The organism is Thalassoglobus neptunius (genome assembly GCF_007859735.1).
GTDB lineage: Bacteria > Planctomycetota > Planctomycetia > Planctomycetales > Planctomycetaceae > Thalassoglobus > Thalassoglobus neptunius.
On the sequence record NZ_SIHI01000001.1, the window covers coordinates 1,601,950 to 1,690,240 of the forward strand.

At 52.6% G+C, this 88,291-nt stretch carries 64 protein-coding genes, 1 tRNA gene, 1 other RNA gene and 2 pseudogenes (1 of these 68 cut by a window edge); 31 read left to right on the top strand and 37 right to left on the bottom strand.

From position 1 onward, the window contains the following. From KOR42_RS06455 to KOR42_RS06480, 6 genes are all read right to left on the bottom strand, one after another. Positions 1–392 carry the start of a hemolysin family protein gene (locus KOR42_RS06455; RefSeq protein WP_146508086.1) on the bottom strand. The gene continues 976 nt to the left of window position 1, outside the view, so 392 of the gene's 1,368 nt are visible here — the first part of the coding sequence; the start codon lies at positions 390–392; the stop codon falls past the left edge of the window. Between the two features lie 184 nt (positions 393–576). After that, the gene (gene ybeY, locus KOR42_RS06460; RefSeq protein WP_197440914.1) at positions 577–1,044 is read right to left on the bottom strand and encodes an rRNA maturation RNase YbeY; all 468 of its coding nucleotides are present in this window, start codon (positions 1,042–1,044) and stop codon (positions 577–579) included. Then, positions 1,001–3,301: an HD family phosphohydrolase gene (locus tag KOR42_RS06465; protein WP_197440915.1), complete on the bottom strand. Its 2,301-nt coding sequence runs from the start codon at positions 3,299–3,301 to the stop codon at positions 1,001–1,003. The genes ybeY and KOR42_RS06465 overlap by 44 nt, the downstream gene beginning before the upstream one ends. Positions 3,302–3,411: 110 nt before the next feature. After that, complete coding sequence (locus KOR42_RS06470; protein WP_146508092.1) at positions 3,412–4,413, bottom strand: PhoH family protein; 1,002 nt, start codon at positions 4,411–4,413, stop codon at positions 3,412–3,414. 740 nt (positions 4,414–5,153) lie between these two features. Continuing rightward, the gene (locus KOR42_RS06475; protein WP_146508094.1) at positions 5,154–6,911 is read right to left on the bottom strand and encodes a glutamate mutase L; all 1,758 of its coding nucleotides are present in this window, start codon (positions 6,909–6,911) and stop codon (positions 5,154–5,156) included. 229 nt (positions 6,912–7,140) lie between these two features. Continuing rightward, the gene (locus KOR42_RS06480) at positions 7,141–8,214 is read right to left on the bottom strand and encodes a peptidylprolyl isomerase (protein ID WP_146508096.1); all 1,074 of its coding nucleotides are present in this window, start codon (positions 8,212–8,214) and stop codon (positions 7,141–7,143) included. A gap of 380 nt (positions 8,215–8,594) precedes the next feature. Between KOR42_RS06480 and pyrE the strand changes: the two genes are divergently transcribed. The 3 genes from pyrE to mutS all read left to right on the top strand — a co-directional run bounded on the left by pyrE (position 8,595) and on the right by mutS (position 13,716). Then, complete coding sequence (pyrE, locus tag KOR42_RS06485; RefSeq protein ID WP_146508098.1) at positions 8,595–9,149, top strand: orotate phosphoribosyltransferase; 555 nt, start codon at positions 8,595–8,597, stop codon at positions 9,147–9,149. Between the two features lie 346 nt (positions 9,150–9,495). Beyond that, entirely contained in the window at positions 9,496–10,893 is a 1,398-nt protein-coding gene (locus KOR42_RS06490) for a glucose-6-phosphate isomerase (RefSeq protein WP_146508099.1), read from the top strand. A 117-nt stretch (positions 10,894–11,010) separates the two neighbouring features. After that, on the top strand, positions 11,011–13,716 hold the full coding sequence (gene mutS / locus KOR42_RS06495; protein ID WP_146508102.1) for a DNA mismatch repair protein MutS: 2,706 nt from the start codon (positions 11,011–11,013) through the stop codon (positions 13,714–13,716). Positions 13,717–13,884: 168 nt separating this feature from the next. Here the strand turns inward: mutS and KOR42_RS06500 are convergent, their stop codons facing one another. From KOR42_RS06500 to ispG, 3 genes are all read right to left on the bottom strand, one after another. After that, complete coding sequence (locus KOR42_RS06500) at positions 13,885–14,370, bottom strand: hypothetical protein (protein WP_146508104.1); 486 nt, start codon at positions 14,368–14,370, stop codon at positions 13,885–13,887. 217 nt (positions 14,371–14,587) lie between these two features. Next, positions 14,588–15,901 carry a dihydroorotase gene (locus KOR42_RS06505; protein ID WP_146508106.1) on the bottom strand — a complete coding sequence of 438 codons (1,314 nt, stop codon included), beginning with the start codon at positions 15,899–15,901 and terminating at the stop codon, positions 14,588–14,590. Positions 15,902–16,043: 142 nt separating this feature from the next. Next, positions 16,044–17,204, bottom strand: a complete 1,161-nt coding sequence (ispG, locus tag KOR42_RS06510) for a (E)-4-hydroxy-3-methylbut-2-enyl-diphosphate synthase (protein ID WP_146508108.1) — start codon at positions 17,202–17,204, stop codon at positions 16,044–16,046. Between the two features lie 118 nt (positions 17,205–17,322). Here ispG and KOR42_RS26470 point away from each other — a divergent pair, with 118 nt between their 5' ends. Next, positions 17,323–17,496 carry a hypothetical protein gene (locus KOR42_RS26470; RefSeq protein WP_197440916.1) on the top strand — a complete coding sequence of 58 codons (174 nt, stop codon included), beginning with the start codon at positions 17,323–17,325 and terminating at the stop codon, positions 17,494–17,496. A 39-nt stretch (positions 17,497–17,535) separates the two neighbouring features. On the opposite strand, the gene ssrS is transcribed toward KOR42_RS26470, so the two are convergent. The 3 genes from ssrS to KOR42_RS06525 form a co-directional block, all read right to left on the bottom strand. Further along, positions 17,536–17,732, bottom strand: a non-coding RNA gene (gene ssrS / locus KOR42_RS06515) — 6S RNA. 286 nt (positions 17,733–18,018) lie between these two features. Further along, positions 18,019–18,957 carry a universal stress protein gene (locus tag KOR42_RS06520; protein ID WP_197440917.1) on the bottom strand — a complete coding sequence of 313 codons (939 nt, stop codon included), beginning with the start codon at positions 18,955–18,957 and terminating at the stop codon, positions 18,019–18,021. A 160-nt stretch (positions 18,958–19,117) separates the two neighbouring features. After that, on the bottom strand, positions 19,118–19,948 hold the full coding sequence (locus tag KOR42_RS06525; protein WP_146508112.1) for a sugar phosphate isomerase/epimerase family protein: 831 nt from the start codon (positions 19,946–19,948) through the stop codon (positions 19,118–19,120). 293 nt (positions 19,949–20,241) lie between these two features. Between KOR42_RS06525 and fbaA the strand changes: the two genes are divergently transcribed. From fbaA to KOR42_RS06550, 5 genes are all read left to right on the top strand, one after another. Beyond that, positions 20,242–21,282, top strand: a complete 1,041-nt coding sequence (fbaA, locus tag KOR42_RS06530; RefSeq protein ID WP_146508114.1) for a class II fructose-bisphosphate aldolase — start codon at positions 20,242–20,244, stop codon at positions 21,280–21,282. Between the two features lie 352 nt (positions 21,283–21,634). After that, complete coding sequence (locus tag KOR42_RS06535; RefSeq protein ID WP_146508115.1) at positions 21,635–22,639, top strand: substrate-binding domain-containing protein; 1,005 nt, start codon at positions 21,635–21,637, stop codon at positions 22,637–22,639. Between the two features lie 132 nt (positions 22,640–22,771). Continuing rightward, positions 22,772–24,301 carry a sugar ABC transporter ATP-binding protein gene (locus KOR42_RS06540; protein ID WP_197440918.1) on the top strand — a complete coding sequence of 510 codons (1,530 nt, stop codon included), beginning with the start codon at positions 22,772–22,774 and terminating at the stop codon, positions 24,299–24,301. A gap of 126 nt (positions 24,302–24,427) precedes the next feature. Next, positions 24,428–25,825 (top strand): ABC transporter permease, encoded by a 1,398-nt coding sequence (locus KOR42_RS06545; protein ID WP_197440919.1) that lies wholly within the window; start codon positions 24,428–24,430, stop codon positions 25,823–25,825. 447 nt (positions 25,826–26,272) lie between these two features. Next, a complete protein-coding gene (locus tag KOR42_RS06550) occupies positions 26,273–27,580 on the top strand; it encodes a diphosphate--fructose-6-phosphate 1-phosphotransferase (RefSeq protein WP_146508117.1) in 1,308 nt (435 codons plus the stop codon). A gap of 113 nt (positions 27,581–27,693) precedes the next feature. Here KOR42_RS06550 and KOR42_RS06555 read toward each other — a convergent pair whose 3' ends face one another. After that, positions 27,694–29,469, bottom strand: coding sequence for an ArnT family glycosyltransferase (locus KOR42_RS06555; RefSeq protein ID WP_197440920.1), 1,776 nt, complete (start codon positions 29,467–29,469; stop codon positions 27,694–27,696). A gap of 120 nt (positions 29,470–29,589) precedes the next feature. Beyond that, positions 29,590–30,036: a DMT family transporter gene (locus KOR42_RS06560; protein ID WP_146508121.1), complete on the bottom strand. Its 447-nt coding sequence runs from the start codon at positions 30,034–30,036 to the stop codon at positions 29,590–29,592. Between the two features lie 283 nt (positions 30,037–30,319). Between KOR42_RS06560 and KOR42_RS06565 the strand changes: the two genes are divergently transcribed. After that, positions 30,320–30,655, top strand: a complete 336-nt coding sequence (locus KOR42_RS06565; protein WP_146508123.1) for a hypothetical protein — start codon at positions 30,320–30,322, stop codon at positions 30,653–30,655. A 16-nt stretch (positions 30,656–30,671) separates the two neighbouring features. Here the strand turns inward: KOR42_RS06565 and KOR42_RS06570 are convergent, their stop codons facing one another. Continuing rightward, a complete protein-coding gene (locus KOR42_RS06570) occupies positions 30,672–31,976 on the bottom strand; it encodes an outer membrane protein assembly factor BamB family protein (RefSeq protein ID WP_231740711.1) in 1,305 nt (434 codons plus the stop codon). 211 nt (positions 31,977–32,187) lie between these two features. Here KOR42_RS06570 and hslV point away from each other — a divergent pair, with 211 nt between their 5' ends. From hslV to KOR42_RS06590, 4 genes are all read left to right on the top strand, one after another. Beyond that, entirely contained in the window at positions 32,188–32,742 is a 555-nt protein-coding gene (gene hslV / locus KOR42_RS06575) for an ATP-dependent protease subunit HslV (protein WP_197440922.1), read from the top strand. After that, the gene (gene hslU, locus KOR42_RS06580) at positions 32,730–34,100 is read left to right on the top strand and encodes an ATP-dependent protease ATPase subunit HslU (protein WP_231740712.1); all 1,371 of its coding nucleotides are present in this window, start codon (positions 32,730–32,732) and stop codon (positions 34,098–34,100) included. The genes hslV and hslU overlap by 13 nt, the downstream gene beginning before the upstream one ends. 383 nt (positions 34,101–34,483) lie before the next feature. After that, complete coding sequence (locus KOR42_RS06585) at positions 34,484–34,798, top strand: twin-arginine translocation signal domain-containing protein (protein WP_231740714.1); 315 nt, start codon at positions 34,484–34,486, stop codon at positions 34,796–34,798. Positions 34,799–34,991: 193 nt separating this feature from the next. Next, entirely contained in the window at positions 34,992–36,794 is a 1,803-nt protein-coding gene (locus KOR42_RS06590; protein ID WP_146508129.1) for a sulfotransferase, read from the top strand. A 189-nt stretch (positions 36,795–36,983) separates the two neighbouring features. On the opposite strand, the gene KOR42_RS27800 is transcribed toward KOR42_RS06590, so the two are convergent. Then, positions 36,984–37,229, bottom strand: coding sequence for a BON domain-containing protein (locus KOR42_RS27800; protein ID WP_146508131.1), 246 nt, complete (start codon positions 37,227–37,229; stop codon positions 36,984–36,986). Between the two features lie 520 nt (positions 37,230–37,749). Then, positions 37,750–40,353 carry a protein kinase domain-containing protein gene (locus KOR42_RS06600; RefSeq protein ID WP_146508133.1) on the bottom strand — a complete coding sequence of 868 codons (2,604 nt, stop codon included), beginning with the start codon at positions 40,351–40,353 and terminating at the stop codon, positions 37,750–37,752. Between the two features lie 606 nt (positions 40,354–40,959). On the opposite strand from KOR42_RS06600, the gene ilvB reads away from it, so the two are divergent. The 5 genes from ilvB to KOR42_RS06625 all read left to right on the top strand — a co-directional run bounded on the left by ilvB (position 40,960) and on the right by KOR42_RS06625 (position 47,868). Continuing rightward, positions 40,960–42,777, top strand: a complete 1,818-nt coding sequence (gene ilvB / locus KOR42_RS06605) for a biosynthetic-type acetolactate synthase large subunit (protein WP_390620866.1) — start codon at positions 40,960–40,962, stop codon at positions 42,775–42,777. Positions 42,778–43,359: 582 nt separating this feature from the next. Continuing rightward, entirely contained in the window at positions 43,360–44,376 is a 1,017-nt protein-coding gene (aroF, locus tag KOR42_RS06610; RefSeq protein WP_146508137.1) for a 3-deoxy-7-phosphoheptulonate synthase, read from the top strand. Positions 44,377–44,385: 9 nt separating this feature from the next. After that, positions 44,386–44,913 carry a hypoxanthine phosphoribosyltransferase gene (gene hpt, locus KOR42_RS06615; RefSeq protein WP_231740718.1) on the top strand — a complete coding sequence of 176 codons (528 nt, stop codon included), beginning with the start codon at positions 44,386–44,388 and terminating at the stop codon, positions 44,911–44,913. 678 nt (positions 44,914–45,591) lie between these two features. Beyond that, entirely contained in the window at positions 45,592–46,485 is an 894-nt protein-coding gene (locus tag KOR42_RS06620) for a UDP-2,3-diacylglucosamine diphosphatase (protein ID WP_146508139.1), read from the top strand. A 267-nt stretch (positions 46,486–46,752) separates the two neighbouring features. Continuing rightward, positions 46,753–47,868, top strand: coding sequence for a glycosyltransferase family protein (locus tag KOR42_RS06625; protein WP_197440923.1), 1,116 nt, complete (start codon positions 46,753–46,755; stop codon positions 47,866–47,868). 359 nt (positions 47,869–48,227) lie between these two features. On the opposite strand, the gene KOR42_RS06630 is transcribed toward KOR42_RS06625, so the two are convergent. Next, a complete protein-coding gene (locus tag KOR42_RS06630) occupies positions 48,228–49,217 on the bottom strand; it encodes an acyl-CoA desaturase (protein ID WP_146508142.1) in 990 nt (329 codons plus the stop codon). A 262-nt stretch (positions 49,218–49,479) separates the two neighbouring features. On the opposite strand from KOR42_RS06630, the gene KOR42_RS06635 reads away from it, so the two are divergent. The 3 genes from KOR42_RS06635 to metH all read left to right on the top strand — a co-directional run bounded on the left by KOR42_RS06635 (position 49,480) and on the right by metH (position 55,514). After that, positions 49,480–49,890: a Dabb family protein gene (locus KOR42_RS06635; RefSeq protein ID WP_146508144.1), complete on the top strand. Its 411-nt coding sequence runs from the start codon at positions 49,480–49,482 to the stop codon at positions 49,888–49,890. A gap of 287 nt (positions 49,891–50,177) precedes the next feature. Beyond that, positions 50,178–51,455: an adenylosuccinate synthase gene (locus KOR42_RS06640; protein ID WP_146508146.1), complete on the top strand. Its 1,278-nt coding sequence runs from the start codon at positions 50,178–50,180 to the stop codon at positions 51,453–51,455. A 369-nt stretch (positions 51,456–51,824) separates the two neighbouring features. Beyond that, complete coding sequence (gene metH / locus KOR42_RS06645) at positions 51,825–55,514, top strand: methionine synthase (protein WP_146508148.1); 3,690 nt, start codon at positions 51,825–51,827, stop codon at positions 55,512–55,514. A gap of 55 nt (positions 55,515–55,569) precedes the next feature. Here the strand turns inward: metH and KOR42_RS06650 are convergent, their stop codons facing one another. Further along, complete coding sequence (locus tag KOR42_RS06650) at positions 55,570–57,291, bottom strand: acyltransferase family protein (RefSeq protein ID WP_197440924.1); 1,722 nt, start codon at positions 57,289–57,291, stop codon at positions 55,570–55,572. 308 nt (positions 57,292–57,599) lie between these two features. Between KOR42_RS06650 and KOR42_RS06655 the strand changes: the two genes are divergently transcribed. Then, complete coding sequence (locus tag KOR42_RS06655; protein WP_146508152.1) at positions 57,600–58,607, top strand: N(4)-(beta-N-acetylglucosaminyl)-L-asparaginase; 1,008 nt, start codon at positions 57,600–57,602, stop codon at positions 58,605–58,607. A 24-nt stretch (positions 58,608–58,631) separates the two neighbouring features. Here KOR42_RS06655 and dxs read toward each other — a convergent pair whose 3' ends face one another. The 9 genes from dxs to KOR42_RS06700 all read right to left on the bottom strand — a co-directional run bounded on the left by dxs (position 58,632) and on the right by KOR42_RS06700 (position 68,456). After that, positions 58,632–60,545, bottom strand: coding sequence for a 1-deoxy-D-xylulose-5-phosphate synthase (dxs, locus tag KOR42_RS06660; RefSeq protein ID WP_146508153.1), 1,914 nt, complete (start codon positions 60,543–60,545; stop codon positions 58,632–58,634). Continuing rightward, the gene (locus tag KOR42_RS06665; protein WP_146508155.1) at positions 60,545–61,438 is read right to left on the bottom strand and encodes a polyprenyl synthetase family protein; all 894 of its coding nucleotides are present in this window, start codon (positions 61,436–61,438) and stop codon (positions 60,545–60,547) included. Before KOR42_RS06665 ends, dxs begins: the two co-directional genes overlap by 1 nt. Before the next feature lie 141 nt (positions 61,439–61,579). After that, positions 61,580–62,176 carry a class I SAM-dependent methyltransferase gene (locus KOR42_RS06670; protein WP_146508157.1) on the bottom strand — a complete coding sequence of 199 codons (597 nt, stop codon included), beginning with the start codon at positions 62,174–62,176 and terminating at the stop codon, positions 61,580–61,582. Between the two features lie 184 nt (positions 62,177–62,360). Further along, complete coding sequence (locus KOR42_RS06675; protein ID WP_146508159.1) at positions 62,361–63,755, bottom strand: DUF1501 domain-containing protein; 1,395 nt, start codon at positions 63,753–63,755, stop codon at positions 62,361–62,363. 190 nt (positions 63,756–63,945) lie between these two features. Next, a complete protein-coding gene (locus KOR42_RS06680) occupies positions 63,946–64,560 on the bottom strand; it encodes a DNA-3-methyladenine glycosylase family protein (RefSeq protein ID WP_146508161.1) in 615 nt (204 codons plus the stop codon). A 30-nt stretch (positions 64,561–64,590) separates the two neighbouring features. Then, a complete protein-coding gene (locus KOR42_RS06685; RefSeq protein ID WP_146508163.1) occupies positions 64,591–65,484 on the bottom strand; it encodes an alpha/beta hydrolase in 894 nt (297 codons plus the stop codon). A 16-nt stretch (positions 65,485–65,500) separates the two neighbouring features. Then, entirely contained in the window at positions 65,501–66,157 is a 657-nt protein-coding gene (locus KOR42_RS06690) for an HAD family hydrolase (RefSeq protein ID WP_231740720.1), read from the bottom strand. Between the two features lie 74 nt (positions 66,158–66,231). Then, the gene (locus KOR42_RS06695) at positions 66,232–66,888 is read right to left on the bottom strand and encodes a 3-keto-disaccharide hydrolase (protein ID WP_197440925.1); all 657 of its coding nucleotides are present in this window, start codon (positions 66,886–66,888) and stop codon (positions 66,232–66,234) included. A gap of 224 nt (positions 66,889–67,112) precedes the next feature. After that, positions 67,113–68,456: a Trx7/PDZ domain-containing (seleno)protein gene (locus KOR42_RS06700; RefSeq protein ID WP_231740721.1), complete on the bottom strand. Its 1,344-nt coding sequence runs from the start codon at positions 68,454–68,456 to the stop codon at positions 67,113–67,115. 238 nt (positions 68,457–68,694) lie between these two features. Between KOR42_RS06700 and KOR42_RS06705 the strand changes: the two genes are divergently transcribed. After that, the gene (locus KOR42_RS06705; protein WP_197440926.1) at positions 68,695–70,428 is read left to right on the top strand and encodes a glycosyltransferase family 39 protein; all 1,734 of its coding nucleotides are present in this window, start codon (positions 68,695–68,697) and stop codon (positions 70,426–70,428) included. 238 nt (positions 70,429–70,666) lie between these two features. Beyond that, positions 70,667–71,614 carry a ParB/RepB/Spo0J family partition protein gene (locus tag KOR42_RS06710; protein ID WP_146508171.1) on the top strand — a complete coding sequence of 316 codons (948 nt, stop codon included), beginning with the start codon at positions 70,667–70,669 and terminating at the stop codon, positions 71,612–71,614. Between the two features lie 94 nt (positions 71,615–71,708). Here KOR42_RS06710 and uvrA read toward each other — a convergent pair. Then, a pseudogene (gene uvrA / locus KOR42_RS06715) lies at positions 71,709–75,404 on the bottom strand (excinuclease ABC subunit UvrA); the annotation flags it as partial. Positions 75,405–75,611: 207 nt separating this feature from the next. Next, positions 75,612–76,550, bottom strand: coding sequence for a 4-hydroxy-3-methylbut-2-enyl diphosphate reductase (gene ispH / locus KOR42_RS06720; RefSeq protein ID WP_146508175.1), 939 nt, complete (start codon positions 76,548–76,550; stop codon positions 75,612–75,614). Between the two features lie 254 nt (positions 76,551–76,804). Here ispH and KOR42_RS06725 point away from each other — a divergent pair, with 254 nt between their 5' ends. Then, complete coding sequence (locus KOR42_RS06725; protein ID WP_146508177.1) at positions 76,805–77,515, top strand: 3-keto-disaccharide hydrolase; 711 nt, start codon at positions 76,805–76,807, stop codon at positions 77,513–77,515. Between the two features lie 18 nt (positions 77,516–77,533). Here KOR42_RS06725 and KOR42_RS06730 read toward each other — a convergent pair whose 3' ends face one another. After that, complete coding sequence (locus tag KOR42_RS06730) at positions 77,534–78,871, bottom strand: flagellar hook basal-body protein (RefSeq protein WP_146508179.1); 1,338 nt, start codon at positions 78,869–78,871, stop codon at positions 77,534–77,536. A 320-nt stretch (positions 78,872–79,191) separates the two neighbouring features. Between KOR42_RS06730 and purB the strand changes: the two genes are divergently transcribed. The 5 genes from purB to KOR42_RS06755 all read left to right on the top strand — a co-directional run bounded on the left by purB (position 79,192) and on the right by KOR42_RS06755 (position 83,941). Next, the gene (purB, locus tag KOR42_RS06735; protein WP_146508181.1) at positions 79,192–80,625 is read left to right on the top strand and encodes an adenylosuccinate lyase; all 1,434 of its coding nucleotides are present in this window, start codon (positions 79,192–79,194) and stop codon (positions 80,623–80,625) included. 122 nt (positions 80,626–80,747) lie between these two features. After that, the gene (locus tag KOR42_RS06740; RefSeq protein WP_146508183.1) at positions 80,748–82,226 is read left to right on the top strand and encodes a DUF1570 domain-containing protein; all 1,479 of its coding nucleotides are present in this window, start codon (positions 80,748–80,750) and stop codon (positions 82,224–82,226) included. A 115-nt stretch (positions 82,227–82,341) separates the two neighbouring features. Beyond that, positions 82,342–82,415 (top strand) — tRNA-Met (locus KOR42_RS06745). Positions 82,416–82,771: 356 nt separating this feature from the next. Beyond that, on the top strand, positions 82,772–83,206 hold the full coding sequence (locus tag KOR42_RS06750; protein ID WP_146508185.1) for a hypothetical protein: 435 nt from the start codon (positions 82,772–82,774) through the stop codon (positions 83,204–83,206). A gap of 540 nt (positions 83,207–83,746) precedes the next feature. Then, entirely contained in the window at positions 83,747–83,941 is a 195-nt protein-coding gene (locus KOR42_RS06755; RefSeq protein ID WP_146508187.1) for a hypothetical protein, read from the top strand. A 75-nt stretch (positions 83,942–84,016) separates the two neighbouring features. Here the strand turns inward: KOR42_RS06755 and KOR42_RS27805 are convergent, their stop codons facing one another. From KOR42_RS27805 to KOR42_RS06790, 6 genes and pseudogenes are all read right to left on the bottom strand, one after another. Continuing rightward, the gene (locus tag KOR42_RS27805) at positions 84,017–84,352 is read right to left on the bottom strand and encodes an IS30 family transposase (RefSeq protein WP_146508189.1); all 336 of its coding nucleotides are present in this window, start codon (positions 84,350–84,352) and stop codon (positions 84,017–84,019) included. Next, on the bottom strand, positions 84,304–84,645 hold the full coding sequence (locus KOR42_RS06765) for a hypothetical protein (protein WP_146508190.1): 342 nt from the start codon (positions 84,643–84,645) through the stop codon (positions 84,304–84,306). The genes KOR42_RS27805 and KOR42_RS06765 overlap by 49 nt, the downstream gene beginning before the upstream one ends. Before the next feature lie 92 nt (positions 84,646–84,737). After that, positions 84,738–84,956 (bottom strand): annotated as a pseudogene (locus KOR42_RS27810) (helix-turn-helix domain-containing protein); the annotation flags it as partial. A gap of 328 nt (positions 84,957–85,284) precedes the next feature. Beyond that, entirely contained in the window at positions 85,285–85,587 is a 303-nt protein-coding gene (locus tag KOR42_RS06780; RefSeq protein WP_146508196.1) for a peptidyl-tRNA hydrolase, read from the bottom strand. Positions 85,588–86,000: 413 nt separating this feature from the next. Then, the gene (locus tag KOR42_RS06785; RefSeq protein WP_197440929.1) at positions 86,001–86,423 is read right to left on the bottom strand and encodes an NADAR family protein; all 423 of its coding nucleotides are present in this window, start codon (positions 86,421–86,423) and stop codon (positions 86,001–86,003) included. Positions 86,424–86,949: 526 nt separating this feature from the next. Further along, positions 86,950–88,058 (bottom strand): IS3 family transposase gene (locus tag KOR42_RS06790; RefSeq protein ID WP_146508198.1). Its coding sequence is split into 2 segments (ribosomal slippage): positions 86,950–87,806 and positions 87,806–88,058, totalling 1,110 coding nucleotides; the frame shifts between segments, so codons are not numbered across the junction. Positions 88,059–88,291: the final 233 nt, after the last annotated feature.

The window sequence follows — 88,291 nt, forward strand, 5'->3', positions numbered from 1 at the left end:
GTGAGATCGATGGCTGGCCACGTGTAAAACAGTAACTGTTCCGCGAGCACATGCGACAACGTCCACGGAATCAGCCCGATAAAGATCCAGCAAAGGACCGTCGCAATCAGCAGGTCTCCAACCAGTTCGAAAGCGCTCAATGCTTCGATGGGCGAGTGTCTTCCGTAGCCTGCTAACACGATGGCGAGGGTGAGCGTTGTCGTCCGAACGAAATCGGAAGCCTGGAGCGCCTGCTCATCGTCTTTGAGAATAATTCCAAACCGTGGCTCGTTGTTCTTCTGTCTGCAGACGAATGCCAATCGGCTTCGAAAGAAGTTTCGCAAGCTGTCGCTGACAGTCGCATAAAAAGCGCTCATCAGAAAACAACAAACGGCAAGAGTGAAAATGTTCACGACGGGTATTCTGGTAAAAGGGCTGAATCGGTCCGGAAGAGGCTCGTTGAAGTGCCCTCAAAACCAGCGAACGAATTGTGCATGAAACGATTCATTTTCTCACTGAGTTTTGAAGGTCCATCCTCAAAGTCATCTGCTCTTCCGTTTTCACTCGGTTGGACTGTTTAAATGCTCTTACATCGCCTTAAGTTGAATAGTTCGGGATCAGATTCCAATTTTTGAGGACCACTCTTTCCCGGTCCCGCATCTGCTGTTTTTCTTCGTCGGTGCTGTCTTCGTATCCGCACAGATGGAGTGTTCCATGGATGAGATACAATCTGAGTTCATGTTTCGAGTCCCATCCGAACTCGGCAGCTTCACGACATGCTGTGTCGGTACTCACGACCAACTCTCCATCGAGTGGACCTGACTGCCCGCCTGCTTCTTCAACTTCTGATTCGTCATATCGAAAACTGATCACATCGGTCGGGTAATCGTGCTGCAGATGATCGCGGTTGACTTGATGAATCGTTGGATCATCCACCAGCGCAACGACAATCTCTGCCTGAGGAATTTGCTCTGCATCCAGGACAGCCTCGATAGTCTCTCGAACGAAGGCGTCATCAACATCAATTTGCCGCTGGTTGTTTGACAGATGAATCTTGTACTTCACTCTTTTTTTTTCCGTCAGGCGCATCGGGATAACGTATCCGACCGTGATAAATTCCAATCAAAGACTTGGTCACAGAATCTTGAATTGTGCGAATGTCTGACATTTTCAGATCGCATTCGTCGAACTGCCCATCGAGAAGTCGCCGCATCACGATATCGTTCACAAGCGTTTCGATTCGCTTCGGCGTCGGTTCTGTGAGAGACCGACAGGCACTCTCACAAGCATCGGCGATCATCATAACGCCGGTTTCCCGAGTCTGTGGCTTGGGACCAGGATATCGAAACGAAGACTCTTCCGCGTCTGTTTTGTGATCCGGTTTGCATTCCGCGAGTTTGGCGGCCTCGCGATAAAAATACTCGACAAGAGTCGTTCCGTGATGCTGTTCGATGAAGTCGATAATGGGCTGCGGAAGGCCATATTGTTCAGCCAGTTCCACACCATCTTTCACGTGCCCGATAATAATAAGCGTGCTCATGGCAGGATTCAGTTGCTGGTGCCGACTGCTCGAAGCATCCTGAAGATTCTCAATGAAATACTGCGGTTTGAGCATCTTTCCGATGTCGTGGAAATAGGCTCCAACACGCGCCAGAAGGCCGTTCCCTCCGATCCGTTCCGCAGCTGTTTCTGCGATGCTGGAGACTGCGATCGAGTGGTTATAAGTCCCCGGAGCAAGTCGCACGAGATCTTGAAGCAGCGGGTGCGACGGATCACTCAACTCCAGAAGCGTCATGTCCGTGACAACGCCGAAGGCGCTCTCGATAAACGGAAGACTGCCCGCGACCAAGAAGCCAGCGACAAGGCAAAGAGCCGCCCCTTTCGCATTCATCACGAGCAACTGCGTGTCCTGCATCACCTCTGTGACGGACTGCGTTTCGATAATGGCAATTCCGCAGCCGACTGTGAAAAACGTGATTGCGGAAATGAAACTCGTTTTGATCAACGTCGCCCGAGTTGAGACTCGCTTCAACGGAATAATTGCCGAAGTGGCTGTCGCCATCAGAACGAGAAAGTGATTGAACTGGCCTGTCGTCGCCATTGTCAGCAGCAACGACAGCGAGAAGGCGGTCATCGTCGCCAACACTTGATTAAATGCTACAGACAGCAACAAAACCGTTGTAAGAAGTGGCACGATCTCTGCGCGGAGCGGATCGAGTGAAACGATCCGGCCGATGAACGCCGTTGCGATAATCGCAACCCAGAACGTAATCAGATAGTTGAGGTTGTTCGCAATCCGGGGTTCGTTCTTGGCGATGTAAAAGCCATTCAAGATCGTCAGCACAGCCACCATGACGAAGGCGACCAGCATCCGACTGAAACGAGCTCCTTCGTGAATCTTGGACTCTGCCGCGTTGTATTCATCGAGAAGCAAACTGAGGTGAGACTGGTCGAGAAACTGTTGCGGTTCAACCAGCAAGTCCCCTTTTAAATAGCGTTCCATCCGGGGATCGACTTGTTCTCGAGCTGCTGCGATTTCCGCAGCTGTCGCAGATTGATCAAAGATCAAAGTCGGCGTCGCACGTTCGATTAACCAGTGGATCATCGGACGACGAATTTCTGGAGAGAGTGCTTCGAAGGTATCCCAGGAATATCCAAGTTGACCCGCTTCGTTCAGCTGATCCTGAAGACGAACACGCGGCAGAAGAACAATTCGGCCGGTTTCGAGTCCGTCTCCGTTGTTGACAATCAGCAGCCTGCGATCCGGCGTCAGGTTTCGATTTTGACGTTGTGCAAAATCACTCCCGATCAGTCCCGTTTCGAGGATCGGTTGAATGAACTCGCGAAACTCTTCGACCATTGCTTCGATTCGCTGTTCCGCGCGAGTCATGTCCGGGCCGACAATCGCTGATCGGAGAATTGCAAATCGCTCGGCAGGCGAACCAGCATGAAACCAGTCTCCGACGATCTTCCCTCCCAGATCGCTCGACGACTGCTGAGTCAGACCGAAGTTTTGACGAGTGGTGAGCGGAACAAGTTCGAGAGTTTGGGCGGCGGCGATTTCGCCGAGTGCTGCCCGCAACTCTTCCGGCAATGACATCAGCGGAGCCGAGTTCAGTCGAAAGATCCACGGAACCGATTCGGCAGCACGTTCTCTCGCAATTTGAGTCTGTTCGACATCAACGCGTTCGAATTCAATTTTCGCAGCGACGCCATGCTCGATGTAATCCCCGCGACGATATTGAAACGGGGACTTCCAGCTTTGCAGCGCAATGACAAGCAGCACAATCGCAACAAACGAGACACCAATGCGGATTTGCAAGCGGCGATCGCGCAACGATTTCACAAACCGTTTTAAGGCCGTGTCTGGACGGCGGATTCCCGCTGATTTCGAAACCCGGCTCCGTTTGTGTCCGAATCTAAACATAGTTGTCAGGACTTCTCCATCGACGCAGTTGCAACTTCTGTCGTTGCATAGCGATTTCGCGTGGGACGTGTTTCCTGATCGTCATACGCCTTGACGATCTCACGTACCAAACGATGGCGAACGATATCCTCTCCTGTCAGTTCAACGACCTGGACTCCCTGAATTCTTCCGAGGCGCCGAATCGCATCGTTAAATCCAGATGTGACGTTGTCTGGCAAGTCTGTTTGTGTTGCATCCCCTGTCACGACAATGGTCGAGCCCTCGCCCATACGCGTCAGGAACATCTTCATCTGAGTGATTGTTGTGTTCTGTGCTTCATCGAGAATGATAAATGTATCATTGAGAGTTCGCCCGCGCATGAAAGCCAGCGGGACGATTTCGACCACGTCGTTCTCGATGTATAACCGAACCTGCTCGAAATTGAGCATATCGTTCATCGAGTCAAGCAGCGGTCGGAGGAACGGATTGACCTTGGCGAGCATATCGCCTGGCAGAAAGCCAAGCTTCTCTCCGGCTTCGACAGCTGGGCGAACGAGGACGATTCGGCGGACTTTCTCTGACCGAAGCGCGTTCACTGCCATCGCCACGGCAAGATACGTCTTTCCGCAACCTGCCGGGCCTTTGCAGAACACCAGATCATGATTCCGGATGGCTTCAACGTACTTCGCCTGACCGGGTGTCCGAGGCTGAATTCGCTTGGCCTTCTCGAAGAGGTCGATCACCTGCTCCGATGACGGACGCTCTTCTGTTTGATTTGAAAGCAACCGGTCCACAACCGCATCGTGGGCGATTCCATCGCGCTTGATGATCTCTCGCAGTTGCTCGAACGCGTTGACGGTCGAGTCAACAGCGTCGCTTTCCCCTTCGATGACGATCGAATCGCCACGCAACACGATCGCTGTTCCATAGGCATCGCGCAGCCGACGAACATGGCTGTCACTCGGTCCGAAGAGCAAGCGAGCTTCATCTGGATAAAGCAGAGGAATTGTGGAAGATGTTGTGGTCATTCACTAAGCCAACAGAGTTGTTTCTGAACTGAAGATGCGTGCCCGGGGTCGTCAGAATCACCGGTTCGTTGTGAAAGAAACGGCTCGTGTCAATACTTTTGAACACGTGGATAGCAGCAGGATAAGCGTCTGCGTGGATCGATTTTGGGTTAAGAAAATCGCCGCAACGCGATCTGTGGAGACGAAAAGACCTCTAACAGAGCGATCGGCGGGCTCATGCTTCAATTTTGACCTCGGACTTCTCCGCCGATCGGATCCAGGCCAACGAGGCGATCGAATTGACGTGATCTTGCTCCACTGATGAATCAATGAGCTGGCTCATTCCGAAGAGCCTGCCCATCAGGATTTGAATGGCAGAATCGGCTCTCAGCGAATTGACGCTGAAGGTGCTTGAGGAGAGTTCCCCTCACGATTCACCTTGCCATCGATTCATAGATTTTATCCCGTAGATTTGTCATTGGAAAGCACTTCAGCCACCTTTTTCCGAATTCGATAAGTCACTACAAGAACAGGGGGTTTGTCGTTGACAGACTGACAAAATACGATCTTCCCGTAATGAGACGTTCCTGTTTTGAGCAGTTCCACCGAACGAAGGTTCGCGCCAACCGCTCGAAATTGATTCAATGTGAGGGGTGTTCGATCCGAAAACTCCTCAGAGGAAACCGGTCCGCGAACGAATTCCGACGGAAGAAAAATCGCTCTCATCGAATGCTGATCGATTCACAGACCGTGCGAGATCGTTACTCGTCTGACCAGAGTGGACGCCCGCGACCATCGAGAATCAGCCCGACTGTTCCACCCTTCACTGTCCGCGAGACACTCTTCCCCTTCCCGGCTCCGACATCGAGTCCTCGTCCCGGAGTGATTGTGACCTCCGCCGTCTCTCCGCCTTTCAACGGAAAAATGACCTGTTCACCGAATCGGATCTCCCCCTGCTCGGAAAGAGTCGAACCGGAAACGTGATAGCTCATCGCGATTCGCCCCAGCTTCGTTGCGCCCGCCGGAGCGATAACCGTTCCGAGAGAAATCAGGCAATCTTTCTCAAAGACTTCCAAAGCTGCATCAGGATGCACAGCTGCGAGAACGCCCAGGTGCGGCATCATGAAGATGCTGTCCTTGGCCAATTCCGTGAATCCTTCCGGCTCGAACGCATCGATCATCATCTGAGCTGTCTGCAACATTTCTGGAGCATGAGAGAGAACACCACCCGATGCGACCAGCAGATCGAGCTTCATGTTGTTGACAATCGAACGCCCTCCCCCTTCCTGCACAAAAGTATCACCGACAGTCCGCTGCTGCTGGACTCCTTTTAGAGTAGTGGCAAACTCTTTGTGTTGCTGATACGCCAATCGAAGCGCTTCACGAGCGACAGCTTGCTCGAACACAAGTGCTTCTGCCGTCTGCGGAATTGTTGTCGGCCGGATCATTTTGTTCTTCACGCGATTTCGAAGCTCGCGTTCATCCATCGCCTGATCAGCCCACCTCAAGACATTCGGCATCCCTGCTTCAGAACAGACATTGGAGATGGAATAACTCATCCCCAGGTTGGCACTCACAGTCCGATTGAATGTCGGAGAACCATCCGCACCTTCGAAGACGCTAAAGACATCCGTCGTCGCTCCGCCAATATCCACACCCACACAGTTGATCTGCCGCGCCCGCGCGATCTGTTGCAGAATGTCTCCCACAGCACCGGGAGTTGGCATGATAGGCGTATCGGTAAGCTTCATGAGCCGATCGTAACCGGGCGCATGGGCCATCACGTGTTCAAGAAACAGATCGTGAATGCAGTCTCTGGCAGGGGCAAGATTCTCGAATTCCATTTCCGGACGGACATTGTCGACGACCGACAACGTCACCGATTCGTCGAACGTTTCTGAAACTTCGGAAGCAGCTTCCTTGTTGCCTGCGAAGATGACTGGCATCCGGTAGTTGCTTCCGAATCGCGGCTTCGGCTTGGCGGGTGCAATCAGTTCGGCAATCTGCACGACGTGCTTCTTCGTTCCTCCGTCAGTCCCTCCAGCCATCACGACCATGTCGGGTCGCAAATCTCGGATTCGTTTGATCTGATCATGTGGTCGTCGCCGATCATTGGAAGCGATCAAGTCCAGCACGATCGCCCCGGCGCCCAAAGCGGCTCGCTCTGCACTCGCTGCGGACATCTCGCGCACGACCCCGGTCACAAGGACCTGGAGCCCTCCGCCCGCGCTCGATGTCGAAATATAGATGTCGCAGCCTTCGTTTCCCTGAGCAGGACGAATCAGATTCCCGTCATCATCGAGCAGTCGCCGCCCCGAAAGTTCCGCCACTTCGGCAGCTGCGTTTCGAACCCCAACGGTGACATCCGCGACCGGTTCTTCGACTGTGGTCGGCGCCTCTCCGCGATATGTCTGCCGATAATGCCCATCGACCTTCTCAATCAAAATTGCTTTCGTCGTCGTGCTTCCACAATCCGTGGCAAGAATGACATTGATTTTCGAAGGGTCGAGATCAGGCATAACAACTCGTCAATCGCAGGCACTGAAGGAATTCTAATATCCGGATCGTAACTCGAAGTCGTCCCGATAGGAAATGCAGCGTGTTGAACGTCGCTGACTTCACTTGAGATTCGCCGCTTCCGCGAGCAGGAACGGAAAGGCATCGCTCTTGAAATGTGTCCACCGCGCATGAAACAACCCGCCCTGAGCCAACTCAGAACGGGTTGTGAACGTTTCAGCAACCGAAAGCTTATCTTCCGGCGCCAGCTGGGGCACTTCCGGAGACCTGGCGAATTGGTTGAGTTGGCCGAGGACCAGTTGTTGTTCGCGTCAGGAAGTTGTCAACGCGTGCATCCTTCTTGATCTTTTCGAACACCTTCGCGACTGCGATCTGAGTTTTCTCTTCCTTGAGCTGCTTGAAGAGATCATTCCAGACTTCACGAATGTCAGTGACGACGGGTTCCGTGTGACCTTCGCACTTCAGGATGACATAGCGACTTTGAGCGACCTGAATCACACCGGAGATTTCTCCAGGTTGCAGTTTGAAGGCAGCTTCTTCGACCACTTTTTCGACTCCATGCTTACGAATTGGGGGAATCGATCCACCGAGGGGGCGGCTGTTGGGGTCTGATGAATACTCCATTGCCAGACGATCAAAGTCGTCGGGGGTCGCTTTACACTTCTCCCAGATCTGGTTCGCCTGACGAATACTTCCGTCGACAACAATCATCCGAGCTTTGACGCGAGGGCCATAATCGCGTTCGAATCCGTCCTGCATATCCTGCTCGGTCACATCCACATCCTGACCGGCAAGTTTCTTGAGTGCGATCATCGGCCAGATCACATCATCGTGATACTGCTCCTTCGTGAGACCACGCTCTGCCTGCAGCATCTGATACCAGGTATCGAGCGGAAGATTGAACTTCTTGGCGTTCGCAGCGACCTCTTCCTGCACTTCTGCGGCAGTCACAGTCACACCAGCAGCCTGACAGGCTTGTTGAATCACAAGACGGTTGATCAGGGTATCGAGCACATCTTCGCCATGGCGAGACACACACTCCTGAGCCACGACGTCGTAAGAAATTGCCTGGTTATTCACTTTCGCAAGAACTCGCGTCGAATTCTGCTGCAATTGCACCTGTCCCGAAGCATCATTCGTCGTCTGTGAGGCAGCCGGGCTTGGCAGAATAAACTGAAAACCGACCGCAGCGACCGCGACCAGAACGACCGTTCCAATGACATACGTCAGCCAATGCTGCTTTTTCGTCCGACTCGACTGCGCTGGCAGCGCCGAATTTTCTGGGGAGTGATTCCGTTCACTCATTGCAAATACTCCGTCAGTGAAAGTGTTTCGATAGGGAGTTGCGATAACATCACAAGTTTTCAGGTACTGACTTTGACGATTTACCGAAATTTTCGATTTTGGGTCAAGATGATTCTCACAAATGCCGACACCGATTTCCCTCGCCTGTAAGATTTACAATCTGCGCAAACTTTCTCGTTTGAGCATGGGGACCGGTCTGGATTTCAACATTCACTTCGCTGGTGAGTTTTCGCACAGCAACCAATCAGTGAAACTCCGTCGAATGAAACTTGAAGCATCGGAACCACTTTTAATTCCGGCCATTCCCGATAGCATGAGAAACCTGTGATGGTTCTCCGAGAAAACGCCCTCAACACGAAACAGTTCCGGGACATTTGACGATGTACAACAAACAAGAATTGATGGATTTGTTCCGAGAGCGAGCTCTGAAGTTCGGTGATTTCACGCTGGCTTCCGGGAAAAAAGCGTCCTACTACCTCGACGGAAAACAGGTGACCCTGCACGCACGGGGCCTCAGCCTCGTCAGCCACGGTTTTCTCGATCATCTCGACCCGAACATTGATGCCGTCGGAGGCATGTCCATCGGGGCTGATCCGATTGTCGCGGGAATCCTCTCAGCAGCTGCGGACAAACAATCCGACCTGCTCGGATTTCTCGTTCGGAAAGAATCAAAAGGTCACGGAACCAACAAATTTGTCGAAGGTCCCGTTCAGCCCGGAATGAAGGTCGCCATCGTTGAAGATGTCGTCACAACCGGCGGAAGCTCACTTCTGGCCATCGAACGTGTTCAGGAATTCGGCTGCGAAGTCAAACAGGTCCTGTCGATCATCGATCGCATGGAAGGCGGAGCCAACCGGTTTCGCGAACTCGGCTTCGACTTTCAGTCGCTGCTGACGATCGAAGACTTTGGAATCACGCCGCCGGAGGCATCGTAGGATGCTTCTCGATTCACAATCTCGATCGGTCCGCAGCACGCCCTGGAATCGAACAATTCCGCTGCAACGTTCGTACGATTGATCATTCGCTGAATTGACGAGTGTTCGGCAGCACGCGGAGACAACATCTCCCCGCTCGCAAGAACAGAACGCAACGCAGCTTTAAGACATCACTCAGGTCACAACGTTGACCTTTCCCGTGCACTCTCGGAAGAGTCCGTCTCAGCTTTTCGCTGTGCTCACTTGTGCGAGTGCAAGTGTTTTCATTCCAATCAATGCTCACATCCTTTTTGAGTCTGCATTGACAGCGCTTCGCATCTCCATCTGCACTAACAAGGACATCGGAATGTCAAACTCCATTTCCTTTTCCCCTCAGGCTGCCGGATTTCTCATCGAAAAACAGTATTCGATGCTCACCGAACATCTTCACGCAGCACGAGACGAAGCCTTCGCCGACGTCCAATTGAGAACGTCAGGAGAGGAAATCCCCGAGGCGAAACAACCACTCGATAGCGGATTCATCGACCTTCCGGAACGTCTGCTCAACGGAGAAGACGACCTCCTCGAGAACATTGAATCGGCAGCAAAGTCTCTTCGCGACCGAATCGACCGAATGGTCGTCCTCGGAATCGGTGGGTCCTATATGGGGCTGCGAGCACTCTTCGAAGCGTTGTGCGATCCCTATCACAACGAGTTGTCACGCGAAGCGAGGGGAGGAAATCCTCGCCTGTACTTCGAGGGAAACAATCTCGATAACGACTCGATGAGCTCCCTGTTGAATCTGCTCAAAACTCAATGCGTCGATCCCAAAGAACTGGCCGACCGTTGGGGTATTGTGGTGATCAGCAAGTCGGGCGGAACCCTCGAAACTGCCGCAGCGTTCCGCATTTTCCGGGAAGCCCTCGAAGAATACTACGGTGCCGACTCCCCCGAAGCGACGGAACTCGTCGTTCCAGTGACCGGGGAAACTGGCAAGCTCCGTGATCTTTCAAACGCTCGAGGATATCAACAGACCTTTCCGATTCCTGATGGAGTCGGCGGAAGATTCTCGGTCTTCACAGCCGTCGGACTTTTCCCAGCTGCGGTCCTCGGCATCGACATTCGCGCACTCCTTCAAGGGGCTGCGGACATGACCGAGTGGTGCCGAACGAAACCGGCCGGAGAGAATCCCGTCCTCGATTACGTCGCCACGTGCCACCTTCTCGAACGTGATCATGGAATGGATGTCCGAGTCCTTTCCACGTGGGGGAATCGACTCGAATCGACCGGTCTCTGGTACGATCAACTTCTCGCAGAGAGCCTCGGAAAACATGAACGAGGCGCCACTCCGCTGACCGTCGTCAACACTCGCGATCTGCATAGCCGGGGCCAGCAGCATCAGGAAGGCAAACGCGATCGAGTGATCAGCAACATCATCCCCGGAGATCCAGCTTCCTCTCCAATCTCACTTCCAGAAGCTCCCGATGGTCTCGATCAGGATCTACTCAATCGAATCGCAGGGAAAACAATTCCGGAACTGCTCCAAGCTGCGATCGAAGGAACGAATCAGGCTTACGCAGAAGATCAACGCCCGACAACCGATCTCAAGCTTTCCAAAATTGATGCCTACTCAATGGGTCAACTGTTGCAGTTGTTCATGCTGGCAACTGCGATCGAAGGCCGATTGATCGGAATCAACCCTTACGGGCAACCGGGTGTGGAAGCCTACAAGAACAACATGGGCAGAATCCTTTACGGATCGTAACCAGTTCATGCACCAAAGCGGCGGAGGTCCATCTTCTTTCTCGATGGCCCGCCGCACAATTGGGCAACCCTGCTGATCCCCTCTCTTCGACCCTCCTGATCTCGAATCTGAACTAAAATGGCCGGCAAAAAATCCAGCAAATTGACTCCCATGATGCAGCGCTACATGGAAGTCAAATCAGAGACTCCGGGCACAATACTCTTATTTCGCATGGGGGATTTTTACGAGCTGTTTCACGACGACGCCGAGATCGCTGCGAAAATTCTGGGACTGACGCTCACCAGCCGCGACAAGTCTTCGTCCAAACCCGTTCCAATGGCGGGGTTCCCGTACCATTCACTCGAAGGGTATCTGCAAAAGCTGATCGCCGCCGGACACAAAGTCTCCATCTGTGATCAGGTCGAAGATCCCAAAGCGGCCAAAGGACTCGTCCGTCGGGAAGTGACACAAATCGTCACCCCGGGCACGCTGACTGATGATGCCCTTCTCGACCCGAAGGAAAGCAACTACCTCGCGTCCGTTTGTCCAACGAATGACTCGATCGGACTCGCGTGGCTGGAGCTGTCCACCGGACGTTTCTATTGCATGGAAGTCTCTCGCGAAAACGGAGAGCTTCCGCCACAACTGGGAAGTTCCTCTGCACTCATCGACGAAGTCGCCCGAATCCATCCGGCTGAGTGTCTCGTCCCGGAGAACTGCAAGAACGATGAGACCCACAAACAACTGATCGAGTACGGACAGACCGTTCTCACCGAACGCCCGACATGGTCATTCGCTGCCAATCAGTGTCGCGAGATCCTTCTCAAACATTTCGGGACCGCCACTCTCGAAGGTTTTGATCTCACCGAAGAAGACTCCGCCGGAATCACCGCTGCTGGAGCTTTGCTTGAGTATGTTCAGGAAACACAGAAGTCATCACTCGGCCACCTTTCTCGACTGGAACCATATCGCCGGGGAACAAGCCTGCTCATCGACGAAACCACTCGTCGCTCACTCGAATTGACCCGAACTCAGAGAGAAGGAAAACGGGCCGGTTCGCTGATCAGTATTCTCGATCAGACAAAGACCCCCATGGGAGCGCGGCTGCTCCTCGACTGGCTCTCCAATCCCCTGACGGACAAGCCAGCCATCGAACGACGACTCGATGCTGTCGATGAACTGACACAAGACTCGAAACTCTGCCGAGACATTCGAGAAAAACTGAACGACAGCTACGACCTTCAACGACTCGCTGCCCGGGTCGCCACGCGTCGAGCGTCTCCTCGCGATCTCGGTGCGCTCGGGAAAACTCTTTCACTGCTGCCAGCTGTCAAAGCTCGACTCGCGGGCCGTTCGTCCGACCTGTTGCAGACTCTCGAACAACGGATCGAACTGTGCGAAGACATCCGCGCCGACATCGAATCAAGCCTCGCAGACGAACTCCCGATCACGACGACCGAAGGAGGAATCATCCGTGAAGGTTATGACTCCAAGCTGGACGAACTTCGCGATCTTGCTCGTGGAGGAAAAACCTGGATTGCGCAATATCAGGCGGAGGAAATCGAACGAACCGGAATCCCGTCCCTGAAAGTCGGGTTCAATAAAGTCTTTGGCTATTACCTCGAAGTCACCGCGGCGCATCTCAGCAAAGTTCCCGAAGACTACATCCGCAAACAAACGCTCAAAAACCAGGAACGGTACATCACCCCGCAACTGAAAGAATACGAAGAAAAGGTTTTGAGAGCAGAAGACCAGTCGAAAGCTCTTGAGAACGAATTGTTTCAGAACCTCCGCGATCGAGTTGCGGACGAATGCCAGCGACTGCAACGAACTGCAGAAACGCTCGCGGAGATCGATGTTCTGGCGAATCTGGCAACGGTCGCTGTTCAGTCCAATTACCAACGACCAGAGATCACAATTGAACCGGTTCTGGAGGTCGTTGACGGTCGGCATCCTGTCCTCGATCAGATGCAACCCTCCGGAGAGTTCGTTCCGAATGACGTCATGCTTGGACTGAGTGAAGCAGGCAAAGATCATCAATCAAAGAACGGAGACAACGACCAATTGACTCTGGATCGCCGCGATCTGATCGCACTCATCACCGGCCCCAATATGGCCGGAAAGAGTACCTATATCCGGCAGGCAGCTTTGCTGACGATCATGGCCCAGATGGGATCATTCGTTCCCGCCAAGTCCGCAAGAATCGGGATTGCCGATCGAATTTTTGCTCGTGTCGGGGCCAGCGATGAACTCGGAAAAGGACAGTCGACCTTCATGGTCGAGATGACCGAGACAGCCCGCATCCTGAACACTGCAACTTCCAAAAGCCTGGTGATTCTGGACGAGATTGGCCGCGGAACCAGCACGTACGACGGAATTTCACTCGCTTGGGCGATCACCGAATTCCTTCACGATCAAATTGAATGCCGGACACTCTTTGCAACCCATTACCACGAACTGACAGAACTCTCAAAGACATTGCGGCAAGTCTGCAACTGGAACGTGGCTGTCCATGAACAGGATGGCGATGTCGTCTTCCTTCACAAAATCGTCCCCGGTGCCGCCGATCGAAGCTACGGAATTCATGTCGCCCGACTGGCTGGCATTCCGCGAGAAGTGATTCAGCGATCCGCAGTGATCCTGCAAACGCTCGAAGAAGATCATCAGGACGATCACGGACAAGTCACCATCCCCGCCCGCGAGACCAAAGGAGCTCGTCAACTCACGCTGTTCGAACCGGAACCTCACCCTGTCCTCAGCGAGTTGCAAGGTCTCAAGCTTGATGAGATGACCCCACTGGCGGCTCTTCAGGAACTGCACCGTATTCAAGGAAAACTGAAATAGCCTCGTTTCACCATTTCTCGCAGCAAGTGTTCCGGATCGATTCGAGCGAAGCGACTCACTGAAGCCAAAAAAGAGGCCACAGTATTTCACGGTGACCTCTTTCTTGATCAGTCCTGACGAACGATTGTTCGCTCGTCAATCTTCATCGATCATCTCGATGAAAACGTCTTAGTGATCATAGTTGACCACGAGTGTGTCACGACGAGCGGTGACTTTCACTGCGTATTTTCCGTAGCTGAAGATCATGCGATCTCCGCCTTTTCGGCAGATGACGTCTTCACACGCACATGGTGGAACGCAGATCTGAACGAAAACGCATTTCGGTTGGCAGCATGGTTTGCAAGGATCGTAACATGGGTTTGGAACCGAAACGATCTTTGGAACCGCACATGGAGCGATCTTGCGAGCCTGAATCACTTTGACGCAGTTGTACAATTCGATCCCTGGGTTGTCGCAGGAATCACAAATCACTGTGCCTGGAGCAACAGTTCCAGCTGGAACAGGCTGAATCGACGTAGTTTCTCCTGCCGGAGTCGGGGCGTAATCGGCCGAGTAGGCCATCGCCAAAGTTTCCTGTGGAACCAAAATCGGCTCACGACCGTCGGCAATCGTGGTGGCTCCCAACAGGACAGCAACAATCAATACATTCTTCACTTCAATTCCCTCCTCGTTATCGCAGTTGGCCGAGAAACGTTTCCCAGTACCCCAACTGTAGAGTTTGCCATCCTGGCGAAAATACCGGAGTTGTCTCGACTCCGTAAAAAGATGACACATCTTTCAGTTTAGAGATACTGCGCAGACAATGACGATGTCAACGGTTCGGTAGGGATTGCCAGTTGCAAGAGCAACAGATCATTAAACGTTGATTCGATCAGGATTTCTTGCGGAAAATCGCTTCTCGCCCGCGGATTGTTGCGTCGACTTTTCCATCCTGAAAGACTGTCTTCCCAAGCACCCACGTCCGGACTGGCCAGCCGGTCAGTTCGACGCCATTCCACGGGCTCCATTTTGATTTGGTCAGCTGATTTTCATCGCGAATTGTTTCCCGTCGAGACAAATCGACGAGGACCAGATCGGCGTCGAATCCTTCCCGAATCGCTCCTTTGTTGGCGATCTTCCAGATGCGAGCAGGGGCTGCGCACATCCACGAGACGACCTGCTCGAGCGTACACTGCCCACGATTGACAGCATCGAGCATCAGAGCCATCGAGTTTTCAACAGCTGGAAGCCCGGACGGAGACTCCGGGTACGGACGGTCTTTCTCTTCGAGTGTATGAGGAGCATGGTCGGTCGCGATGACCTCAATGACTCCGTCTCGCAGTGCGTTCCAAAGTGCTCGATTGTCCTCAGCTGTCTTGATCGACGGATTCATCTGCACCCGCGAACCGAGCCGATCATAGTCATCGACATTGAAAAACAGGTGATGCGGACACGCTTCGGCGGTCACCCAGCTTGGACGATCTTTGAGAAACTCAGCTTCTTGAGCCGTTGAAACGTGCAAGACATGAAACGGATGCTGATGTCGTGTCGACAGATCAACCGCGCGTCGGGTCGAGATGATCGCTGCTTCGTGATCGCGTATTTTCGAGTGATCATGAATCGACGTTCCGCCATTCAATCTCTCTCGATTAGCTCGAACGGTCGCTTCATCTTCGCAGTGGGCACAGATCGGAAGAGTGGTTTCAGCAAAGATCTTTTCCAGCGCATCCTGCCCGTCGACCAGCAGGTTTCCGGTACTTGAACCGATGAAAATTTTGATCCCCGGAGTTCGTTCCGCAGCTTTGAGAACGTCGAGATTCTCCGGCGTCGCTCCGATATAAAACCCAAAGTTGACGACACACTTGCCCGCGGCCAGTTCGAGTTTGGCATCCAATGCTTCTAGAGAGGTCGTCGTCGGATTGGTGTTGGGCATCTCCAGAAAGGTCGTGATGCCCCCTTTGGCACATGCCACGGATCCGGTATGTAGATCCTCCTTGTGAGTCAGCCCCGGATCACGGAAGTGAACCTGATCATCAATCGCTCCGGGCAACAGATGCCGACCTTCCGCATCGACTGTTTCATCAACGGACGCCGTTTTGGGAGGGTCGATACCGAGGATTTTGTCGTCCTCGATGAGGACGTCATGCTTCTGAATCCCCTCGGGGAGAACACATTGAGCATTGCGGATCAGCGTGCGATCAGCCATGAGCTTGAACTTCTGTCAAAAGGAGAATCAGGACGAGTTCTCGAGCATTTTCTGTTTTGGCTAGCACTCACTCGCACGAGCAAACTCTGTCTTTGACCTGATGAAAAAGTTCAAGCGAGTGCACAGGAAAGAGCAACTTGCTCTAGTCGACACCGGCTGTTGTTTTTTCTTCGATGATCGCATCGAGTTCTTCGCGGAGTCGATCGAGAATGGCATCGTAGGAATAGGCTCCGAGTTCTTTGGGACCTTTTTTCAGGTTCACAAACTTCGGACCACACCACAGCCCGAGATCCGCATCGTCCGTCTCTCCCGGACCGTTAACGCGACACCCCATCACCGCGATTGTCACCGCATGATCCTGAGCGTATTTCGTCATTTCTTTGACCTGTTGCGCGAGATCGATGAATGCTTCATTCTCGACTCGAGAGCAACTCGGACAACTGATGATGTTCAAACTCTCAAGCCCGAAATCGACGACGCTTCTCACGCGGCCAGCAGCAATGTCCGTGAGAATCTGCCGTCCGGCTTCGATCTCTTCCGGCTTTCGCGAACTGGGCACCGTCAGAGAAACCCGGATCGTGTCCCCGATTCCTTTGCTGATGAGTTGCTCGAACGCAATTCGTGTTTTGATCACCCCATCTGGAGGCATCCCCGCTTCGGTCACGCCCAGGTGAAGCGGAATGTCTGGTCGGGAAGAGGCAAAGCGGGTGTTGACCTCGATCACTTTCTTCGGGTCCGAGTCTTTCAGCGAGACGCAGTAGCGAGTGAAGCCGATGTCGTCGAGAAATCCGCAGTGATCAAGTGCACTTTCAAGCATTGGCGAAATCGAATCGTCGACGTCGTACCGTTCTTTCTTCGCAGGATCGACAGATCCGCAATTCACCCCGACACGCATCGCACAATCGTGCTCTTTCGCCACATCAGCAAGATACTGAACCTTCTCCTGCCAGGGCTTCTCTCGTTCGTGATGGTAAAGATGACCAGGGTTGTAGCGGAGCTTGGAAACGAATGGGGCGATCACTTCTGCGAGTCGGTAGTTCTCCTGCAGGTCGACAGCCAAATTCGCCGAGACCTGTCGACTGATTTCCGCCAGCGCCTCAGCATCTTTGGAACTGTCGACTGCGACACGCACGACATCCGCCCCAGCTTCGACCAATGCAGAAATCTGCTCGACCGTGGCGTCAATGTCTTTCGTATGTGTCGCTGTCATACTTTGAACAGCAATGGGATGACCATCCCCGATGACGATTGAACCAATTCGAACGGCTCGAGTCGGATTGCGAGGGAGAGATCTGTCTGACACGTTTATCAACCTTGATTCTGCAGAAGCGAGAACGCCGACCTCAGCCGAAGAATTGAGAGCCGCACGTGACACGCAATTCTTTCACCGAGAACTTGCATGTATCATAACGGCCGAATTCTTGAATGACAGACTGAACGCATCGATCTGTCACGTCGAATCGAGCGATCCACGCGGACTCGACAGCTTCCGAAATCTGCGAAACGGATTCTTCACAGCAACGGTGGAGAACACTGTCGCTGGGGAGAACATCAAACCGGAGGCAGAATACGAACCGGGGAAGAACACAGCCTGAAATCTTCGGCAGGGCTGCTTGAACCGGAGAAGGAAGTAAAAACCCTCCACATGTGCCGGCGAACTGGATTTGTCCAGACCCGCAGTTTTAGGTGGGCACCACAGGAACGGGTCATGTGATCCAGTCCTCTGTTTTCACAGAGCCAGGAGATACAATCAGCCACTCCGTTGCGGTTCCCTGCGGATTGGAAGTCGGGTCTACAAAATACTTTCCGGTATCGAACACCGCAGAGGGGGTTAGATCATGGATCCAACACTTCGATCCTAGCTTTGGGTCTGGCCCGGGGCAACGCTTCTACTGAAGTTTTTAAGGGATCAATCCATTCGCCAGCGGTCACGTACGACTCAACCGGTTGGGAACGAAACCCCGGCAAAAAATCGCTGCGAATTCAAGAAACAGATCGCGTAATTTCAAAGAAAGACGGAACTCCATTCGCCGATTTCCGTTGACCAAACTGTCGAAAATCTCGGCGACAAATCCTCGGTCAAATCGCTTCAGACAGGAAATCGTCGGAGCGAAACTTCAGTCGACGCGAATGGGACAGACGAATCCGTCTGGCTTCAGCGCGAGAACGGAACATCGAAGTTCTCTCAGAAGTCGTTCAGCGGTGTTGCCGATCAAAAATCCGGGGATTCCTCCGCGACCGACTGTTCCCATCACAAGCAGATCAGCCCCTTCTTCTTCCGCAACCTGATCGATAACAGTGTCAGCGGGGCCAGATCGAATCACGACACGTGTACCAGCTTCGAGAGTCCGATAGTCCGTTTGAGCGAGCCGTTCGTTGACAGCTTTCTCTGCTTCGGAACGAACTTTTTCCTTGTACTTATCGATTTCTTCAACGCTGACTTCGGTCCGTTTCAACGCACCTTCGAACGGGAAATCGACAGAGTGAACAACGACAAGCCGAGCACTCATCAGTTGGCCGATCGCCACAGATGTCTCGAGAACTCTCTTGCCTGTCTCACCCAGATCATCTGCCGCAAGAATGATGAAGTCGTCGAACGGAGTCACATCCGGCCGCGTCACCCAGACCGGGCAAGGACACTTGCGTAACACCTTGAGGGCGGTGCTCCCGTAAAGCATGCTTTGCGCACTCGTCTTTTCGCGTGTTCCGATGATCAGCAGATCGATGTCTTCCCGGAGAACTTCCTTGATCAATTCCTGCCAGGCGCGTCCCACGCAATTCTTTGTTCGGCATTGGACGTTCTTGGAATCACACTGTTCCAGGTACGGTTTGAGCTGATCTCTCACGATCTGATGAGGGTCCAACTGACTTAGTTCTTCGAGAACGAGGTCGCTTGACTTGGTGTCTTCCGACAGCACAGACATCAACGTCAACTCGGAGCCGGTTTCTGCAGCGATGCGGATCGCCTTGGAAATGGCTTCTCGAGTCGGCAAGGGGAGTTCACCGGTTTGCTCGTTGAAATCGACACCGACAAGGATTTTTTTGATGCTGTGCATGCCGTGATCTTTATCTTTCGACTCGAAAGTCATTGACGCGATGAGTCATTAATCCGTGGAAAGGGACGAGCCGACGATACCCGCTCCTAATCAATCACGAGTCGATTTCGACGCGCGAGTTTGTCATCACCAGATTCGCAGACGATTTAGAATTTCATGGTCACGATGTTTCCGTTCTTAATCCTACCTGCTGCATCAATCGATCTGTGGACTCGTAAGCATCTCGAACCCACTCTTCAATCTTATCTGGCTGCGGCGAATACTCCAGTTCGATTGAGACCGCTCCATCGATTTCGAGGTCACGAATCTCTTCGAGGTAGGGGATGAAATCGACAACACCATGTCCGGGCGGCAAGTCGCCATGTTTCTTGCCGTCACAATCTGAAATATGGACGTGAATTGCCTTACCTTTGAGTTTTCTCAACTTCGAAGGTTCCTCACCAGCCAGGTGCATGTGGGAAATATCGATATTGGCGCCGACAGCAGAGTGATCCACTTCATCGACGAAGGAAGCCATTCTGTCGACGCTGTTCAGTAGTGAGAGCGGAAACGGTTCCAACTCCAGAGCGATGCGAACTCCAAGCTGGTCAGCGGTATGTGCCAGTTCCATACAGCTTTCGACCGCCAACTGCCACTGCTCCTCAGGAGGAATGACTTCCTGATTCCAGATGTATTCCCCGAGCACCAGAAGCAGGTTGTCTGCTTCATATTCGCTGACAAGTTCGAGAAAACTCTTACAGCGATCGATATGAAACTGCTGAACGCTGGGATTGAAATCGATCAGACCGGTCGCGACGCAGCAAATCGAGCGAATCGGCAAATCTGCCTGATCGCATTCAGACTTGATAAGTTGCCGCTCTTTCTGGTCGATCTCGAGCGGATCGGTAAAGATGTCGATGCAATCGAAACCGATCTCCTTCGTTTTGCGGATTCCCCATCCGGTTTCGAGGCCGGTTTGCGCCCATGCGGAGTTGATCAGTCCTAGTTGCATCGGATTTCGCTTGATTGAGAAGATTGATGCGGTCAAATCCTTGGAGACATTCGCCGTGGGTCACTAACATAGCGGTTTCGGCGACCAAGACGAACCGTATCCGCAGTTTCAGGTTCAGAATCGACCGCTTCGAATTGCAAAGGCCCTTCAGGCGATCAATTCGACCCGGACGAAATCATATCTCCCTGTGACACTTTCGATCGGAATCTTGATCATTGAGACCATTTCCACTGCGAGTTTCACGTCGTTTGTGACAGAACCGCAACTCATTTCAACCTTTCGGAGCCAAACCAATGCCTGTCGCAACACCTCAACAATATGCCGCGATGCTCGATGCCGCCCAGGAGGGTGATTACGCCTATCCTGCCGTCAACATCACTTCGCTCGTCACCCTCAATGCTGCCCTCAAAGGCTTTGCGGATTCAAAGTCTGATGGAATCATTCAAATGTCGACCGGCGGCGGGAAGTTCGCTTCCGGCTTGAATGTGGGCGATAACGTGTTGGGTTCGATCGTTCTGGCGGAAGCATGCCACCGACTCGCAGAACGTTATGATGTGCTCGTTGCTCTGCACACCGACCACTGTCCCCCGGATTCTGTCGACGCTTTCCTGAAACCATTGATCCAGGCGACCGCAGAACGTCGAGCTGCTGGAAACGGAAACCTGTTCCAGTCGCACATGCTCGATGCATCCAACTTGCCACTCGAAGAAAACATGGCGCTCTCAAAAGAGCTGCTCAAGCTTTGTGCCGAAAACGAGATCATTCTCGAAGTCGAAGCAGGTGTTGTTGGCGGTGAAGAAGATGGTGCTGCCGGTGCGAGCATGGAAAGTGTTCCCGACGATAAGCTTTACACCACACCAGAAGACATGGTGAAAGTTCACGAGGAACTCAGTTCCATCGGCCGATTCCTGTTCGCAGCGACCTTCGGAAACGTTCACGGTCACTACAAGCCCGGTTCCGTTCAATTGCGTCCAGACATCCTGAAAAGTGGACAGGAAGCTGTGATGTCAAAATACGGAAAAGACGCAGAATTTGATCTCGTCTTCCACGGCGGATCGGGAACTCCTCGTCACGAACTCGAAGAGACTCTCGCATACGGCGTCGTCAAAATGAACATCGACACCGACACGCAATACGCGTTCACTCGTCCAGTCGTCGATCACATGTTCTCCAACTACGGTGGAGTTCTCAAAATCGACGGAGAAGTTGGAAACAAGAAAGTCTACGACCCACGCTCTTACCTGAAGAAGGCTGAAGAAGGTGTGGCGAACAGACTGATGCAGGCATGCGAAGATCTGCACTCGGTCGGAAAAACCATCTGCGGAAAAGTCTAGAGAATCGCAATTACTGAATTCCCGCAATTTGCACGGTCAGGCAATTTGTTTTCGTGATCATCCGGTTGCATCGTCACTTGAGCGAAGATCCGGGAACCAACTCGTGAGAACGTTTTTCGCCTGCAAGCTTTTCGGCGGCAAGTTCTTCACCGGCAAATTGTGAGAACCTGTTGGGGAAGCTCCGCAACTCCAACATTTGACGCGATTCCTGAAAAAAACGGCCCCTGTCGGACGCAAAATCGGCAGGGGTTTTTCATGCGCGTCACTTGATGATCAAAGTTGGTGGATGCATCGAGGATTTTCATCTAATCTTGTCGCTGTGTTCATCCGAGCGTTTCTGGAGCAGGTTTTCATGAATCTCCGTTGGTCATTGGTTCTCATCCTCTGCTGTGTGTGCCTTACAATTGGTTGTCGGGGAGAAAAAGCTTCTCCGCCCGAGACCGAAGTCGAAAGTGAAGGCACAACGGGAGTTCCTGCCGAATCTCGAGGAACGATTGCATTCAGTGCACTGACGCTGAAGAACCCGTTCTTCAAGGTCATCGCCGACAGCATGACAGAAGCGGGCAAGTCGCACGGATTTATCGTTCTCGTCAATGATGCGGAACGGGATGTCAACACGCAGTCCAAGCACATTGACAACTACATCGCCCAAGGTGTCACCGCAATTGTCATCAATCCTGCGGATCGCGTTGCGATTGGTCCAGCCATCAAAAAAGCCAACGAAGCTGGCATTCCCGTCTTCACCTGTGATTTGCAGTGCGTCGCGGAAGATGTCGACATCACCTCTCATATCGGCACAGATAACTATCAAGGAGGACGCCTTGCCGGACAAGCGATGATCGAAGCACTCGGTGAATACGGCGGAGAAGTCCTTGTCCTGCATTTCAAGCAAGCGAACTCCTGTGTCGAACGAGTCCGAGGATTTGTGGACGAAATCAACGAATACAATACGGATCGCACGGACGGAAAAATTGAGATCGTCGCGGAACTCGAAGGAGGCGGGCTGCGAGACGAAGGGTTTGCTGCGACTCTGGACGCGCTTCAACAACATCCGAATCTCGCGGGAATTTTCGCAATCAACGATCCCTCCGCACTCGGAGCATGCACCGCACTCGAACAATCCGACCGGGCTGACCAAGTGAAAGTGATTGGGTTCGACGGACAGAAAGAAGGGAAGCAGGCGATCAAAGATGGCCGAATCTATGCCGATCCGATCCAGTTCCCGGAAAAAATGGGAGAGGTGACCGTTCAGAATGTCATCAAGTACTTCGACGGAGAAACGCTTGAAAGCGTCCAATTGATTCCGACCGAGTTATATCGGAAACAGGATGCCGACTCTGACCCGGATTTGCAGTGATCGACCGATGTCCGCGAATAACTCTTCGCGGGCTGAACCCAAATTGATTGAACCAATTCGCACGGAGAATGGAAGCTCGACAAAAAATCGTCGAACGAAACCGATTCAGGCGAATTCCGGGAAACCATGAAAGTGGTCGATTCCACCAGTGAATTCATGACCGATCACGCAAACAAACTCGCTTCGCCGTTGCTGAGAATGGAAGGGATTGGAAAATCCTTCGCTTCGGTCAGTGTCCTGGAAGATGTGAATCTCAGCCTTGCACAAGGAGAGATCCTTGCACTGCTGGGAGAGAACGGGGCTGGCAAAAGCACGTTGATGAAAATCTTGTGCGGAATCCACCCTCCCACTTCCGGAGCGATCTTCATTGATGGAGACCGTTTGCAATCCGGAAAACCGGCCGCAGCTGCGCAGGCAGGCATCCGAGTCATCCATCAAGAGTTCAATCTCATCCCGTCGCTGACTGTCCCCGAAAACCTCTTTCTCGGCCAAGAGTCATCACTCTTAGGGGGCATCAATCAACGCCAGGAAACCGCTCGCGCTCGAGAAGTTTTCGAGCAACTCGGAGCGAAAATCCCGTTCGAGACGCCGTGCAAAAACCTGACAGTTGCAGAACAGCAACTCGTAGAAATCGGAAAAGCACTTTTGGTGCAGTCGCGTCTGATCGTCATGGATGAACCGACCGCTGCCCTTTCTCCTCAAGAAGTCGAGGGCCTTTTTCGAGTCATCCGCGAATTGAAAAGTCAGGGAATCGCGATCATATACATCAGCCATCGGCTGAACGAGATCTTCGAAATCTGCGATCGAATCATGATTCTCCGCGATGGCAAACACGTCGCAACTGGCCCAACCGCTCAGTGGTCTCGTGAGAGACTGATCGAACAAATGGTCGGAAGAACCCTTGATCAGGAGTTCCCCAAACGAACTTCAAACATTGGCGAAGTCGCCCTTTCAGCGACTGGACTCACGCGACGCCCGAAAGTGAAAGATGTCTCACTCTCCGTCCGAAAGGGTGAGATCGTCGCACTTACCGGGCTCATCGGATCGGGACGAACCGAAGTGGCGCGATTGCTGTTCGGTGCAGATTCCCTCGATGCTGGAACAATCTCACTCCATGGAAAACCGATCACGATCCGCAATCCGCGACAAGCAATCGCCTCCGGAATTTGTCTGTTGACGGAAGACCGAAAGTCGCAGGGCCTCGTCGTCAATCAATCCGTGTTGCACAATTTTTCGTTGCCGAACCTCGGGCAAATGACTTCGTGGACCGCAATCCAGTCCGAGCGTGAAAAAGACGCATTCCACAAATATCGCGAGCAATTGAACATTCGACTTGCTGACATTCACCAGCCAGCCCGAACACTTTCTGGCGGAAATCAACAGAAGGTAGTTTTGGCGAAATGGCTTCAGCGTCAGAGCGAGGTTGTGATTTTCGACGAACCAACGCGAGGAATCGACGTCGGTGCCAAGTACGAAATCTATCAGCTGATGAATCAACTTGTTGCAGAAGGCAAGGCCATCCTCATGATCAGCAGTGAACTTCCCGAAGTCCTCGGAATGGCTGACAGAATTCTCGTCATGCACGAAGGACGTCTCACCGGCGAAATCACGGATGTCGAAAACGCAACACAGGTCCAGATTATGGATCTCGCGATTCGATAGATCATATCGACCATGTTGTTGATTGATCGCTGCAAGTCAGTGGCAAAACTCGCGAGCCAGCCGTTCATGAAAACTTACCGACGTTGAACGGAGTTCGAACGGAAACGCTTCTCAAGACTCAAGAAGATGAAAGCTCTATCACAAATGCTGGATCGACTGCTCCGTTCGAATTTCGTGGCGAACTACGGCTCCGTTTTCGTGCTGATTCTGCTTTGTGCTTATTACAGCTACATGACATACGGGGAACAGCAACCCATTTCTGAAGCTGCCGGAATTGAAGTTGCCAACACAATTTCCGAATCGATCAGTCCGGGCGAAAGCGTTCTCATCGTCATTCGAAACACCGTTGGAGATCGTCTCTTCGCAACCGCTCTTGAGAAACAACTGCAAAAGAACGAGGTCGAAGTCCTGGACACGATATCGGGTTCTCCGGCGGATCTTCGGAAAACGATGGAAGAAATTGGGGCTGCGGGAACAAGCTTGGGCGCGATCGCAACCCATCACGCGGGCGCTCAATTCGGCCCCATCAGAAAAGACAACCTCGCCAAACATCAGGAGATCTATCCGTCACTCTCCGGCGTTGAGGTGTTTATCCCGAACAGTTACTACTGGCCGACATTTCTGACTCGAGAAAATCTGTTAAACGTCGTTAATCAGAATGCGGACGTTGCGATTATCGCCATTGGAATGACGATGGTGATCATTACCGCCGGAATTGATCTCTCGGTCGGAAGCATTCTTGCTGTCTCCGCTGTCGTCACTGCCATTGCCCTCCAAAGTCTGGGAGGAGCCGATGCGTCTGTCACGACAATGGCGTTCTGTGCCTTCCTCGGCGTTTTCGCATGCCTGCTCTGCGGACTGTTCAATGGAGTGATGGTCACGTTTTTCCGAGTGCCTGCTTTTATCGTCACATTGGCAGCGATGATGATTGCCCGAGGAGTCGCGCTGATTCTCGCTGTCAGATATCAAAGCTATCTCAGTGGCGGCACCACTGAAGGGACTCCGGAAGCAATCAAGATCACCACTCAATCGTTCTCGGCGCTCGGCAACGGAGAGATTTTTTCGATCCCTATTCCGATCCTGTTGATGCTCGGGCTTTATGGACTCGCCCATTACATTATGGGGCACACCGCATTCGGTCGGTATTTGTACGCTGTCGGCGGCAACGCAGAGGCAGCCAGACTTTCTGGAGTGCCGGTGACTGCAGTTCTCATCGCTGTCTATGCCATCTGCGCGACAATGGCGGGTATCGGGGGTGTGGTCGACGCGTCCCGGTTCGAAGGAGGACGCCCGAACGCTGGCGAACTCTACGAACTTCAAGTGATCGCAGCGGTGGTCGTGGGCGGGACCAGTCTGGCAGGCGGAGAGGGACGGATCTTCGGAACGTTAACCGGTGCCATGATTATCGCTGTCATTCAAAACGGCCTGAATATGGCCGGAGTCAAAAGCTACGAACAGAAAGTTGTCTTCGGACTCCTCATCCTCGGGGCGGTCGTGATCGATCAATTCAAGAAACGCCGATGAGTCGATCGAGGGCCATTCGGCCTCTGTGAGAATGAATACCAGTCAATGACGTTCGCTGATTCTCTCACGCAACTTGGGGAGGTCTTCCTCGCAGATCGACACAACCCGTCGCGTTAACATCAATCGTCCCAACATGTTCGAACGGCGACTGGGTCCATTTCACATCGGTCTCGACATTCGTTAGGATTCGTGAAAACCGGAGTCAACGACTCTGAGCATGCGGAGGCAGGGCATTTTTCGAAATGGTCTGCACAATTTCGCACGAGCAAACTGGACGAAAGACATCTTAACCAGTCCAGGCGAGTGCACAGGCAAGAGCAATGTGCTCTCGAGCATCTTCATCTCTGGTTTTCAGCGATTCGCACGAGCAAACGCAGAATTCATCGAAAGTACCGAATTCAGGCGGGTGCGGAGAAACCATAAAAGTGGTCTAGACGGAAAGAAAACATGGCAAAGAACATGATCGTTGCCCAGTCGGGCGGACCGTCGGCGGTGATCAACAATACCGTGCGTGGAATTGTTGAAACTGCCCGACAGATGGACGAAATCGGAACAGTTTACGCTGGCTGGCACGGGATTGAAGGCGTTCTGAAAGAAGAACTGCTCGACCTGTCGAAACAGTCGGCCGAAGAAATCGCCTTGCTGCGGACGACTCCGGCAGCTGGGTCATTCGGAACCTGCCGCTACAAACTGAAGCCGGGACAGGACGAAGATTTCGATCGTGTGATGGAAGTCTTCAAAGCCCACGACATCGGATACTTCTGCTACGTCGGCGGAAACGATTCGATGCACACTGCTTACACCGTCGCCAACCTGGCTCGCGAACGTGGTCTCGACGTGTGCGGACTCGGGGGACCGAAAACAATCGACAACGATGTCGGTGACAGCGAGTTCAAACTGGTGGACCACACCCCCGGGTACGGTTCCACTGCCCGCTACTGGGCTCACTATATTCAGCAGGCGAACGAAGAAAATCGCGGTTCGTGTCCGGCGGATCCTGTGCTTGTGCTGCAAGCGATGGGACGCAAAATCGGTTACATCCCCGCAGCTGCTCGCCTGGCTGATCCCAATCGTGAAATGCCTCTGCAGATCTATCTTGCAGAACGAGAAGTCACGATCGATCAGATTCATGAGAACGTCAACAACCTTCTCAAAGAACGGGGTCGAGCCATTGTGGTCGTCAGCGAAGGACTTTCCATCACAGGACTGGAAATTCCGGAAGAGTTCATCGTTCGAGATTCCTTCGGACATCCGACGTTCTCTTCAAGCAAGATCACAGTCGGACAGATGCTGACCAATGCGTTGAACGATCGCGGTCTCGCCGTCAAAGGTGCTGCCCGGTGCAACGTTCCGGGAACTCACCAACGCAACGACATGGTTTACGCCTCGACCGTTGACCTTGAAGAATCGTACTACGTCGGCCAGAAGGCAGCCCTTCTCGCTGGTGCCGGAGAGCATGGCTACATGTCGACAATTCTTCGCACCGACTGGGACAACTATCAGGTCAAGTACGACAAAGCTCCGCTCAGCGAAGTTGCCGAGAAGGACCGCAAGTTCCCTTCAAAGTGGATCAGCGAATGCGGAACGGATGTCACCGATGACTTCGTGAAATACGCTCGTCCGCTCATCGGAGACAACTGGGTGAGCGTCCCAATGATCGACGGTCGACTGCGATTTGCTCAGCTGGACACTCGAAAAGAAATGTTCGCCAGCCAGAAACTCGGCGCCTATGTTCCACAGGCGGACCGTTCGTAATTATGATGAACAGCTGACTCCGGTCAGCTCATGAGAAGCTGAATTCCGGCAGGAGGACGAACTTCGTCCTCCTGCTTTTTTCGTGGCCTGACTGTTCGATTCGCGGCTCGAACTTACCGAATCGTCGTCGACTCGGCCTTAGCTTGTTGAACAGGTTTCGCGACTGGCCGAACGATGGCGATGTCGGTCCCTTCGAGAAAGAACGGCATCGTATCGATCTCGATTTCGCTCTCCCGCAAATACGGTCGAAGCTGCGTCAGCTTGTCGGTGGTTGTCATCAGAACGCGAGTTTGCCCTTGAGAGTTTTTCCCGAAGAGTGCATCGCGAGCCTCTTCTGGTTCTCGAAAGCGTTCGATTGGCTGCTTCGCATAGAAAATCCAACTCGACTCCGGGCTGTGAAAGCTGATCACATCGACGCTCTCAGGAGATCCGTTCTGATAGAGTGAATCGACCATCTCGTCGACCCGGCGATGTCGATCGATCCGCTCAGCTGCAAATGCGAAAACAGCTGGGGACATCAAGATCGCGGTCACTGCAGTAGCGAAGGTCGCTCGCGGAATTTGCTGACGTTCTGAAGCAATGAGTGCAATCAATCCGCCGATCAACGGAATGAATCCGAGAAGCCCCAGAACCATCTCGCCGGGAACAAGCAAACTCGAAGCGATTGGAATTCCGATCAGAACAGCGGTCCCGACAAACATCACCGACCCGAATGCGAGACGCGACCAGATTGGGGAAAGCTGGAAGCTGCCGCGATTCCATCGATCGATGAACGCTCCCGTCGCAATCGCGAGCCCCGGATAGCAAGGAGTGATGTAGCTTGGGAGTTTTGTCTTCGCGAGGCTGAACAGAGCCACATAGACCCCGACCCAGCAAAACGCGAACAGATACCCGGAAGCGTATCGGTTGATTTGTCGAATCGTTTTCAACCCGTCGAGCAACGTGATCAACCAGAAGATGGACCACGGAAAGAATCCGACAATCAATGTCACAGGATAAAACAAAACATTTCCGCGATGACCATCCATTGAATTCATGGCCCGACCGACATTGTGCTTCACGAAGAAGCCGTAAGTCCACTCGCCATCGGTTCGGAAATGCACCCATAAGTACCAGGGAAGTGCAATCGCTGCGACGCATGCCAGACAGGTAATCGGCTTCATCGTCCAGCATGTCTTCAGGAAGTGTACTGGAGCAAACGGAGCGACGAGTTTTCGAAATCGAGCTGACCAGGTTGTAGGCGAATCGGACTGGCCTTCAGGAAGTCGACGAATGAGCAGAAACATACCGATCACTGCGGTCGGCAGCACAAGACCGATGGGACCTTTGGCAAGGACTGCCATCCCCATCGACGCATACATCCCGAGAATCGCTGGCCATGAGTCGGGAAAGTCTTTCACAAAGACCGTTTCCGAGTCGGTCTTCGAAGTCGTTCCGACGATGTAAATCGCGATCGCCAGCGTCGAGAAGAAAATCAGCGGCGCATCAGGAGTCGCTGCGCGTGAAGCAACCCCAAACATCAGGGTCGTCGCGATGGCCACTCCCGCCCACAAGCCAGCACGGGCACCGAAGAGTCTTCGTCCGATCAGCCATGTCAGCAGGCTGCTGCCGATGCCAAGCAACGCCGAAGGAAGTCGGGCGGAAAATTCCGTCACCCCGAAGATGGCATACGAAATCATCATCAACCAGTATGTCAGAACTGGTTTGTGTTCACGGAGTTCCGCATTAAATATCGGTTTGACCCAATTATTTGCAGCGAGCATTTCGGCAGCGCAGCCAGCGTTTCTTGGTTCATCTCGATCCCAGAGGTGCGGTCCTCCCAAATTGGTGAGAAACGCAATCCCAGCTACGAAGAGAATGATCCCTGCGTCGCGCATTGACTGATTCATTGCCATCCCTAGCAAGTCGAAAATAGATCGACGTCACAATTCCTTGACGACGATTGGTCCAGAATCGGAATATATCCGGAATTCCAAAATTCGCTCAAGCTCTGTTTTCACAAGCCAGAGTCAGCCTCGCTGAATGAGGAGTGCTCCGACGATCAAAAGAACTGCGCCGCAGACTTTCATCAGAGAAATCGGCTCCTGAGAAACGCCCAGCAATCCAAGCTGATCAATGAACAGAGACATCAACAACTGACCGACAATCGCGGCCGCGATGACATTTGCAGTCCCCAACGTCGGGACAACACACAGAACGGTCGTGACATACACTGCTCCGAGTAGTCCTCCGGTATAGAGATACCAGGGAATACTCGTTTCGCTGGGAACGGTGGGAAGTCCTCGCGACCAGATCACGAGCGCAATTGTGAGTACGATCGTCCCTCCGAGAAACGAAATCACCGCAGCGAGAAACGGATTCTGAACAGATTGTCCGAGCCGACCGTTCACGATGGCTTGAACCGGAATCACAAACGCAGCGACTGCCGTCACGAACATCAGGGCGAAAATCTTCACATCGGTCTTTCGTGATTCAACATGGACGTTTCAATCTCTTGAGAGAACGAATTCCGTCGCAGCCTAAAGCTTCCATCAAGGTGTGAGAAGGGCACTGCCGCAACATCAGGCGAAGGTGTTTGAGATTCACGCACTCGCATCTCTGGATCGCTCCTTCAAATTCCTGAAAGAGTGAACATTGTCGTCCGAATCAAAAAGTTTCGAAAGGTCTCTCCCCGTTCGGCACCACATGTGCTTTCCGTGTCAATGTGCTCGACGGACCAAAGATTGAAGAGGTTGAGAAATGAGACTGAGGCTTTATGAAGTCGGTGGAAAGTCGACAGGTAGAGTCATGCGGTTCGACCAGTTTCCCGCACTCCTGTGTGTCGATACTGCAGGCGACCCTTGTACGCATCACGAATCCTTTCACAGTGTTTGCGAGATGGTCGATATTGGAGGACAAATTGAAGTCCGGGCTGCGAGCGAATTTGAAGAGATTCTCGTCAATAATGTCAGCGTCACTTCCGGGGCATTGATGCCAGGTGACCGGCTGTCACTGGGAAAAACAAGCTTCATCGTTTCGTACGAACGGACCGCCCGAGAACGTCCCCCATCCATGCAGGTGAAGATTTTGAATTGAAGCACTTTGTTCCGTTTTATCGAACTCCCTGAGACGAAATTCTGTAGAGACTGTTATCGGTTCGAAGCAAGAGATCCTGATCAATCACAACCGGTGAAGCCATGATTCTTCCGGGCAACCGGTTCGCTTGAATCACTCGCGGTTTTGATTGATGCGGATCAACGATTTTGGTCACACCTTCTTCGCTGCAGAAGTACAACAATCCTCCTGCAGAGATTGGCGAGGAAGAAAAGTTCCCTCCAATACGGAGCTTCCATGCTTGTTTCCCTGTCGACGCATCCAGAGCGGTCACGATTCCTTTATTGGAGACCATTACGATCATGGAAACGTCAACGGAATCGACCACAACAGGCGACGGTGTATCAGGCACGGAACTCTTATGACTCCAAATTCGATTTGCCCGTGCCAGTTCGCCCGTGCCATTCGTAGGGACAGCCCAGATCTCTGGTTGAAAGAAGCCGGTGCAAATGAAAACCGTGTCACCCACGACAACGGGGCGCGGCACATTTGAAAAACCGGTGTATCGAATGTGCCACAATTCCCGTCCGTCTTCGGGCGAATAGGCATGACACTGATCTGCCCCCGCACTGATCAGTTGTTGCTCTCCATTTGTCTCGCAAATCAGCGGAGTCGAGAACGCTCGATGCGTGATGGGATTCGTTCGGAAGGGAGCGGAACGATTTCGAGTCCAACGAGTTGATCCATCAGCCGTGTCCAATGCGACCAGCTTTTGTTCCTGAGCACCATCCAAAGTGATGATCAGCAGGTCTTCATACAAGACCGGAGAACTTCCCGGACCTCCTTGATGCTCCACCAGTAGGTCGGTTCTTTCCCACAGTTTTCTTCCCGATTGACAATCGATGCATGCTGTCCCGTAAGTTCCGAAATGAACGAACAGTTTGCCTTCGCTCAGCACTGGAGTCGGCGAGGCATAGCTGTTGTCATGATGAATTTCTTCGATCGATTCCGGTTCGAAGATCGTCAGATTTTTGATGATCGATCCGGTACGAGCATCAACGGAAACGGCGCCGAGGATGCTCCCATCTTCCGTCGCAGTCGTGACCCAGATCGTGTCTCCATCGTGAACGGGTGACGAGTGTCCGAGACCGGGGATGTCGACCTTCCACACAACCCCATTCGACTCATCCCACTCCGTCGGGAGCGTCACATCTTCGACGACACCCTGCCCGGTCGGGCCGCGGAATTGTGGCCATTCTCGCACTTGAGCCGACGAGTTCGTGCCGATCAGAAGCGAAAGCAAAGCGATGGCGCAGCGGAGTCGGCTCGGCAATTGACACCTGAAGAAAGGTCGATAGAACATCCCGTTTGACTCCATTTTTTCGATCGCGGGTTTCCCTCTCTATTTCGAATTGAGTGATCCGTCAACCTCAGATCTCCGTTCTGAAAGAACTCGAATTGACGACAGTCTCTTCTGAAAATTCTCAGCGACGTATGTCTTCCCGCACGAGTGGTACCTTTCTATGGTTGACCATTGATTGGTCCTAATGAGTTCTGAATCCGGACGAGTGTTGATGTCGAAGAAAATTGAAACTCACTCCACAACGATCCTGGCTGTGAAACACGCCGGAAAGATTGCGATTGGGGGAGACGGTCAGGTCACCTACGGACAAATGGTCCTGAAACGCGATACCCGGAAGATTCGCAAAATCCTGAATAACGAGGTGATCGTCGGCTTCGCTGGATCGACAGCGGATGCCTTCGCGCTTCTGGAACGATTCGAAGAGAAAGCTAAGGACTTCCCCGGAAATCTTCCCCGCGCAGCGACGGAACTGGCTCGCGACTGGCGAACCGACAGAATGCTGCGGAAGCTTGAGGCGATGATCATTGTCATCAGTTCGGAGCATCAACTTCTGATCACCGGACAGGGAGATGTTGTTGTTCCGACCGATGGAGTCGTCGGCATCGGATCAGGTGGGCCATACGCGGTTTCCGCAGCCCGTGCCTTGCTTCGACATTCGGATCTTGCTGCCGGTGAAATTGTTCGCGAATCGCTGAAGATCGCGTCTGAAATCGATGTCTACACAAATGAAGAGTTAATTGTTGAGGAACTGACGTGTCAGAGCTAAGTCGTGCAGAACAGATTTCTAAACAGCTGGAATTCACTCCGAAAGAGATCGTCGCCAGACTCGATGAACATATTGTTGGTCAGGCGGACGCGAAACGAGCCGTTGCGATCGCTTTGCGCAATCGCTGGCGATGGAAACAGCTTCCCGAAGAGATTCGCAAGGAAGTCACGCCGAAGAACATCATGATGATCGGCCCGACTGGTGTCGGAAAAACGGAAATCACCCGGCGTCTGGCCCGCATCACGGGGGCTCCTTTCATCAAAGTGGAAGCAACCAAATACACCGAGGTCGGATACTACGGTCGGGATGTCGAGAGCATGATTCGCGATCTCGTGGAATCCGCGATTCAACTCGTCAAGATCGACAAGCGCGAGAAGGTCCTGAAACGTGCTCAGGCCAATGTTGAGGAAAGAATTCTCGACCTCCTCGTCCCCACAGAACGAAACTGGCCGGAAGACCCGGATGCGGAAGCACGTCATCAGCGGACTCGGGAAAAGTTTCGGGAGATGCTCGCCGCCAAAGAGATGGAAGATCGCGAAATCGATATCCGGCTCGATCAGCGACAGTCACCCGTCCAGGTGTTCTCGAACCTCGGTGCAGAACAGATGGACGTCAACCTGCAGAACATGTTTGAGAAGATTATGCCGCGACAACAGTCGCAGCGGCGTGTGACTGTCCGTGAGGCTCGCGACCTGTTGCTCGACCAGGAAGTTGAAGCGTTAATGGACCCGGACGCAATTCATGAAGAGGCCATCCGACTTGCTGAAGATTCGGGAATGGTTTTCATTGACGAAATCGACAAAGTCGCCGGCGGTTCGGAAGGATCGAAGAGTGCGGACGTCAGTCGCCAGGGCGTTCAAAGAGACTTGCTTCCCATTGTGGAAGGCACAACGGTTCAGACCCGTTACGGAAACGTCAAGACGGACAACATGCTCTTCATCGCGGCCGGTGCGTTTCATCGTGCACGACCGTCCGATCTCATGCCGGAGCTTCAGGGGCGATTCCCGATCCGTGTGGAACTGGAAGACCTGACCAAAGAGGACTTCCTGAGAATCCTCACTGAGCCAGCGAGTTCACTGACCCGACAGTACACCGCTCTACTTGAGGTCGAAGGAGTGAAGGTCAGCTTTCAAGAGGATGGGCTGAGCGCGCTGGCTGATCTTGCCTTTCAGATGAATCAGACGACCCAAAACATTGGAGCCCGTCGGCTGCATACTGTCCTCGAACGGCTGCTGGAAGATGTCAGCTTCGAAGCTCCGGACCTGAAAGGGCAGACGGTTGTTGTTGATCGTGAATACGTCAACGAACGCCTGGCTTCTGCGACGCAACTTGAAGACTTGAGCAAGTTCATCCTGTAGTCCTCTTTCACGGAGGCTCTGCACCTGCTTGACGAATTTTCGTCTCGCGAGTGCTCTCGTTTCGCGAGTGTTCTCGATTAGTGAGTGCAGAGTCTGCTCGATTGAACTCTGAGAACGGTCTCAAGATGAGGTCGCAATCGCTGTGCGATCTTGTTTCAGACATTCATTCATCATGCCCGTTCGAACATCTGAGACCGTCCATTTTGCCTTTCACTCTTGAATTCTCAGGACTCGAAAGACATTCTGAAGATGGTGTTTTCATCCTGAGTGAATGTGTTGCCGAAGAATCGCTGCGGCCACAACGTTGCAGCGAGAACTGACATTTCGTCCGCAAGCTGTTTGTGACTCAACGGGTCGATTGAAAAATTCTGCATGGAAACAGTTTGGGATCACGTCGAAAACGTCTGAAAACCGAAGGGCAGAAAATGATGGCAGACCAGAATCCCGAGTCGTCCGATCCATCGAACGCACATCCTGATCCCCCGAAACAACAGGCCAGCGGTCAAGATCAGGCGTCAGAATTAACTCGGCGTGACTTCATAAAATACACGACATTGAGTTCAGCTGCTGCTGCCGGGCTGTACGGGCTGACACTCAAAACGGATGCGATCGACCAGCCAGTCGAGACCGACATTCGATTTCAAGAGTCGGGTGTCGGGAACCATATCCCCTACACGTACAACGATGTGGCCCCATAAACACGGCAAGGTTCGAGATCTCTCGAATTGATTTGCACGAGACCCTTTTCACGGTTTCTCAGTTCTCGCGGAAACCTGTTTCGCTTGCTGAAAACCGCGTTCGCACGTTTCGCTGGGCTGTCTCTCAAACTCAGTTCGCTTCTCTCCCGTCATCTGGTGTTGCTCCTTTTCTAATCTGAGATGATCGCACGTCGTGGCAATTTCAAAAGTACTTCTCGTTGCTGGCTCTGCAAATTTTTCGACGCGTGAAGTTTGGGAAGGCTACCGAATCGCGCTGTCGTATCAGGGAATCGAAGTCATTCCCTATCCGACATTTTCGTTGTTGAAAGTTCTCAGCCCGGACGGGGTCTGTTCGGATCTGATCGGAACAGCTTTGGACTGCGATCAGCAAATTGATTGCGTTGTATTCATCGACGGCTTGTATTTTCGAGGAAAGAGAGCCCGCGTCCCGCGATCAATCCTCGCGGCCGGAACTCCGACGGTTCTCATTGCGACCGACGATCCCTACGAAGAGATTCCTCAGGCGGAACTGATCTATCGAGTTCGCTTTTCGAACGAACTGACATGTGCGGGCGACGGCGTCCAATACCTTCCAACAGCATCACTGGAATTTCCGGAACTGCCTCGTCTTGAGAACCCGAAGTATGCCCTTTCGTTCGTCGGGACCGTCTTCGAAGACCGTGTCCCGTTCTTGGTTCACTTCGCGGAGCATTGTGAGCAACAACGGCTCCCCTTTCTGATAGCTGGCAAGTTCGTGGCTGGCTACGACGAACTTTCGAAGTTTCAAATGGCAACTCTTCGACCGGGAACCATTGGCTTCGCCGAAAAGTGCGAAATCTACGCCAACTCGAAAGTGGTGTTGAACCTGTTTCGAGGGTCAGAAACAGCACAATCCCCAAATCCCCGAGTGTTCGAAGTGACCGCGTTTGGACACGCAGCCCTATTGAGCGGGCCAAAGAGAAGCGAAGTCCGTTCGATCTTTGGAGAGAGCGTCGCTGAATTCGAAACTCCGGACAAAGGAATCCGCCTCTTCGACACACTTGTGACGGATTCTGAGACGAGAATCTCGAACGTTGTTCGCGCGAAAGAGATCACCACTTCAGGCCACTTGTACGTCGATCGCGCAGCACAGCTGATCAAAAATTTGAGAGAGCAACTTGCGGATGCTCGAGTCGCCGAAACAAATGAGCACCGGCTCGCCTGGATTATCGGGAGCGGGCGAACGGGCTCCACATGGCTCGCTGAAATGCTGGGAGATTTGCCCGGGATTCGCCGATGGCACGAGCCGTACTTCGGCCGATTTCTGAAACACGTGCAAGACAGGCCCGAAGAACTCGACCGAAACGCCTCTTTCTTCTCTCGCAAGTATCTGCGTACCTGGCTCGACGGGCTGCGAAAACTCTTCTATGGGATGGTTCAGGACCGCTATCCCGATTTCGGCCGTCATGCTCTCGTCGTCAAGGAAGTGAATACCCCCGAATTATTCGGATGGATTCACTCGCTCTTCCCGACAGGTCAACTGATTTACCTCGTCCGCGATCCCTTCGACACTCTCGACTCTTACTTTGATATGCAAAAGCCCGGTAGCTGGAACTCCCACTTCGGCGACGGCGATGATCCGCTCACGGAAGCCAATGTTCGACGGACAGCGTCACACATTCGAAATGCGATGGAAGCGGCAGCCTCAGCTTACGATCGATTCCCCAGCACGCAACGACTTCGTCTTTCGTATGAAGAGCTGTTGGCCGCTCCCGTTCAATCGCTGCAGAAGTGTTGCGAATTGCTCTCTGTAGAACGGACAGATTCGGAGATTGAAGAAGTCGTCAAGAAGCACGACTTTCAGAATTACTCCAAGACCGGCAAACTTCAATTTCGCCGCTCAGGTCGATCCGGAGTCTGGAGAAATTCCGAGAACTTTCGGGATCCAAAAGTTCTCGGAATCGCTGACGAAATCCTCGGCCCGATTCGTCGCATCCATGGCTATGAAGATCAGTAAAACCTCTTTGATATCCAAACAGGTTGCTGTCTTCTGTGCACTCGCTTGAAGTTCTCAAGATGGTTTCCGTCCCGTGTGCTTATGCATCATCGCGGAACCAGCTTCGAAGACCGCTCTCAGGATAGACAGTGTGCGACTCAAACAACGCTTGTACGTTTCGCACTCGTCACCCTTCAAAATCGAAGCCAGTCAGTCCATGACCAAAATGTCATTTTGAACGGACACAACTCCCGGGACTTTCTGGGCGATCGTCTGAGCAATCTGTTTCAAGTAGTAGGAGCGTAACTTGCCTGACAACGTGACTTGGTTCCCTCTTTCGATGCTGCAACTCACATCATCGAGTTGATGATAGCTCAGCTTTCCAAGAGACAATTTCACACGCGTAACGAGATCACCGGAGTTAATACAGTCAATATTGGCATTCACTTCACTCACCCAAGACCCTGTTTCTGATGGGGGAAATGTTCGATGGCAGTTTGTGGAGTTGAGAGCGCCCTACCATTGTTTTCGCCTTCGAATTAGCACGTCCCATGCCGACTTACTGATTTTGGGAAAAGTTCCGTTCTCTCGATCGCGTGTACGGACACATCCGAAGCGTGTTTCGGACCGTCCGTCGCGATGGACACTCCTGAACCTGCCTGAAAATTGCTGTCGTCGAGTCTCAGAATGGAGTTCTTGTAATTTCTTCAAGATCATGAAAATTGGATAAAGGTCTCCTCTTTTTTCTGACCGACCGCTTCGGAAACCGTTTGAAGAACGGGCGAGTGCGTTTCTCTCAGAAGTTTCTTGCTGGAAAACTATGCACACAGGGTCACGGAATGATCAGACAAGAAGCCGACCTGTCCCCGACATCACCCGGAAGCAGCTGCAGGGAATCACTCTCGAAGACCGCGACAAAACGACGGAATCGCAGACCGGGTTGATGGTGCCTCTGTGAACCCGGAGCAAAGAATCTTCAGCGAGGGGCGACCGCTCCGATGAATCCCGCTCCGCGAAAGGGAGTTTTGACAGGGGACCGCAGATCGGGCTTTGACGGCTTCAGAAAGTTGTCGGACTCTCGATCAGTTGAGACAAACTCGAGATCGTCGACATTGAGGCGTCCCCCATCTTCGAAAATGTTCAACCATTCCGACGCGGTTTGGCTGGGACCTGTCGACCAGTTCAAACGCGTCGGCGGGCCATTTTTTCCGATGTCAGCAAGGGAGACATTCGGTGAACGGGTGGTCACTTCACCGTCAGGATTCTCGACGAACAGGTTCTGCACGAAACTCATCTCGGAGATTCGGTCGACCTGACTTGATTCGATCACGATTGCCCGAGCACATCGATAAAACGTGTTGTTGCAGATCAAAGCCCCCATAATGGCCCGCTCGCTGCCTGCAAAACGAATCGCGGTTTGAGCATTCTGGAAGATGCACCGCTCGACAATCAGATCTTCGAGGTCTTCGTTCAGCTGTATTCCGGAATCGAACTGCCCAAGAAATCGACACTGTCGAATTTGAACATGACGTGTGCTGGAGAAGCTCGCTTCAATCGAGGATTCCGACGTGAACTGAATCGCAACCACCGGTTGTTGATCGGATTCGAACTGGCAATTCTCGCAAGTGACCGGTTGCTGCGCGAGACCACTCACTCCGAAACATTGAATTCCCCGTTGACCAATGTTTCGAATTGCGACGTTCCGGAATGTCGTTCCAGTTGAATAGCCTGAAATACTGATCGCACTGGGACAATTCGCAGCATCGAAGACAAGGTTCGAGACGGTGAGTCCCTCAACCGATTTCAAACTGAGAAGAGAAGAGTTCTTCCCGGTGATCACAGGTCGGTTCGACTCGTCGCCAGTGATTTCGAATCCTCGGGGAAATTGTCCCAAGCCGGAATTATCGATCGCCAGGTGTTCTTCGAAGGTCTGACCTGCGGCCAACTCGATTTTCTGAAAACGCGCCTTCGACGGGTCCTGTTCCAGCACGTACAGAAGGGCCGTTCGCACACTTCGGAAATTGCCCGAGGGACCAACTGTAATCGTGCTCCCAGCGATTGGAGAAAGCGGCTCAAGGGACTCTTCCGCCGGGTCCTCTTCGACAACTGGCGGCGAGGGAGGGCTGTTCGGCTCAGGCTCAGCGCCATCTCCGGAAAACATCAACCAGAGAGCGACCAGAACAATGAATCCACCGCCCCACATCCAGAATTGGCTGATCGACTTGGTACGTCGTGATCGATGAGACGATTTTGACGACGACACTAAACTCGACGAACGTCGCGTGATCTTACTCGAATCGGCCGTGACATGGACGGTGCTGTCCGGTTCCTTGCCGCGTCTCCGGATCGTTGAATCTGACTTGCTGACCCCAGTGGGCGACTCCGTCATGACGTTGCTGTCGAGTCGCGACAGAAAATCGACCAGCTCTTCGGGTGCATCATCGTTTCCGTCACCGCGATTGCTGCGAAGGAGCGACTCGACGGTCGGAGTTTCCAGCTGCGCGAATGAATCGCCGGAAGGCTCTTCTTCGTTCGTTTCGAGCCATGCAGAAAGTTCATCGGCCACAGCTTGAGCGGTTTGAACTCGTTTCTTTGGATCTTTGGCCATCATCCGCATGATCAGATCGCTCAACTCAACCGGCACATCTTTTTTGATGCGATGAACTGGCTTCGGTGTTTTCGACTGATGAGCGAGAAGTCGCTGGGCCAATGTGCCTTCGTTGAAGGGAGGTCGACCCGCGAGCAAGAAATAGAACGTGCAGCCCAGTGCGTAGATGTCTGCCCGTGTATCGACGTTGTGGCTGTCAACGGCCTGTTCGGGAGCCAGATAATCCGCCGTTCCCAGCACCTTTTCGTCATTGGCGACGGTGAGTGAGAAATCCTCGTCCTTCCGAAAGGCTTTCGCGAGTCCGAGATCCATCATCCGGACGACCCCTGCCCCATCGACGATGAAGTTTCCCGGTTTGATGTCACGATGGATGAGCCCCGCATCGTGTGCGTGCTGAAGCCCGAGCGCTGCCTGCCGGATGTAATCGGCAGCTGTGAGTGGTTCGAGTTGACCAAGAGCCCTGACGAGTTCAAAGAAATTGTGGCCCGGAATGAATTCCATGACCAGAAAGTGAATTTCTAGCTGTCCATCCACTTCGGAATCGATGTCGTAGGCCCGAACGATGTTGGGATGATCAAGGACTGCGACCGCCTGAGCTTCTCGATGAAACCGTTCGAGATACGACGAATCCTGAACGAGTTTGTGTGGCAGAACTTTCAAAGCGACCTGCCGCTTCATGACGACATGTTCGGCGAGGTAAACCGTGCTCATTCCTCCTTTTCCGAGGAGTGTGAGCAGTTTGTACTTGCCAAGAAAGAACCCTCGATGTTTGCCCTTCAGAAGTTTGGCAGCTTGCCAGGGGGTGATGAGTTCCTTCTCAATCAAGACGTTGGTCAGGTCTTCCGGGCCCGATCCGCCCTCTTGCTGACGGAAGTCATTGACGGCCTGAGTCAACACAGAAGCGTCAATCAGTCCGCTTCTTTTGAGTGTGACAATCAGAGATTCCAGTGGTGTTCCGGTTGTCGCATTCATTTCTGATCGATGCTGAAAACGTCAATGTTCACGATATTGAGACTGGAAACTCTCTCGAGAGCAAAGTTCCTACCTGTGCACTCGATTGACCTGCTTCACATGATTGTCGTCCTGATCGTTCGTGTGAGTTGGCGAAGACCACCCCAAAAAATATTCGAATTCCTGAATTCGCTGCATGATCGGACCGAACCGGATGACTCCGAAAGGGTCCAATGGAGCTATTACAGGAAAATGCTGCTCATTGAGGATAAACTTGACAATGAGTCGATGTACAGCGTACTTCGACGTGCAATTTGAAGTTCTCGTTTTGGCGTAAACTTTTTGCTGCTGGCCAATTGTGTCAGCCGCAATCGCGACGCCCGGGAGCCTCAGGTCGGATACGGCACGACGGATTGGACGAGCACCCCACAATCCCATCGGCAAAAACTGTTGTAACATTCGATCGTTTGTGTCACGCATTGAATGACTGCCACGATTTCGGGAAACTGCTGTCTGATTTTTCTCGTCGTCGGAATTGGATTTCGTTACACTTACTATTCAGTGGTGATTAGGGAAATTGCCCCGCACCACCATATCTTTACACGCAAATCAGCAGAAGGCATCGTTGTGTCGACAGTCGCGGAACCGAAAACTGAAAAGAGTGCCCTCACCGGAGCCGAAATTCTCGTTGAAGCGTTGATCCATCAGGGAGCTCAAAGCGTCTTCGCCTATCCCGGTGGGGCCAGCATGCCTCTGCATCAGGCATTGCGAAAACATCGCGATCAAATTCGCACCATCCTGCCGCGACATGAGCAGGGCGGCGGATTCGCAGCTCAAGGTGTCTCACGCACCAGCGACGAAGTCGGAATCTGCATGGCCACAAGTGGCCCGGGAGCCACGAACCTCGTCACAGCCATTGCCGATGCGAAGATGGACAGCGTTCCCATGCTGGCCATCACCGGACAGGTTCCTCAGAAAGTCATCGGAACGGATGCGTTTCAGGAAACTCCAATTGTCGAAATCGCCCGGGCTGTGACCAAGCATTACTACATGATCACAGCAGAAGATCCGGATGATGAAGCCTCTGTTCAGGAAGCGCTTCGAAGCATTCCGCGGATCGTCAAGGAAGCCTACTTCGTCGCGAAAACTGGTCGCCCCGGCCCGGTTTTGATCGATTTCCCGAAGAACATTCAACTGTCCAAGGCAGACGGCGAGATCGATTTCGACCCTCCGATGTATCTTCCCGGCTATCATCCGGAGCGTCGTCAGGTTGCTCCAGAACAAATCAATCAGGTGATCGCAGCGATCCGTCGTTCGAAACGCCCTGTCTTGTACGTGGGTGGCGGATGTATCAACTCTGATGCAGCAGCAGAACTGACAGCTTTCGCGAAGAAAGCGAACATCCCAGTGACCATGACCTGCATGGGTCTCGGATCATTTCCGGGTGACGATCCGCAGTCTCTTCACATGCTAGGGATGCACGGAACGGTTTATTCCAACTTCGCTGTGAACGAAGCCGACCTCCTGCTGGCATTCGGCGTTCGATTCGACGATCGCGTGACCGGCAAACTCGAAGAATTCGCGAAGCATGGAAAAATCATCCATGTCGATATCGATCCTTCCGAGATGAACAAGAACAAGGAAGCTCATTTCCCAATCGTCGCTGACTTGAAGCTGTTCCTCGAACACCTCAATCGCGAGTTCACCGATCAAGACGTCCCGCAAACCGATGACTGGTGGAAGCAAATCAACGAGTGGAAAGAAAAGTATCCGCTCAAGTACGCCGATGCTGGCGACCTGATTTTGCCTCAATACGCGATTGATGAACTTTGGCGGCAAACGATTGAGCGAGACCCGTACATCTGCGTCGGGGTTGGACAGCATCAGATGTTTGCAGCCCAGTTCTACAAGTTCCGCAAGCCAAAACACTGGCTCTCCAGTTCTGGACTCGGAACCATGGGATTCGGACTGCCAACGGCAATGGGTGTTCAGGCAGCCCATCCAGATTCTCTCGTCGTCGATATCGATGGCGACGGATCGATTCTGATGAACATTCAGGAACTGGCAACGCTCAACTGTGAAAAACTTCCCGTCAAAATCCTGTTGCTCAACAACCAGCACCTGGGAATGGTCGTTCAGTGGGAAGACCGATTCATGGACGGTCGTCGGGCCCATACGTACCTCGGCCCCGTTGATCATCCGGAAGCCCTTGGTGAAGGAAGTGGCGGTCACTACGAAGAAACCTATCCAAACTTCGTGCAGATGGCGGAGAGCTTCGGAATCAAATCGAAGCAAGTCCGCAGCAAAGCCGAATTCCCAGCCGCTCTGAAAGAGATGCTGGACTCGGACTCACCATATCTGCTCGACGTGATTTGCCCTTATCAAGAACATGTGTTGCCAATGATCCCCGCTGGCGGAACCGCTCGCGACATCATCACTGAGTAACAAAGAACCGGCGGATTCCGTCAGTTCGGGAGTGCCTTACGGTTTCCCGCGAGGTGAAATGTGTTGACTCCGATCCTCACGGCTCCTAGCATCCGTCGATCGATCTCACTTTATGTGATTGCACAACTGACTTCCCGCAACTTGAAAAAATGGGACTGAAGCCGACCGACTGAGATCCCCAGTTCCTGAAAATGGAGCAGATCCTCGTTCACCAAACTTTAGAGATCGATCGATAAACAAGCGAGAAATCATGTTCGTTCACAGCCTCCCATCACTCGTTTCCTTCCAGTCGTCACCGTTGGCGAGCTGGTTTAGCGGGTATTATTGGTTTGCTTTTAAAGCAAATCGGGGCGGTTGACCGTGAACGTTTGAATAACGACTCAGCAACAAAGGCCCTGATTCCTGAATGGATTCAGGGCCTTATTTTTGTTGATACAGACCTGATGTCATCCATTTCCTGTTCGACTCTTCCGAATTCGTTCCGGCGAGTTGACATGATTGAGCGAAGAAGCTCACCACGTTTTCTAACAACAACGCCAACCTTCCAGCGTCAACCCATTGGAAGGGAAAAAGGACAATTCGATGATCGTAGTGATGAAACCGCACCCGACTCCTGAAATGATTCAGACCATGGTCGAACGTGTTGAGAAAATGGGACTAAAGGCTCACGTCATTGAGGGCACAGAGCGGACAGTCATCGCTGCTGTCGGCGACGAACGCGACGGTGGTCGTGAAGCCCTCGAATCTTATGAAGAAGTCGAAAAAGTGATGCCGATCCTCGCCCCATACAAAATCGCCAGTTCAGAAACCAAACCGGAACCAACAGTCATTCGGGTTCGCGACCTAGTCATGGGAGGCGGAAACGTCGGAGTGATCGCCGGTCCCTGTTCTGTCGAGAGTGAAGAACAGATCATGGAATCCGCTCGTAAAGTGAAAGCCGCGGGGGCCACCGGGCTTCGCGGGGGAGCCTTCAAGCCACGAACAAGCCCGTACGCTTTCCAGGGAATGAAGGAAGACGGCCTGAAACTGCTCGCCGCTGCCCGCGACGAAACGGGACTGGCAGTCGTCACCGAAGTAATGACTCCCCATCACGTCGAACTGGTCGCGAAATACACCGATGTTCTTCAGATCGGTGCGAGAAACATGCAGAACTACCATCTGCTTCAGGCGGTTGGCGAGATTCGCAAACCCGTGCTGCTCAAGCGTGGTGCCTCAGCGACGATGGACGAGTTCCTTCTTGCGGCTGAATACATTCTCGATCAGGGAAATCAGGAAGTTGCACTCTGCGAACGCGGCATCCGATCTTTCGAAGCGCACACGCGATTCACTCTTCCACTGGCGACTGTCCCTTACTTGCGGCAACGAACTCACTTGCCAGTCGTGATCGATCCAAGTCACGGAACCGGAATTGCGTCGCTTGTTCCTCCGATGTGTACAGCTGCTGTCGCTGCGGGAGCTGACGGACTGATCATCGAAGTTCACCCCGATCCAAAGAACGCGATGAGCGATGGAGCACAGTCGCTGACTCCCGAAGCATTCGAAAAAGTGATGCTCCGGTGCCGCAAGGTTGCAGACGCCCTCGATTACAAAATGTCTTGAGCCGTTGCGATGCACGATGATATCCGTTGCTTGATTTCCGAATCAGAAATCCATGCCGCAGTTGAACGGCTCGGTCGCCAGATCAGCGATGATTTCGGCGACTCTGAACTCACTGTGCTTGGAATTCTGACGGGAAGTATTGTCCTCGTCACTGACCTGATGCGCCGGATCGAAGTGCGCCACCAGCTTGGATTGATTCAGGCTTCAAGCTATCGGGGAGAAACAACCCAGCCCGATGAGTTAATCATCAATCTGGAGACTCTCCCCGAGATTCGCGGGCGCGATGTTTTGATTGTCGATGACATTTTCGACACCGGTCGAACGATGACGAAGGTGCAGCGAGAACTCGAACGCTTTCAGCCGCGTCGGATTCGATCTGCCGTCCTGCTTTGGAAGAAGTCGCGAACCGAAGGACCTGTTCGGCCGGATTATCATTGCTTCGACATCCCCGACGAATTCGTGGTCGGCTACGGTCTCGACTACAACGGCGAATATCGGCACCTGCCTTACATCGGCGTCCTGCCGCCACAAAGCTAATTTGACTTCGTTGTTCTGTAGCTGCGATTGACGCGAGCAACCGATGCATTGATTCAAAGCGAAGAGTTCCGCCGCGTGTGCAGAGTTCTTCAACATTGCCTCAGGCTGGTTGAGAACTCTTCTTATCGCTGATGAATGAATTCGACTCTGACTCAGCCGATGGAGTCAGAGTCCACTCCCGAATTGACTTCTCCCCTCTCCTCGCTGATTGCGGGCTCAACTGTTCAATAAGTTCTCTGCTTCGCTGTGCGCGAATTCTTATTGCCATCCGCGAATCCTTGCGAGCACTCTATCGACTCCGATATCGCGTGATTTCTTTGCTGGTTGCCAACGAACTGTCCGCGCAAGCGCGGCGTTTCTCGAAGGAAATGAATTTCGGCGGATGCAGCGGCGTCCTGAAAATCTTCTTTCCCTAGCGCAGCGTTCACAGTTTGTTCATGACTTCCTGTGTCTCTCTCGCAGAAGTCATTTGAAGCGTTCCGTGAACGTCGTGGAATTCTCACTGAGTTCATTCAATCTTTCACAGAACTAAAAACTCTTGTGCAACACTCCTTCTATGTTGGCGAAAGGAGTTGCCGTGAACTCAAACAGTCACGGTCGGTCCTTTTCGAAGTTCAACCATCACTCAAGTTGGGTGGATGCTTTGCCAGCAACACATCGCACACTCAGGGAAGAGTCATGAGACACGATGAGGTCAATTTCTCTCAGACCGACACGTCGGTGCGTGCGCTCTTTCTCAGCGACATCCATCTGGGGTGTCGCCATTCGCAGGCAAAGAAACTTCTCGACTTTCTCTCCAACTACCGACCGCAATATCTCTATCTCATCGGAGATATCATCGACGGGCGGAGCCTCAGGAGAAAATGGAGATGGGGCCCGGAGTTATCGGAAGTGCTGCTTCGACTCATGGATCTCGCCGCACAAGGAACAGTGATTCGATATGCCGTTGGGAATCATGATGACTTCCTGCGAGACAAAGAGCTTCGAGACCAACTCTCTCGTTTTCAGATGGTCGAGTTCGCTGAAGAATTTGTTCATCAAACGATGGATGAGAAAAAATTTCTGGTGATCCACGGAGATCGTTTCGATCGCATTGAGCAGTCTGCGAAATGGGTGTCGGTGATTTCTTCCTGGGTCTACGAAGGGCTTCTCACTTTGAACCAGGCATGGAGCTTTCTGGTCAAACAGCAACTGTTCGGTGAGTACTCATTCAGCGCGCGTGTGAAACGAAGCGTGAAGTCAGTCGTCAAATACATCAGCGAGTTTGAACAGAAAATTGCCGACCACGCGAAAAAAATGGGGTGCCAAGGCGTGATCTGCGGACACATTCATACGCCTGTCAAAACAGAGATTGATGGCCTCACCTACTGCAACACGGGTGACTGGGTCGAGAACTGTAGCGCATTGCTGGAGCATCACGATGGAACTCTCGAATTGAAATTCGGTCCGAACTGCAGTTCCGAACATCGCCCAGCCAATGTTGCTTCCTCTTCGACACAACGACCACTCGTACTGAGGCCAAACACTGTCCCCGGTGGAACGCGAGCGGCTTCGACAGCAACACAAAGTTAACGCCATTTCAGAGTTGTTTCATTTCGTTTGGTACGAGCAAGCACTCTGCGATGCCAAATCCACATCGCCAGAGGACCGCCTCCGAAACCGAGGCGCCTCTCGCAAAAGAGACAAGACAGGACGTTGCAACGTTGTCCACAAGGACAGCAAGTCACACCGAGAACTGCTTTTCCAGCCCCGGAATTGAAGCCCGAATCACTCCGAGTTCAACGTCTGTGTTGAGCCTCGGAACAGTTCGGATTCAACAGATTGAATGGAGCGTCGATCGTGGCCAAAGTTGTTTACAGTCTGGCAGGAGAAGGACGAGGGCATGCCACGCGGTCAAAAACGATTATTGACCAACTGGTTCGACGCGGCCATCGCGTTTACGTGTTCGCCCCAGCTGTCGCTTATGAACTTCTCTCGGAAGTCTACCGCAGTTCAGAGCGGGTCATCGTGGAAGAAATTCCCGGTCTTGTCTTTCACTATCGAAACGAACGAGTCGACTTCACTGGCACAACTCTGGGAACAATTGACTACGTTCGAGGACTTCCGCTGCTTGTCTCTCGTTTGCAGAATCGGCTGGATCAGATTGAACCTGATCTGGCGATTACCGATTTCGAACCGGCTCTGCCCCGGGCAGCGAAACTCGCTGGTGTGCCCTGGATCAGTGTGAATCATCAGCACTTCCTGGTCGTCAGTGACTTTCATTCGCTACCGAGATCGTTGCGTACCAAAGCCTGGTTAATGTCCAAGGTGGTGGGACAATATTACCGCGACCCAGCGAAGATGGTCGTCTCTTCGTTCTATTTTCCGCCGCTGAAAGAACGTTATCGAGATACGATCCAGACAGGCGTGCTGCTGAGAGAACAGGTCGTCAATGCTGTTCCGGAAAAGCACGATCATGTGGTTGCCTACTTGCGGCGATTCGCAACGGAGAAGATGCTCCACTCGCTCGCGAACTGCGGATCGCGAGTAAAGGTCTACGGCCTCGGTGAACGCCCCCGTCAGGGATCGATCGAGTTTTGCCCGATCAGCGATTCCGGATTTCTGGAGGACTTACGGACCTGTAAAGCTTTGGTCTCCAGCGCGGGGAATCAACTTGTTGGAGAAGCACTCTTTCTTAAGAAGCCCGTGCTGGTGTTTCCGGAAGCGAAGAACTTTGAACAGGAGATCAACGCCCGGTATCTCGAGCAGTCGGGCGGAGGAACCTGGGTGGGCTACTCTCAATTCGACCAGAAGGTAATGAGAGAGTTCCTGGAATCATTGAATGAGTTTCAATGCAACATTCCGCGTGAAGCTCTCAACGGAAATACGCGAACGATGCAGGTCATCGACCATTTCCTTCCGACCCCAAAACGAACTCCCGTCTATTCTCAGAAGCTCGCGGGTGTGGGAGTTTAGAGCAAGTTGCTCTTTCCTGTGCACTCGCTTGAGATGTTTCATCAGATAAAAGGCTGTGTTTGCTCGTGCGAGAGAGTGCAAACCTAATCGAAAATGGTTTAGACGTACTTCTTCATTGAGGCAACAGCCACTCGCCATCTGTGCTTTCTTAACCTCGCCCCTGCTTCCTTGTGTTCGAGAGTTGTCGTCGAAACACACCGAATGACTCTCTCTCGAAATCTGTCTGAGCAAGATAAGGAAACCGGCAACGGACGAATTCGTAATCTTCCGCCAAATGAAATAAAAAACGACCACGCCGAATAGCGTGGTCGTTTTTGTTTGGATAGTCAGTTATCCCGACGAGCGGCGATGTTCGCGAGCTACGCCTGTGCGGATGATTCCGCCGGAATTCGGTCGTCGACATCGGTCGCCTGACCAATTTTTCTCAGGAACGAAATTGCCCACCAGGTTGGATCAAGTTCCCACCATTTGTGTCCTGCTCGTGCGAGTTTTGGATGTGCATGATGATTGTTGTGCCATCCTTCACCGTAGGCGAGAATCGCAACCCACCAGAGGTTCCGAGATTGATCTGTCGTTTCGTAGTTTCGATATCCCCAGAGGTGTGTCGCAGAGTTGACGAACCAGGTGCTGTGGTAGGCAAAAACCATTCTCACGCACATGCCCCACAGCAACATTGGAAGACCACCGACGTACAGCAGGGTCAATCCTGTCGCCCAGAGCCACAACGCAAATGTTCGCTCGAAGAAGACCATCGTCTTGTCTTTCATCAGATCGGGAACATAGTACTTCTGCAGCAGTTCATCTTTGCGCTTGGGATTCTTCAGCATCATCCACCAGAGATGTGACCACCAGGGACCATCGAGTGGAGAGTGTGGGTCGCCCGGGTGATCGGAATGCCCGTGGTGAACGCGATGAGTTCCACTCCAGCGGATTGGTCCCCCTTCACCAGCAATGACGCCGAAGAATGTTGCGACCACTTTGGCTGGCCACTTCAGTTTCAGAGAACGGTGAGAAAGACACCGGTGGTAGGCTAGACAGATTCCGATGCTGCATGTCAGCCAGTGCAGGACAACAGCAACAGCGACAGCTTCCCAAGTGAAGAAAAACGGAGCAGCCAGTGCACCGATATGCATTCCCGTCATCCAGATCGCCACAACAGGATCCAGATTCTTCCAGGTCAACTGTCGCGGTTCAAAGTACGCGAGAAGTTCCTGACGGGCGATGGCTGATTCGCTCATCGCTTGTTCTTTGGTATCCTGATCCGTGTCGACGGTCACCAAGCCTTCGTCATTGACAGATGGCTTGTCGATATCGTCGAGAACATCAGGTTGATCGATGAGTGTTGACATCTGCGATTCAATCCAGTTCATTGATTAAGTTTGAAACACCCGGTCTCCGAGTATTGAGCGGGTTTGTATCAGAATCTTCGGGGTTGTTGTGTCAGAGGGTGGCGAAACTTCAGTCAAAGTTGCGCCGATAACTGTCAAAGAAATGTCAAAGCGACATAAACCACTACTTCACTGCATGTTGCGACATCGAAACACAACCTCCCAGAGCTGCCGAGAGCAGGAAATCGAGTCGAATTCACCTTCTAAAATTGGAGAAAATCGAATGAAAGTCGTCTTTCAAAGTGTCGGAATCGTGGCACTCCTCGCTGCGTGCATGATTTTGACCCGTGGTCAGGAGCAGACAGTGAGTGCGGAAGAGAGCGAAAAATCGGTGCTGCGGCACGTTGTCATGTTCAAATTCAAGGACGATGCGACCGACGAACAGATTTCACAGGTCGTCGAGGAATTCGGAAAACTCCCTGAGAAGATCTCGGAAATCCACGCTTACGAATGGGGAACGAACAATAGCCCGGAAAAGCACGACAAAGGCCACACTCACTGCTTTCTGGTGTCGTTCAAGAGCGAAGCAGACAGAGATGCTTATCTCCCCCATCCTGCCCATCAGGAATTCGTCAAGATCCTCTTACCTATCCTCGATGACGTGACTGTTGTGGATTATTGGGCGACAAATTGATTCGTGCGGGTTTCATTGGCCCATTGCGATGCTAAACTCGACATGTTTGGCGCAGGATCCGTCAGTCTCCGCTGACGGATTTTCGTTGCGCAGTGAAAAATGTGTCTCATTATCGTGGTGTCATCACGAATGTTGACTCTACGAAAACACGTTCGCAGATGGAATCTCTGAACCGTCCTGATTCGACCAGCGATTGAGTTCGAGGGGAGCCTCTGAGAGTCCGATGGCTCGTCGCAGGTCAATTTCGAATTGGGACAGTTTGATTCTTGGGAAGTTTGGGAATTCAGATGTCAGTCACAGCAGTAGTTGGTCTCCAATGGGGAGACGAGGCCAAAGGAAAAATTGTCGATCTTCTGACAGATCAGCACGAAGTTGTTGTGCGGTATCTGGGAGGGAATAACGCTGGCCATACTGTGATGTTCGGCGGGCAGACATATAAGCTGTCGCTGCTGCCGGCGGGCATCCTTCGTCCGGGCGTGACATCGGTGATCGCCAACGGTGTTGTCCTCAACCCCAAAGCGCTTTTGAGCGAATTGGATTCGATCGTCAAACAGGGAGTTGATCCGGGAAATCTGCTGATCAGTGACAAAGCTCACGTGATCTTCCCGTATCACATGGTCGAGGAAGCGGTTCTCGAATCTCATCGAGGCGACAAAGCCATCGGCACAACGATGCGAGGCATCGGAACGTGTTATCGTGACAAGTACGGGAGAACACATGCGATCCGCATGGGCGATCTTCTTCGGAAAGACTTGTTTCGCGAGCGACTCAATGACGTTTACGAAACGAAAAAGTTGTTGATCAACGCAATGGATCCCAAAGCTGAATTGCCTCCCGTCGACGAAATCTTCGACGAGTACATGGGCTATGCGGACATTCTGAAAGACCGTGTGATTGACACGACCTCTTATCTGCATCGTGTGTTGCGAGAAGGTAAGTCGATGTTGTTCGAAGGTGCTCAAGGCAGCCTCCTCGATATCGATCACGGCACCTTCCCTTACGTTACCTCTTCCAACAGTTCAGGCTGTGGAATTCAAGCAGGTAGTGGAGTTCCGAGTCGAAGAATTGACCGCGTGATTGGAGTGGTCAAAGCTTACACAACCCGTGTGGGTGGCGGTCCCTGTCCAACGGAACTGACCGACGAAACCGGACAGCACATCCGCGACGAAGGCAACGAGTACGGCACTGTCACAGGTCGCCCCCGCCGATGTGGCTGGTTCGATGCCGTCGCCACAGCTCATGGGGCTCGCGTTTCTGGAATCGACTGCATCGCTGTCATGCTGCTCGACGTCTTGAGTAAGCTCGACGAAGTCAAGATCTGCGAAGCGTACGAGATTGACGGTGAGCGAACGACCGATTTCCCGAGTCAGCTCGACGACCTCGCCAAAGCCAAGCCGATTTATCGAACTCTTCCAGGTTGGAAAACGGACATCACAGGTGTCCGTCGGCTTGAAGATTTCCCATCAGAAGCCAGAGCATACATTGACAGTGTCTCGGAGCTTCTTGAAGCTGAAGTCGGATTCGTCTCGATCGGCCCGGATCGTGAACAAACAGTTATCCTGTAACCCAACAACAGCGATATCAAACCAGCCTCCGCAGTCGACGATGCTTCCCGTTCAGGATGCTTCGTCGGGAATCTTTAGGCTTACCACACTGACTGCAACGACTGTGGCGGTTTCAACGACTCGATCGATCGAGTCGTTGATTCCCCCCTGTTTCTTAGTTGATTTCTTGTTAGAATTGTGATTCTCATCTGCGAAAAAACCGCGGGTGGGTGTCGAATCCCATCATTCTATTGACTCGGTGGGATAGAATAAGACTTGATGTTCTTTCAGTTCCCGGTTTGGAGTTGGGACAAGAACATCGTCAGACGCGACCCCATGGGCGACTCTTCCTCTCTATAGGGTCCAGCCTGCAATTTTCTTGAGCACTCAATGAATTCGACCGAAGACCAGCTAAATCAGATTCTTGAAGAGCGAGTTCTTCTTCTCGACGGATCGATGGGAGCATTGATTTTCTCCAACAATCCTCAAGAAGAGGACTATCGAGGAGAACGATTCAAAAGTCACCCCGTCGACCTCAGAAATGCGGCGGATATTCTCGCCCTCACTCAGCCTCAGCTCATCGAGCAAATCCATCGGGATTATCTCGAAGCGGGTTCGGACATCATCGAGACCGATACCTTTACCGCGAGCATCATCACTCTCGAAGAGTATCAGCTTTCGGATCTGACTTACGAAATCAACAAGACCGCTGCAGAACTGGCTCGACGTGCCGCAGACGACTACACAAAGAAGACGCCCGATAAACCGCGATTCGTTGCGGGAAGTATCGGTCCGACGAATCGTCAGCTTTCGATGAATGCCGACGAACCCGGTGCTCGTCCCGTCACGTTTGATCAGATGGCTGCTTCGTACGCAGAACAGGTGCGGGGGCTCATCGATGGAGGAGTCGACATTCTCCTCCCGGAAACATCCTTCGACACGTTGAACATGAAAGCGGCACTCGTTGCCATTGATCAGGTCTTCCGCGAGAAAAATGTGCGCGTGCCTGTGATGTCCTCATGTACGATTTTCGAGGGGGGACGCTCAATGACCGCCCAGACGGTCGAAGCGTTCTACACATCGGTCTCACACTTCCCGCTGTTCAGCGTCGGCCTGAACTGTGCGCTCGGCCCGAAACAGATCCGTCCTTACGTCGAAGCACTTTCACGTGTCGCGGATTGTCACGTTTCCTGTTATCCGAACGCCGGAATGCCGGACGGGATGGGGGGATTCGATTCCAACCCGGAAGAAGTCGCGGCTGTCATCGGAGAAATGGCTCAGAACAAGTGGGTCGGAATCGTCGGGGGATGTTGTGGAACAACTCCGGAATTCATCCGACAGATTGCGAAACACGTCGACAGCACCAAACCTCGACCACGCCCTCAACGGAAAGCAGTCTCCAGCTATTCCGGTTTGGAGCGATTTGAACTGACGGAAAACTCGAACTTCTGCATGGTCGGGGAACGGACCAACGTCACCGGATCGCGGAAATTTGCCAGACTGATCCGTGAAGAGAAGTTTGATGAAGCTCTGAGCATTGCCCACGGCCAGGTGGAAGGTGGAGCAAACATTGTCGATGTTAACATGGACGAAGGACTGCTGGATTCCGTGGCCTACATGGAGAAGTTCTTGTGGCTTCTTTCCGACGATAGTCTCTCCGTCCCCATTATGATCGACTCCTCGAACTGGGATGTGATCGAGGCGGGTCTTAAGTGCGTGCAGGGCAAGGGAATCGTCAACTCGATCAGCCTCAAAGAGGGAGAAGAAAAATTCCTCGAGCAAGCGAGAATCGTCCGCCGCTACGGAGCCGCTGCGGTCGTGATGGCCTTTGATGAAGAAGGACAGGCGGTCACAGCTGATCATAAAGTGGCGATCTGTAAGCGAGCCTATCAACTGCTTACAGAACAAGCTGGCTTCCCGCCCGAAGATATTATCTTTGACCCGAACATCCTTACCGTTGCGACGGGTATGGAAGAACACAACAACTATGCTGTTGAGTTCTTTGAAGCCATTCGGAAGATCAAGAAGGAATGTCCGGGAGCGAAGACCTCCGGCGGAGTGAGTAACGTTTCGTTCTCCTTCCGGGGGAATGACGTTGTGCGTGAAGCGATGAATGCGTGCTTCCTGTATCACGCCATCGCTGCCGGCCTCGACATGGGAATCGTGAACGCCGGTCAGCTCGAAGTCTACGATGAGATCGATCCGAAACTTCGCGACTTGATCGAAGATGTTCTTTTCAATCGACATCCGGAAGCCACTGATCGCCTGATCGAATACGCAGAAGAAATCAAGAATTCATCTCGCGGCAAACAGTCGGATGCGAGTGCGCTTGCCTGGCGAGAGAACACCGTCGAAGAGCGATTGAAGTATTCGCTGCTCAAGGGCATCACCGATTTCATCGTCGAGGATACAGAAGAAGCCCGGCAAAAATATGGACGTCCGTTGAATGTCATTCAGGGTCCGTTGATGGACGGAATGAATGTCGTCGGAGAATTGTTCGGTACGGGAAAAATGTTCCTGCCGCAAGTGGTGAAATCCGCGCGGGTGATGAAGAAATCAGTTGCGTATCTTGAACCGTACATGGAGGAAGAGAAGCGCGAAGCTGGTCTTGAAAACGCTCCGGGTCGCGGAACCGTTGTTCTGGCCACCGTCAAAGGAGACGTTCACGACATCGGAAAGAATATCGTGGGTGTCGTTCTGCGATGTAACAATTTCGACGTGATCGACCTCGGTGTGATGGTTCCTTCAGAGAAGATTCTCGAAGTGGCACAAGAGAAAAAGGCAGACATCATCGGGCTCTCCGGCCTCATTACGCCATCGCTCGAAGAAATGATTCACGTTGCCAAAGAGATGAACCGGACCGGTTTTCAAGTTCCGCTCCTCATTGGAGGGGCAACAACATCTGCGCGTCACACAGCTGTGAAGATCGCTCAGAACTACGACTCGCCCACAGTGCATGTCGTCGATGCTTCACTCTCGGTTCCCGTTGTCGAATCACTGCTCGATGACGAACGTCGGGATGCGTTCATCAAAAAGAACGAGGAGAAGCAGGAGAAAGACCGCGCTACGTTCAATCAACGGCAGGACCGTAACCTCGTCACGTACGAAGTGGCCTGTCAGCGACGATTCACAACCGACTGGGACAGCGTCGACATTCCGGAGCCAACGTTCCTTGGACGGCGACAGATCGAAAATCAGAGCCTTGAGAAGCTTCGGGAATTCGTGGACTGGTCACCATTCTTCAGCACATGGGAACTCCGCGGAAAGTATCCGAAGATTTTCGAAGATGAGCACGTCGGCGAAGAAGCCCGAAAACTGTTCGCTGATGCCAACAATTTGCTGGATCGCATCATCTCGGAAAAGCTGCTGACCGCTCGCGGCGTTTACGGATTCTGGCCAGCCAACAGCATCGGCGAAGACGTTTATGTCTTTGGCGAAGATGATCCGGAACGCAAGAACGATCCGATTGCTGTCTTTCCAATGCTTCGGCAACAGTGGGAAAGAAAAGGTCAAAAGGACTTCCGTTCCCTCGCCGATTACATTGCTCCACTTGAGTCCGGTCGACGCGACTTCATTGGGGCATTCGCTGTGACTGCTGGAATTGGCTGCGATGAACTGGTCGCCGAGTTCCTGGCCGAACACGATGACTACAACTCCATCATGACAAAAGCCATCGCAGACCGACTGGCGGAAGCTTTCGCAGAATATCTGCACATGAAAGCCCGAATCGAATGGGGTTACGATCAAGCTGAGTCACTGACAAACGAAGACCTCATTGCAGAAAAGTATCGAGGAATTCGACCAGCGTTCGGATACCCGGCCTGCCCCGACCACACGCCGAAAGAACGCTTGTGGAAGTTGCTCGATGCAGAGAACGCAACGGGCATTCAACTGACAGAGTCGTTCGCGATGTACCCCGCCGCATCCGTCAGCGGGTTGCACTTCGCACATCCCGAGTCACGCTACTTCAGCGTCGACCGAGTAACAAAAGATCAGGTCACAAACTACGCGGAACGATCCGGAATGACAGTGGAACAGGCCGAGAGATGGCTAGGTTCCAACCTCGGATACACTCCTTAAGCCATCTCCCAGCGACTCTCTGCACTCGACGAAAGTTGCAACTGCTCTTGAGAGCTTAAGCGGACTCGACTCCGATTTGGTGGTCCGGCGATTCGGTGGCCATCCGAACGGGTCGAGTTCTCGGTCCGTTGAGAAGTCGCCCCAACCAGGTGTATCGAACCATCTTGTCGTAGGTGATCAACAGAATTCCCGTGACGACAACGTTGATCAGAACGAACTTCAAAAACGCGGGGGCTGACCAGTCTCTCACAAGAATCTGTGCGACAAAGATCAACGGAAGATGCGCCAGATACAACCAGTACGAGGAATCAGAGAGATACCGGATCGTTGGATTCTCTGCGTTCACGAATCGACGGAAGAGCCCCATCAGCCCGAATGTGAAGAGCCAGGCATAAGACACTTGCAAAAATCCGGAGACGAGTCGAGTCGCTGTCTCTCCGAAGTGCGGACTAAATTCGCTTGAACCGAATGCGAAGACCAGCCCGACCGGGAAGATCAGCAGGACCGCGATCGGGATCGAAATCCACCAGTATTTCCCGACTCTTCCTGTCTCGTCATCGGAATCAAAATAGAGTGCGCCAAAGGCGAAGAAGACCCCGTAATACAAAAGAACGTGTGGATACGGGAGCAATCCGGTCGAGGTGTCCGGGCCGAATGTCGGGAAGGCTCTGCCCATTTCCCACTGAGGGATCATGGTGATCGGAATGAGCCACAAGTAGCGAAGTGGCGAAAGAATCCATGGCCCGTGAATTCCCTTCCAGCCAATTCGATCAACAATGATTGCGTAGAGTGCGAAGGCAACGATGAGCCAGCACAAGAACCAGAGGAACCACAGATGGTGAAAGAAGTGCATTCCCATCAGAGTCTGGACAAACTGCCCAAGCTGAAATTCATTGCTCGCTGCGGTTTCTGGAGCTGAAGTGCTGACGGGAGAAGCCTCAGCGGGTTGTGACTCAAGCAACGCGATCACTTCCTCGCGGCCCGCTTCAACACTTTCTTGTTCAACAGGAACCTGAATCATCCCGGCAATGAACTGCGTCGTTCCCCAGTCAACTCGCGCCGATTCAATGGGGCGTTGACGTTGAGCGTTGAGTACCTCCGGATCAGCACCGGCATTCAAAAGCACTTCCAGAACTTCGCTGCGTCCGAGGAATGCCGCTGAGTGCAGAGCAGTGTTTCCGTCTCGAGACTTGAGAGACGGATCCGCGCCCAAATCCAGCAGCACTTGAACGGTTTCCGGATCATCAAACAGGGCTGCGTATGCGAGTGGGGTGCCTCCCGATTCTGGATGCAGTTGATTGATCTCGTCGTGTGAAAAATCTCTGCTCGCGAGTTCTTCATGCTGCCCAAACTTGATCAGCGTCCAGAGATCTGCATCGGCGAAATCGCTCGGAGCTTCTTGAACAGTTGCATTCGCGCCGGACTGAATCGCCCAGATCATTATCACGTTGGTCAACGGGATGATCGTCGCCAACCCTAAGAGTAATGGAAGAAAGATCCGCTTGAAGCGATGTTGCAGCAAGGCTTTCAGTCCTCGCTTTCTCCATAACATCGCCGTAAAGAATCCGCTCATCACAAAAAAGAGCGGCATTCGAAACCCATGCACAAAGCTCATGAAGAGACCGAACAGCGGATTCTGGTCATCATCCTGAACTGGCCATGGAAGCGGTGTGAATGACAACGCAGCATGTAACGCGATCCCCAAGAGCATCGCGAAAGCGCGGAGCGCATCAAGGTCATGGCGTCGGGAAATTGAGAGGCGATTGTCTGAGTTCATCGTGAACATTTCGTAGATGGGGCAACGTGCGAGGAACTCGACGCCGAATGAAAGATTGATTTGAAACCCGAAGGTTCTTACGAGACAGCGACTGCCGATTCACAATCCTGCACTTCACAAGATCGTCATCGCAGCTGCGAGAGATCGAGAACACGTTTAGCTGTCTTCACATCAGGTCAACAAAGATCGAAAAACGCCAACAAGCTCAAAAAGATCAAAGTGATTTGCAATTTGTTGTCGAACTCGACGAAAACACAACCAGTTTCAAAATCGAATGGTTTCAGTTTTCCTCAACATTTGGAAGATCGATGTCAGAAATCACTGTGATCTCTTCAAAAAACGGCCTCGAAGCAACCCGGCACGCCTATCAAGCTCTCATCTCCGGATCGGAAGCGCTGTCGGCAGTCGTGGAAGGGGTAACGCTTGTCGAGGATGATCCAGCAGACATGACCGTGGGATACGGAGGTCTTCCAAACTCCAACGGTGACGTTGAACTCGATGCAGCAGCGATGCACGGACCGACGCACAGAGTGGGAGGAGTGGCTGGTCTCAAGGGCTATCGACATGCTGCGAGGTTGGCGAAGCTCGTTTTAGAACAGACGAAACATGCACTTCTTGTTGGCGAAGGCGCGGCCGAATTCGCACGAGCGAATGGGTTTCGTGAAGAGAATCTACTGACGGAAACCGCTCGACAAATCTGGCTGTACTGGAAACAAACGAACTCAACTCGAGAAGACTGGGTTCCTCCGCCGTGGGACACACTTCCGCCTGAAGTCCAGAAGTTCTTTGCAAAGATGCGCCCCGGGGCAGAAAGTTCACAGAACGCCTATCAACGAAGCGAGGCAGTCGACCGTCCCACCGGGACGATTCATTGCTCCTGCATCGACGCACAAGGAGATCTCTCCTGCGTCACGACAACGAGCGGACTCGCCTTCAAACTTCCCGGTCGAGTTGGCGACTCCGCAATTCCGGGAGCGGGACTCTATGTCGACAACGAAGTTGGAAGCTGTGGAAGCACAGGCCGCGGGGAAGAGAATGTCCGCAACTGCTCGTCGTTTGCGGTCGTCGAAATGATGCGATCCGGGCTCAGTCCCGCTGAAGCGGGGATGGAAGCCATGAAACGCATCGCCGGTCACGTCAGCGAGTCGTATTTCCTTGGAAACGACGGTCGCCCCAACTTTGGATTGAAATTCTACATACTCGCCAAATCAGGAGAGTATGCAGGTGTTTCCATGTGGGGGCCGACTCAGTTCGCCGTGACCGACTCACAAGGGACGCGATACGAAGAGTGCCAATTTCTGTACTCGAAACCGTAACGCGCCCTTGGATTGATCAATTCGTCACGCAACTGCTGAGTCGCTGGAAAGATGCTTTTGAGACATCTCGTGGGCAGCTTTCATCAACCCGGCAACATCGAGGCCAAGGTCAGCGAGCAACTCGCCGCGTTCACCGTGTTCAATGAAGTGATCGGGAATTCCAAGCCGACGAATGTTGTCAGTCCGGATTCCCGCATCGTTGGCCGCTTCCAGAACGGCACTTCCGAATCCACCGCAAAGAGTGTTCTCTTCAACGGTGATCACGAAGCCCGTCTCTTGAAGCGCCCGGAAGATCGTCTCGGTGTCGAGGGGTCGCAGGAAGCGAGCGTTGATGACGCCGATATCGACTCCATCTTTCGCCAGTCGTTCGGCGGCAGCAACGCAGGTTGAAAGCTGTGCCCCGAAGGCGACAAACATTCCATCTTCACCCCATCGAATCACTTCCGACTTTCCGTATTCGATCTCGGCGAAATCACGTTCGACGGTTTCTGCTTTCGTCTTCGGATAGCGAATTGAAGCAGGACCATCATGCGTTAGGCAGAAGTTGAGCATCGGGGCGACGTCCTGCGTATCGCCCGGAGCCATGATCGTGATGTTAGGAAAGACCCGCATGTACGAGACATCAAACAACCCGTGGTGCGTCGGACCATCGGGACCGCATAAACCGGCCCGATCGAGGCAGAACGTGACGGGAAGATTCTGCAGAGCGACTTCCTGAAAAATGTGATCGAAGCTTCTCTGCAGGAACGTGCTATAGATGTCAACAACCGGCCGCATTCCGGATTTCGCCATTCCTCCAGCAAAGGCAACGGCGTGACCTTCGCAGATTCCTGTATCGAAGAAACGATCGGGAAAGTCGGCGCGAATCTGATCCAGCTTGTTCCCCTGACACATCGCTGCTGTGAGAACGCAAACCTTCTCATCCTCTGACATGGCTGTGTGAATCGAATCACTCACGACATCCGTATAGGCGGGGCTTGAAGGCTTTTGGGCATAGACAACTCCCACATCGTCGTCGCGACAGAACGGAGCCGGAGTGTGAAACTTCACGGGATTCTCAGTCGCGGGCTGGAAGCCGTGTCCCTTCTCAGTGAAGACATGGAGCAGCACAGGCCCCTTGATTTCCTTGACCATCTTCAACGCATTTTGAAGCGAAGGAAGATCATGCCCATCCACGGGACCGACGTATCGGAACCCGAGTTCTTCAAACAGCATTCCGCCATGAAGAAAGCTCTTCACTGCATCTTTGAAGTTTCCGAGTGTGTCTGCCGCAGATTCCCCAATCATCGGAACCTTGTTGAGCAACCACGAAACGTCACGCTTCAACCCGTTGTAAAATGGAGCGGCACGAGCTTTGTCGAGATATTTGGCAAGACCGCCAACTCGAGGACAGATTCCCATCTTGTTGTCATTCAAAATGACAAGCAGATCTTTGTTGAGTCCGGCCGCATTGTTGAATGCTTCGAAAACAACACCCGAAGGGAGTGCCCCGTCTCCGAGGACTGCCACTGATTTGCGGTTCTCTCCCGGATAGACAAGGTCATCACCCGCTTTCAAACCGAGTGAGGTCGAAACACTTGCGCCGGCGTGCCCTGTCATAAACAGGTCGTAGTCGCTTTCGGACGGATTGGGATATCCCATCAATCCGCCTTTGCGACGAATGGTCTGAAACTCCGGAAATCGCCCGGTCAGTAATTTGTGAGGATAAATCTGATGGCCGGTGTCCCAGATGAGGCGATCTTTGGAGAAATCGAAGACCAGATGCAGAGCGATCGCAAGCTCGACAACTCCCAGATTACTGGCAAAGTGAGCGGGACGATCGGAAACAATCTCACACAACGCTTCGCGAATCTCTTCGGCAAGCTGTTCGAGCTGCTGATTGGACAGGGTCTTCAGTTCTTCGGGAGAACTGATCATGGGGAGCAATTCGTATTCCATCAATGGTCTCGCTCGATGAGATATTTCGCTAAGTCAATTAAGTGCTGTCCCTGTTCTCCAAAACATGACACAGCATCGCAAGCCTGATCGATCAGCTGTGAGGCTTTCAATCGGCTTGTTTCGATTCCCAGAAGTCCGGGGTAAGTCGATTTTCCGTGATCGGCATCTTTCTGGACGTGTTTCCCCATTTTCGCGGAATCCCCGACCACATCCAAGAGATCATCCGCAATTTGAAACGCTAATCCAACCGATTCGCCATAAATCTTCAGGCATTCGAGTGTTTCGTCGTCGGCTCGGGCGATGCGTCCGCCCATGAGAAGCGAAGCGGCCAGCAGATGACCGGTTTTTCGTCGGTGAATTCCTTGAAGCTCATCGGGATCAGTAATCGTCCGCGTTTCTGCTTCGAGATCCGCCTGTTGCCCGCCGACCATTCCCTCTGCCCCCGCAGCGGATGCAAGCTCGGAGATACAAGCCACTGCGATATCCGGTTCTTCGATCCCCAAAGCGAGGACCTCAAATGCTCGCGTCAATAAAGCGTCGCCCGCAAGAATCGCAGTTGCTTCACCGAATTCGATGTGATTTGTCGGCCTGCCCCGCCGGAGATCATCATCATCCATGGCGGGAAGATCGTCATGAATCAACGAATAACAATGAATCATTTCGAGAGAAATGGCCGCAGGAATCGCCTTTTCGGCCGGTTGCCCGCACGCATCACATGCCATGAGTGCCAAACAAGGGCGGACACGTTTCCCCGGAGCCAGCAAGCTGTAACGGATCGCTTCCAGAAGCTTCGGCGGGCACTGATCAGAAAATGTCGAAGCAGAGATCAGCGACTCTTCGATCTGAACCCTGAGTTGGTCAAGGTACCGGGAAAGGTCGGAGACTTGCTGCATTTGACACTGAGAATTGAGTAAAGAATGGATGAATACCGCATTGAACCGTAAGAAGAACGGTTGCGTCAATCAAAGGAGTACAAGTTTTGCCAAGACAACGCGATTTTCCAAGCTGAACTCCCATTCACTTGCTCAGCTTGCTCACCTTCTCGACATCCACACCGACCAGCCCAAAGGACCTCGAACATTCCCGGCATCTTCGAAATAGAACTCACGAATATGAAGAAAATCGAACAGCGGAGAGAACTCCTTTTCGATCTCTGATTTCGAAACGCGAGGAGGACCTCCCGCTTCCGTTGAATTCGCATTGCCACAGAGAATGAGCATTTTGCTTCCGGCCGTCGTGACTGCTTCAAGCGTCTCCAGATATCCTTCAAGATCCACACGCCGACAACAGTGGTAGCATCCCCGATCGAACACAAAATCGACGGGATCTCGATCTGCTCCGAAGCGAACGACATCGCTCAGAATCCAGTTGACTTCAACCCCCGCTTTTTCCGCTTTTCGCCGTGCCAGTTCGAGCGCAGGAGCAGAGCAATCGACAGCTTCAACTTGCCACCCAAGATCAGCAAGATAAATCGCATTGGTTCCGGTCCCGCAACCAAGCTCCAACGCAGTCGTCGGCTGCAGCTGAGCGGATTCAAGAACCTTCCGTAACTCCTGCGAGGGAATCCCGGAATCCCAGGGAGTCTCGTTCGATCGGTACTTCTGATCCCAGTCTCGGTCGGTTTTTGCCATCGGTCGTCAAGTTGCTGTCAAAGTCAAACAGAGTCTGACCTGTGGGTTCATCACAAACGTCTGCAAGAAGAGATAGAAAATGCTCAGTGGCCGCGAGCACTTGTCAACATGCTCTTCGCGAATCACAAAGATCGATGCATTCCTTCAAACAGATGAGGCGAGTGATTGTAGCCTCGAAAATGATTTAAGCATTCGCAAAAGGAATTGGAGGAGCGAAGACTGCGTTCGTGACTTCTCGAGGCGTCGCTGTGTCCAGGCGAAGAGTGCCTCCATCGATGAGAGAATTCAAGACCGTTGACACAAGATGCGGTATTCCGACAGGAGTCGACAACGGCTCGGACGCGTCGCGCGTCGACTCGCCGAAGACAGCCCCTCGCGGGATTCCCGGACCGGATAACATGAGCGGAGCGAGTCGTCCCCAGTGATCACGACCACCACGTGCATTGATTCTTGGAGTGCGACCCATTTCCCCACAACAGACGAGCAGAACCTTGTCCGAAAGTCCTCGCTGCCGAAGGTCTTTCAGGAATGCCGAAATTCCCCGATCGAACGGACCGCCGAGATATTGCATTCCTTCCGCCATGCCTGCGTTGTTTTGATCGGCGTGCATGTCCCACACGAAATTCGTCGTCACGGTGACGAATCCGCAACCCCGCTCACAGAGTCGTCGTGCGAGAAGCATCAGCTTTCCGAAACTCTTCCCGTTGTCGGCGTATCGTTTGTGATTGTTCCATTTCTTATCAATGGCATCGGGCCGAACAAGCGGAGCTGTGTCGTACATCGCGACGGTTTTGGGATCTTCATGCGAGAGATCGAAGGCGTCCGCGATTCCGCCCATAACCGTACTAAAGGCTTGATGTGTCAGTTTATTGAGGCTGTCCCATTTTGGATTGCCATCAAGCCCCGTTTGAATTCGATCGAGGTTCTCAAGCAACCTGCGGCGATCGTTCAATCGGTCGAGCGAGAGATGCAGCTGCATGTCGCGTTGCAGATTCCCTCCTCCACTGGGACTGAAGGGGCGATAACCTGTTCCGAGTGTTCCCGTCGATTCGAGATCGCCAAGCTCTTTAAACGCCGGCATTGTGGAATCATCGACAGATCGAGGAAACAGGCAGACGTTCGTCGGCATTCCGGACTCCGGACGATTCTGACCGGCGATGCGAGAATAGAGCGAACCGAGATTGATGTTCGATGTTGCCGAACTGACGACAGGTTTCACGTCGTGGATTCCGTTACCTGTCTGAAACGAACGAACGACGCAGAATTGATCAGCCAGAGAGGCCAGTTCAGGGAAACTGCTTCCGAAGGTCACCCCCGGCAGCTTGGTCGAAATTTCGCCAGTGACACTCGCGATCTCGACCGGTGCATCCATTTTCGGATCGAATGTTTCGATCTGACTGGGACCGCCGTGCATGAAGACAAAGACAACCGATCGATCTGTGAGAAGTCCCGGCGTTTGTTCGGCTCCCATGGCGTTACGCCAGCTGCCGGGAAGCCCCAACCCTCCGAGGGCCAAACTTCCGATGCGGAGAAATTCTCGACGACTTCCTCGATTGCTACTGTCTACAAAACTGAGCACGAACCGGACTCCTTAAGACAAACAGAACATGAGCACGGACTCCAAGAATACCATCAGTCGATGACTGAAACCAAACCTGATGACCAATTGATTTCGATTCGGTGGCGAGAGTGTCGATATTGTCGACAGAAGCGTGTGATCCACGCATTCCGCATTGCTTGCAGATGAGATGCAGATGAGAACTGTGAGATCAGTCGATCGTTTTCCAGAGATACAAGCAGGCAACGGTTGAGTACGGTCGCCAGGGTTCCGCGAGGTTGTAGCAGTGAAAACGATCAGGAAGTTCGTCGAGTTGGTAGAGCTTCTTCATCGCGTTCTGAATTCCGAGATCCCCCCACGGGAGGACATCGGGGCGCCCGAGAGAGAACATCAAAAACATCTGCGCAGTCCAGTGACCGATTCCCTTCACGTCTGTCAGCAAATCGATCACTTCTTCGTCCGACCGATGATGCAGCGAGCGGAGCTTGAGCCGTCCATCAAGAACATGCTCGGTGAGATCACGAATGTATCGACTCTTTTGTGACGACAACCCAACGCTTCGCAATTGCTCATCACTCAATTTTGCAACAGACTCGGGCTGTAATGTTGACGTTTCAACTGCTGCTTCAAGTCGACGAAAAACGGACTTCGCAGCAGCAGCGGAAATTTGTTGACCAACGATCGCTCGCAGCAGATTTCGATAACGATTCGTCTGCCGCTTCAAAGAACACGGTCCGACGCGGTGAATCAACTCTGCGAGGACGGGGTCAGCTTCAATCAAATGGAGTCTTGCGAACTCCAGGCTGTCACGATCGAGCGGTTTCATAGCATTGACGAATGGAATCGCTGTGAGGCTTTAGTCATCACTGAGTTGCTCAAGAAATGATCGCTTGGCATCAAGCACCTCTTCGGCAGCGACATGCAAGATATCGTTATGACCAGCCTGCGGGAGTTCCACGAAAGTCTTTCGAACTCCTTGAACTTCATCCGGGGCCGCTTCGAACAATCTCAGCCCCAGTTCAAACGGGACGATTCGATCCTGTTTCCCATGAATGATGAGAAGCGGACAGCTGACTTCCCCGATTCGTTCCGCTGAGGGATACTTTTCGACAAGCAATGCTTTCACCGGTAACCACGGATAATGAACACGCGCAGCATCAGCGAGTGACGAAAAAGTGGCTGTCAAAATGAGCCCTGCCGGGGGCGTCCCACGTTGTGACAATTCCCACACAAGCCGCGTGGCAACACCTCCTCCCAGAGATTGACCACTGCAAACAATCTGAGAAGGTTCATAGCCAAGCTTCTCGACTGCGAATTCCCAAACTTTCAGCGAGTCGTTCGAAATGTCTGACTCTGCGGGGGAGCCTGCGCTGCCGCCGTAACCTCGGTAGTCGAAGATAAGCGTGTCACAACTGAGGCGATGATATTGCTCGAGCAAAGAGACTCGCTTCAATCGGTTGCCGGCTTTGCCCGGAAAGAGAATGACGAGTCGCTTCGAAGCTTGCTCCTGAGACGAACATCGACTGTGCCAGCCACACAGCTTGATTCCGGGTGCGACATCGAGTCGTACATCTTGCGTCAACTCGCAAACACTGATCGCTTCCGACAGCTCAACCGGATTGGCATCGGGAGCGTAAATCAGTTTCCGCTGGAGAAGGGCAAGCATGATCAGCATTTCAAGAAAGAGACTCCCCGCGAAGACGGCCCAACGCAATCCTCGTTTCTTCCATCTTGTTGAGCGTGTTTCCATGTGGCGAGTTCTGACATCAAATCAACAGGTCATGAATCACCGGATCGGCCAGGCTCGTCGCAATTCCTTTTGCCTTGCTGAAGTCGTGATGACGGCTGATCTCATGAGGAACAGAGATCACATGCGCACCGGCAGCCGCAGCTGCGAGCGTTCCGTTCTCGCTGTCTTCGAGAACAAGCATCTGTTCCGGACGCACATTCAAGCGTTCCGCGGCAGTGAGGTAAATTTCCGGATGAGGTTTGCCGAGCGAGACATCCTCCGCCGTCAGCGTGTGATGAAACCGGTCCATCAATTCGAACCGGTTCAAAAGCTTCTCCAGAAAATCGCGATGTGACGACGTCGCGACCGCTTTCGGAAGATTTCGCTGCTCGATGCGATCCAGAAGATCGAGGAGTCCCGGCATCGGAGCGACCATTTCGTCGAGGAAGACACCGAACACTTCTTCCGATTCCAACTTGAGTTCCGGAATGGAATCCGTGAGTTCCATCATGTCAATCATCACCTGAAAGGCTTCGTCAGCGCGCCGCCCCATCATCGACAGAAACAATTCCGGATGCGGAACTTTCCCCCGCCTCCGAAGCACTTCCGTCCCGGTTCGATTGAAGACTTCTTCGGTATTGAACATCAAGCCATCAAGGTCGAACGCGACGGCGCGGATTTCAGGTTTGCTCACGGTCTTCAGTTTTCCGACAGTTCGATTTCGTATTACAGGAATTAAGATTATAGGAGCTAAGAACGATTGATGAATCAGTTTTCGCCTTTGGGAGTTGGAGCTGCTTTGGAGTCGCGGGCTTTCGGCTGCAACTCACGCAATGTGAAGTTGCGGATCGCTCCCGTTGTCTGGAAAGTCGCGAGGCCGAGCGGCTTGCTGAGTTCCATTTCAATGCGGACAGAAATCCGATTGTCTTTGTGGTTCAGCTTCACGACCTGTTCGCCATCAATCCAGGCTCGGATCATTTCTTCATCGACACGCAGTCGAATCTTGTACCACTTCCCGTTTTCAAACGAGTAGTAATCTGTTGTGTCGTTTTCCGACGCATCGAAATCGTTCACATTCGACAGGCCAATCAAACTTCCTCCCCAGCCGCCGAGAACCAGCGTGCAGGGATTTTCGACAACGGGAAAAGTGATCGCACAGAAGAAATCATTTCCATCGACTCTCTTCGCTTCAAGAGAGATTTCGTAATTCACATTGGGAAGCTTCTCACCCGACCAGTTGATTCCACTGAGTGGCTCACCCTGATCAATCAAGAGAATGCCATCTTCGACGTGTGCTTCCCCCTGCCCACCAAAGTCCGTTTCTTTCCAGTTCTTCAATGACTTCCCGTCAAAGAGTTTGATTTCTCGACCGGTAGCGGGTGCAATCTCGGCAGCCTCTTCCGCGTGAACAGAGGGCGAAATCACCAGACACATCCACGCTGCGCTCAATACAGCAGTAAGAAATGAAGCAAAAAAACGGCGTTGAAGCATCTCTGAATCTCCATCAGGAAATGGACGTGACAGCGAGAGCCGATCCGGTCAAACCGAAACGGCTCTGCAAGGATAGAGGTTGGCAACCTGAAATTCATTGTCGAATCAGTAGTTTTATGTGAACTTCTGATCGCACAGAACAGCTGAATTGCAGTTGCTTATTTCTGCATCGGAAGGGTCATTGTCTTCGATTGATTTCCTCGACGGATTTCCATTTCCACCTTGTCACCAGCACGCTTCTCCGTCACGCCGTAGCGAAACAGATCATTCTCCGTGAGAAAATCATCGCGCCCATCAATCGACACGACGAAATCTCCTTTCTGAAAACCAGCCTTCTTCGCGGTGGCGTGGGCTCCATACTGCCCCACATTATCGACCTTCAGTGCCATTTTCCCTTCTTCGACTTTCAACTTGTTCCGTTCTTCTTCGCTTGCTGGCTTTAAGACCATTCCACCGGTGACCATTCGTCTGAGTCCCCAGGAACTGACACGCCACGTCAGATCACTTTTTTTGCGCCATCCAGAATCCAGCTGCAATTCTATGGCGACTTTCTTTCCATCGCGGTCGACTTCCAGCGAGACAGTCTCTCCCTCGGGAGAAGTCTGGTCGAGCACCCACTGAACATCTGCCATCGACAAAATGGGCTGTCGATTCATTGTGAGAAGACGATCGCCGACCTGAATTCCCGCTTCGCTTGCTGGTGACTCTTCGGCAACTGTTTCAACGGTTGCGGGTGTGTGCGGATCGAGGATCAGTCCGATCACCTTCGGATGAGGAAACGGATCGAGCAAGCGTGGCGGAATGGCTTCTCCGCTCTTGCGATAGAGATCTCTTCGGGCATCCCCGATCTGATGACAGTGAATACAGCTCTTCACAATGTTGGAGTCGTTGCTGAGCCGATCGGTATAGCGATCTTTCAGTGTCGGAAACTCTTCCGGGGAACTCACTTCAAGCGGAGTTCCACGTTTTCCGGCAAGAATCTCCTTGTTATTGGGATAATCAGCATGAAGTTCCAGCGCCCCTTGCAGTGCCGCTGCGAGCCCTTTTAACGAGACATCGGGCCGCCATTCTGTGCGGTGAGAGCGAGTTCCGAATCGACCGTAAATCGTTCCATCGGCATTCAGGAAGAAGACCGCAAACGATTGATCGGTATCAAACTGGAACAGATTCAAATCGAGACCATTCGTCGAAACCTGCCGCGCGCAAACAAACTGCTCCAGGAGAGGTCGAATCACGGGATCGGTGTCGACGAGTTCATCGTCCAGCTTGACGCACTCCTCACAGGGAATACACCGCAAAACGACGATGATTGGCTTGCCGGTCTCTTTGGCTTCCTCGAACGCTTTCGGAAGATCGTTGTAAATCCAGAAGCCTTCTTTCTCGACTCTGGCTCGATCATCGCGAACCTTTTTCTCTCTCGATTGAGCAGTGACAACTGATTGACAACACGCGACCAGCGCAATCACCACTCCGATTTGGCACACTCTCGAACGACCTGTCACAGCGATTCCCCATTCTTGATTCCTAACAATCCATGATCGCACCAGCAATCGGATGTATCACTGAGTTTAAATGAGTTCCGCCGCATGTCGAGGAGGTCGTGATTCGAGATCGCTTTTCGATGGCATTCTGCAACGCGGCCTGTCGGGGAACTTCAGAACTTGTGATTGCCCTCTACAATCTGCAAGGAACACAATTCCCGATCCATTTCCAGAAGCTGATCACAGCGAAGGTCTCAGCGTGAGTGACGAGAAACAGCTCAAAGATGACGCACTGGCTGAGAGTCATCGTTCCCGGTGGAGACTCGGGACGCTGCTTCTTTTGTCGTTCGCTGTTCGTGCCTGGCAACCATCACTGATCACCATCGAACACTTCGACGAAGGTGTCTACGCCTCCAACTACTTCTCTGAGCATCTGGGATTTCGGTATCCCGATCAGCATCTCTATGCCCCGCCACTTCTGCCGGCACTCTTTGACTGGGTCTTGATCTTCACCGGCGGGCACCCCGATGCGATGATGTGGGTGAATGTCGTTTTCGGCACTCTTCTGGTGTGGGCCATCTGGTGGTGTACCCGGTTGATGGCTGGGAACAGTGCCGCCTTGATTGCAGCAGCCATTGCTTCCTTGAGTGGATTCTTGATTGACTACAGTCGCGCCGCTTTAACAGAGACGCCGGTGTCTCTGTTGATGGTTCTGGCTGTCGGTTTTGGATTGATTGCGCTTCGTGATCGGAATCGACTCGCGCTGGTCGCAGCTTCTGTCTTGACCGCTGGTGCGTGGTGGACGAAGTACAACGGATGGCTTCCGCTGGCGATTACGGGAGCCGGGCTGGCGGGCTGGATCGTGTTCGATCGCCCTGCGTGGAAGCATTGGGCGTCGCGAGTTGTGTTCTGGATTCTGATCTGTGTGGGAGCATTTCTTTTATGGAGCCCCTATCTCAACATGCTTGAGAAGTACGGCGGGTACTCTGCCGTCGCTGCGAATCACAAGGGCTACCTCGTTGGGCTATCGGGGTGGATGGAATCGGCATTCCGACAAATTGAAATCCATTCCGAACTGTCGAAAATGATCATCTCGGGAATCGCTCTCGGAATCGTCATCAGACTTGCTGATTCGCCAGACGAATTGAGACTCTCATGGCTGCGAGCGGGAATCATCCTCGGAGGTCTCGGAGCCGCGATCTTCATCGACTGGGGTTTGGCGATTTTGATCTGTCTGGCCATTTTCGGGCTGATCAGTCTAAGGAGCGAACAACATCGACGCGAATCACAGGATCGGGAACATCCGACAATTCTGGGTTGGTGGATGTTGCTTGCCTGGGTCATTGGGATGACGGTGTCGATCCCATTCTATCAGCCTTATCCGAGACTGATGATGCCGTGGCATCTGGCCATGATCATCGCGTGTGCAATTGGGATTGATCAAACATTGAAAGGAAGACTCTTCGATAAAGCTTCGGAGAGCGAATCCGTTCGACACTCTTGGAACAAACGAATGCTGATTGGCGGATGCTTCGCACTCTGCATTGCAGGTGTCATCAAGGGGCGGGCAGTCGATGATCGCACGGGCTTTCGCAAACTGGCGGAACAGATTGCTTCGGCAATTCAAAGCGAAGCAATCAATGAAGACACTCCGCCCAAGGTGAACGTCATCTATGTGCTGGGTGAACCCGGACTTTATTTTCATCTGGCGAGTCAGATCACCCCGGGCCTGGACGTCATCGCTCAACCAGCTCAGGGATTGGGAATGCTTCAAACAGTGCAGCCCAATCCGGAAGTTGCGACCTACCTCGTTGCTGGTCCTCACGCAGAAGCGGAACAGAAGGAACTGCCGAACTATTCTCATCAAACAAAGTTGATCAAAGAATTTGCATACCAACCAAGTCGGCTGGTCAAATTCGACAACTGGTCCGATCAGGAACTTGAAGAAAATTCTGAGGTGCCGGTCGAGTTGTGGAAAATCGTCGGTCCATAATCGTTTCACCTGAGCCAGAGCATGCAGGATCTGCATTCACGCCAGACTGACCAGATTCTCATCCGCTGAAGATTCAGAAAGACTTTCCGAACTCGCCCCCGGAGAGTTCAGGAATCGTCCCTCTTTGTCCGAATCATTAATATCGGAACTTTCGAAACAAGTCCGATGATCGGACTGGCACGCACCTTTTCTGGGAGTGCGGCCAAGAACTACTCGTCTGTAGGGAGTCAGACTGACAATGTCAGAGCATCAACAACCACAAGGAAATCGCCGACTTGGTCGTGGACTCAGTGCACTTCTGGGAAACAATGCTCCGTCAGGCGTCGAGCAGGCTGAGGGAGAACAGCTTGCCGGTGAACTGACACAGGTTTCCATCGACAGGGTCGTCCGAAATCCCTTCCAACCCAGAAAGCAATTCGATCAGGAGTCTCTTGGCGAATTGGCTTCGAGCATTAAAGAGCACGGAGTCATTCAACCGGTAATTGTCCGGGAGTTTGAAGGCTCGTATCAACTCATCGCAGGCGAACGTCGTTGGCAGGCAGCCAAACGCGCCGGGCTGACGCAAATTCCGTGTCGCGTTCTCGACGTCATCGACAAGACCGCATGCGAGTTTGCTCTAGAAGAAAACTTGAAGCGAAAAGATCTGAACGATCTCGAAAAAGCTCAAGCCTTCCGAGACTACCTCGATCAGTTCGAGTGCACGATCGAAGAGTTGGCCAAACAACTCAGCATGAGTCGCTCCGCGATCAGCAACATGCTGCGATTGCTCGAACTTCCTGATCCCGTGAAAAACGCGCTGCACTCAGAGCGAATCACAGCCGGTCACGCACGGGCTCTGTTGTCACTCGATGAGCCGCAACAACTCGAACTCTGCGGACGCATTCAGTCAGAGAAACTTTCCGTCCGCAACACCGAAGCTGCGGTTAAGGAAGCTTTGAAGAAGCCGGCATCGGAAGTATCTCAACCCGAATCGAGCGACGGCGAACAAGCGACGATTCCGATCTCGAAGGGTGACGCAGAGCGCACGAATCACATGACCTCTCTTGAGTCGCGGCTTCGCGATCTTCTGGGAGTCAAGGTTTCGATCAAGTTGTCCGGGAAAGATTCCGGAACGATTCAAATCCCATTCTCTTCGACTCAAGAGTTCGAACGTCTTCTTAAAACGATGAGACGCAGCGCCGCCTAAGATGTTGCCGACCCCCGATCAACTCCGGTTGGTCGGGTCACTTGGCTGCATCACAATTCGGGCAGGAGTAGTTGAGGGAGAGTCGCTCCGTGAGCCACTCTTCTTCGGCCTGATCTCGATCAACGTGAATCACGTGAATCACTCCGCGTCCGAGATCGAGTGCTGTCTCGATCGAGTCGGCAATTCGACCGCGAGCTTCCGCATCGACTTTCACGCGATCGACAATCGCTTCGACGAGATAATTCCGTCGGTGATCAATCTTCGGAACATTCTCAACTTCGTAAGTCGTCCCGTTAATTCGAACGCGAAGATATCCCTGCGTTCCGAGACGATCCCAGAGTTTGGAATACGATTGACCGACCGGGACCTGCATTGGGGCTGCGAGATAAAGTCGAGTCCCATCGGGATTGGAGAGGACTTTCTCGACGATTTCATCCGTAGTCTGACGAGTGACGGGTGAATCGCATTCGGGGCAGTACAACGTCCCGAGTCGAGCGAACAGCACACGCAGATAGTCGTAGATTTCGGTGACGGTTCCGACGGTCGATCGCGGAGTCGCCCCGACGGTCTTCTGCTCGATAGCAATCGACGGGGAAAGCCCGGAGATGTTGTCGAGCTTCGGCTTGGGCATCTGACCGAGAAACTGACGGGCATACGCCGAGAGCGATTCGACATATCGTCGCTGTCCCTCGGCATAGAGTGTATCCATCGCGAGCGAGGTTTTTCCGGACCCGCTTGGACCGCAGAAAACGCTCATCTGATCGCGGGGAATGGTGATGTCGACCGATTGCAGATTGTGCTGGGCAGCTCCGCGGATCGTGATCTGATCGATGGACTTTCCGTTCGCTCGCCGAGAAACAGAAGATGCCGCCTTCTTGCGGGAAGACTTCGACGACTTTCTTTTCGGTTTCAGAATCGGTTTGAGTGCCGCTCCAGTGAATGAGTTTCGACAGTTCGCGATCTCTTCCGGAGTGCCGACAGCGATGATTTCCCCGCCTCCTTGTCCTCCTTCGGGACCGAGGTCGATCACCCAGTCCGCTGTCTTGATCACATCCAGATTGTGCTCGATCACGAGAACCGAGTTCCCCTGTTCGACGAATCCATGCAGCACCTCCAGAACGCGTTTCACATCCTCAAAGTGAAGACCGGTTGTCGGTTCATCGAGGAGATAAAGCGTCTTTCCGGTGGAGCGTTTTCCAAGCTCGCGGGCAAGCTTGATTCGCTGGGCTTCTCCGCCAGAAAGGGTCGGCGAAGGTTGCCCGAGTTTCATGTAATCCAACCCGACATCGTGAAGCGTCTGAAGAAGTCGGTAGATCTTCGGATGGTTTTTGAAGTGCTCAACAGCCTCCTGAACGTCCATTTCCAGCACATCGGCAATGGACTTGTCACGGTATTTGACTTCAAGAGTTTCATGATTGAAGCGATGCCCATCGCACACTGTACATGGAACCCAGATGTCTGCAAGGAAATCCATTTCGAGTTTCGTGGCACCGTGCCCTTCACAAGCTTCGCACCGTCCATCCGCAACATTGAAGCTGAATCGTCCCGGCTGATAACCACGGAGCTTCGACTGGGGAAGCTGTGCATACAGAGTGCGGATCTGATCGAGCAGTTTGACGTAAGTCGCTGGATTCGATCGCGGAGTCCGGCCAATCGGGGACTGATCGATATCAATCGCTTTATCGAGATGCTCAAGCCCTTGTATGGAGTCATGTGCACCGGGTTGACCGAGGCCCTTGTTCAGTTCGGAGTTTAATACTTCCCAGAGAATATTATTACACAACGAACTCTTGCCTGAGCCGCTAACTCCGGTCACACACACGAACATTCCCAGTGGGATTTCGACATCAATGTTCTTGAGATTGTTCTGTCGTGCCCCGGCGATCTTGAGCGAATTGCCGGTTCCGGTCCGGCGTTCTTTCGGGACTTCGATCTTTCTTCGCCCGGAGAGATACGCTCCCGTGAGACTCTCTTCGTGACGCATCACTTCATCAGTGGTGCCGGTGACGATAATCTCGCCGCCCCGCACACCCGGACCCGGTCCGAAGTCAACAATGTGGTCGGCCGCCATCATTGTTTCTTCATCGTGCTCAACGACAACAACTGTGTTCCCCTGATCACGCAGGTCGAGGAGGCTTCCCAGAAGCATTTCGTTATCGCGCGGATGCAGCCCGATCGAAGGCTCATCGAGAATATAAAGCACACCCACGAGTCCCGACCCGATTTGACCGGCCAACCGGATGCGCTGCGACTCTCCCCCCGACAATGTCGGAGCGGTCCGATCAAGGGTGAGATATCCCAATCCACATTTCTGAAGGAAGACGAGTCGACCTCGAATCTCCTTCAATGCCTCTTCCGCAATCATTGCCCCGGTTGAGTCGAGTTCGAGCCCAGAGAAGAACTCGCATGCGTCGTCGATCGAGAGTGCGCACACTCCCGGAAGCGACTGAATCTCCGGAATTTCTGATCCAGAAACCGAGGTGGATCGGATGAGAACATTTCTGGCTTGCGGGTTGAGGCGTTCTCCTTCACAAGAACGGCAATCCACAACTTGCATATACTTTTCGAGCTGTCGCCGCCGCATCGGATTTTTGGCTTTGCGGTATTCTTCAAGCAGCTCCGGAATATATCCGTTCCAGCTCCCGCCATGCTTCCAGGTTCCTCCGGAATGCCGCCACGAGAACGTGATGTGCCGGGCTCCCATTCCATGAAGAAAGAACTGCTGGGCCTGTTCCGGAACATCGTTCCAACTCGTTTTCAGAAAAGAGCCTTTGGGAAGATCGCAGTCTTCTTCAATCGCGGCAGCCACTCCCTGAAAGATGTGCCGTTTCCATCGACCTATTTTCTTCGAGCCCTTCATCAGATCCAGAGCGCCCTTGAGAATCGGCTTGTCGGGCTGCGTGATCAGCAAGTCCAAATCGAAGTCGTGCCGCACTCCAAGTCCGGTGCAATCAGGACACATTCCAAGTGGGCTGTTGAAGCTGAACAACTGCGGTGAGGGAGGCTCATAGCTGACCCCACACGCTGCGCAGGCATACTTCGCGGAATAGAGTTTTTCGGGAATGTCGTTGTCGGATGGGGCAACGATTAACATTCCGTCGCTGAGCTTGATCGCCGATTCAATCGCTTCCGAAAGTCGAGTTCGCTGAACTTTGGAGGCGATGAGCCGATCGACAACGATCTCGATCGTGTGCTTAAAATTCTTCTTCAGCTTCAGGTCATCAGAAAGATTGACAACTTCTCCATCGACGCGCGCTCGCAAAAATCCCTGCTTCAGCAAGTCGGCAAAGAGGTCTCTAAATTCCCCTTTCTGCTGTTGAACGATCGGAGCGAGAATTTGAAATTTCGTGCCGTCCGGAAGAGAGAGAATCCGCTCGAGAATCTGGTCGGTTGTTTGTGCACTGATCGGTTCGCCGCATTGCGTACAGACTCCCTGACCGACTCGCGCGAAGAGAACGCGGAGGTAATCATAGATCTCAGTGATCGTTCCGACCGTACTCCGAGGATTTCGGGACGTCACTTTCTGTTGAATCGAAATTGACGGAGCCAGCCCGCTGATGGTGTCGACGTCCGGTTTCGGCATTTGACCGAGAAACTGACGCGCGTACGTCGACAGGGACTCGACGTACCGGCGTTGACCTTCCGCGTACAGCGTGTCGAATGCGAGCGAACTTTTCCCGGACCCTGACACGCCGGTCATGCAGATCAGTTGATTTCGCGGAAGTGTCAGCGAAACATCTCGCAGGTTGTGCTCACGAGCCCCGCGAATCTCGATATCTGCCGCCGGCATGCGATTGACAGTCCTTTAAGAAGTGATCCTGAAACCCGAAAAATGATCGGTTCCGGAAAGTATAGGCAGACGGACCGGCGAGGAAAGTGATCGATTCAAGCTTGCTGTCAGCCCGGTCTACACATCACAGGTCAACTCTCAAACAACGATTGAGAGTTTCTCATCATTTGCGAAAGCCGACACTGAACCGACTCGACACCGAAAACTCTAAGTCATCGACTGCAGTGTCCGGAGTTCTTTCGGAAGCTGAAAAGTGACGCTCTCTTCCCGCGTCGTGATTTCTTCCACTTCCGCCCCGTAGTTGTCGACCAGATAGTTCAAACAATCCTGCACGACAACTTCCGGTGCACTCGCTCCGGCGGTGATGAGGACCGTCTCCACTCCCTCAAACCATTCCGCACGCAATTCTGCTTTTCCATCGATGAGATGAGCAGCCGTGCCTTCCGCCAACCCAATTTCCATCAGCCGACGACTGTTGGAACTGTTCTGACTTCCCAGCACGATGACAAGATCGACCTGTTCGACAAGCTGCCGAACAGCATGTTGTCGATTGGTGGTCGCATAGCAGATGTCTTCTTTCGGAGGAGACTCGATGCTCGGAAATTTCTCTTTGAGCGCCTGGATCACAACGCCAGCTTCCTCAACGCTCAACGTCGTTTGAGTCAGATAGACGATCTTGTCTTCATCCGTAAACGGAAGTTCCTGCACTTCTTCGGGCGTCTCGATGAGAGTGATGCTTTCGGGAGCTTCTCCCATCGTCCCGATTACTTCGTCATGCCCCTCGTGCCCGATCAAAATGATGTTGTATTGAGCCTTCGCATACTTCACCGCTTCCAGATGCACTTTCGTGACGAGCGGACAGGTCGCATCAATCGTCCGCAAATCGCGTTGACGTGCTTTGTCTCGAATCTCCGGCGAGACCCCGTGTGCGCTGTACAATAAAATGGCTCCACGCGGAACCGATTCGATGTCGTCGACGAAGGTCACACCCTGTTGAGTGAATCGATCCACGACGTATCGGTTGTGAACAATCTCGTGGTAGACGAAAATGTCCGGACCGAATGCCTTGATGCATTCATCAAGACATTCAATTGCCATGTTGACACCCGCACAAAAGCCACGGGGATTCGCCAGCAGGATCTTCATGGAAATGCTTTCCGAAACGAATTTCAATTCGACTTGTTGTTGACTGCGCCCGATCGTAAAACCGAAGTCTACCCCGTAAGTTCACATGGAATCCAGTGCGGAGCTTTCAGAGTGTCGACGGAACAGTGCAATTCCCGGCGAGTCATTGCCAGACCGACCTCGTCCGCTCGCAACACCTTCCCACCGCAGCACAAGCGCTCAGCTCACTTCCTTCCCGCTCACTTTTCTCTGCCAAACGATAAAACGGAGAAACCATGCATCAAACAAGATTGATCGCACTCCTTCTGAGTGCCCTCTGCTGTCACACCGAAGCGTTTGGACAAACGGAGTCGACACCGCCAGTCCCAACGGAATCCGCGGATGGGTTCGTCTCTCTTTTCGACGGAAAAAGCCTGAACGGATGGCAAGGAGCGAAAGACGTTTATTACGTCCTGGACGGCTTACTTCACTCTGTTTCCGATCAATCAGGAAACCTCGAAACCATCACCGATTACGGCGACTTCATCCTGCGTTTTGAATTTCGCCTGACCTCAGGAGCGAATAACGGAATCGGATTGCGGGTCCCGCCCGGTCAACACGCTGCGACGCAGGGAATGGAAATCCAACTGATCGACGATTCCAACGACTTTGCGAAAAAGCTGAAACCCTATCAGACACACGGCTCCGTGTATGGACTCATCCCGGCGAAACAGGGATTCCTGAAACCGGTCGGGGAATGGAACGAATTCGAAGTTCGGTGTGTCGGCTCGCAAGTCACCGTGATCACCAACGGAACCATTGTCGTTGATGGAGACGTGAAAAAAGCTTACGCCGAAGGTCCCCTCGACGACCGCGAGCATCCCGGCATCGACCGACAATCCGGCCGAATCGCTCTTCTCGGCCACAAGTCTGAAGTCGCATTTCGAAACATCCGGGTCAAAGAACTCACTTCGGCAGAAAACGAAGCTGCGCCGATCGGTGAGTAACTTTCCCGCTGCAGAAATCTACTTCATTTGAGATCGGCACCAGTCGATCATCTTCATTTCATCGTCGATGTAGACATTCGAAACTTCCAGGGCTCCCTGTTCCCGTCGAATGAAGCCAGACTCAGACTTCTCCTGCAGGCGAATCACCGACTCGTCTCCAACAGCAAAGATCCCATTGCGGTAGTGACGAATCGATCCATCCGGAGGAATTTCTGCGATTTCGAGGACTCCAATCTCCTGGCGTTCTCCGTCGACAACAACGTAAGTGGCCCCATTTTCTTCGATCTGCAAGTCTAAGGATTCCTCGGGAAGGATGACCTCTGGATGAAGGAAGTAAGTTTTGTCCGGGTCGCGAATCACTAACCGTCGATGTTCATCGAGCCCGAATCGTCCGCGACGGGTCAGATACATTTGGTCGTCGGAGTCTTTCAGCACGAACAGACCGGGGCCGTTGATGCGTACGTCAAATCGGCTCCCCGTCATTTTCTTCAAACCTTGGGAGAAGTCGTAACTCTCCACGAGGGAAATCGTGTCTTCCATTCCATCGGTTGAAACTTCAACAAATCTCGGCATCACCCGGCAATAGCCAAACGTCGACGAGAGAAGGCAATTCCGCTGATGAATTTCGATCGCTGCCTGCAAAACATCGTTGAGCGAGCCCGTTTCAGAAGCGGGGTTCGCAACCGGTTCCGAAGCGTCAACAACGGGTTGTTGAAGCATCGCATCCAGTTCATCTCCGCCGAGTCCCGGAATTGGGGTTCCCACCATTTTCCACATTCTCAGGACTCCCGTCGCATCTTCGACGGACATTTCCTGAAGCGACTCGAACCAAACCTCCCGCTGTGACTCTGGCAAATCAGGAAGTTCTTCCTTGATCATGTTCCGCAGCTGTGAATCTTTGGCATCATCGATCGGATTCGATTCCAAAGGAGTCGCTTCCGGAATCGCCAATGGCTGCGGAGCTGGGGTTTCTGGCTGAAACTGCACTCCAATCGTCGTATCCCCGTCGGAAACAACGTCCATCTCCGAGGTCGTCATTGCGATGGCATTGGCGAGCGGGGAACACTGCTCCTCCAGTTCGCCGATCGACTCAAACACAGAACTTGTCGAGGCTGGCGGAGAGGAAATTTGAGGGATCGAATGATCATCACTCTCGAACGATTCAAGCAAATAGTAGGGGGCCCCAGCCGCAGGGGGGCCCAGATCGTACGACATCCCGAAGGGAAGCGATTCCTGGACCTTCGTCAGGGGCTTGGGCTGCCCCGGATCGTTCCAAAGCGTGAAGTGACCGAGAATAACCCCAATCACAATGCCGAACACCGTACCGGAAAGAAAAGTCGTCTGGTGGGTGCTCATGACGGCCTCCTTGCTGCCACGAGAGGGTAAAAATGGGTAATCTATGCGATCCTGAGATCAACCAAGACCGATTCTCCAGCACGTTGCCGGAGCGAATTCTCGCTCAGTCTCGGTTTCGAGCGGTCTGAGACCGTAAGTCATTCGGGAAATTACCGCAAGATGAGAGATTTACAGCGGAATCAAATCTCGGTCGGTTGACCTTTTTCCGAGTGATCGGGAGCATTCTCGCTCACTCACCACTCTTTGATGCCTCCATCCCGGAAGTCAGAGAATCAAATTCGGACTGGGAACTTATCCTATCGTCGGGGAAGGAATTGCGCATGTCACAGCACGAAATCTACCAGAATCCATTGAACACACGATATGCCTCCGCAGCGATGAGCGGAATCTGGTCAGCGCAAACAAAGCACAGCACCTGGCGAAAATTGTGGATCGCGTTGGCCGAAGCCCAGCAGGAACTCGGACTCGAAATCACCGACACGCAACTCGCGGAATTAAAGCAGCACGCGGAGAATATCGATTTCGAAGCTGCCGCGCGATACGAAAAACAATTCCGCCACGATGTGATGGCTCACGTCCACGCTTACAAGGACGTCTGCCCGACCGCCGGTGGAATTTTGCATCTCGGAGCAACGTCATGCTTTGTGACCGACAACTCCGAACTCATTCAGATTCGGTCAAGTCTTGAGCTGATTCGCAAACGGCTCGTCCGGGTCATCGACGCACTGTCCACCTTCTGCAGCGAATACCGTGACCTCCCCTGTCTCGGGCTCACACATCTTCAACCGGCACAGCCCACAACCGTTGGCAAGCGGGCAACTCTCTGGTGCCAGGATCTTGTCCTCGATCTTGAAGAAATCGAACACCGTCTCGAAACGCTCAAGTTTCGCGGAGTGAAAGGAACGACCGGAACTCAAGCGACGTTCCTGGCTCTCTTCAACGGCGATCATGCGAAAGTCCGCCAACTCGATGCACTTGTCTCACAGAAAATGGGATTCCAGTCGACTTACCCCGTCACCGGCCAGACTTACTCCAGAAAGATCGATGCACAAGTCCTCGCCGCACTCTCCGGGATCGGCCAATCTGCTCACAAGGCGGGGAGCGATTTGAGGCTTCTACAAAGCTGGAAAGAAGTCGAAGAGCCGAAGGAAGAGAAACAGATCGGCTCGTCCGCGATGGCATACAAATTCAATCCGATGCGATCCGAACGAATCTGTGCTCTTTCGCGCTTCGCAATCAGCCTGACTGCAAACGGAGATCAAACCGCTGCCGTCCAATGGATGGAACGGACGCTCGACGATAGTGCCAATCGGCGGCTTTCCCTTCCGCAGGCATTTCTCGCCATCGATGCTGTCCTCATCATCTATCAAAACGTTGCCGAAGGCTTGCGTGTCTACCCGAAAGTCATTTCGCGACGCTTGAACGAAGTGCTGCCGTTCATGGCGACGGAAGAAATCCTCATGGCAGGCGTCAAAGCGGGCGGAGACCGTCAGGAACTCCACGAACAAATCCGCATCCACAGCGTCGAATCCGATAGACAGGTTAAAGAGTTCGGGAAAGAACACGACTTGATCGAACGACTGGAAAAAGACGAGTTGTTCGCAAACATCGACCTCTCCGCAACTCTCGATGCACGCAGATATATCGGTCGCGCCCCGGAACAGGTCGACGAGTTCATCTCCGAAGTCATCACGCCAATCAGAAACAAGTACGCCAGCGATCTTGGAGGCCAAGCCGAAGAACTCAAGGTCTGACGCGCCTGACGGAATTCCGAATGCCAACTCGTGCAATTGCGTAGCCCGGTTGAGTTCTGCTGGCAAATTGAATTAGATTAAAATCGACCGATTCGATCCTTCACAAAGAGACAGTCGATTCTATGTTGCGAGCCAGCCTTCTCTCGTTCCTGTTCCTCATCATTTGGACGCTCCCTGCTCTTTCAGACACGATCACTTATCGTGATGAAGAGGGCGAGGAAGTGACGATCGAAGCCAGAATCGCCGGCGAAGGCCTCGGATTTCAGGCTCTTGAGCGACGGGATGGCCAGCTGCAAATCGTTCCGAACGCAGCCGTCACCGCCCGGGAACCAACAGACCCGCCTCCTCCGATTGACGAGGAAGGAATGGTCGAACTCTTCCAGAAACGCTTCGGAACAGAACTCGTCCGAACGGACATCGAGAAAAACTTCGTTGTCGCGTTGATTCTCAGTTCACCCATTGAACGCTCATCAGAATCCCAGGCGAGCGGTTTCCTCCGAAAAGCCAGTTCGTTCATGCGACGCGTGGACGCAACGTTTCTCCGCTACGCGCGATCCAAACGGATTTCGGTCCACGAACCACGCTTTCCGATGGTCCTTCTCATTTTCGAATCCGACGACGACTTCAACTCCTACGCCGAAGAAGCGACCGGCGGACGAGGACTCTCTGCAGAAAACATCCTCGGCTTCTACTCCCCCATCACAAACTGGCTCGCCGTCCGAATGAGCAGCTGTGATACATTCGAAGTTCCACTTCACGAAGCCATTCACCTGCAGATGTATAACCGAGTTTTTCAACGACTGGCCCCCATTCCGAAATGGTTCGACGAAGGAATCGCCACCGGTTTTGAAGGAAACGGCGACCGCATCAACATCTCCCCTTCGAAAGTCAACAGCCGATATGCCCGGCAAGCGATGACCCGCTCCGGTCAACTCTCATGGGCATCGGTGATTCGCGACGACGGAGCATTCACCGCCGATATTCTCGCCGGCGAAGCATACACCATGGCCTGGTGCATGCACTGGATGTTGGCAACGCGTCATGAAGATAAATACCGAGATTACGTTGAAGAACTAAGCCAGCGAAAGACTCTGGGAGAGATCGATTCCGACGAACGAATCGGCCGGTTCGAAGAGATCTTTGATGTTTCAGTCGACGAGTTACAACAGAGCTTTCCGAAATCGCTCCAGCTGGCAGCCAAGGTCCAAAAGATCAAACTCCAACAGCCTCGTCGGGACGGAATCGGCACCCGCACTCAATCACTCGGACAGGTCGAAATGCAAGCGGTCGCCACGTCGAACGCCGGGACTGCCATCGAAGCCTCAGGCACGCTCAAGAATCTCTCTCCACTGAGAACCATGACGTTCTACATCACGATGGAAACATCAGGCGGAACGTATGCAGACTGGCTAATCCCCAGCGTTGCCCCCAGCCGCTCCATCCAGCTTCCGAGACAGCGAGCAGCCAAGCTGTTTCGACCGAACATCCAACTCCCCCCCGGTTCCTACCAGGTCTTCATCCGCTCCGTTCCAGCTGACAGCCGCGAATCACAAGTTTGGGAGTCCGGCCAGGTCCCCGGCCCCCGTTTAGGAGGAGACTGATTATCATTCAAACCGACCAGAAAGCCCCCCCGACACGATTCCGGGAAGTTTTCACAAATTTCTATGGAAAACTGGGTCGACATTCTGAAAACGACCGATAGTATTCCTCACATGACGCGGGGTGGAGCAGCCCGGTAGCTCGCGAGGCTCATAACCTCGAGGTCGTCGGTTCGAATCCGGCCCCCGCCACTAAAACCCCAAGGTAGCAAATTCTGCGACCGTGGGGTTTTCTTTTGCGCTGAACCAGAGACACGCGAATCGATCCCCAATCTCCGCAACAGGTTGCGTTGCTCCCCAGATTCTCGAAGCGTCTCTGCCGAACTTATAGAGACATCTCTGTCGTCCGCGATCGGTTTCAAAGCGCCTCTCTCGCACCGAAAGTCTCTCTGCACTCACAGAGACAGAGCGTTCGGGTTATCAGCTCGTCCGGTTCGACACGCATGATTCGGCTTTTCGAATTCTCCTCCGAAATACTCCGACTGCCCGGTGATGAGAACAGCGGACAACGGAGACTTTTTCTGCATAAGTAACAAGAGACGCTGGTATTGGGCCATCGTCGATTTTATCTCTCCCTGAGCACCGGGAACTTAATGCAGGAACATGCTTCTCACCACAACCTCCGCGATCTCGTCGCCATTCTTGCCGACGGAGTTCGCCGTCACCGCAGGCTCTCAAAACGCTGCGATCGCAGCGTTTTGAGAGCCTGCGGTGACGGCGAACTCCGTCGGCAAGAATGGCGACGAGATCGCGGAGGTTGTGGTGAGAAGCATGTTCCTGCATTAAGTTCCCGGTGCTCAGGGAGAGATAAAATCGACGATGGCCCAATACCAGCGTCTCTCTTGTTACTTATGCAGAAAAAGTCTCCGTTGTCCGCTGTTCTCATCACCGGGCAGTCGGAGTATTTCGGAGGAGAATTCGAAAAGCCGAATCATGCGTGTCGAACCGGACGAGCTGATAACCCAAAGGCTTTGTCTCTGTGAGTGAAGAGAGACTTTCGGTGCGAGAGAGGCGCCTTGAAACGAATCGTCGGCGGCAGAGTTGTCTCTATAAGTTCGGCAGAGACGCTTCGAGAATCTGGGGAGCGACGCAAACTATTGCGGAGATTGGGGATCGAGTTGCGTGTCTCTGGTTGAGCGCAAAAGAAAACCCCACGGTCGCAGAATTTGCTACCTTGGGGTTTTAGTGGAGCGAAGCCAACCCTCTTCGAAATAGAAACAGAGACATTTCGAAAACGATTCATCTATAGCGGTCCGGAAAGTGGGGTTGGCTTCGGAGTAGTGAGTCAGACGGCTTTCGAGATTATTGCTTCGGGTTATGAGGTTGACTGGTGTCTGGCGTTACATCGACAATGTTCTTGCTTTTTCCCAATTTGAACGTCCCCAACAGGGATGTCTGCGAGTTTCATGCTGATTGAGTTCGTCGTCACGAGCGGTTTGCCGAGCTGCTTCGCTCATGATTCTTGGTGAGCCTTCAGATTTCATTTTCGAGATACCAACGTGATCCGCGGGGATGCCCGCGACATGACTCAGGGCCACGCGGAAGCCCAGGTCGTCATACTTGATCAAAGCAGCGTGATTGTAACGGAGTGCCGATCTGCAAAGAGAGGCAGCGCTCGTAGAAGCCTCTTCGAATACATCGAAGCGTTTTACGACACCATCAGAAAACACACAGCCCCAGGCTACAAAAGCCCCGTCCAGTTTCGACAAGTCACCTAACCCAAATCCCATACCCATTATCCTGGGAAATTTCACTATTGAACAGGAGGCGCAATCATGTTCCTTTTGGCAGTTTCACAGTTCAATTGCGACAGTCAGATGGTCTTGGAGGACTTCTTTGGAGGTTTGGTCGTTGAGCCTTTTGCGGGACCGGTTGTTGAGTAAGTTCGTGACGTCGTTAAGGGTGTTTGTGGAAAGCCTGGCGAAGTCGGTACCTTTCGGGAAGAACTGTCGGAGCAAGCCGTTGAAACTTTCGTTTCTGCCGCGTTCCCAAGCATGGTATAGTCGTGCGAAGTAAATGTCGATTCCGCAGTGTCGCGAGACCTGTCTGTGCTGGGCGAATTCTTTCCCATTGTCGAGCGTCATCGTTCGCCTGAGCGGTTGTGGAAGGGGGTCGAGGAGTCGCTGCATTTGTCTCGATACGTTTGGGCTTTGAACCGCCTGATGAGTCCCACCAGAGCGAAGCCGCTTTTACGTTCATTGAGAGTCACCAGCGCACTTCGTCGCCTTGCTCCCAAAACGGTGTCCCCTTCCCAATCGCCGTAGTGCTGTTTGGTGTCGACGACACTTGGGCGATCAGCGATGTGAGCTGCCGCCCGGAGTTTTCCACGCTGATCGCCTGGTTTCTCGCGTTTTCCGAACCGCAGAAATGATCGCCAGAAGACTCGGTTCGGCTGCCGATTGATCCAGCGATACACAGCCATGCAAGAGAACCATCGCTCTGGATAGTCATTGAATTAAATCCGAAAACGACCCGCAATTTGATCAGGAGACCAGAAATCGAAGAGTCCGTTCGTCATAAAGCACGGCACACCGGATCATCGAATTTGCGTTGACGTGGTCGCTGGGCGCGTCTCTGCTGTGCGAGGTGATGGGCCCGGTCGGGAAAATATTTGCCGTTGACGCTGTTGCGTTTGACTTCACGAAAAATCGTTGATCGATCGCGTCCTAAAGCGTGTGCGATGTCGTCTTTGGTGAAGCCGATTTTGAGGAGTTCTGCTATCCCTTGCAATCGATTTTGTAAGCTGCGTTCTCATCGCTGGAGTGTCCTTTCGACCAGCTTTTTTTGAAGACCAACTCGTCAAACACCCAGCGATGTTTCACTCAAGATCAATCCAAAATCAGTCGCATTTCAAACGTGAACCTGCCCTAAGCAACATTGTGGCTAGAGGCCATCCATCGCGATCGATCTAGGTCACCTAACAGGACGGTTTTTACGACAACGCCCTAAACAAAGCGAGCGAGTCTGAATTTCGACAAATTGTACTAACGCCAGCCCCCGTTGCCAAACAAAGGAGGTGTGCCGAAGGCCTAACCTTACTACCATGCTGGCCGACGCTGAATCACCGATAAAGTGAATAGAAACGAAACGGTTTCGGCCATTCTTCGCGAGGTTTGAACGCAATTGCGACCTCTTGGCCATCGAGAGCGGATTCCGTGATGACAACGCAATCGTCGTACGATTTAGCGGTCTCGAACTCTGTGTCGTTTACCTTGCAGATCGTTTTGTGGAAAGGACCGGACAGCCATTGCTCGATTTCGGGTGCGTCTTTGAATTTGAGATACGCCGCGAGTGAAGCGTGCGATGCACTAACAAGTGCAAATCCTGTCGGCACGGATTCACGAATGAGTATGTACATTTTCATCTAAGCGTTTCGCCTGCGTCGACTATCGGTTCTCATGACAACATCGTGTCGGAAAGTCCGGTCACCTCGGCATGGGGTGGTCACGATATTTCCGAAGGTCGCCATAATTAAAAAATTGTAGGAGTTGTAAAGACTCACTCACATTCCTGATTTAATAGTGAATTTTGTTTTTTCTAATGTGTTCTGTACCGTTTTCTACACACCAAGAAGAGCACCGGATTCGAAAACCGATAGTCAATCAGCGACCGAAAATTGAGTTGGATGCAAATAATACTTTCGAATGTCACTTACGGGGTTATAGGAAGTGAGTTCTTGCCTGATTACGTCAAAATAGGGAGTGAACGTGCCCCAAGGTATGAGGTTGCTTAAGGGGCACACTCGGGCTTGACAGCGAGATCGATGAGCTATGTCTGTCATGCAACCAACTCTTCGCGTATCTTCATCAACAGTGTCCCAAGGTGGTTCTCTCCAGTGCCCTTACAGACACCCCAGAAATGATCTCCCCAGGTGTTTCCTTCAATAATTTCGGCGTGACCAGTCGCAATTAGTTGTTCTTTAAGGTCAGGTACAGAAAATTTTTGTCGCAATAGATCTTCCATAATATGAAGTTTTATTGAATCCCAATCTTTTCGCTCTTTGAGTTTGCTGCCTAGTTTTTTTGCGTGACCAGCGGACTGCGATTCTTGAATTAACTGTCTTTCAAATCTGTCCGTAGTTTTCGACGCCTGATAGGCATGTTCGACAGACGGGTACGTTTCACGGTCAAGCACAACGCTTACAGCCCAGAAATTACTCAACCAACGATACTCACCCGAGAAACTCATGATGGTTTTCATTGTTGAATCTCGGTTGTGTCAATCTGTGATTACGATTTTCATGAATTTGATCGAAGCGGTGATGATTCTAATCGTTTTCGTGATTCAATTGACAACACAAAACAACTTGATTCACTTCAGTCTTCCAAGGACATGTGTAGACAATCGAGAGTTCGGTCGAAAGTTATTAGTACAAGGACGGAATCTCGTCACGCTCGTCTTCAACACTATTCAACCAAGTCTCCCCTCAAGATTTTTAAGATACTTGAGAAAGTTCACGTCCTTCAAGTCATTGTCGAACTGATGAGTGCCTTCCAAAGATACAAAAGTAAATTGTCCGTATCAAACAACACTCGTTCAAATCGACAACGATCTCAATGAGTGATTTTTCCGCCAAGAAGTTTCGCATTCGAGAAGTTTCGATCGCCTTGGCACTGCTCAACTGAAGAATCAAATCTGAAATGCCCCCAAAGTTTGAACCAGCCTTATGAGAGTTCGGGTTAGGTATGACCTGCTCCACTTTTCTGAGCCATTCCTTATGAGAAAATCAATGGCTTCCTCTGGCCAGGCTAGCCTGGCCAGAGGAAGCGAAATCTTTGGGGGCCAGGTTGGCCAAAGCGCTGTGGGGTCGATGTTCGTTGTAGTCAACGCGCCAAGCTTCTGTCTTCTTCTTCGCGTCGTCAAGCGACAAGAACCAATTTTCATTCAGACACTCTGCCCGCACGCTTCCGTTGAAGGATTCAATGAATGCGTTATCCGTGGGTTTTCCGGGTCTACTGAAGTCGAGTGTCACTCCATTGGCATACGCCCACTGGTCTAAAATTTTCGATGTGAACTCGGGACCGTTGTCCACACGAATCGTTTTTGGCAACGTGCGATCACAAGCCAAGTCCTCCAGGACTGAGACAACGTCCTTGCCTCGCATTCGCTGGCCAACCTCGATCGCAAGACTCTCACGAGTAAAGTGATCGACTATCGTCAACAGGCGAATCTGGCGGCCATCAAAGAGTTCGTCAGACATGAAATCCATCGCCCAGCAGTCGTTAATGCGAGTCGCCTCTGGTCGATCCGACCGTGTCCGGCAACTCACTCGACGCCTGGGAGTCCTGGTTCGCAGACTCAGCTTTTCTTCACGGTAGATCCGATACACTCGCTTCGCGTTCACCTCCCAACCTTCTCGACGCAGCAAAATATGAAGTCGCCGATATCCGTAGTGAACTCGAATGGCTGCCAACTCCTTTAATCGCATTCGTAGAGCGACCTGCTCATCCTTCGTGGATTGATATCGATGACTTGAACGAGCCAAGCCAACCAAAACGCAAGCACGTCGCTCACTGATTCGATAGCACGACTTGGCTCCTTCGACGCATTCACGAAGGCGGGCAGGCTTTATAGCTTTTTTGAAAGGACATCCTGTAAGATCTGCTTGTCCAAACTCAAGTCTGCCACCAATGACTTCAAACGCTTATTCTCTTCCTCCAAAGATTTCAAGCGGCGAAGCTCCTCCGTGCCGAGCCCAGCAAACTTCTTCTTCCAACGATAGAACGTCTGCTGGCTAATTCCCAGCTTGCGACAAACTTCTTCGACTGGCGTTCCACTTTCCGCCTGCTTGATGGCAAATGCAATCTGCTGATCGGTAAATTGACTCTTCTTCATGGTCATCTTTCTTCAAAATGGACGACCAGATTCTAACAAGAATTTTCTCACTTAGAATGGATCAGTTTTTTGGGCGCAGATTGCATTGTTGAAAACATCTCTGGAATCTGAGATGAGAATGCGCTAAAATCTGGTGATGAGTGATTCCCCACGAACGAATGTGTTGTTGGAAGTGGCAAAGCTGTCGCTTCGGATTGGACGCAAGTATGTCGAGCCGTATTCGCATGCGAAGA

Bases quoted from the DNA above. Each gene is read 5' to 3' on its own strand.
- metH (WP_146508148.1), top strand. From the start codon at position 51,825: ATGAATTCGACCGAAGACCAGCTAAATCAGATTCTTGAAGAGCGAGTT.
- KOR42_RS06710 (WP_146508171.1), top strand. From the start codon at position 70,667: ATGTCAGAGCATCAACAACCACAAGGAAATCGCCGACTTGGTCGTGGA.
- fbaA (WP_146508114.1), top strand. From the start codon at position 20,242: ATGCCTGTCGCAACACCTCAACAATATGCCGCGATGCTCGATGCCGCC.
- KOR42_RS06555 (WP_197440920.1), bottom strand. From the start codon at position 29,469: ATGAATCAGTCAATGCGCGACGCAGGGATCATTCTCTTCGTAGCTGGG.
- KOR42_RS27805 (WP_146508189.1), bottom strand. From the start codon at position 84,352: ATGCAGCGACTCCTCGACCCCCTTCCACAACCGCTCAGGCGAACGATG.
- KOR42_RS06655 (WP_146508152.1), top strand. From the start codon at position 57,600: ATGTCAGAAATCACTGTGATCTCTTCAAAAAACGGCCTCGAAGCAACC.
- KOR42_RS06570 (WP_231740711.1), bottom strand. From the start codon at position 31,976: ATGTTCTATCGACCTTTCTTCAGGTGTCAATTGCCGAGCCGACTCCGC.
- KOR42_RS06505 (WP_146508106.1), bottom strand. From the start codon at position 15,901: ATGGCTGATCGCACGCTGATCCGCAATGCTCAATGTGTTCTCCCCGAG.
- KOR42_RS06650 (WP_197440924.1), bottom strand. From the start codon at position 57,291: ATGAACTCAGACAATCGCCTCTCAATTTCCCGACGCCATGACCTTGAT.
- purB (WP_146508181.1), top strand. From the start codon at position 79,192: ATGTCACAGCACGAAATCTACCAGAATCCATTGAACACACGATATGCC.
- KOR42_RS06685 (WP_146508163.1), bottom strand. From the start codon at position 65,484: ATGGAAACACGCTCAACAAGATGGAAGAAACGAGGATTGCGTTGGGCC.
- KOR42_RS06755 (WP_146508187.1), top strand. From the start codon at position 83,747: ATGACTCAGGGCCACGCGGAAGCCCAGGTCGTCATACTTGATCAAAGC.
- KOR42_RS06550 (WP_146508117.1), top strand. From the start codon at position 26,273: ATGGCAAAGAACATGATCGTTGCCCAGTCGGGCGGACCGTCGGCGGTG.
- KOR42_RS06620 (WP_146508139.1), top strand. From the start codon at position 45,592: ATGAGACACGATGAGGTCAATTTCTCTCAGACCGACACGTCGGTGCGT.
- KOR42_RS06565 (WP_146508123.1), top strand. From the start codon at position 30,320: ATGAGACTGAGGCTTTATGAAGTCGGTGGAAAGTCGACAGGTAGAGTC.
- KOR42_RS06630 (WP_146508142.1), bottom strand. From the start codon at position 49,217: ATGTCAACACTCATCGATCAACCTGATGTTCTCGACGATATCGACAAG.
- KOR42_RS06680 (WP_146508161.1), bottom strand. From the start codon at position 64,560: ATGAAACCGCTCGATCGTGACAGCCTGGAGTTCGCAAGACTCCATTTG.
- KOR42_RS06545 (WP_197440919.1), top strand. From the start codon at position 24,428: ATGAAAGCTCTATCACAAATGCTGGATCGACTGCTCCGTTCGAATTTC.
- KOR42_RS06740 (WP_146508183.1), top strand. From the start codon at position 80,748: ATGTTGCGAGCCAGCCTTCTCTCGTTCCTGTTCCTCATCATTTGGACG.
- KOR42_RS06470 (WP_146508092.1), bottom strand. From the start codon at position 4,413: ATGACCACAACATCTTCCACAATTCCTCTGCTTTATCCAGATGAAGCT.
- dxs (WP_146508153.1), bottom strand. From the start codon at position 60,545: ATGGAATACGAATTGCTCCCCATGATCAGTTCTCCCGAAGAACTGAAG.
- KOR42_RS06480 (WP_146508096.1), bottom strand. From the start codon at position 8,214: ATGAGTGAACGGAATCACTCCCCAGAAAATTCGGCGCTGCCAGCGCAG.
- KOR42_RS06730 (WP_146508179.1), bottom strand. From the start codon at position 78,871: ATGAGCACCCACCAGACGACTTTTCTTTCCGGTACGGTGTTCGGCATT.
- KOR42_RS06475 (WP_146508094.1), bottom strand. From the start codon at position 6,911: ATGCCTGATCTCGACCCTTCGAAAATCAATGTCATTCTTGCCACGGAT.
- KOR42_RS06600 (WP_146508133.1), bottom strand. From the start codon at position 40,353: ATGAATGCGACAACCGGAACACCACTGGAATCTCTGATTGTCACACTC.
- KOR42_RS06640 (WP_146508146.1), top strand. From the start codon at position 50,178: ATGTCAGTCACAGCAGTAGTTGGTCTCCAATGGGGAGACGAGGCCAAA.
- KOR42_RS06635 (WP_146508144.1), top strand. From the start codon at position 49,480: ATGAAAGTCGTCTTTCAAAGTGTCGGAATCGTGGCACTCCTCGCTGCG.
- KOR42_RS06520 (WP_197440917.1), bottom strand. From the start codon at position 18,957: ATGCACAGCATCAAAAAAATCCTTGTCGGTGTCGATTTCAACGAGCAA.
- KOR42_RS06670 (WP_146508157.1), bottom strand. From the start codon at position 62,176: ATGGCAAAAACCGACCGAGACTGGGATCAGAAGTACCGATCGAACGAG.
- KOR42_RS06535 (WP_146508115.1), top strand. From the start codon at position 21,635: ATGAATCTCCGTTGGTCATTGGTTCTCATCCTCTGCTGTGTGTGCCTT.
- aroF (WP_146508137.1), top strand. From the start codon at position 43,360: ATGATCGTAGTGATGAAACCGCACCCGACTCCTGAAATGATTCAGACC.
- ispH (WP_146508175.1), bottom strand. From the start codon at position 76,550: ATGAAGATCCTGCTGGCGAATCCCCGTGGCTTTTGTGCGGGTGTCAAC.
- KOR42_RS06765 (WP_146508190.1), bottom strand. From the start codon at position 84,645: ATGGCTGTGTATCGCTGGATCAATCGGCAGCCGAACCGAGTCTTCTGG.
- pyrE (WP_146508098.1), top strand. From the start codon at position 8,595: ATGTACAACAAACAAGAATTGATGGATTTGTTCCGAGAGCGAGCTCTG.
- KOR42_RS06725 (WP_146508177.1), top strand. From the start codon at position 76,805: ATGCATCAAACAAGATTGATCGCACTCCTTCTGAGTGCCCTCTGCTGT.
- KOR42_RS06785 (WP_197440929.1), bottom strand. From the start codon at position 86,423: ATGAAAACCATCATGAGTTTCTCGGGTGAGTATCGTTGGTTGAGTAAT.
- mutS (WP_146508102.1), top strand. From the start codon at position 11,011: ATGGCCGGCAAAAAATCCAGCAAATTGACTCCCATGATGCAGCGCTAC.
- hslV (WP_197440922.1), top strand. From the start codon at position 32,188: ATGTCGAAGAAAATTGAAACTCACTCCACAACGATCCTGGCTGTGAAA.
- KOR42_RS06665 (WP_146508155.1), bottom strand. From the start codon at position 61,438: ATGCAGCAAGTCTCCGACCTTTCCCGGTACCTTGACCAACTCAGGGTT.
- hpt (WP_231740718.1), top strand. From the start codon at position 44,386: ATGCACGATGATATCCGTTGCTTGATTTCCGAATCAGAAATCCATGCC.
- KOR42_RS06525 (WP_146508112.1), bottom strand. From the start codon at position 19,948: ATGCAACTAGGACTGATCAACTCCGCATGGGCGCAAACCGGCCTCGAA.
- KOR42_RS06780 (WP_146508196.1), bottom strand. From the start codon at position 85,587: ATGAAAATGTACATACTCATTCGTGAATCCGTGCCGACAGGATTTGCA.
- KOR42_RS06490 (WP_146508099.1), top strand. From the start codon at position 9,496: ATGTCAAACTCCATTTCCTTTTCCCCTCAGGCTGCCGGATTTCTCATC.